Raw genomic sequence first — 115,343 nt, forward strand, 5'->3', positions numbered from 1 at the left:
TGAAGTATCGACGGTTGAACAAAAACCGAAGATGGAAGGCCGTAGCATGTTCTTGGTTCTTCAACCGAAGAACGAGAAAAAGTAAGATTGACGAACAGTTTAGGAGGAATTCGACATGCCAAAAATGAAAACTCACCGCGGCGCGGCTAAGCGTTTTAAAAAGACTGGTTCTGGAAAAATAAGACGTGCATCTGCATACCGCAGTCACTTATTCGCAAATAAGTCTACTAAAGCTAAACGTAAGTTACGTAAAGGTGGACTAGTTTCTTCTGGTGACTACAAACGCATCAAATCACTTATCGCTTACATGAAGTAAGTTAATACTCGAAACTTAAACATTCGAAATAAAAGCAGGAGGTAATGTATTATGCCACGCGTAAAAGGCGGAACAGTGACGCGCCAGCGTCGTAAAAAAGTTATAAAATTAGCAAAAGGTTATTATGGTGCTAAAAAATTACTATATAAAGTAGCAAACCAAGCAGTTATGAAATCAGGTAACTATGCTTACCGTGACCGTCGTAACAAAAAACGTGACTTCCGTAAATTATGGATCACACGTATCAATGCAGCAGCTCGCATGAATGGTCTTTCTTACAGCCGTTTAATGCACGGTTTGAAATTAGCTGGTATTGAAGTTAACCGTAAAATGTTAGCTGACCTAGCTGTTACAGACGCAGCAGCATTCACACAATTAGCAGAAGCTGCTAAAAAATCAATGAACAAGTAATTTTACTTATTCAAAAGGCTGATGGATTTTCCATCAGTCTTTTTTTATACTAATTCATACATAGTAATTTTGAGGTTCTGAAGATAATGGGAATAGATTGTGAAAAATTTATCGTTCAAACTGAGAGATTTATCGCTCAAACTAAGGTATTTGTCGATCAAAATATGAATTTATCGCTCAAACTGAAGCGTTTATCGTTCAAAGTGTCCTCAGAGGCAACTACTTGTTGAGACTAATCACGTCAATCTATTAGGGGGAATTTTAGTATGCATCTCATACTTATCGGGTTTTTCATTGTCATGTCCATCGTTTCGTTTTTTACTATGGGTCATGATAAAACAGCAGCACAAGCGCATAAACGCAGAGTGCCAGAACGCACTCTATGGAACCTTGCGATACTTGGCGGTGGCGTAGGAGCGTACCTAGGAATGATTCTCTATCGCCATAAGACAAAACATATGTCCTTCCGAATTGGCTTTACATTACTGGCGATTCTACAGGTAGCTTTAATCATCTGGGCTGCTCCATTGTTGAAAGAGTGGTCATGAAAAAAAGCAGATATTGGATGATTCGCGAATAGAGTCCTCAGTCCACGCATAGATTCGTTGTGAACGCGAATAGAGCAGTGAAAAGCGCGAATAGGAACTTTACAAGCGAGAATAGGACCTCATATTACGCGAATACCTTCAAAAATCTCATAATCCAATAACTAAATCAAAAAACCCGACACTAATTTTTCGTGTCGGGTTTCTTCTTATTGGTTTTTCATCAATTTTTCGATTGGATTTTTCCAGCTGATATCCGCTTCTGGGTAGTTCATCAAGATTTCTTTTTCCAGGAATAAAAAATCGTCCCGTGTAAAGCCTTGCAGTTTCATTGTATCTTTGACCCAGACAAATATGGACACAACTTCGAATGCATCACCAGTAGTGCCAAGATATTTTTCGCCCTCAAACAGTGCCCCTTTAAATGAAATGAAGAAATTTTTCCTCACATTTTTCACATCATCGTAAAAATAGTAAGCACCCTTTTCGTAAGCGTCATCAAGTTTTCGCTTGGGATCCATTAAGTAAATAATTCCACGGTAAAACAAATAGACAACAAGTGCGAGTATAAGAAATCGGATCAATACGATGATCATAATGGAACCTCCCTTTGGGCAGACGTGTTACTATGGTATACGGATGAACAAATACTTTGGTTTCAAGATTGTTCAAATTTTTTTCTGGAGGTATTTGATATGGAATTACAGCAGTTATTTACGATGCAAAAAGCTCTCGACAGATATATTCAATCGGAGAAGAATATATCTCATGATGTATTTCTTGAAAAAGGGTTAGCGTTATTAGTTGAACTCGCTGAATTGGCGAATGAAACACGTTGCTTCAAATTTTGGAGTGCAAAAGGGCCATCAGATAAGGAAACGATTTTGGAAGAATACGTAGATTCCATTCATTTCTTACTGTCTCTCGGCATTGAAAAACAATTGGACGATTTAGATAGTTGGCCAGTTGAGGAAAAAGCAGGTTCTCTGACTCATTTATTTCTAAATACCCATGCATCTATTCAACAATTTCTCCATGAACCAACCAGACCGCTATATGAAGATGTGTGGAAATGGTATGGAGCCGTTGGATCATCACTAGGTTTTACACATCTTCAAATCGTAAAAGCATATATTGACAAGAATGAAAAAAATTACGAACGTCAACGCTCTGGTTATTAAAGAATATTTTGAAAACTGAATACGTTTCCATTATAATAATATAGTTAGAGCATATTTAGGAGGACGAAATAATGACGAAACTTGATGAAACACTTACAATGCTGAAAGATTTAACAGACGCAAAGGCCATACCTGGGAATGAACGTGAAGCACGAGATGTTATGAGAAGATACATCGAGCCATTTGCTGACCGAATGGATTCAGATAATCTGGGTAGCTTAATTGCAGAAAAAGTAGGCGACGCGGAAGGCCCGAAAATCATGGTTGCCGGTCACTTGGATGAAGTCGGATTCATGATCACTCAAATTGATGATAAAGGTTTCTTAAAGTTCCAAACCGTTGGTGGCTGGTGGTCACAAGTTATGCTTGCTCAACGTGTAACAATTGTGACGCGTAAAGGTGAATCTATTACTGGTGTCATTGGATCGAAACCACCACATATCTTATCACCTGAAGCACGCAATAAACCGGTTGATATCAAAGACATGTTTATTGATATCGGTGCCTCTTCGAAAGAAGAAGCTATGGAGTGGGGCGTATTGCCAGGAGATATGGTAACACCATATTTCGAATTCTCTGTTATGAACAATGAAAAAATGCTTCTGGCAAAAGCGTGGGATAACCGTATTGGTTGTGCAATCGCAATTGATGTTCTTAAGGCATTAAAAGATGAGAAACATCCAAACATTGTATATGGTGTGGGAGCTGCCCAAGAAGAAGTTGGATTACGTGGAGCACGCACAGCAGCCGCGAAAATCAAGCCGGATATTGGTTTTGCAGTTGACGTCGGTATTGCTGGTGATACGCCAGGGATTACAGCAAAAGAATCTACAAGCAAAATGGGAGCAGGTCCACAATTGGTATTGTTTGATGCTTCAATGGTTTCTCACAAAGGACTTCGCGATCTAGTGGTAGATACTGCCGAAGAAAATAATATTCCTTATCAGTTTGAATCTATTCCTGGAGGCGGAACAGATGCCGGAGCGATTCATTTGACAGCGAACGGTGTTCCTTCATTGGCCATTGGGATCGCAACTCGCTATATTCATTCTCATGCAGGTATTTTACACCGTGATGATTATGAAAATGCAGTCAAACTGATTGTCGCGGTAATCAAAAAACTAGATCGTGACACAGTGAACAAAATTATCTTCGACTAATAAGGAAATCAGAAAGCATCGCTGAGGCGATGCTTTTTTGATACTCTTGGTATTTTATGCATGATAGATTGTTGTCATATCAATCATTAATTGAAAGGTGAAGGCGTAGTCCAAGTGGCTGCGCTTTTATTTATGTCCCATATATTTTGACGTGAGAAATTATTGAAAAAATCTATTTTGTTTTCCAATCTACCTAGAGCATTTTTCTATCACTTAATATGTTATAGATGTAAGGGAAAACGGATTGAGTGGAAACGCGTAACGGAGTCTACTAACAATCCAAACGGAAGGAGGTGAAATTAATAATGGGATATAGCAAAAAGACATGGGTAAAAATAGAGGGCTGTGACTGTTTCAAATGTCGTGAAGCAGAAAGCAAAGAAAAATGTGAAAAAAACCACGATTGGGATAAAAAAGATGAATGTAAATGTGCTAAGTGTGGTGATGTTAACATCCATGTAGTATGCAAAGAAGAAGATCACGATAAGAAGGATCACGATGAGAAAAAGAAAGACGACTGTGAAAAATGCACAGGTAAAACAGACAAAGTAGAGTTCCAATCAGACACATCATTTTTAGACGATGAAATTTTCGAAGAACCGATCCAAGTACTTCAGGTTTCTTTCAACAAAATATGTGAAGGTGACAAGGTTTGGTTGAGTGGAATTGTTGGTTTTGATAATGACACAGTTGTTTGTGGTAATGATGTTGCTGTGATTAAATTAACAATTGTAAGAACAACTGCGTCAGGAAGTGAGCGTATCATCTACAGACAAACTTTTGAAATCGATCAACCTGGACATGACGATCTTACTCAAGTGCCATTTGCACATGTGGAATTCGAATCAAATGAAAACAAAAATGTAACTTATACAGTTTTCGTACAACGCCTGAATGATAACAGAGATGTATTTTTATTCGGACAAAACACATTGGCTGCTCTAAGAATTAACTAGTTCACGAAATGGATGTAAATTTGAAGTGTCTTATGAAAATAAGACACTTTATTTTATTATTAAATAATAAATTTAACTTATAATTATAAATATTCACATATAATTATAACAAAGTGTGAATATTTATGAAATTACTAGCACTATATTAATACTATAAATAGAGTGGAGCGTAGTCCAAGTGACTACGTTTTTTTATGTCCAAAAAATATGATATGAGAAACGATAGAAAAAACTATTAGTTTTCCAATCTGCCTAGAGCAACTTTCTCTCTTTTAATATGTTATAGATGTAAGGCAAATACGGATTGAGAGAAACCGAAACATGGATTCTAGTATCGATCCAAAAGGAAGGAGGTGCAATCAAATATGAAATATAACAAAAAGACGTGGGAAAAAATAGAGGGCTGTGACTGTTTCAAATGTCGTGAAGCAGAGACGAAAGTAGAATGGTGTGACCATAAACACGACTGGGATAAGAAGGAATGTCCTAAGTGTGGTGATGTTAACATTAAAGTAGTATGCGAGAAAGACAATCACGATAAGAAAGACGATCACGATAAGAAAAAACACGACTGTGAAAAATGCACAGGCAAAACAGACAAAGTAGAATTCCAATCAGATACATCAGTTTTAGACGATGAAATATTCGAAGAACCGATTCAAGTACTTCAGGTTTCATTCAAAAAAATCTGTAAAGATGACAAAGTTTGGTTTAGCGGAATTGTTGGTTTTGACAATGACACATGTGTTTATGGTAATGATGTTGCTGTAATTAAGTTAACAATTGTAAGAACATCTGAGTCAGGTAGCGAACGTACGATTTACAGACAAATTTTCGAAATTGATCAACCTGGACATGATGATCGTACTCAAGTGCCATTTGCACATGTGGAATTCGAATCAAATGAAAACAAAAATGTAACTTATACAGTTTTCGTACAACGCCTGAATGATAACAGAGATGTATTTTTATTCGGACAAAACACATTGGCTGCTCTAAGAATTAACTAGTTCGCAGTATCGGTGTAAAGAAAGTTAAAGTGTCTTATGAAAATAAGGCACTTTTTTTGAATTAATTAATAAATATTCACTTGTAATTATAAATATTCAAATATATAATAACTATACATAATTATAACGAGGAGTGAATATTTATGAAATTACTTGAATTCGTAAATCTTGAAGTAGTGGAAAGTGTGAAAAATAAAGACTTGTTAACATGGCTCGACTATACTTCAATGGAAGTAAAACAATTGTTGGAACTAGCAACCAATCTGAAGAAGTTGGCTAAAAACAACGTGCACCCTCCACTACTGGCAGGAAAGACGGTAGGGCTCATATTTGAAAAACACTCAACCAGAACGCGTATTTCATTTGAAGTTGGAATCAATCAATTAGGTGGTCATGCAATGTATATGCATGCAAGAGACTTGCAAATCGGACGTGGGGAGCCTATTTCAGATACTGGAAAAGTATTATCGGGTTACATGGACGGCATTATGATTCGTGCCCATTCACATAAAATGGTCGAAGAATTAGCTGAAGCTGCGAGTATTCCTGTCATCAATGGCTTAACAGATCTATTCCATCCCTGCCAGGCTTTAGCCGATGTCCTGACGATTCATGAAGTGAAAGGCTATTTAGCAGGTTTAAAACTTGCTTACGTGGGGGACGGGAATAATGTAGCACATTCTCTCGTTATTGCGTGTGCTCATTTAGGAATTGATGTATCCATTGCAACTCCTAAAGGTTTTGAAATTGATTCCACGATTCTTAACAAGGCTCAAAAACTAGCCGCTTCAAATGGTTCAAGCATCCTGGCGACTAACAATCCAATTGAATCTGTATCAGGTGCGGATGTCATTTATACAGATGTCTGGACCAGTATGGGGCAAGAAGAAGAGACAGCCGCGCGACTTGATGCTTTCAAAGAGTATCAAATTAATGAAGATCTCGTGAAACACGCTAAAACGGATTATTTATTCTTGCACTGCTTGCCCGCGCATCGTGAGGAAGAAGTCGCAACATCTATCATCGATGGTCCGCATTCAGTTGTATTTGAACAAGCAGAAAATCGACTCCATGCTCAAAAAGCCATATTAGCATCGATTCTGTCATAAAGTAGAAAAGCTCCTGATTAATTTTTCAGGAGTTTTTTTATGGAAAAAATTACATTAAATTTGTTAATAATACTTTACTTAATGTTAACAATAGTTTACATTGTGAATATAATACTTAACATGAAGAGGTGGAAGGTATGCTCCATAACCGAGTCAAAGAGCTTCGTGCCCGTTTTGGTTTTTCGCAAGGTGAACTGGGTGAAAGGGTGGGCGTTACACGACAAACCATTGGATTTATCGAAAAAGGAGATTTTTCACCATCGATAACATTGGCATTAAAACTGGCACGAGAGTTTGAAATTACTGTAGACCAATTATTTTGGTTAGAAGGGAAGAAACCATTATGAAAAAAGATTTACGCGTGCAGTATCCTTTATGGCAAATGGCGTTTATTGTGTTGTTTGGTTTTATAGCATTTAGTTTAACAGGTGCCTCCACAGAGCTATACAAAACATCTGAAGAATTCAGTTTTTCCGTAGAGCTCGATGCATTGGAATCATTTTTATTGTTGGGTGCTCTTTTTATTACAGTTTTGATGATCACAATTTTTTCGATGAAAATCTCTAAACATAACAAGCAAAATCCATCTCAAAAACTATCACTGTGGCAGATTCGACCATTGGAATACTTGGAGCAAGATGAAGGCATGATGTACATTACGAGAAGAGCTGCACAAAAAGTTTATACATTCTTTGTGTGGGCACTGCCGCTTTTGGCAACGATTTTCCTAGTATTTGAATTATCTAGATTCTGGATGATTTTCGGTATATTGATCTTGGCGTGGATGCAATATTTAATTTATTACATTGAAGTACGAAAACATTTGGCGGAGGGGGAAGAATAATGTGGGAATATTTATTAGTGTTTTTAGGGGCGGCCATTCCATGGCTTGAAATGGCCGTGGTAATTCCACTAGGTATCATAACGGGATTAAATCCTTTTTGGGTAGTAGTCATTGGCTTTATCGGGAATATGGTAACGGTCTTGGCATTAATCATCGGATACAATAAATTTAAAATATGGTTAGCGAAAAGACGCGAGGGAAAAGTACAGAAAGAATCCAAGCGCAGTGAACGTGCAAAAAGGATTTGGAATAAATATGGGCTACCTGGAATGTTGTTGCTTGGCCCCATACTGATTGGGACCCACATTGCTGCATTTATCGCGATGACATTGGGTGGGAGCAAAAAACAGACGACCATATGGTCTGCTATCAGCATTGCTGTGTGGGCATTGGTATTCGGAATATTAACAGCACTCGGCTTTGATTTCTTTGTCCGGGAAATATAAATGAAAAAGTCTCCGTGCAATACGGAGACTTTACTTATCCTTGGAAAGATTGTTCCAAGTGTCTTAATACTGATTCTTTTTCAGGTTCACCAGCTGTTTTCCACCATTTTTCAAAAAACACACCAAGTCCAGGAAGTAAATGTTCTTCGCCACGTTTGATGGCATCTTCAACTACTTCACGAATTTCTGTAGCACTATTGCCAACCATGTTGGCGGTGATTGCATCTCGAATTTGAAAGTTCATAATCTCTCCTCCTCACACCTCATTTTGTCCGCTACTATCGCCACTTATACATGAATTTGATACACTTAAAAGAAAAAGGCGGTCGTACAATCGATGAAACGTATTGAATCATCACAAAACTCACAAGTGAAACATTGGAAAAAGCTTGTTTCCGTTCGAAAAGAACGTGATAAATCTGGAGAATTTTTAGTCGAAGGCTTCCATTTGGTTGAAGAGGCATTAAAAAACAAGTCGAATGTGTTAGCCATGATTGTAAGAGAAGGAACAACAATTCCAACTGGCTGGAATGTAGATGATGTAGACATTATTGAAGTCACAATGGATATTGCGAAAGAAATTGCCGAAACAGAGCACTCACAAGGAATATACGCATATTGTAGTCAACAAGTGGCAACAGAGGAGCAACAACAAACTTGGAAAAAACTTCTCTTTATTGATGCTGTTCAAGATCCAGGGAATGTCGGGACAATGATTCGCACAGCTGATGCTGCCGGAATGGATGCCGTCGTTTTAGGAAAAGGATCGGCAGACGCTTATAATCCGAAAACGGTTCGTTCCGGTCAAGGTTCGCACTTTCATATTCCGATAGTCAAAGGCGATTTATCTCAATGGGTTCAAATCTGCAAGGAGCAGGAAATACCTGTGTATGGTACATCATTGGACGAATCAGTACTATATAACCAAGTGAAACCTCAAGCGCGATTTGCATTGATTATGGGCAATGAAGGAAGCGGGCTTTCGCCAGAACTTCTTGTTCAAACAGATACGAATTTGAAAATTCCATTGCTAGGACAAGCTGAATCATTAAACGTAGCGGTCGCGACAGGTATTCTTTTATACACATTAATTCCTCAATCAAATTGAATGTTGATGAAACCGTAATTCGAGCGTATAATAGTAACTAATTTGATACATTCAAAAGCTGTGACCGGGAAGAGTACATGAAACCCTTTATTTCAGGAAGTTTGCACCGAGACTGTGAGTGCAAATAGTAAAGATTCATCGAAGTTCACCCCGTTAGCTGCCATCAGGACCAGCAATTGCTGTAAAGGTGCGCCGGTGAAGAGCCGTTAATTCAATGAAGTGATTACGTCTGGATACTCAGCGTAGTAATCAGGGTGGTACCGCGAAAATGTTCCTCGTCCCTTTTTTAGGGGCGGGGTTTTTTTATTTTTGGCTATGTTAATGAATGTTGTTGATGTTGAAAAACGAAAGAGTGCATTTGCGCCTTGCATGAAAAGGAACGAAGGTTTAAAACGCCACGTCCTACTCCTGCGGTTACTCGTTGCAAAATAATTTTGTGGCAACCCCTTCTTTGCGGGACATGCGGCTAGCGCAAATGTAAGATAAACAACAGTATTATTAAACATTGCTTTACTTCTTGGAAGGAGATGTACACATGCAAGAACAATTACAACAATTGAAAGACGAAGCGATCGGCAAAATTCAAGCCGCTTCAACTGTGAAAGAACTGCAAGACGTACGTGTTGCGTATTTAGGGAAAAAAGGACCGATTACCGATTTGTTAAAAGGGATGGGTAAACTTCCGGCTGAAGAACGTCCGCAAATGGGTGCCTTGGTCAATGTAGTCCGTGAAGAAGTAACCGCTGTACTCGATGAGCGCCTAGTTATTTTAGAAGACGCTGCCATTCAACAACAACTTGAAAATGAATCAATTGATGTGACATTGCCGGGTCGTCCAGTGAAAACAGGAAATCATCATCCACTTACACGTGTCGTGGAAGAAATCGAAGACCTGTTCATCAATATGGGCTATGAAATTGCTGAAGGACCTGAAGTAGAAAAAGACTACTACAATTTCGAAGCATTGAACTTGCCAAAAGGGCATCCTGCTCGTGATATGCAAGATTCATTCTACATTTCGGAAGATATTTTACTGCGTACCCATACATCCCCAGTGCAAGCACGCACAATGGAAGCAAAAGGTGGAGAACCCATCAAAATTATTTGTCCTGGTAAAGTGTATCGACGTGATAATGATGACGCGACGCATTCACACCAATTCACGCAAATCGAAGGACTTGTGATTGGCGAAAACATTCGTATGAGTGATTTAAAAGGAACGTTATCAGTATTTGCGAAGAAAATGTTTGGAGACGATCGTGAAATTCGTCTGCGTCCAAGTTTCTTCCCGTTCACTGAGCCTTCGGTTGAAATGGACATTTCTTGTTTCAAATGTGGCGGCAGTGGCTGTAATGTTTGTAAAAAAACAGGCTGGATTGAAATTTTAGGTGCCGGTATGGTACATCCAAATGTATTGGAAATGGCAGGATACGATTCAAAACGTCTGTCAGGATTTGCATTTGGTATGGGACCAGAACGCATTGCGATGTTGAAATATGGAGTGGAAGACATTCGTCATTTCTATACAAATGATGTGCGATTCGTATCGCAATTCCACCGGACGGAAGTGTAAGGAGGAGATCACATGCTCGTTTCTACAAAATGGCTAGCAGATTATATTGATACTAAAGGGTTGGCTCCGGCTGAACTCGCTGAAAAAATTACTCGTTCAGGAATCGAAGTGGACGCAGTTATCGACCGCTCACATGGCATGATAAACGTAGTTGTAGGTCATGTATTGGAATGCGGCAAGCATCCTGAAGCGGATAAATTATCGATTTGCCAAGTGGATGTCGGAGAAGAAGTGACACAAATTATTTGTGGCGCACCGAATATCGCAGCAGGTCAAAAAGTAATTGTTGCACGTCCTGGCGCTATATTACCTGGCGGCATGAAAATCAAAAAAGCGAAGCTTCGTGGCGAAGAATCGAACGGGATGATTTGTTCCCTTCAAGAACTTGCGATTGAAGGGAAACTTGTACCTAAAAAGTATGCTGAAGGAATATACGTTTTACCTGCAGGTATACAAGCTGGTGCAGATGCACTTGAAATTTTAGGATTAAACGATACGGTACTTGAATTAGGCTTGACGCCTAACCGTGCTGATGCGATGAGCATGCTTGGTGTAGCGTATGAAGTCGGTGCCATTCTTTCTGAAGATATGAAATATCCTGAAATCAACTATGCTTCGTCAAGTGAAGCAGCAGAAAACGTCTTGAAACTTCACGTAGAAGATGTAGATGCAAACCCGATGTACGTGGCAAAAGTAGTCAAAAATGTTGTCATCGGCGAATCGCCATTATGGTTACAACAACGCTTGATGGCTGCAGGTGTACGACCTCATAACAACGTTGTGGACGTAACGAACTACGTCTTAATGGAATATGGTCAACCGCTTCATGCATTTGATTACGACCGTTTACAAACTGGAGAAATCGTTGTCAGAGCAGCACATGCAGGCGAAAAAATTACCACTTTGGATGACCAAGAGCGTGAATTACAAGCTCATCATTTAGTCATCACAAATGGTCAAGAACCAGTGGCACTCGCAGGTGTTATGGGTGGGGCAAACTCAGAAGTACATGAAGGCACGACAACAGTGGTTATTGAGTCAGCTTATTTCAAACCAGCTTCTGTCCGTCAAACTTCAAAAGATCACAACCTACGTAGTGATGCGAGTTCTCGCTTTGAAAAAGGCGTGGATCCTAACCGTGTGGAAGCAGCTGCAGAAAGAGCTGCCCAACTGATTGCCGAACTTGCAGGAGGAGAAGTGCTGCAAGGAAGTGTGAAATTTGATGAGCTGGATAAATCTCAAAAAGAAGTCATCGTATCACCTGACTTTATTAACAATCGTTTAGGAATGAAAATTTCTTTAGAAGAAATGACGTCAATTTTAAACCGTCTGAAATTTGATTTCGAAGCAGCGAATGGATTGCTTTATATTAAAGCACCAACTCGTCGCCAGGATATTCAAATAGAAGAAGATATCGTGGAAGAAATTGCGCGTATCTACGGATATGATGATATTCCGATGACCTTGCCTGAAGGTGAATCAACACCGGGTGGTTTAACACCTTATCAAGCACAACGTCGCTTAGTTCGCAACTTCCTTGAAGGTGCAGGCTTGCATCAAGCAATTACGTATTCATTGACTTCAAAAGAACTTGCACAGCGATTTGCACTTGAAACGGCTCCAGTAACAGAATTGTTGATGCCGATGAGCGAAGATCGCAGCACTCTGCGTCAGTCATTAATTCCGCATTTATTGGAAGCAGCAAGCTACAACGTTGCGCGTAAAGCTGATTCGGTGACATTGTTTGAAACGGGTTCAGTGTTCCTTGGTGAAACAGCAGAAGGACTTCCATCTGAAGAAGAGCATGTGGCGGCAGTAATGACTGGCAAATGGCTTGACCATAGCTGGCAAGGCGAACGCAAAACAGTCGATTTCTTTGTATTAAAGGGAATCATTGAAGGGCTATTTGCGAAGCTAGGATTAGAAAAACATGTATCATTTGAGCAAGCTCAAGTGGATGGATTACATCCAGGGCGAACTGCGTCAGTGAAGTTGGCAGATGAAGTGATTGGTGTTGTCGGTCAATTGCACCCAACCGAACAAAAGAAACGTGATTTGAAAGAAACGTATGTAATGGAATTGAACATGGCGAAAATACTGAATTTCGCATTAGAGCCATTATTGTATACACCAGTACCACGTTTCCCATCCATTTCACGTGATATCGCTTTAGTCGTAAATCGCACGCAAGCTGCAGGCAAATTACAACAGATTATCCGTGCAGCTGGTGGGAAGTTATTGAAAGATATCCGCGTCTTCGATTTATACGAAGGAGAGAAAATGGAACCAGGTCATAAATCGGTTGCATTCTCACTAACTTACGAAGATCCAGAACGTACATTAACAGATGAAGAAGTCGTGAAGGCTCATTCGAAAGTGCTAAAAGCACTTGAAGAAGAAGGCAACGCACAACTTCGAGGATAAAATAAAGGCTATTTCCACTTACCAATTGGTGAATGGGAATAGCCTTTTCATTTTGGCAATGCTTTACTCTACGACAGATTTTATCCTTTGTAAAAACCAAGTACATATGTAGGAAACAAAACAATCCACCCCGTATATAGAGGTGGATTGTTTGCTCTTATTGTCTTCTTTTCTTGTTAGCAATAGCCAGTGCTTTACCTGTGTTGGCGAAATGTTTTTTCGTAATGGATGAAAGAAATTCCTCGCCATTGCTCAAGTAAATTCGGGCAGCGACTTCATCCACTTTCGAACTCGCACCTTTTGGAATAGTCACTCCTGCTTTTAAACTGAGCTTATCCATTTCCTCCAAAAAGGCGACACGCGCCAATATGGAAGCGGCTGCCACAGATACATGTAATTGTTCAGCTTTTGTTGAGAAAAGCACATTCTCACGAATGATTTCTTTTTCTGCTTTCACATGATTGTAGTAAATGCCACGTTCGGCAAATTGGTCGATTAAAATGAACTCTGGTTTTTCAGGAGCTATTTTTGAGAGCACATGCTTCAACGCCTGATTGTGCAACAAGGCTTTTATTTTCCCTTGTGACCAGCCTTTTGCTTGGACGGTATTGTACTTCTCATTGCCCAGAATCAATATGCTGTGTGTCAGTGTGCTTTTTAAGTCGGGTGCTATTTTCCGCATGAGGTCATCTGTTAGCATTTTGGAATCCTTTACACCAAGGAAATGAATAAGTTCGATTTTATCAGCAGGCACGTAACATGCGGCAACCGTCATAGGGCCAAAGAAATCACCGGTTCCCGTTTCGTCAGAACCAATAACAGATTTTAAAGCAAAACCTTCAGGTAGAGTATCTCCTTTTGCGGAACTCACTTTTTTACCTGCCTTCTCCTCTAATGTTCCCCAGCGCATCGCTTCGCGTGTAGAACCACTCCCTTGAAACAATACTTTGCCAGATTTATAGGCTGTGATGGAGGTGTCTGGTAGTTTTGCTGCGAAGACGACACCTGGTGCGTTTCGCTCAATTCTATTATTTGCATAATGAGTAAAAACTTCTTTTAATTGTATAGGAGATAGTTGCAACACTTCGTTCGACATGAACACTTTCCTTTCTTTGGCTACTTATTCACATGTGCAGGTATTTCATGGTATGATAATTTATAGGATTTTTGATGAGGAGGGTAACCTTTGTCAGAGCAACATAAAATACGAGTTTCAGTAGATATATATGGTCAAACGTATAAAATGCTAGGTTCGGAAACTAGCGGTCATATGCGTCTGGTTGCCTCTATGGTTGACGATAAAATGCGAGAAATCAATTCGCACAATCCCTCATTAGATAGTTCTAAGTTGGCTGTTCTTACAGCGGTCAATACAGTCCATGAATATGTTAAATTAAAAGAACAAGTAGAACAACTAGAAGAAGAAATCAAAAGGTTAAAGGGTTGAATACATGTTAGATATACTGATTATAGTTTTATTAGCAGCAGGATTATTTGTAGGTGCAAAACGAGGATTAATCGTCCAATTGATTCATATGACTGGATTCATTATTGCACTCATCGTTGCCTACTCCTATTATAAACCACTCGCTGAAAAATTTGTGTTGTGGATTCCATATCCTACTGTCGACTCGAGTTCAAGGCTGACATTTGCAATCGACAAATTGGATCTGGATCAGACGTTTTATCAATTAATTGCATTTGCACTCATCTTTTTTGTCGTGAAATTTGCATTACAACTAGTTGCATCCATGTTTGATTTCCTTTCTTACTTACCGGTACTGGGATTCATCAGCAGGATTGCAGGTGCAATTTTAGGCTTTATCGAATTCTACATATTGTTGTTTATCGTAATGTACGTCATTGCATTATTGCCGATAGACCCGTTCCAAAATTTGATCGAGAATTCAAATTTAGCGGAGTCCATGCTTAAAAGTACGCCAATTTTATCAGAGACGGTTAAAAACTGGTGGTACATCTATACTGAATAAGTGACTTCTCTCTTCTCGAGAGAAGTTTTTTTAAAGCGTCAGAATCTTGCTTTGCCTGTGAGTATTCATAACCGATAAATTCGTATTTAATACAAAACTCATTCTGCTATTTCACGGTCATATAATTGCCCGTGAAAATCAAATTATCAGGGACGAGGGAAGATATATGAATAAGAAAATCATCATTCGAACGTTGGAAAAAATCGCTTTATATATGGAGCTTAAAGGAGAAAATCCTTTTAAAGTATCGGCTTTCCGAAAAGCAGCACAAGCCCTTGAACTGGATGCAAGAAGTTTGGCTGAAATGGACGATGTCACGAAAATAAAAGGCATCGGAAAAGGCACAGCTGCTGTTATCGAAGAATTGATTGAAACGGGGAAATCGACTGTACTGGAAGAGTTGGAATCTTCGGTCCCAAGTGGACTCTTACCTTTATTGAAATTGCCTGGTCTCGGTGGAAAAAAAAATAGCCAAGCTGTACCAGGAACTAGGGGTAGATTCTGCTGAGTCTTTAAAGCAAGCCTGTGACGAAGGGAAAGTCCAGTCACTTGCCGGATTTGGAGCAAAAACGGAAGAGAAAATCCTGAAAGAACTTGAACAGTTCAATTCTAGACAGGACCGTTTGCCAATTTGGCGTTTGGAATCAGCCGTGTCAATAATCGAAGCAGTATTAAGTGGAATTAAACAAATTGATAAATTCTCTGTGGCTGGCAGTTTCAGACGTGTAAAAGAAACAAGTAAAGATTTAGATTTTATCATTGCTACCTCAGATGTGGTTACTGTTCGGGAAACTTTATTGAAAGCATTGCCCGTATCTGAAATTATCGCAGCTGGAGATACCAAAGTATCCGTTACGCTTGATTATGAAGAAATGATCGATGTGGATTTTCGATTGGTTGAACCTGCTGCATATACCACTGCGTTACACCATTTTACTGGATCGAAAGATCATAATGTGAAGTTGCGTCAAATCGCTAAAGCACAAGGAAAGAAAATTAGTGAGTATGGAGTGGAGCAAGAAGATGGCTCGAATCAAACTTTTGAGTCTGAAGAAGATTTTTTTGCCCATTTTGGCCTTCCTTATTTTCCGCCACCAGTACGGGAAGATTCCCGAGAGTTTGACCGACAAGATGAATTGGAAACACTTATTCAAGTGAATGATATTCGATCCGATTTGCATATGCACACAACGTGGTCAGATGGTGCACATTCATTGAGTGAAATGGTTGAAGCTTGCCTTGCAAAAGGATACACACATGTTGCCATCACCGATCATTCTCATTACTTGCGTGTAGCAAATGGGTTGTCTGCTGATCGGTTGCGTCAGCAAATGGCTGAAATTAAAGAAATTCAAAAGTCATTTCCTGATATTAAATTGTTGGCTGGTACCGAAATGGATATACTGCCTGACGGTTCTCTCGACTTTGATGATGAACTGTTGGAACAACTCGATTTTGTCATAGCATCCATTCATTCAAGCTTCAGCCAACCGCAGGAAAAGATCATGGATCGTCTATTGACGGCCATGAAAAATCCACATGTTGATATGATTGCGCATCCGACTGGCCGTATAATCGGACAACGAAATGGCTATGATCCAGATGTCCACCAGTTAATCAAATGGGCTGCTGAGTACGGAAAAATCCTTGAGTTGAATGCAAATCCTCATCGCTTGGATTTGGCGACTGAATATTTAGTTGAAGCTCAGAAGTTAAATGTACCGATTGCAATTAATACCGATGCACATAGCATCGACCATTTGCGATTCATGGATATCGGCGTGAAATATGCCCAAAAAGCATGGCTGAAACAGGACACAATCGTTAATACGTGGTCTTATGAGAAATTGATAAAATATTTGAAGTAATGGAGGTGTTGAAATGATCGCCAAACGCGCATTGAAAACACTTGAATTTGATAAAGTGAGAGACCAAGTTGCGAGTTTTTGTACATCATCACTTGGCAAAACCCATTTGGATTTACTTGAACCATCCATTGAGCTTGATACTGTGGTAAAACTTTTGGACGAAATGGATGAAGGGTTATCCGTTCTGCGTGTCCGGGGGAATGTTCCGATGGGTGGCATTTTTGATGTGCGCGGACATGCAAAACGTGCACAAATCGGTGGCATGTTAAGCCCGACTGAATTGATGGAAATCGCCAGCACCATTCGTGCCAGCCGTATATTACGTCAATTTTTTGAAGCCGTAGAGGAGTCGGAAGATATAAACATTCCGTACTTCCTGGAACGAAAACAAGCTTTGCCGATTCTTACTGCGCTGGAACATGAAATCATCGCATGTATAGATGACAACGGGGCTGTCCTGGATAGTGCCAGCACACAGCTTAGGACAATCCGCCAGCAATTACGGGCGCAGGAAAGTCGCGTTCGTGAAAAACTGGAAAGTTATACACGGGGAAAAAATGCATCGAAAATGTTATCAGATTCAATCATCACGATCCGCAATGATCGATTCGTTATTCCAGTAAAACAGGAGTATCGCGGAAACTACGGAGGCATAGTCCATGATCAATCTTCATCTGGTCAGACGTTGTTCATCGAACCGGATGCTGTCGTACAGGCAAACAATGAAATTCGCCGCCTGAAAATGAAAGAGCAGGAAGAAATCGAACGTATATTGTTGGCGTTGTCCCTCGAGGTACAAGCAGTTGCCCATGATATATTTGTTCTGGTCCAAATTTTAGGTGAAATTGATGTGATTTTAGCGAAAGCAAAATACGGACAAGCAAACAAATGTACAAAGCCAGCTGTCAATGACCGTGGAATTATTCGGTTAGTGAAGGCTCGTCATCCTCTGTTAAACATCGAGGAAGCGGTAGCCAACACGATTGAATTCGGTGGCGATATTACAGCGATTGTCATTACAGGACCGAACACAGGTGGTAAAACTGTGACTTTGAAGACAGTGGGACTGTGTACCTTAATGGCACAGGCAGGACTGCCGATTCCTGTATTGGATGGATCAGAAATAACAGTGTTTGATCAAATTTTCGCCGATATCGGAGACGAACAATCGATTGAACAAAGTTTGAGTACATTCTCATCCCATATGGTCAACATCGTGGATATATTATCTAAATTTGATGAACGTAGCCTCGTATTATTTGATGAGCTCGGAGCAGGAACAGATCCACAGGAAGGTGCTGCTTTGGCCATCTCGATTTTGGACGAAGTGCACGGAAGAGGCGCTCGTGTAATGGCAACGACTCATTACCCTGAACTTAAAGCATATGGATACAATCGACCAGGTGTGGCAAATGCCAGTGTTGAATTTGATGTTGAATCGTTAAGTCCGACATACAAGCTTTTAATTGGTGTACCAGGTCGCAGTAATGCATTCGAGATTTCCAAACGACTAGGTTTGCCTCAGCACATTATTAAACATGCGCAATCATTTACAGGAACCGACCGTCATGAAGTGGAGTCAATGATCGCTTCACTTGAAGAAAGTCGCAAGCAGTCGGAAAGAGATGCAGAAAAATCGCATGCTTTACGGGTAGAGTCCGAAAAAATACAAGCAGAATTGACAAGCCAGTTGCATCAGCTTGAAGAACAAAAAGAAAAGCTTGAACAAAAGGCGAAAGACAAAGCTAGAAAATTAGTGGATGAAGCGAAGAGAGAAGCCGAAAGTATTATCAGTGAACTTCGAAGCATGCAAAAAAATGCACAACTTGTAATTAAAGATCATGAATTGATCGATGTGCGCAAGCGACTTGAAAAAGCGGCACCGGAAAATTCAGTACTGAAGAAACAAAAACAAATTAAAGAACGAGAAATGACATTAACAGTTGGCGACGAAGTCAAAGTGTTAAGTTATGGACAAAAAGGTATTCTGCTTGATAAAGTTTCCGACTCCGAATGGAGTGTTCAAATCGGGATTCTGAAAATGAAACTACCTGAATCCGACCTGGAATATATCAAACCAGAAAAACCCAAACAAACTGTTGCAATGACCCATGTAAAAGGGCGCGACACATATGTGAAACTGGAACTAGATTTACGTGGAGAACGGTATGAAGACGCCATCCTGCGAGCAGAGAAATATATTGATGATGCTGTATTATCTAGTTACCATCAAGTATCGATTATTCATGGGAAAGGCACGGGAGCGTTAAGACAAGGAATTCAACAGTTTCTAAAGAATCACTCTCGCGTGAAAAGCTATCGCTTTGGAGAAGCAGGAGAGGGCGGACACGGCGTTACGGTTGTGGAATTAAAATAAGCGTTATCCTTAAACTCATTCTCATATCGGATAAAAGTTTTTTGAAACCTAAATCCATTTCAATCGTACAAGCTACAAAACGTCTAAAGGAGTTAACATATGTTAGGGATGGATTTTTGGCAACACCCATTAGTTGAAACAGCCGGCTATTTCAGTGTGGTCATCTTATGTTTGATATTGACCATGATTGTTTTTGAAATTGTCACAAAATATAAGAATTGGGAAGAAATCCAAAAAGGTAATTTAGCAGTCGCTCTGGCGACAGGTGGGAAAATTTTTGGTGTTGCAAACATTTTTCGTTACTCCATCGAAAATCATAATTCTTTGCCTGAAATGATAGGCTGGGGTTTATACGGTTTCGGATTGCTAATCATTGCCTATTTCCTGTTTGAATTTTTAACGCCAAAATTCAATATTGACCGTGAGATTGAGAATGACAACCGATCTGTGGGATTCATTTCATTATCGATATCGGTCGGCCTGTCATTTGTCATAGGGGCGAGTATTTCTTAGGAGCGGATTCATTTGGAAAAATTATCGAAAATATTGCTCGGTGTTTGCGTTGCTTTTATCGTAGTAGGCATCGTGTATTTATATTTACAATGACTTTAGTTGCGTGGGGTGTGTAAAATGTCCCATGCTTTTTTCTTATTTAATTGTAAGCGGATTCATTTTTCTTTATAATAAAGAATAGGAATATTCAAACGATTAAAAAAGGGGGAAAATAGAAATGACGGCAAAACCATGGTTGGCTCAATATCCACCGGAGATTCCACATACGCTTTCGTACGATCCGATTCCGGTTCAAGCATATTTGACACATGCTTATCGTGATTATCCGGAAAAAATTGCGATTCATTTTCTGGGAAAAGACATTACCTACCGAGAACTCTATGAATCTTCGTTGAAGTTTGCTAATTATTTGCGGTCACTTGGTATTCAAAAAGGTGACAGAGTAGCAATCATGTTACCAAACTGTCCTCAAAATGTTATTGGGTATTATGGAATTCTTTACGCAGGTGGCATCGTCGTCCAAACTAATCCGCTTTATACAGAGAGAGAAATTGCTTACCAAATGAAAGATTCTGGCGCTAAAGCAATCTTATCGCTCGATATTTTATTTCCTCGTATTTCTAAAGTTATTAAAGAAACGAATCTTGAAAACATAATTATAACGGGTATTAAAGACTATTTACCATTCCCGAAAAATTTGGTTTACCCATTTATACAAAAGAAACAATACGGTTTTTCAGTAAAAGTGGAGCATAGAGGGATGAATCACTTGTTCCCGGAAGTCATGAAGGTTGGCAAAGCAGAAGAAATAGAAATTCCTTTTGACTTTGAAGAGGATGTTGCGATATTGCAATACACTGGAGGCACAACTGGATTCCCCAAAGGTGTTATGTTGTCGCATAAAAACCTGATAGCCAATGCTTCGATGTGTGATGCGTGGTTATATCGCTGCAAAAAAGGCGAGGAGACGATTTTGGGCATCCTGCCATTTTTCCATGTATATGGCATGACTGCCGTCATGATTCTTTCCGTCATGCTTGGAAACCGCATGGTATTATTACCTAAATTCGATGTGGACTCTGCTTTGAAAACGATAGATAAACAGAAACCGACGTTATTCCCAGGAGCACCAACTATTTATATTGGTCTGTTAAATCATCCGGATATCGCAAAATATGATTTATCGTCCATTCAAGCTTGTTTAAGTGGTTCTGCACCATTACCAGTCGAGGTTCAGGAAAAGTTCGAAAAGGTAACTGGTGGGAAACTTGTGGAAGGCTATGGTTTAACCGAAACCTCTCCGGTAACACACGCTAATTTCATATGGGATAATGAACGAATTAAAGGGTCTGTCGGTGTACCTTGGCCAGATACTGAAGCAGCAATTTTCCAAGTTGATTCAACTGATCCAATGCCTCCACATGAAATTGGTGAAATTTGTGTACGTGGTCCACAAATCATGAAAGGTTATTGGAACCGTCCTGAGGATACTGAAAATACAATGCGCGATGGATGGTTATTAACTGGTGACTTGGGGTATATGGATGAAAAAGGGTTCTTCTATGTTGTAGATCGTAAAAAAGATTTGATCATTGCAGGGGGATTCAATATTTATCCGCGTGAAATTGAAGAAGTGCTATACGAACATCCAGCCATCCAGGAATGTGTTGCCGTCGGTGTACCTGATCCTTATCGAGGGGAAACCGTGAAAGCATATGTTGTCCTAAAAGAAAACGAGCATGTTTCAGAAGAAGAATTAAATACTTTCTGCAGAGAACATCTGGCAGCGTTTAAAGTGCCTAGAATCTATGAATTTAGAAAAGAGTTACCGAAAACAGCAGTCGGAAAAATTCTTCGACGGAATTTAGTTGAAGAAGAAAAAGATAAATATAGAGAAGCTAGTGCAACGTCGTAACATTTCTTGACAACGTTAGTACTTCAGTTTAAGATGAAATTGTGAATGAACACTCATTCATAATTTCATCTTTTTTGGTGGTGGTATCTATGAAACGAGACAAACCGAAATTCAAACAAATAATTGACGCAGCCGTAGTAGTGATTGCAGAAAATGGGTATCACCAAGCACAAGTTTCTAAAATCGCGAAACAAGCAGGCGTCGCTGATGGAACCATATATTTGTACTTTAAAAACAAGGAAGACATCTTAATTTCCGTCTTCCACGAAAAAATGGGCTTATTTGTAGAAAACCTGAAAAAAATTATAACTGATGGAACGACATCATCCGAAAAATTATTAAAAATGGTAGAAAATCATTTTCGCGTATTAGCAACAGATCATCATTTAGCCATCGTGACTCAATTGGAACTTAGACAGTCCAATAAAGATATTCGCTTGAAAATCAATGAAGTGTTAAAAGAGTACTTAATGTTGCTCGATGATATTTTAATTGAAGGATTGGAAAATGGTGAATTTCATGAAGAATTAGATATTCGTCTTGCGCGACACATGGTCTTTGGTACAATTGATGAGACGATTACTACTTGGGTGATGAATGAACAGAAGTACGATTTGATGAAATTGGCACCGAAAGTTCATCATTTATTAATGAGTGGTATGAAATCATAAGTGAAGGGATGGACGTGTATGGAGTTTTTGAGTTGGACTGTAGAAAATTACGTTGCGAAAGTAACGATTAATCGACCGCCGGCAAATGCATTATCACGAGCACTTATTCTCGAGGTAAACGAATTACTGAATGCTGTTGAACATGATGACAGCGTTCGTGTCATCGTCTTACACGGAGAAGGACGTTTCTTCTCAGCGGGCGCGGACATTAAAGAGTTTACTTCAATCAAAACAGGGGAAGAGTTTTCAGAATTGGCTGCAAGTGGACAAGAAATCTTTGAACGCGTTGAAAGATTCTCAAAACCGGTGATTGCTTCCATTCATGGAGCTGCACTTGGTGGAGGACTGGAACTCGCAATGAGTTGTCACATTCGCATCGTATCTGAAAATGCTAAACTTGGATTGCCAGAATTACAACTTGGTCTGATTCCAGGTTTTGCGGGCACTCAGCGCCTACCACGTTTAGTTGGGATGCCGAAAGCAGCAGAAATGTTGTTTACGAGCGAACCAATCAGCGGTTTGGAAGCGGTTCAATGGGGCTTGGCGAACCGTGCCTATGCGGAAGAAGAGTTGCTGGCCAATACAATGGAAATTGCAACTAAAATTGCTAAGAAGAGTCCGGTTGCATTAAAAGCTGCAATTGACATGTTACAATTCGCTAAAACGTATGCCTATGATGAAGGTGTGAAAGCTGAAGCACACTCTTTTGGAACCGTTTTCATTTCAGAAGATGCACAAGAAGGCATTTCAGCATTTATCGAAAAGCGCGAACCATCGTTCAAAGGAAAATAATGAAAAGTATTGGGAGGTCTGCATCATGAATATTTATGTGTTGGTAAAACGTACATTTGATACAGAAGAAAAGATTGTCGTTTCTGGTGGCAAAATTCAGGAAGACGGCGCTGAATTCATCATTAACCCTTACGATGAATATGCAATTGAAGAAGCGATTCAAGTCCGCGACGCACACGGTGGCGAAGTGACTGTATTGACAATTGGTGGGGAAGAAGCTGAAAAGCAACTTCGTACAGCTCTTGCAATGGGGGCTGATAAAGCAGTTCTGATTAACACTGAAGATGATTTGGACGAAATGGACCAATTTACAGCTGCTCAAATATTGGCAGATTACTTGAAAGATAAAAACCCAGATTTAATATTAGCTGGTAACGTTGCCATCGATGGTGGATCTGGACAAGTTGGACCACGTGTTGCCGACTTGTTGGACATCAACTATGTAACAACTATTACTAAATTAGAAATTAACGGAACACAAGTTAGTATCGTTCGTGATGTGGAAGGCGATTCTGAAGTACTTGAAACGTCATTACCTTTACTTGTTACCGCTCAACAAGGTTTGAACGAACCTCGTTATCCTTCTTTACCGGGTATTATGAAAGCGAAAAAGAAACCACTTGAAGAAGTGGAATTGGATGATTTGGACATAGATGAAGATGATGTAGAAGCAAAAACGGAGACAATAGAAATTTATTTGCCTCCTAAAAAAGAAGCAGGTCGCGTACTTCAAGGCGATCTTTCAAACCAAGTACAAGAATTGGTGCAATTACTTCGTACAGAAGCAAAAGTCATTTAATCGAATCTGAAGATTTGTAATTGGAGGGAATCACATCATGACAAAAAAAGTAATCGTACTGGGTGAAGCACGTGAAGGTGCTTTACGTAATGTATCTTTTGAAACTATCGCTGCAGCTAAGAAAATTTCAGGCGGTGGAGAAGTTGTAGCAGTTCTTCTTGGAGACTCTGTACAATCATTAGCAACTGAAATGATTCATTATGGAGCTGACCGTGCTGTCACTGTTGAGCATCCACATTTGAAATCTTATACATCTGATGGCTTCAGTCAGGCATTCATGGCAGTTGTTGAAAGTGAAAGCCCAGATGCAGTTGTTTTCGGACATACAGCATTAGGCAAAGATTTGTCACCAAAAGTGGCAAGTAAACTAAAATCAGGTCTTATTTCTGATGTTACTGATATCGAAGGAGAAGGCGCTGACGCTGTATTTATCCGTCCGATTTTCTCAGGTAAAGCATTCGAAAAAGTGAAAATCAAAGATGGTATTGATTTCATTACAATCCGTCCTAACAATATTGAACCTTTAGCTCACGATGCTAGTCGTTCAGGCGATGTTTCATCTTTATCTGTGGATATCACGAACCTTCGCACTGTCATCAAAGAAGTTGTTCGTAAATCAACTGAAGGCGTAGATTTATCAGAAGCGAAAGTTATCGTTGCTGGTGGTCGTGGCGTGAAGAGTGAAGATGGATTTGAGCCGTTAAAAGAGTTAGCAAATCTTTTAGGTGGTGCTGTTGGTGCATCTCGTGGTGCATGTGACGCTGACTACTGTGACTACTCTCTTCAAATTGGTCAAACAGGTAAAGTGGTAACACCTGACCTTTATATTGCAGCAGGTATTTCTGGAGCAATCCAACATTTAGCTGGTATGTCAAACTCGAAAATCATTGTTGCAATCAATAAAGATCCTGAAGCAAACATTTTCAAAGTAGCTGACTATGGTATTGTTGGTGACTTGTTCGAGGTCATTCCAATGTTGACTGAAGAATTCAAGAAAATGAAAGCTAACTAATATTAATTACGACTCCGCGAAGCGAAAGCTTGCGGAGTTTTGTTTTAGCAATAAAAAAGAATACTAGAAGACGAGAGAGTGCATAGGGACTGGCATTTAGAGAGCGAGAAGCGGTTCCCTTTCCGCGAACGAACTTGCAAGTATCATCTCTCGTTCAAATTAGGACGGAATTGGTTAGTTGCTCCAAAATCTTGAAAGTAGCTCTCATTTTCAAAAAGTTTCTCCAAAGAATGAGCAGTAATTATTATGTTCATTTTTAGCTATTAAAAGGTTGAGCAAAAAAGTAGAAGCACTATTTACCACATGCTATACTACGTTTAGAGTTTGTATTTAGAGGAGGATGTTTTAATATGGCAATTGTACACGGAACAGATCAAAGCTTTTCAAGTGAAATTTCAGACGGCTTAGTTTTAGTCGATTTTTGGGCACCTTGGTGTGGACCATGTAAAATGATCGCTCCAGTTCTTGAAGAATTAGATGCTGAGATGAGTGGCAAAGTAAAAATCGTAAAAGTTGATGTAGATGAAAACCAAGAAACAGCTAGCAACTTCGGGATTATGTCAATTCCGACATTGGTACTTTTCAAAGACGGGCAACCTGTCGATAAAGTAGTTGGATTCAACCCGAAAGAAGCTTTGGTTGAATTAGTAAACAAACACGCATAATCTTTTCAATTGACGTTCTAGTCTTATATTGTAAAAGAAATATTATTAAAACCGGGTACCCATGGGCACCCGGTTTTTTTAAACAGGTGATGAAAATGATGAATGATTTAATTCAACAGAAATGTGCGATTTTACCTGATCAACCAGGTGTTTACTTAATGAAAGATCGCCAAAGCACTATTATTTATGTGGGCAAAGCCAAAGTGTTGAAAAATCGTGTGCGTTCTTATTTTACGGGGAGTCATGATGGAAAAACACAGAGACTCGTCCAGGAAATTGAAGATTTTGAGTACATCGTAACATCTTCAGATATTGAAGCTCTCATTCTGGAATTGAATTTAATCAAGAAGCATGATCCGAAATATAACATCATGCTCAAAGATGATAAAACGTATCCTTATATAAAAATAACAGGTGAAAATCATCCGAAATTAATTACAACCAGAATCGTTAAAAAGGATAAAGGGAAATATTTTGGTCCTTATCCAAACGCATATGCGGCGAGTGAAACGAAAAAATTACTGGATCGTTTATACCCGTTACGCAAATGTCCGACATTACCAGATCGGGTTTGTTTGTATTATCATTTGGGCCAGTGTTTAGCTCCTTGCGTTAAAACAATCGAGCAAGACGCATACAGAAAAATTATTGATGAAATCACACGGTTCTTAAACGGTGGCTATCAGCAAGTCAAACAAGAATTGACGGAAAAAATGTCATCGGCAGCAGAGAACTTAGAGTTTGAAAGAGCAAAAGAATACCGTGATCAAATCACACATATTGAAACGGTCATGGAAAAACAAAAAATGACGACCAATGATTTTACCGACCGTGATATTTTTGGTTATGCCATCGATAAGGGCTGGATGTGTGTGCAAGTATTCTTTGTACGCCAAGGGAAGTTAATCGAGCGAGATGTTTCATTATTCCCGTTATATCAAGATCCAGAAGATGAATTCCTGACGTTCCTCGGTCAGTTTTATGATAAACCGAATCATATCAAGCCAAAAGAAGTATATTTGCCAAGTGCGGTGGATTTGCAACTGGCAAGCCAGCTTCTTGAAGTAAAAGTGGCTTCTCCGAGTCGTGGGCAGAAAAAACAAATGATTGATCTGGCGACGAAGAATGCAGAAATCGCTATCCGTGAAAAATTCCAGCTCCTAGACCGACAGGAACAACGAACGATTGGTGCAGTGGAAGAACTGGGGATTGCAATGGATATTGCGCCTCCTCTTCGAATTGAGGCATTCGATAATTCACATATTTATGGAGCAGATGCCGTCTCAGCAATGGTATCGTTTATTGATGGAAGACCGAATAAAAAGGACTATCGAAAATACAAAACGAAAACAGCTGCCCGTCATGATGATTACGGAGCCATGCGTGAAGTCATTCGTAGACGTTATACTCGTGTGCTGAAGGATGAATTGCCTCTCCCCGATTTAATTGTCATTGATGGTGGGAAAGGGCAAATGGAAATCGCCCGTGAAGTGATTGAAGATGAACTCGGTTTGTCTATTCCGATTGCAGGATTAGCCAAGGATGCGAAGCACCAGACATCTTCGTTGTTATATGGGGAACCCCCACAGATCATTCCCTTGAAACGAACAAGTGAGGGGTTTTATTTGCTACAACGGATTCAGGACGAAGTGCATCGATTTGCGATTACATTCCATCGGCAACAGCGTGGGAAACAGACGATTGCTTCCGCTTTGGATGGGTTTGAAGGAATCGGTCCTAAACGCAAAAAAATGTTGTTGAAGCACTTTGGCTCTGTAAAACGAATCAAAGAAGCATCAGTGGAAGAGCTGAAACAATCAGGTTTGCCATTGCAAATCGCGGAATCCATGTCTGAATATTTTCAAAATGAGTCATTGTCAAAAGAGTGAGTATATGATATTCTTGACTCACTGAAATTGAATCACTGATGTATGTTCAATAAGGAGCATCCGCTTCCTTTTGAACAAACATCGAATAAGTGGTGATAGAGGCGCGGAAATCAACAGTAGCTTTCTCGAGGATGAACAGATCCGTTGAAGGAAAGTGAAAGGGAAATTCGCCGAAGTTCGACATCCTGTATCAGATGTCGTGCTGGTTTTGCATTGAATAAATGCAGGATTGTCAGAATCTAATCGATTCTGGAGGGCTATCTCACATGGACGCTTCTTTTGAACGTGCATGCATGGAGACAGCTTTTCACGGATTACCCGTAGATAAGGCTGTCTTTTTTAGCTTCTTTGGAAATAAGGGAGAGTTTACATTGAGTCGCATTGTCATGAAATTTGGTGGTACGTCCGTAGGCAACACTGAACGGATCCGTAATGTCGCAAAACGCATAATCGGTGAAACAGCAAAAGGCCATGAAATCGTAGTAGTCGTATCAGCGATGGGGAAAACGACAGATGAATTAATGAGTCTAGCTGGGGATTTATCTGCAGAACCTTCAAAACGTGAAATGGACATGTTGCTGTCAACAGGGGAACAAGTAACAATTGCTTTGTTGACAATGGCACTTCAACATATGGGGCAAGATGCGGTTTCGTTTACGGGATGGCAGGCAGGAATCGGAACGGAATCCGTTCATCGCAATGCTCGAATCGAACATATAGATACTGTTCGTATGGAGCAGGCTTTGACGGATGGAAAAGTGGTTGTTGTAGCCGGATTCCAAGGGATGGATACGTATGGAGAAATTACGACACTCGGACGTGGTGGGTCGGATACGACGGCGGTTGCAATTGCAGCATCGCTAGGAGCGGACCAGTGTGATATTTACACGGATGTCGATGGCATCTATACGTCAGACCCTCGATATGTGGATGGGGCAAGAAAATTGCAGGAGCTATCCTATGACGAAATGCTGGAACTTGCTAACTTAGGAGCTGGGGTTTTGCATCCTAGGGCAGTGGAATTCGCTAAAAATTATTGCATGCCACTAAGTGTCCGTTCTAGCTTAAGTGAAGATACAGGAACCATATTATTGGAGGAACCTACTATGGAAAAAAACTTGATAGTGCGTGGTGTCGCATTCGAACCGGAAATTGTAAGGGTTACGGTAGGCTATGAAGTGCCTTTTAACGGCTCACTAGCCAAAATTTTCACTACTCTTGCAAAACATCATGTAAACGTTGATATCATTGTTCAAAGCATTATGGAAGGCGTGCAGCCAAGTGTTTCTTTCTCCATTAAGAAAGAAGATTATGCAGAAACTGTTCAAGTCTTGGAAAGTAAAAAAACGGAGTTGGGATACCAATCTACCAATTTTGAAGTTGGATTGGCCAAAGTGTCGATTGTTGGGTCAGGAATGGTTTCAAATCCAGGGGTTGCTGCACAAATGTTCGATCGCCTCCGCAAAGAAGGAATTCCCGTGAAAATGGTCAGTACTTCGGAAATTAAAGTTTCGGTTGTTGTACCTGAAAGTGCGATGCTACAAGCCACAAATGCATTGCATGATGAATTTGGATTAGCTGTTGTTCGAGTATAAAAACATTTCATGATATGATGAAAATAGTTTCATAATCATCATGAGAGGCAGTGAGATAAATGAACTGGCATATCGTGGAGGATTTAATTAAAAAAGCACAACGTGATGGACAGTTTGACAATTTGCCGGGAGCTGGGAAACCGTTACCGCCGGATGAATTTGCCCATTATCCAGAAGACATTCGTATGGTAATGCGCATTTTAAAAAACTCAGGGCATGATGAAGAAGCTCAGTTCGTGAAAGAAGAAATGAGTGACTTAGAGCATCAAATGAAAAAAGCCACACAACGCGAAAAAACAGAACTTGAACAGCAATATAATCAAAGACTCACCCAATTGAACCGTATGTTATCTCAAAAAGGAATCAAAACAAATAGTAATGTTTTTAAACAATATCAGTCTCAATTGGATAACAGATTGAATTGGGATTGAAAAAAGCGGGCAGACACTCCATTTGGAAGTGACTGCCCGCTTTCTTTTCAGCTTCAACTCGATTTTTACTATCGAGTCAGTGAAGCTTTAAACTTTTTCTTTTAGATCCCATTTCACATGGAATTGAACGGAGTTTTTCTTCAGTTGTTTTTCTTCAAAGCATTCTGTCATAAAACCACCCAGTTTTTGTTGCTGCTGAGCCAGGAATCCTGCTTCCAGGCGGAAACATCGTTTCTCGAACTGCAGGGCATCGGGTTCTCCAGTCAATACATAAAATGCTTCATCTTTTGTACTTTGTTCAAGTGTTAGAATGCCCCAGCCCGCTTCTTGAAAAAAAGATGTCGTTTCTTCCATGGAAAACATCTGGAACTTGCGGGCTAAATCTTTTCCGGCCCAATATAAAATATCTTCTTCGTGTTTCCCTAAAATTGTCGAAAGTACATGATCTCGAATTAATTCGTAACCAAAAGTGGGTACCTTTTTTGTCTCTGTCATTGTCATCTGAATCCCGCTTTCTGGCTTAATTGCCTTCAAACTTTTTTAATATAAGAATTTTTCATGGACAAGGTAGTTAAAATAGTACAACACCGAGAATTTACCTGATTTAAATTGCCTTATGTAGTGGGCTTCCTTGCCTTGACGCTCCCTTATGATGGGAGTACAATAAACATGTCATAATATTGTACCATGATGAGATATGCAGTCAATGTTGCTTTCGTTCCATACGAAGGTCTGATCTTGTCTGCCTATTTTCAGTACTGAGGGGGGTAACAGTCTTGTCGAAAGATCGTGAATTTTATTTGCGCCGTTTACATTCTTTACTTGGAATCATTCCAGTAGGATTGTTCGTGACGCAGCATTTGGTTGTTAACCATTTTGCTACAAGAGGAGAAGAGGCTTTTAACAAAGCATCTCACTTCATGGAAAGTTTACCATTCGTATTGTTTTTAGAATGGTTTGTCATCTACATTCCATTGATGTTCCATGCGTTCTATGGTGTGTACATAGCCTTTACTGCGAAAAATAACACACAGCGTTATGGTACATTCCGTAACTGGATGTTTGTTTTGCAACGTATTACCGGGGTCATTCTAGTCGTGTTTATCGCATGGCATTTATTCGAGACACGATTCCAAAAAGCAATTGGTGCTGATGAAGTTAACTTTGACATGATGGCTGATATATTAGCAAATCCATTAATGTTTGTATTCTACGTGGTTGGTGTTGTATCTGCAACATTCCATTTAGCTAACGGTATTTGGTCATTCTTGGTAAGCTGGGGTATCACTCAATCACCTAGGTCACAACGAATTTCAACTTACGTGACGATCGGTATCTTCTTAGCATTGACAGTAATCGGCGTTCGTGCACTTCTTGCATTCGTGTAATAAGTTTCTGAAATTGCTTGATTACTATTAAAAAGAGGAGTGAGAAGAATCATGGCAAAAAGTAAATTGATTGTTGTCGGCGGTGGTCTAGCTGGTTTAATGGCAACAATGAAAGCAGCAGAAGAAGGAACAACAGTAGAATTATTCTCATTAGTTCCTGTTAAACGCTCACACTCAGTGTGTGCTCAGGGCGGAATTAACGGAGCATTAAATACAAAAGGTGAAGGCGATTCAACTGACAATCACTTTGATGATACAGTATACGGCGGGGATTTCCTTGCGAATCAACCACCAGTAAAAGCATTGGCAGAAGCAGCACCTGGAATCATTCGATTATTCGATCGTATGGGTGTTATGTTTAACCGTACACCTGAAGGGTTATTAGATTTCCGTCGTTTCGGGGGAACAATGTTCCATCGTACAGCTTTCGCAGGCGCTACAACTGGTCAACAATTGCTTTATGCACTTGATGAACAAGTACGTCGCTACGAAGTTGACGGTCTTGTAACGAAATACGAAAACTGGGAATTCCTAGGTGCAATCTTAGATGACGACGGCGTTTGTCGCGGAATCATGGCTCAAAACTTGAAAACTATGGAAATCCGTCCTTTCCGTGGTGACGCTGTCATCATGGCAACAGGTGGTCCTGGTATTATTTTTGGAAAATCAACAAACTCTATAATCAATACAGGCTCTGCAGCTTCAATTGTTTATCAACAAGGTGCAACCTACGCAAATGGCGAATTCATTCAAATTCACCCTACAGCGATTCCAGGAGATGACAAACTTCGTTTAATGTCCGAATCAGCGCGTGGTGAAGGTGGACGTATTTGGACATATAAAGACGGTAAACCTTGGTACTTCCTTGAAGAAAAATATCCTAGTTACGGGAACTTGGTACCTCGTGATATCGCAACTCGCGAAATTTTTGATGTGTGTGTTAACCAAAAACTTGGGGTTAACGGCGAAAACATGGTATTCTTGGATCTTTCACACAAAGACCCGAAAGAATTGGATATCAAGCTTGGCGGAATCATTGAAATTTATGAGAAATTCACAGGTGAAGATCCCCGTAAACTTCCAATGAAAATCTTCCCAGCAGTCCATTATTCAATGGGCGGACTATGGGTTGACTACGATCAAATGACAACTATTCCTGGTTTATTTGCTGCAGGTGAGTGTGATTACTCTCAACATGGCGCAAACCGACTTGGAGCAAACTCATTACTTTCTGCAATTTATGGCGGAATGGTTGCAGGTCCTAACGCAGTTAAATATATGAGTGGACTAAAAACTCATGCTGAAGATATGCCATCAACAATTTTTGATGCACACACGGCTGCAGAGCAACAAAAATGGGATGAAATTATGTCTCTTGACGGTACTGAAAATGCATATGTCTTGCATAAAGAGCTTGGCGAATGGATGACAGATAACGTAACAGTAGTTCGTTATAACGACCGTTTACAAGCAACTGATGAAAAAATTCAAGAACTTCTTGAGAGATTTAATAATATCAACATTAATGACACTCAAAAGTGGTCCAATCAAGGTGCTACTTTCGCGCGTCAATTGAAAAATATGCTATACTTAGCTCGCGTTATTACGCAAGGTGCATTGTTACGTAATGAAAGTCGTGGTGCTCACTACAAGCCAGATTTCCCAGAACGAGATGATGAGCAATTTATGAAAACAACTATGGCGAATTTTGATCCAGCTACTGGAGCGCCGGTCATTCATTATGAAGAAATAGATGTTTCATTAATTCCACCACGTAAACGTGACTATTCATCGAAAGGGGATTAATAATCATGAACGCAACAGCAACTAAAACCGTCGTTTTTGAGATCCTTCGTCAAGATTCTACGGATTCTACCCCGTATTGGGAAAAATTCGAGTTAGATTATCGTCCAAATATGAACGTTATATCTGGATTAATGGAAATTCGTCGTAATCCAGTAAATACAGATGGTAAACACACAACACCTGTAAACTGGGATATGAACTGTTTGGAAGAAGTATGTGGAGCATGTTCGATGGTCATCAATGGCCGTCCACGTCAATCATGTACAGCTCTAGTTGATAAATTGGAGCAACCTATTCGCTTAGAACCAATGAAAACATTCCCTGTTGTACGCGACTTAATTGTTGACCGTTCACGTATGTTTGATTCATTGAAAAAAGTTAAAGCTTGGGTTCCAATTGATGGATCTTATGATCTTGGCGATGGACCACGTATGCCTGAACGTAAACGTCAATGGGCATATGAACTATCTAAATGTATGACTTGTGGCGTTTGTTTGGAAGCTTGTCCAAACGTAAACACAAATTCAGATTTCATGGGCCCAGCACCGTTATCACAAGTACGTCTTATGAATGCGCATCCAACGGGTGCCATGAATAGAGACGAGCGTCTAAATTCCATCATGGGTGATGGCGGACTTGCAAACTGTGGTAACTCTCAAAACTGTGTAGTCGCATGTCCTAAAGGAATTCCTTTGACTACTTCTATCGCAGCTCTAAACCGTGATACTACGGTTCAAATGTTCAAAAACTTCTTCGGAAGCGACCACATGGTTGACTAAGAAGAGCTTAATTTGTCAGCCTCCCGCATTTTGCGAGAGGCTGCTTTTTTGTTTAAAGAAGTGTGCAGGGAGCGTTAAGTTGCTAAAATCGCTCCGAAATCCCGAAAGTTGCTCCAAAATCGAAGCGAAGCCAATTTATTAATCCAATAATTCCGTCAGAATTAGGAGATAAATGGTTAGTTGCCCCAATCATGGCGGAAGTTGCCCCTATAAAGCAAAAAGTTGCCCCTATCCAAACAAATCCCTCTCTAAATTTATCCATTTCTATCCATTAAATTCTTTCCTCTCCAGAAGAAACTTTGTTACAATATCATCAACAATGAATCACCATTCATAAAATACATAAACCAAAGGAGAAATTCATTATGCGTGCATCTTATATCCAAGACCCAGAGCAATGGGTAAGTGGGTTTCATTTTTCGGTACCGGTTCAAGTTCGTTTCAGTGAAACGGATATGTATGGACATCTGAACAATACATATAACTTTTCTTATTTCGAGTTTGCGCGAATTGAATATCTTAAACAAATCGGCTTGATGAATGATTGGTTGGATCCAAAAGGTAAGACGATTCCGGTTGTTGCCGATTTACAATGCGATTATGTAAAACAAGTATTCTTTGATGAAAAGCTTCAGATTCATGTGAAAGCTGATTCGGTGGGTACTTCATCAGTGGATATTCATTACCATGCCACGAATGAAAAAGGGGAAACTGTTTTCACGGGTAGGGGAACTGTTGTGCAAATAAGCAAGGCAACTGGTAAGGGATCGCCTTGGACAGAAGAAGAAAAATCGTTATTCCTACCCAATTAGCCGTCACCGCCTTTTATCTTCTGACATACGTTACTAGGAAGAGTGGATAGGAGGGGCGTATTTTGTCAGAACGAGCACATCATCGTTCATTATTAACAGGACGAGAAAGAGAAATTTTTCAATTGTTAGTGCGTGATTATTCAACGAAAGATATTTCCATTCAACTCAATATCAGTGAGAAAACCGTGAGAAATCACATCTCGAATACCATCCAAAAGTTGGGCGTATCAGGCAGATCACAAGCGATACTCGAACTTTTACGACTTGGCGAATTAGCACTAGACTGAGTATGTCTTGCCAATTTCCGCAAAAGACGTCACAATGAATACACAAGTAATCGTATTCAGGGAGTGGATTTAGCACATGACAGAGCAAATTTCGAGCAATGAACATAACCATAACCAGGAGCAAGTAGCTTTTCTGGAAAAAGAACTTCGTTATATATCAGGCATTATCAAACAAAAAGGTCGCCAAATTTTAAGTAACTATACTGTGACGCCACCTCAATTTGTTGCGTTGCAATGGTTATTTGAACATGGTGACATGACCATTGGTGATCTTTCGACCAAAATGTATCTGGCATTCAGTACGACAACGGATTTAGTCGACCGGATGGAAAAGAACCAACTTGTCATGCGTGTTCGTGATGAGCAAGATCGACGTGTCGTTCGCATTCATTTATTAAAAGAAGGCGAGCGCGTGATTGAAGAAGTTATTCAAAAACGTCAAGATTATTTGCAAGATATTTTGTCTGATTTTGATGCTGTAGAAGTGCAACAGTTGTCGAGCCTTCTCCAAAGACTTCATGTAGAAATGAAAGAGGATTGAGGCGAATCTCGTGAATACACCAATCGGCGTGATCGATTCAGGTGTTGGCGGCTTAACGGTTGTCAAAGAACTTATGCGACGATTGCCCAATGAGCAATTTCTCTACATTGGAGATACAGCGAGATGTCCATATGGACCGCGTTCAGCAACTGAAGTGCGGAAATTCACATGGCAAATGGCGGAAGCACTGAAAGCGCAATCCATAAAAATGCTCGTTGTCGCGTGTAATACAGCAACAGCGGTCGCACTTGAATCCTTACAAAAATATTGCCCGTTCCCAGTCGTGGGGGTAATTTTCCCAGGGGCGCGAGCAGCTATAAAAGCAACAAGACGTTCTGAAGTCTGTATATTGGGGACTGTAGGTACTATTCAAAGTGGTGCTTACGAGAAGGCTTTGAAGGCTTTATCATCTTCCTGTCATACCGTTCCACTTGCTTGCCCGGCATTTGTTCCACTAGTTGAAAGTGGCGAATATGAAGGCGAATTTGCGAAGGAATTGGTTGAAAAGACACTCGAACCATTGCAAAAAGAATCATTTGATACGTTAATATTGGGATGTACTCATTACCCTTTATTACAGGATCTTATTGAAAAGGCGGTTGGTCCGCATGTGAAGGTTCTTTCATCAGCCGAAGAAACGGCCGATGAAGTGGATGCTATCCTCAACTATTACCAGAAGCAAAGAGAGCAACCGAGTAAGGTACCGCACATTTTCTATACAACGGGTTCCATACCAATGTTCAGGACCATTATTACGAAATGGCTTGAAATCGAAAACCCAACAATTCAACAAATATCATTTAAATAAAACCTGGAATTCCTTGAAAAAGGAATTTCCGGGTTTTGATTCGTTTAAAGCTTATGTGATACGATAAGTGCGCGAATGTATACGAGGAGGAAACAAACACATGAGACAAGATGGACGAAATTCAAAACAACTGAGACCTGTGACGATAGAGACCGATTACTTGGTGCATCCAGAAGGTTCCGTATTGATAACAGTAGGACAGACGAAAGTAATCTGTACAGCAACCATTGAAGAACGCGTACCGCATTTTTTACGTGGGCAAGGTAAAGGATGGATTACGGCTGAATATTCAATGCTTCCAAGAGCGACAGGTTCACGAACACAACGTGAAGCGTCGAAAGGTAAGATTGGTGGCCGTACAATGGAAATACAACGTCTCATTGGACGAGCACTGCGAGCAGTAGTCAATCTGGAAACATTAGGAGAGCGAACGCTGTGGATTGACTGTGATGTGATCCAGGCAGATGGCGGCACACGTACTGCTTCGATTACCGGTGCATTTGTTGCGATGACAATGGCTATTGCAAAGCTACAAGATGAAAAACAGCTCCCTGAATTTCCTGTAACAGATTTCCTTGCAGCGACGAGCGTAGGAATTGATGGTGAGCTCGGTGCAATTCTTGACCTAAACTACATTGAAGATTCCTCTGCAAATGTCGATATGAATATTATCCAGACTGGTTCTGGTCAATTTGTGGAACTTCAAGGTACTGGAGAAGAGGCTACATTTACAAGACAGCAGTTAAATGAATTGCTTGATCTAGGTGACGAAGGCATTCAGCAGTTGATCGCCATTCAGAAAGATGTGCTTGGGGAAATGGCTCACCGAATCGGCAAAAAGCTAGGTGATTTATCATGAAGCAAGTAATTATTGCAACGAAAAATAAAGGCAAGGCGAAAGACTTCGAAGCGATTTTCAATCCCTATGGTTTTGAAGTTTTGACTCTCCATGATGTAGCGAATGACATGGATATTGAAGAAACAGGCACAACGTTCGAAGAAAATGCCGTTCTTAAAGCTGAGGCCCTTGCTGAACGCTTACAAACTTTCGTGATAGCTGATGACAGCGGTCTAGCAATTGACGCTTTAAATGGCGCTCCAGGCGTCTATTCTGCACGCTATGCCGGAGAAGAAAAAAGTGATGATGCAAACATGCAAAAAGTTCTGACTGAACTTAAAGACGTGGTAGACGAAGAACGGACAGCTCGTTTTTGTTGTGCCATTGCGTTGGCAGGTCCTAAAATGGAGACGAAGACTGCTTTCGGAACTTGTGAAGGCGTCATTGCCCATGAGAAAATGGGCACAAACGGCTTTGGTTATGATCCGATTTTCTTTGTGCCGACACTTGGCAAAATGATGGCTGAGTTATTGCCTTCAGAAAAAGCAGCAATTTCCCACCGTGGAAATGCCATCAAAAAAATTGAAGCGGAATTACCCAACTTGTTGAAATAAGGTGGCGAGTACATGCGTATTTTAGTAATGAGTGATACCCATGAAGAAGTTAATTCGATTGATCAGGTAAGACAACATGTCGGTTCAGTGGATGCAGTATTTCATTGTGGGGATAGCGAACTTGATGTAAATCATACATCGCTACAATCTGTTTTTGTCGTCCGAGGAAATTGTGATTGGGATTCCTCATTTCCTGAAGAAGTATTCGCTGAGATTAACGGTGTGAAAATATTTATGGCGCATGGTCATTTATTACAAGTGAAATCGACCATGCTGCCGATTAGTTACCGTGCTCAGGAACTTGGAGCTGATGTGGTTTTGTTCGGACATTCGCATTTATTGGGTACTGAACAGATTGAAGGCACCCTATTTGTAAATCCGGGAAGTTTGGAATTGCCAAGAGGACGCCTTGAAAAGAGCTATGCAATCATCGAAAAGTCACCAGTTCAGTGGACCATAACATTCTTTTCGAATGAAAATGAAACACTTGAAAAAGTAACATTTAAAATTACTGAAAAATAACGTTGACTTTTGGCTGAAGCATTTCTATAATAAATATTGTCTTCATTTCTGAAAAGAACTGAAAATCACAAGTCTCAGTAGCTCAGCTGGATAGAGCAACGCCCTTCAATTTATTAGGAGCCTTTACAGGGAAAAAAGAACCTGTAGAGTGGACGACACTATATCGGTGAAACCTTAACAGATTATGCTGATGGCAATACCGAGGAAACTTACGCTTCGCGAAAGTGAAGAAAAGGCAATCTGAATGATTACATAACGTAATGGTAAGAATGCTAAGAATCGTCTAACGACGTGAGGTTCCGTAGAGACTACACGTGTCGCACCTGCAATGGTGAAGATATAGTCCAGACTACAAACAATGTTCATTGGTAGCGAAAGCTATAGTGGTAAGCTAAGGCGTCGGTCGGGGGTTCGAATCCCTCCTGGGACGTATGTAAGACAGGCGATGAGCCTTGATGTGACTGTCTTTTGACTAACGTAGGGGAACGAACGGGGAAACGAACTTTGTTGAATATCCCTTATTCTAACCCTACTGAAAAGGTAGACCGAAATTATCTTCTAATCTAATTGATTAGGGGATTTTTTTTATGACAAAAAGAACAGGTTTGTTTGATATTAATGTTGACTTTGATGTGAAGCGGTTAATAGAAGGTGATCAAAAATCACAACAAAAAGAAATGACAATTGAAAAAGCATTAACTACAATCACGAAGCAAATGCAAGTTAGTGGATTTAGAGAAAGAACTATTAAAGACTATAATCTACACATGAATCATCTTTGTAAAATTACGAATGTGACCTATCTTCATGAAATTTCGTCTGAAATGATTTATCTTTGGCTTGATTCAATGAAAGTGTCTAATCAGACAAAACTAATTCGCTTAAAATGTTTAAAAGCAATCCTCTCAAAATGCTTTGACAATGGTTGGGTTAAACAAAGATATTGGAAGACGATCAATATCAAAGTTGATAAAAATGTCAAGAAGGGTGCTACGAGCAGCGAAATTCAAGTTTTACTATCTTTGTTAGACTTAAACTCTTTTATCGGTTTACGGGACGCAGTGGCGATTATAACGCTATACAAAACGGGAATAAGAATAAACACACTGGGACAACTTGAGGAGCGTCACATTGATTTTGAAAATATGATGTTAAATCTGGACGGTGCAATATTAAAAAACCATAAAATGCTCCAACTTCCTATAGACAATCAAATGGCTCAATTATTTCGTGTGTTAATCGATCAAAACGAGAAAATAAGAAGAAGATACAGCCAAAGAAACAAATTTGTATTCTTATCTCAAAAAGGAACATCTCTAAACACTAAATCAACCAATAACGCTATCTCAAAGCGTTTAAATAAATACAGTAAGGAATATAACCTAGTTAATATTAATCCTCATGCTATCAGACGAGGATATGCAAAAGACCTTCTAATTAAAGGGGCAAACCTTGCGTTAATTTCTAAGGCATTAGGTCATTCGAATTTGGCGGTTACGACTCAATACTTAGACCTAGATGAAGAAGAAGTTCTTACTAATTTACGAACATTCTTGTGAGGCGATAGCAACATAAGAATACTTCAAAAAATACTTGGTTACAAAAGTATTAATACTACACTTAAGAACGCACATGTATTGCAAGCGCAACACGGTTAGTAAATCCACTAAAGAATTAGAAATATCGAGCTGTAAGCGGTTCTCCAATTTAAAGGAGATACAGAGGAGGGGGAGAACTATTCCAAAGTTTGAGTGATTCTCTCCCTCTATTTGTTAATTTGTAATAAAACTGCTCCATGAATGTGACAGGCATCTCATAAATTTCCATGTCAAATGCTACTTGCTCTACCTTAGAAGCTGCAATAGATTTCCTTTTCAGTACCTAGCCCCCTTGACTTATGGCTGCTATCTTTGTTTGGTGTCCAGGGGGCTGCGCCTTAATCGACCTAAACACGGAGTGGAAATCCCGACAGAGACCAATATTTACTTCTCTACTACTATCACAAATACCTACTTTACTTGTATTTGCAATCCTCATCTCGAAGCACTCCTATTTTTACGCCATTATTACCTGTAACAGGATACTGAGTGGCATGAGCAGCTTGTATTGAATATTTATCGGCTGGAAATACGAATAACCGAGATGTACAAATATTTCATTTTAACCAATTTCACATACGGTGGTTATTTGTTGCAGGACTTACGATCTTCCTGGGCGAATGTTATAAATGGAGGTGGAAAATGTTAAAAAATTGGACAAATCGTGATTGGTTATGGTTACTAGGAGTATTGATAAGTATAATAATTTTATTGATAGCATCAATATTTGCTAAAAGTAAAAATATAGAACTGAACTTCAGTATTGTATCAAGTGCAGTATCAATAGCATTGGCTTTGGTAGCAATATTTATAGCTTTAAGTCAATCCAGAGAAAATCAAGAACTTTCAACAAGTTTGAAGGTAACGATGTCTATTATGAATGAAAAATTAAACAGTGTGGATGAAAAAGTAAATAAAATTGATCCAGATATCCTCGTTAAGGTATATAAACAAAAAATTGATGATGTGATTACTGAGGTCGGTAAAAGTATTAAAAGTAGAGATAGTATTAGTCCTGAAGAAATTGAGGAAAAGTACCGAGATGAGTTAAATTTAGCAGAAATAGAATTCGAAGAAATATTAAAAGAGATGAATAGTAACAAAAAGGTTCCGCAAACAACCCATTATATGATAGGTGATAAAGTGGTACATAAAAAATGGGGGATTGGTGAAGTAGTTAAAGTTGATGGGAAGGGTGATAACACAGAAATAACTGTGAGATTTTCCGAAACTAATGGCATAAAGAGATTACTTGCTAAATACGCACCACTAATAAAATTAGACTAGAGCATCTCATTTGAGATGCTTTTTTATTTTTCATATGTCGGAATATGACTTACGAAATCATTACAAAATGATTATCCAATTGAGTATAGTAATACTTAGAGGTGATAGGAATAATTTCAAATGTAGTAATGGGAAAGTACAAAATTCAAACAGTATGGTCAAGCTTGAAAAAGGAAGAAAGCATTGCAATAGGCTATATTCGTGCATATTTAGGTGAATGTAGTGATGGAAAGTGGGTAGTGGTAATCACTGATTCAACTTGGGAGGAATCAGAAGTTCTAGTAGTGAACAATAGAGTTACTGCAACAAAACGGATACGGGATCGAGGGTTCTGGACAAGGATGCGTAAGATTTTTCCGAGAAAACAATAATCAAGAATGAGATAGACTTAAGAGCCTACCTAATTCAATCGTTTGGGAAGTTTAAGTATATTTTTAATCAATAGATTCATTCATTGGGTGATTACATTGAAAACAGTTTCCAGCGTAAGCTCATTGGAGATTGTTCGAGTATCTGAAGCCTCATTGTCAGGGAATGAAGTGTCTCATTTAAGACACTCCTTACCATGACCACTGGAACAGAGTGTCTGAAATGAGACACTTAGTGGTACCGTAATAAGACATACTAAAGGGAATAATAGAGACGAATAATTAATAAGATACAGATATAAGCCTCCCTCGAAATCGGGGAATTCTCAAATTTTCTGACGTAGGTAGCACGAGAGTTTGAACTTAGAAAGTTCAAAGTTCACTGCAACCACAAAGACGAAAATTATCACAGGTGAGGGTTAGAGAATTTACATTGTTAGTACAAAAGGGAGATATGTGAATTGTTAGAACCAGAGAAGGATATCGGGAAAATATTAAAGGAATCAATTTTTAAAAAACCATATTCAGAAGAAAAAGTTAGGGCGATATTATTATCGATTGGATACGAAAGTATTGAAGTAGATGATATTGGCAATGTTAAAAGATTTAGAATGATAATCAAGAATAAAATGCCAGTTCTACAATATGAAAGAACTCTGTTTGTTAAATTGGATAAAGATGTAAAAGTGAGAGACTTTGAGTTTGCTTATCAAAGAAAAGACGAACCAGAAAATATAGTCACTAATGTAATGATTGCAATTGTCTTCTTAGCGGTAATAGGACTTGTAATATGGTTTGTAGGCGGCTTCTTTATCGACGTTATTCAAGATCTGTTAGACAGTATGGATTACGACAGTGATGGCTCTGATTTCATAAGTGATACTGACGATAAGGACTTCGATGGCGATGTGGACTTTGATGATGTAGAGAAAAATCTGAATGATAGCCTTGAAGAGGATCTGAATGATGGTGACGATTAATTAAATTCATTACGTAGTGCAAGTAAGATGGATTTTAATTGTGCAGTTAACCCAAGGTGAGCATATCTCCGGAAATTATTATGAAGAAAAGCTTTCCCAGCATCGGAAAAGATTGTAGTTGAAATTTATTCATGTAATTGGAATATGGAAAAGCCCAACCATGTCATTTTATGGTTGGGCTATTTTGTGCTCTGAAAGCTTTCTTTTTTTACATTATCAATGTAGCGTTAACAATAGCTAATAAGTCGAGAAGTAATTCCACATTACATACCTTAATGTTATGGAGAGTAGAAGCACTTCATCTCACACCAAAACGGTATCCAAATATTTCGACACGAGACGTATTACCTATTATCTATTTAGTGGGAACAGTTTGCCTTAAACAACATATTTCAAGCCTAAACTTAATCTACCACGGAATTTCCTCAACAATTGAAAACGTACATTTCCTAGTAAAACATTAGCGAATCATCGAAGAAGAATACATTCTAAATAAAAAAATCATCTTTATTTCAAAAAAAGTACTTGACGTGTTTTTCATGTTAAATGGTCAGAAAGGGCAGCTTTTTTATGACAGTTAAAGCCCTAATTTCTTAAATTCGTACTTGATATAATAAGGTTTGCCTACTATTTAAGTTGCTTGTATTGAATATATTGATTGTATAAATACCTACATCAATTTCAAAGGAGGAGTAAAAGTGTGTAGAAAATAATACTGATAAATTATTGTTTCTCGATTTTAATGTAGAAATACGTACATGGATCGGTACTCTAATAAGAGAGAAACAAAGAATAAGAAAGAAACAAATAATAAGAGGGGAGACGCTCGCAGGCGAGCTGTTGTTTGTTCGCTAGCGCTTGTTTGTACGGCTAAACTTTGACATTGTTCAAGTTAGTTCTACTTCTGTTTGGAAAAGGTTAATGGGGGAAATTAACCGAAAGTCTAAGGGCATTCATTAATGACAAAAAACATTAATGAAAGTGTGGCTATTTAAATTGGAAATCAAAAATTTCGTAAAAGTACCAAAGAGTATCTTCAGCTTTGGATCAACTGAAACATATATTTATTCTGTAATTGGAAAAGAATCTCTAGTAGATGGGATTGCAACTGTGTACATGCCAAAAATGTTGGAAATGCTTGACCTTTTCAATAGAACGGAAAACATGAAAAAAATAAAACTTGCATTAACTAATTTAACAATGGGATTAGGAGTCAAACTCTATACTGATTTTAGATTGTCAAAACTTGAAATTAGAGAAAATATAAAGAGTTCACAACATTATTATATGAAAGTACCAGAGGTTAATAGCCATTTTGTAAAGCTATTTATAGAAGATTTCAATAACATAATGTCTTTGGACATACCAGAATCGAAGGCAGTTTTACTTCATCAGTATTTGTTTATTATTGGCATGGTTGATGAGAGTGGTAAAGTTAAAAAAATTAGTTATCCGACTATAGATCAAATATCTGATGCTATTGGAATTAATAGAAAAACCGTAATGAAATATAATCAGATTCTGCTTGATTTGGAACTAATCTATTACAAAACAGTATCTGTTAAGGAAAAGTCTTTAAATATATATTCTCGCTGGAGTGATCAAGAAGATGTACTTGAGGCTTGTTCTGAGGTCAGAAAAAAAGGTCGATTCTTTAAGGAACAAAAGAAGAAAGATGCAATTGCCCCCGAGAGAATATCCCAGGCATCTATCAAAGCTCCGAATCAAAAAGAAGTAATCAATAATGTAGATCCGTCTATCCAGTCTGCTCTAGAATTCTTTACTAATGCTGGTTTAGCCTTTCATAAGGGGACTATTGCAAAGTTGAATGAGGCAAGGGAAATCTGTGGAGTAGAGGGTACAGTGATAGTGATTAAGGATCTAAAATTAATATGCAGTAATAGTATGCCAGAAAATCAATGGGCGGGTTATTTTTCGAATAATATCATCGCAAAAGCACATCATCGTAAGGCTCAAGGAGAAGCTCAAAGGAAGGCTAATGCAAAGTTAGATAAAGAACCTAATTTTTCTATTGATTATAAGGAATTGTTATTAGAACGTAAAAGAAATCAAAAGGAAATGCAAAAAGACAACATTGGGAACGATCTACTTGAAAAGGATTACTACCGTCACATATCAGAAGAAGAAAAGCCAACAGATAAGAACTGGCTGGCTGGATTAGGTTTAGCTTGATAAACTATACTTCAAAATTAAAGTGCGAGTTTAACCATTCGAGTAATAATTTAAAGAAGGATCCAATTAGGATGCCTCTTTTGATGCTAGATTAAATCTTGTAAGCCCCTAACTCATCAGGGGCTTTTTTTGCAAAGTTTGGATAAATCAATACAATAAATCTTCTTCAATTAACAGATTTTCAGTAAGAGAAATAGTGGAGAAATCATGTTCGATTACATACTGGCTTTTAGAAAAAGTATCATTTCTTGCGATAAGCCAACCTATTAAGAAGATAATGATTTAGCTCTTGATAAGTGATGTATTTTCTATCTAGATATATTGTTGAATCCTTATACAAGTAATCTATAATAGAAAGCAATTGTTTTTGATTGGCTGTATCGCAACTAAAACTGTTTCCGTCCTTGTAAAAAGTCAGTTCATTCTCTAAATCAAGCTCTCTTTCCAAGAATACTTTAAGTTCAATTGCATATTGCTTTGAATGACAAACATATCCAAGTCTGGTCTCATAACCGTAACCATTTCCTGTTATTCGCTTTCTAAATCTTATATACCCATCTCCTTCAATATATCCACGAATAAAGTGTCTCATCAACTGCTTGGGAAGAAATTTTGGGAACTCGAGAACAGAAGTCTTATTCGGAACCACACCTTTGTCGATTAAGTTGAATACAAATTGTTTGGAATAGATCCTCAATGAGCATACATTTACTACACTTGTATAATTTTTAAACTGGAGTTGCCTTGTTCTATAGGAAAGATTTATATTCCCGTTTAGGACTAGATTGAGTTTATTGAGATGCTCGTAATCAGCAGATTTAATCTCTATTCCAAATTCATGATTTCTAGCATCCTCGTTAACTGAAACATACCCGTCAGCATATATAAATCCCAGCCAATATGCCTTCTCTTCGCAATCGATTAACTTGAAATAGTCTTTGTTGTAGTTATATTTTTCAGGCAGCTTTAACCCAATTCTATTTGCCTTTAATTGAATCGAGTTTTCAGTTCTCCCAAGTGTGAAGGCTAATTCAGATAGTGTTTTAGTTCCAAAGTTGCTTATTAAAAACTCAATATCATTTTCACTCCAAGCGTTCTTAATATAACCTTTCAGCTTAAGCTGTTTAGCTTTTCCCGCTATACTATCTGTAGTTCTACCTAACATTTTGGAAATCTCTACAACCGTTGTAATGCCATAGTATTCTTTTAACTTAACTACTTCTTCCTCTGACCATTTTTCCTTTCTGATAGTTCTTGATAATCCCATTGAAATGCTTTTCTTCTGAATACTGTCGATACTTCTGTTAAGGGTATTAGAAATTTCTAGATAGCTGTTTATGCCTATATTATTAATTAAATATTCAACTTCATGTATTGACCATTTTCCTTTTACCACAACCCCCACCAACTTCCTTCGATTCCTTCACGATAAACTGTACTTTATTAGAATATCCAAATAAATGGTTTATTTGCAAAAGTGAAGTGACCAGAAAGTAGGTAACTTGATTTGTAGAGCTATACAAGTTAATTTTAAAAGCAATGTGCTTCAAAAAGTACACTTTCTGCAACACATTTTGTGAAACTGTGAAAAAGGGTTCGAGTAGTCCCAAAAGTATCGAGTTTGTTTATCAAACATATCATTTTTACGATTGACCTTTTGATATGAGGCAAAAGTGAATAAAGATTTGATTTTAGCTACCTCTCCTATTGCAATTCTCTATCTATTGTATTAAATGGAATATAGAGGTGTTTTGAAGATAATCAGATGTTATAATTACCTGTTCAATCAGAAAAGTTTTACTCATATACAAACTGGAGGAATCTAATGAAGTATTCAACCTTAATACAGGATAATTTAGAAGAAATTAAAGAAATTGTATCAAATTGGCCAATGAACATCACTTGTGAAGAAGTCTTAAATTGGGTTTTGCAGTTTGATATAGAGGACTATGAAATAGCTTTAAGAATAATTAGAAACTTAAATGTATTGGGTTTTGACGATGTCAATGAAGCTGTAAAAATTGCCTTTAGTAAGCTGAATAGAGTAGCTATTAAGGAAGGTTCTCACATTACTCAGAGAAATACTGTATATGCCGGGCTTGGCAACGCAGCTAAAAGTGGTTCGATGATAAGCTATCACTTCAGGATTTTAAATGGTATATCCGAAACCAACTTCATTCATGAATCCCATATAGAGCAGATAAAGAACAAAGAAATTCAAAATATCGTTTTAGTTGATGATGTAGTAGCTAGTGGAGATACTGCAGTTAAAGAAATAAATAGGCTGAGAGAATCGTTAATAATAATAAATCCAGAAATAAAGGTCTTTCTTTTATCGGTATGTGGTATGAGGAAAGGATTAGACAGAATAAATGAAGAAGTGGGTGTTAGTTCATTTGCTGCATATGAATATACAGAACTTGATACCATTACTTCTTTCGATTCTCCGTTTTATGAAGGTATTAAGTTTGACCAAAGAAACGCATTAAAAGAGAAGATAATCGAGTACGGGAAAATTACGTATAAGAGTGGACTTGGGTACAAAGGTATAGGGGCACTTATGGTATTTCCATACAATACTCCAAATTGTACATTACCTGTTGTATGGGGAGATGTTAAGGGATGGATCCCATTATTTAAGAGAGCGGGGAGAATAACAGGAATTTCCTCCGTTTTTGAAAACTTAGACAAAACAGCCAGTGAAAAGGTCAATAGAGCAAAACGGAATAAAAGTATTTCAACAGAACGGACGAAGACTTCTGAACTAGACTTGTATGTAGAAGGTAAACGAGATGAAGAAATGATTAAATTCTTATCAGATCGTTATAATTTTTCTATTAGGCTTGGTTATGAAAAAGTCAATATTATTACTATTGGAGGATTAGTATTCTCCAAAAAGGTTATTGAAGCATTAGAATTTGCAAAAAATGATACTGTTTTAATTAGTGATGCGGATGTTAAGCACCTAGAAGTGAAGTTTAAAAATAATGGAGTCAGTGCCCCTATTATTTTCTTAAATCCTTCAATAATACAGTTTTTTGATATGAAGGCATCTCTTCAAGCGGAGGAAATGCTAAAATTGCCCGGTTCTCTTATAAGTATAATCGATGAATATGTGATAAAAGGTGAACTTTCTGATGATTTATTGCATAAGCTCGAACGAAATATATTTAGAAATAAGGAGTTATTTGAAATATTAATTAAAAATGCTCTCAATGAAGATGCAATAAAAAGATTTATTGAGCAATTGGAGGAAGTGCTGAAACAAAAGTAATACACTTAATTGGATGTAAAAATGGTAATTGGGAAGTTGTCCATTCTTTATTAATTCCTTCAAGTTTTTCTTTGAAAGGGAAGGTATTTAATAAGCAAATACGTGATCAAGGTTACTTGACTATGTTGAGTAAGGTCACTTTTCCGATCAACCATCAATCAACTACGAGATAGGTACCAAGGATACCTAGGAATAGCCTAATGCCTAATCATACCGCCCCACGTGAAAAGCTATCTTAAAACCTGCTGAAGAATTAATTGATTGGAATTTGAGATATCTTAGGAACAAAGAGAAGTAAATCCAATAGTACAGTTCCAAACTATTCAATGGATTACTGAAATGAATAAAAAGTTTGTAACAATGCCAGGAGTGTCTCACATTTGGGTGCTCCCTTTTTCTTAAATTGAAGCCGACGATAAAATAGGATTTCCACTCGATTGATCAATTCTGAACCAGACCAGCGGCTCCTTTTCATAAATCTCCGAATTCAATGAACCCAAAGAAAGGGGCATAGTATTCTCTATACTTCCCTTTGCCTCTTCGTGTTTTCCTCACAACACTTTGTTGTTATCGTTAGAGTGTGGTCATTCGGTAACGTTTGGAAGTAAATAACAAATACAATGGTACCAAGGGATTCCGTATGGTTGTTTAGTTACCGTTTGACTGTTATCGAATTAGTAGTTACTATTTAGACAGATAAACAGTAACGGAGGATGTTGTATGAGGAAAATAGCATACATAAGAGTTTCATCTGAAAAACAGAATACTGCACGTCAACGGAAAGCGCTTAAAGAAGCGGGATGTGAGTCGTTTTACGAAGAGAAAATTAGTGGTAAGAATACAGATCGCCCAGAATTGCAGAGAATGCTATCGGAGATACAAGAAGAAGATATAATCATTGTTCATGAAATATCCCGTTTATCTCGTTCAGTAAAAGACTTGATAACCATAGTCGAACAAATACAAGAGAAGGGAGCATCTCTTAAGTCACTCAATGAGTCATGGTTGGATACTTCAGGTAACAACCCTATGAATGAGTTCTTACTCAATATCTTTGGCAGCTTAGCACAACTTGAACGTGGTTTAACATTACAACGTCAACGTGATGGTATCGAGATTGCAAAGAAAGAGGGTAAGTTTAAAGGACGCAAGATAGAGGTTACAGAAGGTGGTAAGAAGTCAGAGAAGGCAACACAGGCGGTTGAGTGGCATAAGGAAGGTAAGTCTGTAAGATACATCTGTAAAGCATTATCGATAGGTACTGGAACATTCTATCGGTTATTAGAGCGTGAAGGTTTACGGTAATGTAATAGATTAGTAATTGAGAATAAGAATTGAAAGATAAAAATTGCAATAAGAGTCAAGATCGAGGAACTAAAAGTTAAGTATTGAAATTGTATGTCTGAAGAGGATTTGATTTAGAAAGGTGGAGATTCCAATTAATCAAGAAGAGATGGTTCTAGTCAGCAAAAAGGATTATGAACTGCTTGAAAAGTTTAAGGCAGACAAGTTTATAGAAGAAGAGAAGATTAACAAATGGACTGAGAACATGCAGGATAATCTTGCGAAGAATAATTATGCCAGAGGATTCTTTAAGGGGTTTGACTTGAATAAGATTGACGAAGACTTAGAATGTGTCTATATCCTCTATGGACATGATGATGTCAAAGGACACTATCCAATTGACATAAGTCAATCAGAAAGACCAAGAAGCCAAGTGAAAGCTAAATTATCTGGACATGATAACATCAAGAAAATACATATTATCCCTGTTAGAAAAGTCATTACAAAGGATTTGAGTAAGAGAGCAACAAGATCATATATACGAGATATTATCAGTGTTCTTCTACAGAATAAATCTGAAAAGTTAGAATTGTATCCATCTAAGAGTGGTATCAGTTATAGTAACGGTGATGGATATACATGGGAACAACTAAAAGGGGATTGATATTTGATGGCACTTGCTTAATCTCATGTGTCTTTTGTTATGTCCAATTATTGTGAAAGTCAGTCTATACTAGGACTCTCAGCCAACTTTAACTGGGTAACTATACACAAATAAATAATTAAAACACTCTCACAGCTAATACCAAAAGATGCAAGTGGAACTAAGGGGATATAATGGTGTTTATTATTGGTTAGTAAAACCCACATTCTTAATAGCAAAAGACTATAGAATCCTTACACAGCATGAAAGTATTGTACCTTTGGCATCAGGTGAGGGGGTAATTCCTACATAATTTGCCCCAGTTCGAAGGGGAATGAGGCTTAGTAGGTATAGGCACACGTCACGAGTATTACTCCCATCCGATTAATGGTCACCAAGTCTAGTCTGTAGGAAGAGAAGCAATGAAATATTCATTGCTTCTCTTCTTTTTTACTTTACTAATAAAAAGTAGAGTAGTTAGGAACGAAATGAGATAATTGAACTCAAAACATGTTATTTATCAAGAAGACTTTGGTATTTCCTCCAAAAAATTCAGGGATCCCTCTTCTTCCGAGTTCAACTTCTTTTTTCATTAGAAGAAAAAATCACTAGAACCATGGCCATTTATTGCATGGCGTATTATTTATAAAAATCATCAGCAGCATCAATTCTTATCAGTTTGCCCTTAACTTCTATGTCGGTTAGATAAGGAAGCAGTACAAATGGGGATGTCTTAAGTTGACCAAAATTAAATACATTCAAATATGCTATAAATTTTGCCAATGTATATTCTTCCCATGGTTCGAAAATCCATCCAGTCCTATTTTTCACTGTTTTATTTGAAATAGTATTTAATTCTGGACACTTGTAGTTTGATAAAATACCTTTGTCATGTATAACAATAAAATCAAATTGTTCTTTTAACGGTGTATTGTTTTTCACATAATAATCATGAATTTCATAAATTGTCTTATTAATATCTGATTTTGCTTTCATGGTATACAAAAATGTTGGTATTGTGGATGCCCAATCTTTCATGCAATCACTTACATCTTTGTTTGATAAAGCAGAACTTGAACGTTTAAGTTTCTTAACACTTATTATTTGTTTCAATCCTCGAACGAGTTCAGATGTATCTTGTATATTAGGTTTTACCTCAATAGCCACATCTACTCCTTCGGCAAATATTAATTCGAATTTAGCTAACACCTCGGTATGAGGGTGCATTGGATTTAATACAAGACAGTCTAAGGAAGCTGAAGTTTTATTAAATGAATCAATAATCTTTCCTTTTGTTGTTCTGTAAGGCGTTGGAAAAAATTTTTTTATAAGAGCTTGAAAATGAATTTCTCTAAAATCAGCTATTTCTTGTGATGTACCTTTCCCTAGTTTTGATGCCTTTTCAAACTTTTCTTTTAGATCATTAGACTCATAAAGAAGATATTCATTTACTATGTTCATGCACTCTAAACTCCTTCTCTTTAAATACTGTAAGAAATTCCAACTATGAATTGCAAGAAATAGTCAAAATAATTGTAAACTTTACCACTAAAAAGAAGTGAAATAAAGAAAAATTAGTATTTTCAGAGAAAGTTTGTTTAATTTAAGTAATTTCATATTAATAAAATATTGGTTTTAATAAGAAATAGGTAAACATAATCAAGGACTACTCTGATATGGATTATTTTGGTATGATATATTGGGTTAATAGAACAAATGAAGTGGTTTTTGCTATTTAGGTGGAACTTACTATCAAATTCTTCCTAAATACATAGAATTGAGGTGCGTATTTTGGAAGATGAGAAAAGATATAAGAATGAAGTTATAAAGGCTTTTACTCAGAGGAAGGCTTCTCTATTGGATAATGAAAAAGCTCCTTCAACGAGTGTCAAAGGACTTGATACAATGAAACTTACGGGATTATCAACTGATGTCAAAGGACATGATACAAGTAAACTTACGGAATCAGCATCGGCATTCAAAGGACTTGATTTAAGTAATCTTACGGGAATATCAACTGATGTCAAAGGACTTGATACAAGTAAACTTACGGGATCAGCATCGGCATTCAAAGGACTTGATTTAAGTAATCTTACGGGAATATCAACTGATGTCAAAGGACTTGATACAAGTAAACTTACGGGATCAGCATCGGCATTCAAAGGACTTGATTTAAGTAATCTTACGGGAATATCAACTGGTGTCAAAGGACTTGATACAAGTAAACTTACGGGATCAGCATCGGCATTCAAAGGACTTGATTTAAGTAATCTTACGAGAATATCAACTGGTGTCAAAGGACTTGATACAAGTAAACTTACGGGATCAGCATCGGCATTCAAAGGACTTGATTTAAGTAATCTTACTGGAATATCAACTGGTGTCAAAGGACATGATACAAGTAAACTTACGGGATCAGCATCGGCATTCAAAGGACTTGATTTAAGTAATCTTACGGGAATATCAACTGGTGTCAAAGGACATGATACAAGTAAACTTACGGGATCAGCATCGGCATTCAAAGGACTTGATTTAAGTAATCTTACGGGAATATCAACTGGTGTCAAAGGACATGATACAAGTAAACTTACGGGATCAGCATCGGCATTCAAAGGACTTGATTTAAGTAATCTTACGGGAATATCAACTGGTGTCAAAGGACTTGATACAAGTAAACTTACGGGATCAGCATCGGCATTCAAAGGACTTGATTTAAGTAATCTTACGGGAATATCAACTGGTGTCAAAGGACTTGATACAAGTAAACTTACGGGATCAGCATCGGCATTCAAAGGACTTGATTTAAGTAATCTTACGGGAATATCAACTGGTGTCAAAGGACTTGATACAAGTAAACTTACGGGATCAGCATCGGCATTCAAAGGACTTGATTACAGTAAACTTACGGGAATATCAACTGGTGTCAAAGGACTTGATTACAGTAAACTTACGGGATCAGCATCGGCATTCAAAGGACTTGATTTAAGTAAACTTACGGGATCAGCATCGGCATTCAAAGGACTTGATTTAAGTAATCTTACGAGATCAGCAGTTAGTTCTCAATGGGTTCTTTCTAATTCATTGGTTGGTGAAATGTCATTAGTAAATACCGTAAAAGAGTCTAGTTACATTTTTAGTAAAATATCACGTGGTGAATATCAACTAAGTCACAGTTTTGATGAAGAAAGTAACAAATTAGAACATGTTCTTGAAAAAAACGATACAAAAGAAGTTATTCCAATAAAAGGTATACCAAGTGCAATGGCGATAACCGATGTAATAACTACTCTGAGTATTGATGAAGTAGGGGATTTCTATAATCACCTTGTAGAATTTCCATTACTTGGTTTAGCACACTCTATTGGATTGAAAATACTGAGCGATATTAGCAAAGTAAGCCTTGTGGATATTGAAAATTTAAACTTATTCCGGGTACGAGAACGTACTCCAAAGTCTGCTCCATTTACATATATTCAAATGTTCGAAGCTCCTTATGGATTTGCTTCACATGGAAGATATAACTCCATTGGTCAAGGTGAGTTGTATACATGTGAAGATAAAGATGTAGCATTAAAGGAAGTTGCTTCAACTGATCATGATATGAGATATGATATTGTCGAATGGAAATTAGTGAAATCATTAAAAGTATTAGATTTAGCTAGTTCTGATTCCCCATTAGTGCAATTCTGCAGTTTTGAGAAAACATCTAAGAACGGACAAGAATATTTTCTTCCGAATTTTTTAGCTCAATGTGCAAAGTTTCATGGCATATCAGGAATTAGATATAAAAGTGTAGCTAATCCGAATGTCTTAAACTATGTATTCTTTGATTTTGAAAAGAAATGGTTTAAAAGAATTGGTTTAGAAACTAATGTGCAAATTAGTGGGAAAAGGGAAATTGTCAAAGTGTAATGTATATGATGGAGGATATGAAGCATTACTGTTCTAGGTTTTTATCGGGCATCTGAGGAAGTACAAGTTGCCTTAATAGCAATGGGGCAAGTTTAAAAAGAAGAAAAAGCTATTCGTATAACAATCATGTTATTACTACAACAACCTAATCCATATTAAAAGGAGAATTTATTTGTTTAATTCGAAACTTTTCAAACCAATTTCTGCATCTTTACTAGCTGTATCTTTATTCTTCGGTTCAGTATCACCGCTTGCTTCGCTTAATGAACCATCAATCGTTCATGCATCAGCTAAGCCACCAGCAACAGCTGTAAAGTCGAAAGTTACTGAAGTAGTTGATGGTGACACAATCAAATTAAATTATAAAGGAAAATCTGAAACTGTTCGTTTCATACTGATTGACACTCCAGAAACGAAAAAACCCCAAACATGCGTTCAATTATTTGGGGCTGAAGCTTCTGCTTTTACAAAGAAAGCTTTACTAAATAAAGAGGTTAAAGTTGAATTAGGAGTCGAAACTCGAGACCAGTATGGTCGCCTTCTTGCTTACATCTATATTAATGATGTGATGTTTAACAAGACATTACTGGAAAAAGGTCTAGCTCGAGTAGCTATTTATAAACCGAATACTAAATATTTGGAAGAATTACAAGCTGTAGAAAAAGTAGCCAAAGGTAAAAAACTAGGAATCTGGTCAAGTACAAATGCAATAAATGGTGGTTGTGCACCAAAAGTAGTGACTGTACCAAAACCAGTAATAACAAAACCTGCTCCTAAACCCACTACTCCAGCAAAAACCGAAATCTTTAAGAACTGTACTGAATTACGCAAGAAATACCCTAGAGGTGTTGCAAAAGGACATCCTGCCTACCAATCAAAAATGGATCGTGATAAAGATAATTGGGCATGTGAAAGATAATCTATAATGACAAAAAACCATTCCTATTATTGGGAATGGTTTTTTATGCCTAAAAAAAGTATAAATATGTTAATTTTTAATGAATGAATTCCCATATATGGAGTCGAATTGATTCTGAAAGGGGGAGTTCAATTGAAGAGATTTTCGGTATACATAATGTTTAAGAATGGATCAAATATTCATTTTGAAACAGACACTAATTTAAATTTGGCTGAACCTCAATCAATTAATGGTGGTCAATTTATCGTTACTGAGAATGATCATGTAATTAATCTGCTACAAGTAGAAGAAATGAAGGTTGTCCAAAAGAAATAGTCTCTGGTGATTTTTTAGGAGCATCTCTTTAAGAGATGCTTTTTTTATTTGCAATTTAAAGAAACATAATGTTATATTAAGTTTAACTTTTTGAAACATTTACTGAAACAAAAGGAGGGCGATTATATATGAATGAATATAAAACATCTGGAGAAGTACAAGAGCTATTAGGTATTTCCCGAACAACACTACATCGTATGGAAAAAGAAGGTATGCCATTTGAAAAGATTGGTAGAACGAAAAGATATGAACTTAGTACAGTTGAGTATTGGATGAATAGTCGCCAAAGCGGGATTCAAGACCTAATAATTGGAGAAGTTTATTCAAATGATGAGATAGCTACAATTTTCAAGGCAGGTAATATGGGTGGCATGAGACGCAGTCATACGACGAATTCATTAGTCATTATTTCCGACCACACAAAAATGTATGATGATCGGATCGAAGTTACTAGCGAAGGAATTGAAGTCTTACACTACACTGGTATGGGCAAAAATGGAGATCAAAGTCTTGAATTTGCACAAAATAAAACTTTAAGGGATTCAAATGTAAATGGAATTAAAGTATATCTTTTTGAAAAATTTAGAGATGAAATCGGGTACACATTCCGAGGTCAGGTGAAATTGATAGATGAGCCTTATCAAGAAAGACAATTAGGTGAAGATAAAATTGATCGCAAGGTATGGATGTTTCCATTACAAATTATTAACAAAAGCATAGTGATAAATGAAACTGATCTAAAAAATCTACAAAATGAAAAAGAAGAAAAAGTAGAGAAGGAAACAAGAAATATTTCACTCGAAGAACTGAAAGAGTTAGCGATGCGGGCCAAAAATAATGGGCGTCGACGTACCTATACAACAAGTTATACACGTGATCCATATGTTGCTGAATTCGCAAAACGACGTGCAAATGGTTTCTGTGATTTATGTGAACAACCAGCACAATTCAATGATAAAAAAGGGAATCCCTATTTAGAATGCCATCATATTGATTTTCTTTCAGAGGGTGGAAAAGATACGATTGAAAATGTAGTAGCACTTTGTGTAGTGTGTCACAAAAAACAGCATATACTTCGAGATCCAGATGAAACATTTAATTTAATTAACAAATATAACCCAGACTTTACTACTCCTATTATAGAAGTCTGGTGAAAAATGGAGGTAGGAAATGAATAGTTATATTGTCATGCAAGGACACACATCATAGAAACCTCGTTTCAATACTTTTGCTCAGAGATGAAGCGAAGTGACCCAGTACCCGACACCCCTACCGTTTTAGTGAGGGCATTATTTCTTTCTAATTAGTACTTCTCTGAGGTTTCTTATATCTTTGTACGGTACCAAATAGTGCTGTCTAGAAGACCTCAGTTCCGAGGTGATTTTTGGAGGTTAAATTCTGCTTTTAGGTCACTAAAAAATGTTCGATTTTCATTATTGGTAATAGCATTGATTACCTTTTAATTTTTGGTGATTTCCCTACAGGAGGAAAAAGAAGAAAGAAATTAATAACCCTTCATATAGCTAAAGGCTGCGTTGATCCAAGAAGGATTAACGCTTTTTTGTTGAACATATTGAACTCACGGAGAAGGTTAATTAGTGGGCTCGTCAATAACAAAATTCCATCGTTATTGTTTGTTCTACTTTTCACTACTCTTCATAAGTTGGAGTAGTGGAAAAAAGGAGAGGTTTGGATGTATTTGTAAACATGGGACTGATACACCCCATTCTGCTGTGGAATGGGTCAAAGCAAATGTTGAGTTTATGGGGAATATCACTAGCTTTGAAGTCTATCAACATGAAGAGGATATCCCAATTAAGTATAAGAACGTGCCTGATGTTTATGTAATCAACGACAATAGAGAAGACAACAAGAGAAGCTATCCTTTTATCCTTCGGGATGACGGAGCAAAGAGGGAAACATGGCTAGGGGGGGCAGTTGCGGCTATCAGGGATCGGGACCTGGTGCAACTAAAGAAATCCTTCAAATTGTAGGGATTAAAATGGACTATAATACCATCTCAAAACAAAGTATTGTCAAGAGAAGTGATTTAATCCCACAACACGATTTAAACATCGTTGTCTTAAAACCAAAAAATTGCATTCATAACCGAAAGGAAGAACGACTGGTAGTAAAGATGCAATTTGAAAAAGCCCATCAGAAATGGCAAGCTAAGAAGATGCTGGAAGTATTGGGGGATTTTCAGCCACTAAAAGATGAAAGTACATCTATTTTAGAGGCGACTTATTTTACTGATCTTCCTTATTCAAAAGAGCATGAATTGTATGAGTATGCTACAAATAACGGGTTATTGTTAAATAAACCATTTCATAGCTTAAGTAATGATACCTTAACCAGTATCATTGAAAATATAGGATATAAATTCAATGCAGGATTATACATCAGAGAACTATAAGCTCTTTTTCTTCTTCAACTAGCGGTGCAGGTTAGTTGAAGAACAAAGGATTATGATATTAAAAATCAAAAGGAGATAGAAGAACCTGTATCCTCTAAAGGTGAAACTTACAGATGATTTGACAAAGTATCATGAAAAATTAGTGATTGGTACAGAAGGGAATGCGATTGGTGTCTTTGGTCCTTACAGTAGAGGCAACGATATGTTCATCACGGTTGACTTTAAATTCAAACAATTGGATGTCAATTGGAGTGGGTTGGAAATCATTGATGAAAAATACTTGGCAGGAAAACGGAAGTTGAACAAAGGTTTGAAAAAGGCAAAAGACATTGTTCTCACTGTTGGTCCAGCTGGTGGTTTCCAAAATTTAAAGTTCAATTACAAAGATGAAAAAGGTGCAGAAGTTAGATTTGAGACATGGACTAAGAATGAAGGTTTGGAAGTCTTGAAATCACTTGAGGAATTGGGTAAAAAAATCAAGAAAGACATCAATGAAACAGATGTACAGAAACAAAGAAGACTAGAACGTGAAGCAAAGAAGAAAGCAACAGAAAAGAAGAAAGCAGCAAAGAAGAAGAAAGAAAATCCGAAACCTTGAGTTATAAATTAGATAGCTGTATAGATAGATATCTCAACTGAAGTATTATTGAAATTTTGAGGCTGAAGTAACCGAGAATTGATTGCTCAAAGAACCAAGAAGGAGTGGCTCCATCAAAGGGTAGAGGTGTCAAACTAATTAGACCAACCTTAGATACCATACTGTGAATAATCCTTATATGGATACATTAACTTGGGTAGATGTTGCAAAGACTGATGTAGATTTTACATTTGGTAAAGATTGTGATCTTGTGTCTAATAAGAGTACAGTACTACTCGGAATTGAATATCAATAATCAAAAACTAAGGCACTTGCTTAATTGCATGTGTCTTTTTTGTTTTGTCCAATAGTAAAGAAAGTTAGTTATACTAGGACTCTCAGACAATTTTAAATGGGTGACTTTACACAAATAGAATATTAAAACACTCTCAAAGCTAATAACAAAAGATGCCTGTGGAACTAAGAGTTATACAATGGAGACGTTCATTGTTACTTGTAAAACCCAAATTAAAAAATAGTAAGAAAATGTAGAAACCCAGTCACAACATGTAAGCAGTGCACATTCAGCGTTAGGTGAGGGGGAATTCCCACATTATTTGCCCCGTACATAGGGGAATGGAACGGAGTGGGTAAACGCACACGACACTAGTCATTCTTCTATCCGATTAATGTTCACTAATTTCAGTTGCACGGTTTACCTATTAAAATATTGCTTTTATTAAGAGATTGGTTTACATCAATTGTTATACCTGCACCTTAACAAAATTCTAGTAGTTCTCTGTATCAAGGTTACATAATATAAGATTGATTCTATGTATTAGTTCTTACTAGCTACAGGCTTAACTATATCAAAATCTTTTTGATAATGAATAACTTCATAACAAATCGTGTTAAAAGATATCTTGAAATTCAAAACAACACCAACCCTAAATAGTGTTAATATTGTTTATATTCTGTTTTGTTATTTTTGGAAAATGATTTCATCTTAGTATAGTATATTAGAAACTAATAGTCAGAATATGAAATTAATTCAAAAATCGTTTAATATCAATGGATAATTCTTCATTGTAAAATAGACAGATCTTGTAAACAATGGTAACATAACCTTACTTATATGATATGTGTTTAGATTTTATTTAATAATTTTTTGGAAGGTGATGACATGGACATTCAGAAGTATGTCTCATACGTTAAGGTTTTCTTTGATTTTTATTCTGAAGGAAAAGTAGAAGTAAAATGGCAAAAGAATGGGGCAGGTCTTAGTTCCTTAATCAACTTTGAAGAAGAATTACAACATTATGATTCTTCCTTTTCAACAGAAGAGTTTATTGAAGTTGTATTTGAAGTTATCAAAATTGCTAAAAATGTCGCTCTTGGACTGGAAGGTTCGGAGTTTGACTCTGATCATATAAACATAGTTAAAGAAATTTTCTTACAAGACCAAGAGTTTGTTCAGTATATTAACCTACATTGTTCTAGTAAACTCTATTTATTGGAAAGTATTGAGTGCGATGTACAATCAATACGGAAAAAAGATGATTATAAAGTTATTGGTAATACCGCTGTAGTAAGCTATTATCTTAATAGTTCAGATACCAATGAAGATGCAAATACTAAAAGAATTTCTATTGAACTAACTAAAAAGGAACTAGAAGATGTTATGAAATCATTATCAGAAATTCACAATGTTTTAGTAAATCTTGAAAAGGGTAATTAAAGGGGGGAGAATGTATGGTTTCACAAATTCGTTATGAAACGAGAAAGCAATATAAAGAACCCCAAATCACTTTTCAAAATGATCTTACCGAGAATTTCAGTCTGCAATTTCAGAAAGGACATGCCAATTTTAATGTCAAAAGCTTCGAAGATAACGAAAATCGCATTCACATAGGGTTAAGGGACGAGACTTCTGCATATAATGGTTACTATCAGTTAACACGGAAACGGGTGGTAGACATGAGCAATGGTAAATCTTATCTGGAATCAGTTGTTATTGATCACGCTGTTACAAGTGTAAAGCACAACGTTTTAGGAGGACTTCCATCCATTAAAGGCACAAGAGTTCCCATATCCACAATAATAGCTTGTCTTGCTGAAGAAATGAGCATTGCTGAAATCAGTGAGGATTATGATTTGTCTCCAGAGCAAATTAAATCAAGCTTGTTGTTTATTGTTGATGTCCTAAATAGACCGTATTACGGAGATGAATGATGAGATTGTTATTGGATGAAAATATTACAAAAAAAGCATTAACTATTTTTGGGAATCTCGGGTATGACGTAGTTAGTATTCAGTCCCTAGGGATTCGTGGAGAAGATGATATGGTTGTTCTTTCAGAAGCACAAAGACTGCAGCGTGTATTAATTACCCAAAATGGTAAGGATTTCATAATTCAGATTCCTCCTAGAGTCCAAGGTGTCAATCATGAAGGTTTATTTTGGTTGAAATACGATTTTACTAAAGGTATTGCTGAAGTTGTATGTAATGAATTTGATCAATTTATATCGACTGTGGAGAGCATAGCAAATGAAATATGGTTACATGAAACAAATGGTAGTATAAGAGAATTTAATCGAGTATTCTAGTATTCTAGATAAAACCAATTATTTACTATTACCAATACTTTCTTTAACATAGTGAATTAAAGATATTAAAAGGGAATGCTTTTTAAAGCGTTTCCTTTTTTGTTTGAAATAGCATCTATTGCAGCTAAGAGTAGATACAGTCTATGGATAGCAATTCTTATATCTTGTAATTGGCTTTGATTAATCCCTTCATTTTATAATTTTAGGCATGTTGTCAACTTCGGTTTATATGGCTACCGCAACTAAAACTATGCCCATGTCAGTTCACTTTATTAATGTTGATCAAGGTGATGCAACCTATATTAAAACACCAAATGGCGACGATATCTTGAATGACGCTGGAAACAAAGGAAAAGGTGATATGGTAGTTTCCTACCTAAAGAAATTGAAAGTGGATGATATAGAGGTATTAATCTCAACTCACCCCGGTGCTGATCATGTGGGCGGACTGAAACGTCTTTGCCCCTAAAGTTTCTCATACGACTCAGGCTTATAAGGACTTTCTACTTGTTGTGAAAAACAAGAAATTAACTATCAAAACAGCGAAGGTAGGTGTCAACCTTCCTTTGTCAGATAAGAGCATTAAGGCTAAGTTTGTTGCACCTGTAAAAGATTACAATAAAAGCGATCTCAATAATTGTAGCGCTGTTCTGCATGTGAATTACAGTAAAAACAATTTCTTGTTCATGGCAGATGCTGAAACTCAAGCAGAAAAAGATATGCTTGCAATGAAACAAATTGGCAAAGTTGATGTGTTAAAAGTTGGGCATCACGGAGCGAAAGAGTCAACCACAGCTGAATTTTTGAAAATTGCCAAGCCTACCTATTCATTCAAAAGCGTTGGCCCAAAAAATCAGTATAAGCATCCAACGATTGAAACCTTGAATAGACTAAAAGCCATAAAATCTGCAGTGTATCGTACAGACCAAAAAGGAAACATAGTAGTAACAAGCGATGGAACAAAAATGTCTATAAAAACAGAAAGGAAGTGACGACAGTATGAAAGGTGTAATTGACCGCTTTGAAGGTGACGTAGTTGTCGTTGAGATTGATGGGGAAACTAAGGGGTTTCCCAAAAAATCTTCCCAATCAAGTCAAAGGCAGGGGATGTTGTACTTATTCAAGATAATGAAGTAGTTGTTCAAGCCAATGAAACTGAAATGTTGAGAAAAGAAATTGAAAGCCTTATGGAAGAGGTATGGGAAGATTAAGTAAATCATTGGATACAAAACACCAATTGGACTCATTAACAAATATTAGGAGCTGTGTTTAAGATGGCAATTAGAAAGTTGAACCAACAATATTTACTATTGGAATACCCAGTAACGCTTGAAGATATGGAACGGATTTTACCAGAGTTGCCGAAAACAGAAAGGACATATTTTGAGTATGCTTTTAAAGCGTTAAACAAAATTATGAAGAAAGATGAAAAAATATATAATTTTAATATCGCTGATCCTAAGTTAACAAAAACTGGCTATATTGTGGTAGCAGAGAAAAACTTGATTATGTTGTCATTAAAAGGTGGTTTGTTTGGGGGGATGGATTCTGAAGTATTGAAATATGAAGATATCAAAGATGTCGATTTTGATGTTACTCCCAATCCTTTCGGTCTTGCTCAAATGAATTTAGGAGTCGTGTATTTAGGAATGAAAGGAATGTTTGGAGGGAAAAAACGTACAATTCGAAATATCCCTGAGGAAAATTTAGATAATGTAGTTAGCGCAATTAGAGATAAGGTAAATAAATGATGTTTGTTGAGTACTGAACTCGGTCTTTGACCGAGTTTTTTTATGCAGGTTTGGCAATAAGAAGTAGACTTTCTTCGTGAAATTCTTGGTTAATATTTCACTATTTTAATATAGTTCTTTTGGATTATTCTGTTATGATGAAAGGGCAAATCTTTTAACAAATTTTTGAATTCGAGGGAGTTATGTTATTTATGATATCAACTGAAGATTATTACAGACTTATAGTAAACACGGTTCCTCAGTGGTATATTGCTATGGGACAAGCGCCACATGATTTTAATGTGAATTTTTGCGGGGATTCTTATTGGATTTCTTCTAATAGAAATCCAACTCCCCAATTGCATAGATGGAAAGATAAATGCCTAAGCATAGCAGCAGAATTGTTAAGTAAACCTACTACTGGATCTAAAATTATTGATAAAGATTTAATACAATCAAGATTTGTTAAAGAGTGGTTGCTTGAAAAGGGCTATAAAGGAGATTGGGAAGAAATTTTTGATTATAGTAGATCCTTGGAATCCAGAACATATGAGAATGCCTCTATTGGATTTACATATATTTATGATTCGAACCGAAACGGTACATTGAGTCTGTTTGAGGATAACAATCAAAAAATAATAGATGTATTAGCTGAAACTCAATATACCTATTTTAGAGTAGGTAATGGATGGACTTTTATTGATTACGACTATGTGAAATGGAATGAGATAGTAATAAAAGAAGATTACAAACTTATACCGGAATTTTTATATCCTTACCAATCAATACTCGAAGAAGGAGAGTGTGGAATTACTAAGACAAAACGTGGAGATTTAATAATTTATAACAAAAATGGACTTTTAGCCTCAAGTCGCAAAGGTGAATGGAAAATTTATGATTCTCCATCATTAAAAAATTCACTAGTTGACTATGTAGGAGTAAGTAATTATAGAGTTGGATGTAATCTTTTTGAAATATTATTTGATTTGAGTTATAGAAGGCATGGAGCGTTAATTATCATTGATAATCAAGGGACATATAAAGAAATAATAAGCAATCATTCCAGCTTAATTGAAAATGGCTCAACTTTACATCAAGTGTTATCTGAAAGACTTGAAAAAATAGATTTATCTTCTGCTCGATCTGATGTTGTGTCAAAACAACTAATTTTAGAACTCGCATCCGTGGATGGAGCTCTAGTTTTGAATGAAACAGGGAAAGTTTTAGCATTCGGAGCAATAGTTAACTCGCATGAACATGCTGATGGAGAAACTGGTGCAAGGAGTACTGCTGCTCTTTCCGCACATTTATACGGTTCAAAAGTGTTGAAAGTAAGCTCAGATGGTGAGATTACTTTATATTATCTTAACCAACAAGGTAGCCAAGATCCAGAACTTATCAAATTAAGGTTTTTATAATTGATAGTGAGCTAAGGCTCATTGAGGTTTTTACTTCATAGTGACACCCAATGTTTTTCGGAATTTCATAAAGCTAACCATAATCCATCGGAAAAAACGTTGTAATATAATAATCTTCTTTTATAATAGGAAGAGAAGATAATAACGGTCATGGTTCGGAAAAGGTTCTAATCCCACGTGTCGCACCTGCAATGGTGAAGATATAGTCCAGACTACAAACAATGTTCATTGGTAGCGAAAGCTATAGTGGTAAGCTAAGGCGTCGGTCGGGGGTTCGAATCCCTCCTGGGACGTAGATAGGACTAATTAGATTTAGTTTAGTAACAAGAGAAAAACACTTCAACCCTTGATATATAAGGATTTGAAGTGTTTTTCTTTTTGTTGTCAATACCAATGAAGTACATAGAAAACGATTGGTTTTGAAATTTTTTTACACATTTTTTACACATTGACGAGTCTTTTTCTCATACTGACAAAAGTCTGAACTGTTGTCATTGTATCTTCTTCTCTTAATTCCTTATAAATCGAAATACGACGGTAGAGGAGAACGCTCGCATGAGTATGCCGTAACCCATGCAAGCTAATAGGATCAATTTTCAATTCTTTCAACGTGTTCTTGAGCAGCTTATTAACGAGTTCATTTGTCAGTACACATCTTTTGGATTGTGAGATAAAAAATACAAGGTAAAGATAAATTGTTTCAGTCGATTGGAAAAGTTTATTGAAAACAGTCATCGTCTCAGAATCCATATCCAGAACTCGTATCGATTGTTCATTTTTAGTTTTTCCGAATCCGGTTCCGTTTTTATAGTCCCATGACTTATTTATGTTGATTGTATTGTTCACAAAATCGAAATCCTTTCGTGTAAGCCCCACAAGCTCCCCAAACCGCATTCCTGATGTCAGAGCTTAAAAGTAAGTAATACCCTAAACTACGCTCCAAACGCAAATACAGAGCCTCCATAAGACGTTCACTCTCGATGTACTCCAGATGTTTTTCTTCTGGACGTTTTGTGGGATTCTCACCTGTTAATACGGCAGACCTTGTAAAGTCGATTCTTATTAAACCTTCATCTATTGCATCTCTAACACATGCACATATATGTGTATTCAATTTCCTTGTTGTATCTTTCGCATGAGTAAGTGCGTATTTGTTCAGAAACGCTTGATATTTCAGTTTTGTAATGGCTTGTATAGGTTTACCGCCAAACTCTCTAAAAGCGTCTTATGAGTGCTTAAATAGCGCGTAAAGGTGATGGGGTTGTTTTTGATTTTATAAACATTCAACCATTCTCTAAAGTAAGCACAAAATGACTCGGATTTTAAATTCGGCAATATGCCTCTCTGCAGGTCCGACTCTATTTCAGCTGCAGCAATGGTTGCCTCTTTTTTGTTTTATATCCGCCTTTTCGAATCGGTTTTGATTTACCATCAACCATCAACCATCAACCATTCGACTGACTGTATATTGCCAGGTACTCCCTCGTAATGCTAGCCATGAACGTACCACCTTTCATAACCAAGTTTAATTGAAGGTAACGTCACAAAAGGGGAGTATGTTGGTACAAATTCATTTGATATCGACGGAAACGTTGCAATGCAAATTCATAGGTAAAATTGAGTTTTTTTACAATCATTTCAATTGGATGCATATCGGGATGTTCTTGTATGCATTTTTCCAGCATGAACCGAGGCACACAGAACTCCAACATAAAACTATGTGCACACCATTCCTGCCATTGCGATAACGAAATTGGCAAGATTAATTGATTTCCGATGTGGTATCGAATATGAGCTACCTCGTGAGCGAAAGATTGCCCTTGTTCCTGTTTTGTGAGTCGCTCATCAATGAAAATCGTTTGATCAATACGTGTAGAGTCAAACGGAATAAACTCGCACGCAATACCCATACGACTGGATACCGTCTCAAGATAAAATTGCCGTACTTGTGAAATATCAATTGAGATATACGTTCTTGGATGCGATATTCTAAATGTGTCTTTGCTTTCATATAACCCCTCCAATTTAACGAACATTCGTTCTTATTAATATAACAAAAAACCTACCGATGGAAAGGTAGGTTTTTTCGACATTATACGACAGTCACATTGCTAATAAGTCTGCCTCAAATTCTTGAATAGGTAAACTGTCGTTAGAGATATGGACACAAAAATTATTAAATTCTTTTGTATTCAACTTAATTATTTCCGTGTTATCACTACGATTCAAGTAGGTTAAAATATTTTTAACATCACGAGGATGACTATTCACTTCCTCGTTATAAATTATCTCAATTTCATAGGAGTCTTTGTACTCAGACTGAAGTAGTTTTAATTTAGAAAACCATTCATTTAAATGCGATAAGTTTGTAGGGAGTGTTTGAACTAAATGCAAATTGGAGTTTTTGTAAACAAAATCTATTTTATACTGTAAGTTTTCAAGTTCTTTTACTGGAGTTATGGATACATCATGCTTTACTTTAACTCCGAGTAAATTTCTCGACTCGAAAACGTCTCTTACTTCTTGTTTAACACTTTTTGTAACTATTCCATTATTTATAAAAAGCCTGTCAATATAAATTTCGAGTAATCTGTGAAAAGTCATATCAATGTTAGATGACTTAATTAATTGGTGCTTGGTCATTTTAAAGTATGTCGGAACTTCCGAATCAATTATTCGAAGAAGTTCCGGATGGTCTAGAGGATAGTCCAATAAAGACTTATTGTCCACAGACTTTTCTAATTTATAGTCGAAAAGCGCTTTTCTTACTTTATACTCTTCGACCAAAACATGGTTTGTTAAAATACTTTTAAGTTTTTTATTCTTTTCATCAATTAGAAACCATTTTACATACCTACTATCTGGATTATGCACTATAACGCCAACATTTAATGATTCGTTTTTCAACTTGTCGGGCCAGTAACTTATTATTGAGTACCAGTACTTTGCGCGTTCCATGATAATATACCTCCAGTTCTACTTCCAAATGCTGATGTGTTTGCCATATGTTGAATAATACCAGGCATAAACTGAATTTGAGTTAAAAGAAAACTACGGTAGAAATCCACTTGAACAGGCTTATTGACATACCAACTATCCGGAATATCATTTAACCAGTCAGTAATTAATTTTGCATCAATAGTTTTTATTCGTTTGATAGGTTCAATAAATGAGTGGTTATTAATATCCGAAACATCAATATAATTATCAAGCGCTCTAAATATATCACCAAATCCACTTAAGTTAAAGATTCCTTGTGCACGGGATTGCTGATTGTGAAGAAAATGTAAGTTAGTGTATCCCGTTATATATTCATGTGAGGGTAATCCTTGCATTTGCCGTATGGATGCCTTAGATGTATTCCAATAAGGTCCATTAAAAGCATGTCCTTGATCAATTACAAATATTCGTCTGTTATCATCGTTTTGAACTAACAAATTACTTGAATGACGAAATCTATCAAAGTTAGCTATTAATAGGTCGAAACATATAATTAAAGGTATATCTTCTGGATTTCCCAAATCCCCAAAGAATTTATTCCATGGTTTTTTAAGATGACTTTTTCCTTCGGTGTGGAGTGTTAAATAATCCTCCATGAGATTGCCTTCACATTTTTCTAAAAAGAAACTTGCAAAATGATCTCCTTCTGAAAATCGCCCTTGGAATTTTAGGAAGAGATTCGCATCGATAAAATCTTTATCAACATTCGCAATAGCTGCTTCAGGTGTTGGAACGCCAATATGCTTAGCTATACAGTAGGATAAAAATTCGTTAACAAAAGTACAATCAAAGTGTAAATAAGTTTTGGACGTCTCATCGAAAATTTGATCGGTTTTCAATATATATGAATTATTATCGTCGCACAGAACTTTTATCGGTTCTGAAACTGCAGGGGTATCTTTTCCAATTACTGTTAAGAATGAATCCACATTTAAACGTTGTATATAAGCCACCAAAAACACTCCTTGTACGTAGTTATTCTTTATGTTTTATTATTTATCCTTCACCTTCGCGTAGATGACCTCAAACATTTCGTTTTTCATAACCACTTATTAATGTAACTCATCCCAAAAATCATTTTCATGAACAATGATAATTTGAGAGCCTTCTTTTCGAAGTTGTACGGCTTTTTCAACTTTTCTGCCGTAGCAAGAAAAGGCCCAACAAGGATTGCCGTCATCGCCTACAATTAAGTAATCTGTCTTTTTGGTGACATTATTATTAAAAAGGCCACCCTGACTCAAAATAGTTTCTGCAATTTCGCTGCGCTTGGCCTTACCAGATATACCAGTGAATGAAAACGTTTTGTTTTCAAATGTAATGTCAGGACATACCGCGCAAATTCCACCAACTGAGTATTTGCTTTGTAAATCCTTTATTTCAATTTCGTTTACGTTGTAAGAAGTCCTGGAATCTATGAAGTTGCCAAAAAAGGCTTTTAACATGTTTTTCTCATCTTCAGTTATGACACCATCTTTTTTTGCTGCAACCAGTAAGCTATAGATTTCATCAAATGGATAGAACCCTTTTAATAAATCACGATCTTCCATCCATTCAGATAACTGATCGATTTCTTTTTCATTTATTTTGTTGTCAGACATTATCCCGTGTATGATTCCATGTAATTGTTGAAGGGAAGAAGTGATTAAATCATAAAAATTTTTAAACCCATCATGATGAACAACATTCTCACAAAGCCACAAGATATCTTGAATCTCTTCATTCGTTAATTGATGGTCACTTAATGCTTCATCAATTACAGGAATGATTTCAGAAAAAGGGAACCTAGATTCAAAACGGCGGTGAAGGCTGCACCAGTTTACAACTTCGGACAACTCATCCTCGTTAACTACAACGTCGAATTGAACACCTTTAAGCATTCCGATTAATGAATTGACAGCTTTATGAATCTCGGCCGGGGCTGTAAATGCGCGATAGTCATACACTTCGTAAAAGTTCATTTTCATCTTGATTCCTCCACCACTTTTATTTTTCTTTGTTATTACAAATGGTAATAACATCCTTGTCTGTTTAAGTTAAAATTGCTATTTATTTGAAGTGAATCGGTAAAATAAAATGAGCATGCCAAACATACTCATCAAATCTTATAATTTATTATTTATCCTTTATCTTTTCGTACATGACCTCAAACATCTCCAATACATCTTCTTTTTCTTGCTGAAGTGAGCATGTTCGCGGCTGAAGACCCATTCCAAAACTGCTTGTTGGTACTCAGAGAGTCCTGATGTATCGCTAGCTGCCATCCTTCTTTGCCAATGTCATTTGTCTAATAATTTACTATTTCGGTATTATTCGTACGACCCAGCAAGTAATCGGTCGTAACTTCAAAGTAGTTCGTAATAAAGTCTAAAGTCTTTTGGGTCAGGAGTTCTTTTCCCGGATTCATAACCAGATAGGGTATTTGGTTTAACGCCAATTATTTCTGCAAATTTCTTCTGAGTTATATTTCTTGATAATCTTAGTCTTTTGATGTTTTTCCCTATAACTAATAGATATTCTACGGCCATAAGAAATCTCCTTTCTAAAAAAATACCTATAAAATGTAGTTAAATTTATCTCTATTCTTAGTTATAACCTATATTCTCTAATTGCGAAATAATAAATCGCAAATAGAGAATAAAAATGTTAACATTCTCATTTCGAGAAGATATTATAAAGATAATAAATCGCAAAATGAGATTTATGGAGGTGTTTCTGATGGAACTTAATTTAGGGAAAGGGTTCGCGATATACGCATTGAAATTCAAAACTATCGAGGTTTTAACATCACGGTCTCATTAAATGAAGAATTGTCCGTATTCGCAGGAAAATTAAATGCTCGCGAATTAAGAACTGCCATTTCAAATATCGTGTTAAACAAACAAAACATAAAGGGTTCCTGCCAGTATACAGCGAGCTTGAAACGCCTGTCGGTGAAAAATATGATGTCTACACGAATGAAAGCGTCGTATTACAAGCGCACATAAATTACGACGCATCAGGTTTATCTACATTAATCAACGATCAAACGAAACAATTTGTTGTGATTGGTGATACAGTCCTTAACCAAACAATGTGAGCATGATTGCTCCAACTCCAATCTAATAAAAACATTCAAGGACGTCCATCCGGGCGTTCTTTTTGTATACCCAAAACAGAAGGGATGATGAAAATGTACACATTACTTTTAAACTCAGGGGGATTCAGTTTGGAACATTTGGATGTAGTACGCTTTTACTTATTCGGGGATGTGAAAATTTCTATACTTACTGGCATTGCTCATGTTTATCGACATTTTGACAGGCATCGCAAAAGCTATCAAGAACGGTAACTTGTGGAGCCGTAAAAGTCTGTTTGGATATGCTCGTAAAATGTTTGTATTTGGTGTGATTATCTTAGCCAATATGATTGATCAAATACTGGGGATGGGGGGAGCAATCACTTATTCGGCTGTCATTTTTTATATCGCAAATGAGGGATCGTCAATCCTGGAGAATTTAGCGCAGCTGGATGTTTTGGTACCGACAAACCTGGCAGAAAAACTGAAGGTTATTGAAGCGAGTCTGATAAATTTCTTCCGGCTTGCAGTAACAAATTGGCGAAGAACTCATTGGGACGAAAGTGAATGCTGAATAAAAAGAAGGTGAGAAGTGATGGTTGGAATTAATATCAGACATCGAACATTACCGGCCGATAAAGTGAAACTGAAATCTCCTTTTATAATGGAACCTGAACATATCACCATCCATAACACCTGGAATGATGCAACGGCCGAAAACGAATCAAAGTTCATGAGTAATAACAATACCGCGACATCATTCCATTACGCAGTAGTCCATACAGAAGCCGTTCAAATCATTCCTGAAAATCGAAATGTGTTTGCTGCAGGAGATGGTGCGAACGGTCCTGGTAATCGAAAGTCTATCCACATTGAAATCTGTTTTCGAAAAGTGGAGATTCACGATACAAACAAGCTGAAATCAATGCTATTAAATTAGTTGTATTAATCTTATAACGTCGCGGTTGGGGTATGGAACGAGTATGATACCACAATGATTGGTCAGGTAAAAACTGCCCACACCGGGTTTTAGATGAAGGTCGTGGCGTTTCGTTTAGAAATGAAATTGAAAAGGCATTATTTGAAGCGTTGGAGCCTGTAGTCAAAGGTACCGCGACAATTGAAAAAGAGGAGGGAATTCCATTGAGTGATCTATTAAAATTGACTACTAACGAATGCATTACTGCGCGTGTTGAATAGATTCGAAGAAAAGGATCCGGCACTTGGTACGGTGTGGCGAGAAAAGCTTGTAAATGGAACGTTTACGAAGGAAGACTCCCATGAAGTGTTGTGGGAAGCGATTGATCGTGGATACATTACTGGCAAGATAGAAAACTTTCGAGAACACTCTTATGAGTGGTCTTTTTTGTCTAAATTTGTCGAAAGGCTTCATTATTTGTAAATCATTGCTATATTAAAAAAGTCTGAATTAAAAAGTTTAAAGGGGATAAAGATATGAGACTTAGAGAAAAGGTGAAATTACTTCAAGACAATGTGTACTTTTTAAATGTAAATCATGTTATTACAAATAACAGATATGAAATAACCGACTTTACAAAATTGTATAAATCAATAAAGAATATAGAGGGCCTTGGATTTTTGGAGGAAGATATTCAGCATTTAAATGAGAATCTTGGACATATATTTAATGATAAATCCGATAGAGTGCTTGTTGACAACGAAGGATTAAATAGTTTAATTAAAATTGTTAATACCATGAGAGTAAAAGTTATTGCTGTGATTCAAGCACTAAAGGAATCTATCCCGAACCAAGATGAAAATTCAGTAAGTATAAAATTACCTCCATACACTGATTTATCACAGGTTTCAACATTTGTTAAGGATATTGACAAAATACTTAATCAATCTCTAATAAATGAGTACAAAAGTACAGTTAGATTTCAAAATTTTGATACTGGATCAAGTTGGATAGAAATTGTATTAGAAAATCAAGCTTCTGTTTTATTTTTAGGGAGAATGATAACTAGTGCGTACAATTTTTTACAAAACCAATATTTACAATTAAAACAATCACAACATACAATAACTGCACTTGAAATAGATTCTGCTGCAAAACAATTAGTGTTGAAAGCTCTAGAAGATAACATTAAAACACAATCAAGATTGAACGCAAAACTCTTAATGGATGAATTTGATATAAATGGAAACCAAAACGAATATCATGGTCAATTATCACACTCAATCCAAAAATTAGCTGAATTACTCCACAAAGGAACAGAAATTCATACGGCTCTTAATGCTCCTGAAGAAACAAAACAAGTTTTCCCGGATCCAAATGAATCACGAAAATTAATTGAAAACACAGTAAAGTTATTACCTGAAAATCCTTCTGAAGACCAAGGCGTTCAAGAAGATACGGTACAAAACGATGAGTAATAAATTTTACAAGAAATATGGAATCCTATAGAGGGTTCCTTTTTTTTATATCAAAACCTTAACAAAACATATATTGTTGAGGTTTCATACTCCACTCTCATCATTCTATTGAAACCTTACATATTTAATAATTAACCACGAATGCTAATATTAATTTGGAGAACAGCTTTTCCACGAATAGAGGTAAAGTAGGGATAGCAATCAGTGTTATGCTATTATAGTTCCGTAATAGGTTTCCTGATTAAAATAATTTTACACATTTTTTACACAAGAATACTTAATAAACTTGTTATATAAGAAGTTTTCTACTATTGTAGATGTCCTCCTGGGACGAAATTAAAACAGTACGGAAAAAACCTTCTATTATATTTAGGAGGTTTTTTTGTGCCAAACACTAGGCATTCAATGATTCAATCCATTTGCTGATGAAATATATTTGAGTCTAAAACAGAGTTGTTGAAGTGATGATATAATAGGGTAATCAGAAAGATTAGGTAGTCACGTACCAAATTGTAAAGAAGGTATCCGAAACTTCTTCCTGTGTTAAAATTCGGAACCAGTATCTATTGGAGGGTGTTAATGTGAATAAAAAGTGGACTATTGAAAATATCAGAGAATATGTCAAGAAGAATTCAGATTGTGAATTACTTTCTAAAGAGTATGTAGGATACTCTCAAAAATTGCTGTTTAAATGTTCATGTGGAAATAATTTTGAAAAAACTTTTACTAAATTTAAAGGTAGTAATCAGAAAAAATGTCCAAATTGTTCAGAAAATAGGGCTTCACGTTAAATCCTATAGCAACTCTTAGTCAATGGTTGTCCTTGGAAATATGACTAACAATAGGTAAACTAAAAACTTTGAGGTGGTGTGTTATGGAGCATCATACAAAAAACAAAGGGGATTTAGGTGTACTTAAAGCGCAAGCGGACTTATGTTCAAAAGGTTATTTGATTCTTACTCCATTATCAGAACATACTCCATTTGATCTTGTTGCTTATAAAGATGGAGACTTCATTCGAATTCAGGTCAAATATAGAAGTATAAACTCTAAAGGCTTTCTATTTGTAAGATTTAGCTCGTCTTATAGTACTTCTAAAGGGTATTGCGAAAATCCAGTTGATAAAAATCAAATAGACTTGTATTGTGTTTACTGTCCAGATACAGACAGATGTTATTATTTTGATCCGAAAAAATTTAACAGCACTGTAAATATTAGAATAAACAAATCACTTAATAAACAGTGTAAGAATATACATTACGCAGATGATTACTTATCAATTCCGACAATATTTTTAGAAAAAACCAGACAAGAATAAAACCTTCTTTATCTAAAAGTGAATTGATCACATAACGCATGTGACTTCACTTTGGTAAAGAAGTTTTTTTATTACAAAATTCGACATATTGGAAATGTCTGTTGCGGAAGAAGTATAATTCTCCCTAGAAGAACTTTGGTTCCATGGAAAGGAGGAAATTCAGTGTTAGAAACGTTGTTGTTAAATATCTTATTTTTAATTTTCCCTCTACTGTTGTTCGTGATTTTCTTTGATAATCGCAAACATTTTTATAATATTGTATTTCTCATTGCCTTTGCCATGATTTCGATGATTTTATGTATGGTGTATCCCATTCATCTGGATATAGGTTTTATTTTTGATTTGCGGTATATCCCGTTTATTATCGTTGCATTATATGGAGGTTATTGGAAGGTTCTGCCTCTTTTTTTCGTCTTGAACGTTTATCGTTTTATGATTGGTGGGGAGGGAACAATTCAATCCCTTTTATTTTCATCCTCCATTTTCATGATTGTGCCTTTTTGGAGTAAAATATTTCTTCGAGTAAACACGCAAAAACGAATACTTATTGGTGTTTCGGCAGCGATATTCACGATGGGATTTTACTTAACGACGCTCAGTACATTTTTTGATGTATTAACACAGGAGTTCTGGTTGCTGGCATTTTATTCCCTTACCACTCATGTTGTTGTCATTATCCTGATTATGTTGATGATCGAAAAAGCACTCGATAATATTAAGAGCCGCGAAAATTTCCTTCACGCAGAACGGCTTCATGTGATGAGTGAGCTTACGGCAAGTGTGTCGCATGAGATTAGAAACCCTCTGACTGTGACCAATGGTTTCTTGCAGCTATTGAAGGAATCAAAGAATGTATCGGTAGATGAAAAAATGTACATCGATTATTCGTTGAAAGAATTGGAACGTGCCGAACAAATTGTGAGTGATTTTCTAGCATTTGCGAAACCGCAATCTGAAAACATGGTGTATGCCAATTTAGAAGAAGAATTTAGGTACGTGAAAAATATTCTAATGCCTTATGCTAAAATGAATCGTGTCGAAATTGAATGTAATTTTACAAATACACTGAAGTTGAAATACGATAAAAATCAAATGCAACAGTGTCTTTTGAATTTATTAAAAAATGGAATAGAAGCAATGAAAGAAAACGGTGGAATTTTGACAATTGAGGTATGTGATTTCGATCAAAACATTATCTTAACCGTTAAAGATAGTGGCATTGGAATGACGGAGGATGAAATAAAGAATTTGGGCAAACCTTATTACTCAACAAAAAAAGAAGGTACAGGCCTTGGTATGTTAATGGTGTATGGAACGATCTGCAAAGTTAAAGGTAAAATTGATGTTGAAAGTAAAAAAGGTAAAGGAACTACTTTCACGATTACAATTCCAGTTTGAAAAATCATGAAGGAGTGTGCATAAATGCACACTCTTTTCTTATTATCTTTGCTCTGTTAAAAGGTACGGTTGTTTAATGTAAACTTGCGTTCCGCATGAGCCAACAAGTATGAAAATCACATACTTGTGGGTCTCACGATTGGGCCCACACGAAGTGGCTCATGAAGGCGTTCCGACACGATGTCGGGGCTTAGCTTACATGCTATGCGCAAATGCACTCTTCCTATTTATATCAACAACATTATTTAACGTGGTTTTTCTATCGTCTAATAACCATATTGTTAATAGTAAGGAATCTGGGCCACTCCTGCGGAAAAACGGGCTGGCAAGACCCCGCAGAGAGGTACGAGCGAGGAGGCTTGCCAGTTCGTCCGCGGAAAGGGCACAGATTCCTTCTTTCTGTAATATCAACCGTGAAAATTAACATACCCATTTTCTTTTACATGTAAATTTCCATTTTACAGGATTTAGAGGAAGGAATTACTATATTAAAATATCTTTACAATTATATTACAGTCTTTTAATATGAGTTTTGAAGATTATAAGAAATCACTATAATTTTACATTTTTGGACCAGGGAGAGTACATAGCGTGAAAAAAACATTAAAAGCATTGCTTCCATTAATTTTGCTTGTCACCGGAGTTTTAGTGGGGTGCAGTGAAGATCAAACAACTGCTAAAGAAGTCGATCCTTCAAAAGCGGAACAGAAAGAAGTTTCCAATAAAAAAGAAGATGTCAGCGAACCGGTAACGGATGAAAATGGCCGAGTACTTTTAACAGAAGTTGGGCAAAAAGTGAAGGAAGAGGATGGAACTTCTGTAGAATTGCTGAAAATTAAAGAGGTCAATCAAAGTGTGGACATAGCACCTGTAAAAGTTGTTGTGACAAACATGAAAGTCATCCAACTAACAGATATTCATCCTGATAACACAGACTATTTACTCCAATTCATGAATGCTTCGGAATTGCCAGAGGAACTTAATTATATTCAAATAAATTATTCAGCTGAAAATACATCTGATAAAAATATTGGATGGAACGGAATCAGTACAATCGTTACGAATACGGGCGAGCAACTGGATGCAATGGGCAATGACTTCATTTGGGAAGAAAATGGCTTTGATAGTACTTTTTATGGGAAGACCAAACATGAAGGAACAATCGGAGTTTTTACCACCAGCAATGTTGATGAATTGAAATCATTGAAGTTCATTATCAGCTCAAGCTATGACGAAGACACGTATGAAGATATTACTAGTGAACAACAAGCTGAATTCGGTTTTTAATCACTGATTGAGTTTTTACTCCAAGAAGAATACAAATAATGAAGAAAGGATGTGCTGAGAAGCACATCCTTTTTTCAATTTGTGCTACTATAAACGCAAGAGAAAGGCGGAATCCACATTGCGAAAAAAGTACGGAAAACTTCAAAAAAAAGAAAACATCATTGTCTTTCCGGGCATGGTGGACAGACTCATATCCGAAGGACTGAAACATGCTGAAGATTTTCAATATGATTTAGCAGTGGATTCAATTAGACAGGCCCTGACATACATAGAAGCTGATGAACAAACACTGGGTGTCTATGCATATTCATTGTATGAAATTCGGGAATTCACTGAGGCTAAGACAGTTTGTGAGGAACTTTTGAAATTAGGTCCTACCTATTACTTTGAAACGATGGAGTTGTATGTAACGATCCTGATGGAGCTACGCCAGTTCGGTGAGGTAAAAGAAATTTTGGAATCATTGCTTGAAGAAGGCGTTGTTTCTGAAGATAAAATAGATAAATTTGAACAACTTCTCACATTGAATGAACGTGTGGCCAAACAAAAAAGTGATCGGATATTGGAAGATGTTCCTCATAACAATCAAATTGATGCAAGCTTATTTCAATACGAAACATTTTCTCGTTTCCCAGAAGATAAGCAACAGCAACTATTGGTTGAACTGGAAGGGGAAGATCTGACGCCAATAGAAAATGAACTGGTGACCATTATTGAAGATGACCTAATATCACCCATAACGAAATCCTTCGCATTGTTATTGATGGTACACAAAAGAATAGATCGGAACATAACCATTGAAAAGTTCGGTTATCGAACTGATATTATCCCTAAAGAGCTGTTAGACCCTTCCCAAACACCGATGGTCGAAGCTGTCCTAAACATGACGGAAGATGACCTCATTCAAAATCCAACCAAACTGGAAATGGTTCATGATTTAATCATTCGTCACTCATTTGCAACGTATCCATTTGAATGGTTTTCGTTCGATGAGCAAGAAGTGGCTGAAGCTTATATAAATTACGTAGGTGGCATGTTAGGGGAAGAAGTGACTTGCGAAGGGAAGTTGTATGACCTGCTCGTTAGGATTGATGTCCTCTTCGAAATGCGGAACATGTGAAAAAAGTTGAAAGTATCGGCGGTTATGCTATACTAGAATGGTTGTCAAAATCATAGATAAGAATGATACTAAACAATTGAAATTAATGATGGAGGTTGAATATATGTCAGTGAAATGGGAAAAACAAGAAGGTAACACAGGTATTCTAACTGTAGAAGTTGAAGCAGCAAAAGTTAATGAAGGTTTAGATAAAGCTTTCAAAAAGGTTGTTAAAGAAATCAACGTACCAGGTTTCCGTAAAGGGAAAATGCCACGTAAAATGTTCGAACAACGTTTTGGTGCTGAGTCTTTATACCAAGATGCTTTAGATTTCATTCTACCTGATGCATATGCTTCAGCAGTTGAAGAAGCTGGAATCGATCCTGTTGATCGTCCGGAAATCGACATCGAAAAAATGGAGCAAGGTGAAAACTTGATTTTCAAAGCTACTGTTACAGTACGTCCTGAAGTAACTCTTGGAGATTACAAAGGCATTGAAGTTTCTAAACAAGACTCAAATGTAACTGATGAAGACATCGAAGCTCAATTAAAAGAACAACAAACACGTTTGGCTGAGCTAGTTGTTAAAGAAGACGAAGCAATCGTTGAAGGCGATACAGCTGTTATCGATTTCGAAGGATTCCTTGGAGAAGAAGCATTTGAAGGCGGCGCTGGTGAAGACCACGCACTTGAAATTGGTTCTGGATCATTCATTCCAGGTTTCGAAGAGCAATTGGTTGGCTTAAAAGCTGGCGAACAAAAAGATGTAGTTGTTACTTTCCCTGAAGAATACCATGCAGCTGAACTTGCTGGTAAAGAAGCTACTTTCAAAGTAACTGTGAAAGAAGTAAAAGGAAAAGAACTTCCTGAATTAAACGATGATTTTGCAAAAGAAATCGATAGCGAAATTGAAGGTATCGATGCTCTTCGTACGAAATTAAAAGTACAAGCAATTGAAGAAAAGAAAAATGCGGCTGAAGCTGGATTCAAAGATGAGTTAGTTGAGAAAGTTGCTGAAAACGCAACAATCGATATTCCTCAAGCAATGATTGATGCAGAAGTAGATCGTATGTTAAATGACTTCGCACAACGTTTACAATCACAAGGTATGAACCTTGACCTTTACTACCAATTCTCAGGTCAAGACGAAAACGCACTTCGTGCACAAATGATTGAAGATGCTAACAAGCGTGTGAAAGTTTCCTTGACACTTGAAGCGATCGCTGAAGCAGAAGGCCTAACAGCTTCTGAAGAAGAAGTAAATGCTGAAATCGAAAAAATGTCTGGTCAATTCAACATGACTGCTGAACAAATTCGTACAGCACTTGGTGGTACTGGCGCACTTGAAAACGATATCCGTATGCAAAAAACAATCGACTTCTTAGTTGAAAACGCTAAAGTTACAGAATAATTTTTATCACTGCTTTTTAAAACAAGGCGCGGACATATTGCCCGTGCCTTGTTTTCTCTCATACATAGGTAATGTCTGGTGATTGATCCAAAAGATACGTGCATGATGAAAAATAATGATCTAAGTTTTCATTAATCTTATTAGTTGATTCTAGTAGGAGAATCTTGTAAGATTGTGGCTTGAATAGGGGTGAATATTTTGTTCAAATTTAATGATGAAAAAGGGAATTTAAAGTGTTCCTTCTGTGGTAAATCCCAAGAACAAGTTCGTAAACTGGTCGCAGGACCTGGTGTATATATTTGCGATGAATGTATTGAATTATGTACGGAAATCGTGGAAGAAGAACTCGGTACAGAAGAAGAAACTGAGTTTAAAGAAGTTCCAAAACCAAAAGAAATCCTTTCCATTCTTGATGAATATGTAATTGGTCAGGAGCGAGCAAAAAAATCACTCGCTGTAGCTGTTTATAATCATTACAAACGCATCAATTCCGACAGCAAAATCGATGATGTGGAATTATCAAAATCAAATATCGTTATTTTGGGACCAACTGGTAGCGGAAAGACGTTACTGGCTCAAACACTTGCGCGCATTCTGAATGTGCCGTTCGCGATTGCTGATGCAACATCATTAACTGAAGCTGGATATGTTGGGGAAGATGTAGAAAACATTCTCCTGAAATTGATTCAATCGGCTGATTATGATGTTGAAAAAGCGGAAAAAGGTATTATTTATATCGATGAAATCGATAAAGTAGCACGTAAATCCGAAAATCCATCCATCACGCGTGACGTTTCAGGTGAAGGTGTGCAACAGGCACTTCTGAAAATTTTAGAAGGCACAGTTGCAAGCGTTCCTCCTCAAGGTGGGCGTAAGCATCCTCATCAGGAATTCATTCAAATCGACACAACGAACATCTTGTTCATCGTTGGTGGAGCATTTGATGGAATTGATCAAATCATTAAGCGTCGTTTAGGACAAAAAGTAATCGGTTTCGGTTCAGATCCAAACAAAAAAGATCCTGAAGAATCTTCATTATTATCACAATTAATTCCTGAAGATTTGTTGAAATTCGGATTGATTCCTGAATTCATTGGCCGTCTGCCAGTATTGGCAAGCTTGGAACAGCTAGACGAGAACGCTCTTGTTCAAATTTTAACTGAACCCAAAAATGCTTTAGTGAAGCAATACCAAAAAATGATTGAATTGGATAATGTCAAATTGACATTTGAAGATGATGCATTGGTTGAAATTGCGAAATTGGCAATCGAACGCAAAACGGGTGCACGTGGACTTCGTTCGATTATTGAATCATTAATGTTGGACGTGATGTATGAATTGCCTTCACGTGAAGATATTATAGAGTGTGTTATTACGAAAGAAACGGTTACTGATTCTACAAATCCGAGATTGGTTTTGGAAGACGGTACCGTACTGAATCAAAATGATGAAAAAACTTCAGCGTAAATTTAGCTGAATGAGAAAAGCTGGCTTCGAACGTGCGTATGCTACGCGCAGCTCGGATGTCAGCTTTTTCTTCCATATGTTTGATTTATGGAGAAATCGGACAAAATTGGACGGAGGTGACTTTCCAAATGTCAAAGAAAAATGAAGAAAAAATCGTTCCATTATTACCTTTACGTGGTTTGTTAGTATTTCCGACGATGGTGTTACATATTGATGTAGGTCGTGAGCGTTCTGTTGCAGCGTTGGAACAGGCATTATTGACTGATAACATCGTCTTTCTGGCAACCCAAAAAGATATGAATGTTGAACAACCAGTAGAAGAGGATTTGAACGGAATAGGGACGTTGGCTCATGTGAATCAAATGATTAAACTGCCAAACGGAACAATCCGTGTATTAGTAGAAGGCTTGGAGCGTGCAACGTGGGCTAGTTACACGGAAGGTGACAACTACGCAACTGTGACCGTTACTGCTTCACCGGATGATACTGAGAAAACTCCGGAACATGAAGCCCTTATGCGGATGCTACTTCAGTATTTTGAAAAGTACTCTAAAATTTCGAAAAAAGTAACATCAGAAACATATGACACAGTCTCTGATATTGAAGAACCAGGCCGTTTGGCGGATATGATCGCGTCTTACTTGCCGCTGAAGGTTAGTGGGAAACAAGAAGTGCTTGAAATTTTCGACGTAAAAGACCGCTTGGAATGGTTAATCAATCGCTTGCACAATGAACAAGAAGTGTTGGATATGGAAAAGAAAATATCTGCACGGGTAAAACAGGCGATGGAACGTACACAAAAAGAATTTTATTTGCGTGAGCAAATGAAAGCGATTCAAACGGAACTTGGCGATCGAGAAGGTAAAACAGGAGAAGTAGCTGACCTTCGTAAGAAAATCGATGAATCGGGAATGCCTGAATCTACGTTAAAAGTGGCTTTGAAAGAGTTAGACCGATATGAAAAACTTCCAGCTGCGGCTGCTGAAAGTGGCGTCATTCGTAATTATTTGGATTGGCTAGTGGCCATTCCATGGACGGATGCTACGGCTGATCGATTGGATATCAACCGAGCGGAAGCTATTTTAAATCGTGACCACGATGGACTGGAGTCAGTAAAAGAGCGTGTGCTCGAATATTTAGCTGTTCGTCAATTGACCAAATCATTGCGCGGACCGATTCTTTGTCTGGCTGGACCTCCAGGTGTCGGAAAAACTTCGCTTGCCCGTTCCATTGCAGAATCATTAGGACGTCAGTTCGTTCGTATTTCACTGGGTGGTGTACGAGATGAATCAGAAATTCGTGGACATCGTCGCACGTATGTAGGTGCAATGCCTGGACGCATCATTCAAGGGATGAAAAAAGCCGGAAAAATTAATCCGGTCTTCTTGTTGGATGAAATTGATAAAATGTCAAATGACTTCCGTGGGGATCCTTCTTCAGCTATGCTTGAAGTATTGGATCCAGAACAGAACCACAATTTCAGCGACCATTACATCGAAGAAACATATAACTTATCAAACGTGTTATTCGTTGCAACTGCTAATGATTTAAGCACGATTCCAGGACCACTCCGTGATCGCATGGAAATTATTTCTATTGCAGGCTATACGGAGATGGAAAAGCAATCCATTGCAAAAAATCATTTATTGCCGAAACAGTTGAAAGAACATGGTTTGACGAAATCGCAACTGCAACTTAAAGATGATGCGATTCTTGACTTGATTCGCTATTACACACGTGAAGCGGGTGTACGTAGTCTCGAGCGCCAAATTGCTGCTATTTGCCGTAAAGCTGCCAAACAAGTGGTATCCACTGATAAAAAACGCATTGTTATCAAAGCTTCTTCTTTGGAAGATCTAATCGGCAAACATAAATTCCGTTATGGACAAGCCGAAACAGAAAACCAGGTAGGTGTAGCGACGGGCTTGGCCTATACCACTGTTGGTGGAGACACACTTCAAATTGAAGTATCTCTTTCACCTGGTAAAGGAAAGCTGATTTTGACTGGTAAATTGGGCGATGTCATGAAAGAGTCTGCTCAGACAGCCTTGTCATTCGTTCGATCGAAAACCGAAGTATTAGGACTGGATGCGAATTTCCATGAATCGCATGATATTCATATTCACGTGCCTGAAGGGGCGGTTCCGAAAGACGGACCTTCTGCCGGAATTACCATTGCAACGGCGCTTGTATCGGCTTTGTCAAAACGTCCTATTCGACGTGAAGTGGGCATGACTGGTGAAATCACATTACGTGGTCGCGTGTTGCCAATCGGTGGAGTTAAAGAAAAAACGTTAAGCGCTCACCGTGCAGGATTAACAACGATTATTTTACCGAAAGAAAATGAACGAGATATAGAAGATATACCGGGAAGTGTGCGCGAGGACTTAACATTCAAATTTGTCTCGCATGCTGACGAAGTGCTGGAAATAGCACTAGAAGGAGGCGGCGTGCAATGAAAGTGCATAACGTGGAATTAGTAATTAGTGCAGTACGACCAGAGCAATATCCGGAAGATGGTTTTCCGGAGTTTGCTCTTGCTGGTCGTTCAAATGTAGGAAAATCTTCATTTATTAATAAAATGATAGGCCGAAAGAGTATGGCACGTATTTCTTCAAAACCGGGGAAAACGCAAACATTGAACTTCTATAAAATTGAAGAACAATTGTTTTTCGTTGATGTTCCTGGATACGGCTATGCAAAAGTTTCGAAAAGCGAACGTGAAGCTTGGGGTAAAATGATCGAAACGTATATTACGAGTCGTGACGTGCTGAAAGCCGTTATCCAGATTGTGGATCTTCGTCATCCACCATCCGATGATGATTGCATGATGTATGATTTCCTGAAATATCACAACATTCCTTGTATCGTCATTGCCACAAAAGCGGATAAAATCCCGAAAGGCAAATGGGAGAAGCATAAGAAAATGGTTCGTGACGAACTTGATATGGAAGCACATGATACGATGATTCTGTTTTCTTCGGAAACGGGTCTTGGATTTGATGCGGCATGGGCAGAAATCAAACGTCGTATGGTACTAGAAATAGAATAAAACGGTTACACTCTCTAAGAAGCCTAATGCTTTTTAGGGAGTTTTTTAATGATTTGTGAATCTGGAGGATTGAAGTTTTTGTCAGGGAGGTAATATAAAGGTTGTGGGGATTTTGTGCAACCTGGAAAAGCAAACTGTCTACCTGGAAGTCGTTTCTATCTACTTGGAACCGCAATCTGTCAACCTGGAGCAACAACCATTCCGATTTGCTTGACCATTTACAGACAATTCCGCCTACAAGCAAAACGATTGTATGCGTTCAGACGTTTTGATACACTTACATTATAATTATTATAAAGTAGCATACCAATCAGCCTTGATTTCATAGCTTGTTCACATTTAAAACCTTGTTTTTAAAAACGTTATGCTATAATAAAAGGCGTGAAATAGAACGTGAAAGGTGTCATGAAGCCATGCATACCATCGTAGTGGGTGTTAATTATCGTACAGCGCCGGTAGAGATTCGCGAACGATTGTCCTTCGTTGAGTCCGATTTACCGCAGGCGATGCAAGCACTGCAAGAGCAGAAAAGCATATTGGAAAACGTGATTGTCTCTACATGTAACCGTACCGAAATCTATGCGATTGTCGATCAGTTACATACCGGACGTTATTATATAAAGCAATTCCTTGCGACATGGTTCAAGTTACCGATTGAATCGTTTTCGTCGTACCTATTCATTTATGAAAATGATGGGGCAATGGAGCATCTATTCCGCGTAACTGCTTCGATCGATTCAATGGTACTTGGAGAAACACAAATTCTTGGACAAGTACGCAAAAGTTTCTTGGATGCCCAAGAACGGGGGACAACTGGAACAGTTTTCAACCAATTGTTCAAACAAGCGATTACTCTTGCGAAGCGTGCACATGCTGAAACAGCAATCGGTGAGAACGCGGTTTCTGTTTCCTATGCTGCCGTTGAACTCGGAAAGAAAATTTTCGGTTCATTGAAGCAAAAGCATGTTGTCATTTTAGGGGCAGGGAAAATGGGTGAACTGGCGATTAAGAACCTTCACGGAAGTGGAGCAGAGAAAATCACAGTCATCAACCGCACCTTCGAGAAAGCTCAATTACTTGCAGAGAAATTTGATGGTCAGGCGAAATCGATGCAAGAACTTCAATGTGCATTGCTTGAAGCTGACATATTAATTAGTTCAACAGGTTCAACTGAATACGTTATTGACTTGGAATTGATGCAATTTGTGGAGCGCATTCGTAAAGGAAAGCCACTATTCATGGTGGATATCGCAGTGCCACGTGATTTGGATCCGCGCATTGGTGAGCTTCCAAATGTGTTCCTATATGATATAGATGATTTGCAAGGCATTGTGGAAGCGAACTTAGCGGAACGACAACTTGCTGCTAATGACATCATGTTGATGATTGAACAGGAACTTGTCCAGTTCAACAATTGGCTCGGTACATTGGGAGTCGTTCCTATCATCTCGGCACTTCGTCAAAAAGCGATGCAAATACAAGCAGAGACTATGGTCAGCATTGAAAACAAAATGCCTGAACTGACGGATCGAGAACGCAAGATATTAAGCAAACATACTAAATCAATTATCAATCAATTGTTAAAAGATCCAATCCTGCAGGCGAAAGAACTTGCAGTTTCATCAAATTCACATGAACAACTGCAATTATTCCAGCAGATATTTGGTATTGTAGAAGAGGTTCAGCAAGAAAAACAACGTCAAATGATGGCTGTCAAACAACAGCTAGAAGTTGTTGAAGAAAAAAAGATAACAGTTAGTCCAGGGTATTCATATTAATTCATGTTAGGGGGCGTTTTCGTATCTGTATGGTAAACTATACATGCGAAAACGCTTTTTATTTCTGAGGGAAAAGGGGTAAGGTAGTGGCGGATTTGACCATGACAAGGCTGCATGAAGGTATGGTTATCCTCTACGCAATCAGTCTTGTATTTTACTTCATTGATTATTTAGATAAAGATTCAAAAGCTCACCGCATTGCGTTTTGGCTACTCAGCATTGTGTGGCTATTGCAAACGGTTTTTTTAGTCCTATATATTGTTGAGACGAAAAGGTTTCCGATATTGACTTTGTTTGAAGGCATTTATTTTTATGCCTGGTTATTAATCTCGTTATCCATCGGACTTCATCTTATATACCGTGTGATGGTTCCCGTGTTTTTCCTGAATGTCATCGGTTTTATTTTTATGACCATTCATACATTTTCACCTGTTCAGATTGAACGCTCACCTGTTGGGGAAACACTGATATCAGAGTTGTTATTCATCCATGTAACTTTTGCGATCCTGTCGTATGTAGGATTCTCGTTATCTTTTGTCTTTTCGGCGTTGTATCATATTTTGTATCGCTTATTAAAGAAAAAGAAATGGACGAAACAATTCGGGAAACTGCCTTCTCTTGATCAAACTGAGAAGGGAATGACCGTGTCAATCGTCATTGGCATTCCATTCCTGTTCGTCAGTCTGATTCTTGGGCTGCAATGGGGATACGTTACACTCAATGAATTTTCGCTTATTGATGTGAAAATCATAGGTTCATTTATTTTATTATTTGTTTACGGCTATTTATTTTATCGAAGAAAAAAAGGGACACTTTACGGAACAAGTTATGCATGGGGTCATGCTTATGCCTTCCTGCTCGTGTTGGTGAATTTTTTCTTAGGAAGTCGATTATCCGACTTTCATTTTTGGTACTAAAATCTAATTAATCGGTTAAGTGGGGTTGTTAATAATGAGAAAAATTATAGTAGGTTCGAGAAGAAGTAAATTGGCATTGACACAAACAAATTGGTTTATCGATCAAATGAAACAAGCGGGAGCACCATTTGAGTTTGAAGTAAAAGAAATCGTCACAAAAGGTGATCAAATCCTGGATGTTCAACTTTCAAAAGTTGGGGGCAAAGGATTGTTTGTTAAAGAAATTGAACAAGCCTTGTACGACAAAGAAATCGATTTTGCTGTTCATAGCATGAAAGACATGCCTTCGGAATTGCCGGAAGGACTTGTCATCGGGTGTATTCCACCGCGTGAAGATGCACGTGATGCTTTTATTTCAACAGGGCATGTGAAATTTATGGACTTACCGGTAGGAGCAGTTGTCGGAACAAGCAGTTTACGTCGTTCAGCTCAACTTCTGTTATTGCGTCCAGACCTTGAAATCAAATGGATTCGCGGAAATGTAGATACACGTCTCGCTAAACTTGAAACAGAAGAGTACGATGCGATTATTTTAGCTGCAGCTGGACTCAAGCGTCTTGGGTGGAGCGATGATGTGGTGACGGAATATTTATCAACTGAAGATTGTCTTCCTGCTGTGGGTCAAGGTGCTTTAGCAATCGAATGCCGTGGAGACGACGCGGAATTATTAGGAGAGCTTGGCAAACTGACACATGAAGAAACTTGGAAAGCCGTTCATGCAGAGCGTGCATTTTTACATGCAATGGATGGCGGTTGCCAAGTACCGATTGCTGGTTTTGCAACTGTGGAAAACGGAGATGTTCATTTTACAGGATTGGTTGCTTCACCTGATGCTGAACAAGTTTTCAAACAAACTTCTAAGAATGTTGTACCAGAAACGGCAGGAAAAGAAGTGGCAGTGACATTAAGCGAGCAAGGTGCTTACGATTTGATTCAACAAGTAAGAGCCGATTTAAATGTCTAAAAAAGGTGATTTGCAAGGACAAACGATTGTCTTTACAGGTCAACCAAAGTCTGACGAAGCATTTTTTGAAGTGACAAGGCTGGGTGGAGAATTCATTTCTTTCCCGCTCATCCGAACTCAGGAATTAACATTTCAAGACGAACAATTTATTAATAGTCTCCACACTTATGACTGGTTGATTTTCACAAGCCAAAATGCAGTAGGTGCATTCGAACAAAAGGTGCTGCGACACAAGATTCTCTTGGATTCTTTGCCTTGTAAGATTGCAGCAGTTGGCAGTAAAACTGCGACTGCTTTAGAACGCATAGGTTTTCATGTGACGTTTACGCCAACTACATTCAGTGCGGATGCATTCGTTCAACAATTCCCGTTAGTAGCCGGTTACTCAGATACTTGTTTGTTTTTACGTGGATCACTTGCTAAAGCTACGATAAAAGAAGGCCTATCACAATCCGTGGACGAATGGACCGTATATGAAACTCTGCCTGATGAGGGTAACGCGAAAAGTTTAGGTGACTATCTCACTCAACATCCACATGTTTTTGTGGCATTTGCGAGTCCCTCATCAGTGGAAGTATTCAAACGTGAAATTGCGCCCAAAATCGGTTGGAACGAAATGACGATTGCTGCAATTGGTCATGTGACTGCAACTGCATTAAAAAAACTAGGTGTTGCAGTTCATATACAGCCAACAACTTACACATGGCTTGCACTCATTCAAGAAATTGCTAAATGGAAGGATGACTCATACAAATGAAAGAACTTCAATTCAATAGACACCGACGCTTACGTCATAGCGAAACTTTGCGTGCAATGGTACGCGAAACTAAATTACATACAGAAGATTTGATTTACCCGATTTTCGTTGCAGAAGGCGAAAATATTAAAAACCCGATCGCTTCAATGCCAGGCGTATACCAATTTTCTTTGGATCACTTAGGTGAGGAAGTGGACGAAGTTGTATCACTTGGTATCCCATCGGTTATTTTATTCGGCATACCTCTTGAGAAAGATGCAGAAGGCACACAAGCTTACCATGATCATGGCATCATTCAAGAAGCGATTCGCTTTGTAAAAGAACGTCACCCACATTTGGTTGTAATTGCTGATACGTGCTTATGTGAATATACGGACCATGGTCACTGCGGAATTATTGAAAACGGACAAGTCTTAAATGATCCAACTCTTGATTTATTGGCTCGTACTGCCATTGCACAAGCGAAAGCGGGTGCAGACATTATTGCTCCGTCAAACATGATGGATGGATTCGTAGCGGCTATTCGTTACGGTTTGGATGAAGCAGGCTTTTCACATCTCCCTATTATGTCGTATGCAGTGAAATATGCATCAGCGTATTACGGTCCCTTCCGTGATGCAGCAAACAGTACACCTCAATTTGGTGACCGCAAGTCGTATCAAATGGATTTTGCAAATCGCAATGAAGCGATGCGCGAAGCAACATCTGACGTTGAAGAAGGCGCAGATTTCCTAATTGTTAAACCAGCACTATCTTACTTGGATATCGTTCGTGACGTGAAAAATAATTTCGACTTACCGGTCGTGGCTTACAATGTGAGCGGGGAATATGCCATGGTGAAAGCGGCAGCACAAAACGGATGGATAGACGAAGAAAGAATTGTCATTGAAACACTTACAAGCATGAAGCGCGCAGGCGCAGATTTAATCATGACGTACCACGCGAAAGATGTGGCTCGTTGGTTGGGGGCGAAATAATGGAACGTTCTTACGATAAATCAAAACAAGCATTCAGCGAAGCCGTGAAATTGATGCCAGGTGGAGTCAATAGTCCGGTTCGTGCATTCAAATCGGTTGATATGGATCCGATTTTCATGGCAAGCGGAAAAGGTGCAACAATTACAGACATCGATGGAAATGACTATATCGACTATGTACTTTCATGGGGACCACTTATTTTAGGTCACTCTCATCCTGACGTCGTGGCAGCTATTCAAAAAGTAGCTGAAACGGGTACAAGTTTCGGTGCACCTACAGTCGTTGAAAATGACTTGGCAAAATTGGTTATGGAACGTGTGCCTTCTATCGAAATGGTACGTATGGTATCTTCCGGAACAGAAGCAACGATGAGCGCACTTCGTGCAGCACGTGGTTACACTGGACGTAATAAAATCCTGAAATTCGAAGGTTGTTACCATGGACATGGTGATAGCTTATTGATTAAAGCAGGCTCGGGTGTTGCGACACTTGGTTTACCGGATAGCCCAGGTGTACCGGAATCAGTGGCTAAAAACACGATTACAGTCGCTTACAATGATTTGGAGAGTGTACGTGCAGCATTTAAACAGCACGGAGATGACTTGGCAGCCATTATCGTAGAACCAGTAGCGGGGAATATGGGCGTAGTCGGACCTCAACCTGGCTTCCTCGAAGGTCTTCGTGAATTATCAACAGATAACGGAACAGTTCTTATCTTTGACGAAGTAATGACGGGCTTCCGTGTCGGTTATAACTGTGCCCAAGGTCACTTCAACGTAACACCGGATTTGACGTGTCTTGGTAAAGTAATCGGCGGAGGACTTCCAGTCGGTGCTTACGGCGGGAAACTTGAAATTATGTCCCGAATCGCGCCAAGTGGCCCGATTTATCAAGCAGGCACACTTTCAGGTAATCCATTAGCGATGACGGCAGGTCTTGAAACCCTGTCTCGCTTAACTCCTGAAACGTATGAGCATTTCAACAGACTTGCGGATCAGTTGGAAGCTGGCTTCCGTGAAGCTGCATTGAAATACCACATCCCACACACGGTGAATCGAGCGGGATCAATGATTGGATTCTTCTTTACGAATGAAACAGTAACGAACTACGACGTGGCGAAAACGTCTGATCTTAAACTGTTCGCAAAATATTACCGCTTGATGGCTGAGGAAGGCATTTTCTTGCCACCTTCACAATTTGAAGGCATGTTCCTATCTGCCGCTCATACATCTGAAGACATTGCGAAAACTGTGGAAGCATTCCATAAAGTATTTAAACAACTAGCTTAATACTCATGTCCTGGTACTCACTCGAGTATCAGGGCTTTTTTCAATGAAGAAAGGTGTGGTCTTGTTGCAACAGTCTTGGATAATCATACGTACTTTTATAATTGCAGCAGCGGCTGGTTTCATATTTGACCGAATCGGCATCTTTTTGCCATGGTTGCTAGGACCGATGGTTTCATTACTGCTTTTAAGGCAATATACAAAATTGCAATTTGAGTGGCCACGAATATATCGACAGATCGGTTTGATTTTCCTAGGTATTCAAATCGGCTCGTCTTTTACGAAAACATCCATTGAACTTATGTGGTTTGATTTTCCCCTGATGGTATTGATGACGTTGTCAGTCTCAGGTGTAGCACTATTATTAAGCCTGCTTTTCATGAAAATGTCTGGGGAAACCATAGCAACCAGCGTGTTAGGTTCTTTGCCAGGTGGGCTATCCCAAATGGTGTTGCTGAGTGAAGAAGTGGAATCAGCGAATTCCACCATCGTGACATTGATGCAGACGTTTCGGATCTTTGTGGTCGTGACGGTTGTCCCTTTTTTAACTGCCTGGATTCCAAAAGGCAGTCATTTCAATGAAGTGACACTGACTGAGTTGCCGACATTTAATGTTACTCACTTCGTCATAGCTGTCTTGCTTGGTACTTCCTTTTTTATCGCAATGAAAAAAATACATTTTCCTTTGCCTGAAATGATGGCCCCTATTTTATCAATGGCCATTGTGCAGTTCGTGACAGATCATCCAGTTGTCGAAGTGCCTTCCATCGTATTAATTCTGTCTCAAATATTTGTGGGTGCTCATTTAGGCTTACAGCTCGAAAAAGTAAGAAATCAATTATCGATACGACTGTTCGCAGCGATTGTGCTGACAAACTTGGCGCTTATTGCATTTTGTGGATTCATTGCATACACACTGACAAACATTCATCCAGTTAACACGTTTCTAGATTTCTTTATTAGTGCAGCGCCTGGAGGAATTGCCGAAATGTCCATTACAGCATTGGAAACGGGTGCAGATTTGTCGACCGTCACCAGTTTTCATTTATTCCGGATTTTCTTTATCCTGCTGATTGCAGGGCCTGTGATGACGTATGCATTAAAAAAATGGTTGAAAGCCGATGTTTGATAGTGAGCGGTTGCTCAGACTAACTTTTCGGAATTGTCATCTGAAATAGAGTTGGGAACGTGTGAAAAAAGTGTGATGATGTCTTAAAAAATAGTGAACTACGTCTGAGAAACTTTAGGAACAACGAGAAGTTCTTCACGAAAGCATAAAGGCTCGTTCACTCGCATAAAATCTTTCACATAGCTTTGTGAAGGAGGACAAGAAGTGAATCAAGTTAATTGGAAGCTTCAAGAAGTTTTTTATTTCCCGGAAAGTTTTGGGGTGCCGACAAATGCTGCACGAATTGAGGTCAAGCCACAAGTAGAGTTTCAGCAAGTTAAAGGAGTAAGTAGTTTATATGGCATTTACCATATTGCAGCACATGTAGCTTTCCAACCAGGTGAATGTGAGCACCACGGAACGTCTGAATGGGTTTCAATCGAGGACTTGGACATGAATGGGGAAAACGGCTACTTTGAATATGCGGTGCCTTTATTCGTGGAATTACCTCCAAATTATGTTCATGGCAAAGTAGAACCTGAAATCCATCTGTCGGACGTTAATGCATCTGTCACCGATGAAAAAACATTGAAAGTGGAATGGAGCGTTACTTGCTCGTATGAACTTCCTGAACCACGGGAATCCTCTTCCGTAGAAGTATTCACTGAGCCTGTCAATTCCACTTCCGAGGAAAATCCGGTGGTCAAAGAAAATGTAGCATTGCCATTCTTCCTGAGTGATTTAAAAGACGGCTACTCCGTCTATGAAGTTAAATAATATCTTTTTGAAATAAAAATAAGATGAAAATTAACAAGCACAGCAGCAAGAAATCGAAGGTCGTCGGGATGAAAATGGTACGGATAAGTTCGAAAACTGTGATCGGCAAAATGATGTCTTTGCAGTAGAAGCGGGTTTTTCGAAGCCACGGTGGAAGCAGATAAGGATTATATCCTCTTCGCATTGAGATTCCTCCTTTCAAAAATACTTGACGAGTTGTCGTGCAGTCCTATACAATAATCTCATCTTGGAAATACAATATGTTACAAAACTAAATAACAATGCATTGATTGGGAAGAGTAAAGTGGTGCTGTTTTCACAAGAGAGGGAACGTTTGGTGAGAGTTTCCGTTAACACACATTTGAATGTCGCCCATGAGCAGTTTCTGTGAACCTGTAAGTAGCAGAAACCGGTTAAAAGCCGTTATATAAACTTGAGAGCGTGATGATTTTTTTGTCATCTGCGAATAAAGGTGGTACCGCGAACAACTCCTTCGTCCTTTTTGTGACGACAGGAGTTTTTTTGTTTTCAAAAAAAGGAGGAATCGATTATGACTGAACAAAAACCAGAACTTTCAACGAAGTATGATCCGAAGTCCATCGAACAAGGACGCTACGAATGGTGGCTTAAAGGAAAGTATTTTGAAGCACAGCCTGAAAGCGGCAAAGAACCATACACCATTGTAATCCCACCACCAAACGTAACAGGTAAATTACACTTGGGCCATGCTTGGGACACAACACTTCAAGATATTTTAATCCGCATGAAACGCATGCAAGGATATGATGCACTATGGTTGCCAGGAATGGACCATGCAGGTATTGCGACACAGGCAAAAGTAGAAGAAAAACTTCGTTCTGAAGGTAAGTCACGTTACGATTTAGGACGTGATGAATTTGTTAAAGAGACTTGGAAGTGGAAAGAAGAATATGCAGGTCATATTCGTACGCAGTGGTCAAAAATTGGATTAGGTCTTGATTACTCACGTGAACGTTTTACACTCGATGATGGCTTATCAAATGCTGTTAAAGAAGTATTCGTTAAGCTTTACAACAAAGGGCTTATTTATCGCGGCGAACGTATCATCAACTGGGATCCAGCAACGAAAACAGCGTTATCTGATATCGAAGTAATCCATCAAGACGTACAGGGTGCTTTCTATCATATGCGATACCCGCTCACAGATGGCACAGGTCATATTGAAGTTGCGACAACTCGACCGGAAACGATGCTGGGCGATACTGCAGTAGCGGTTCACCCGAAAGACGAACGCTACATGCACTTAATTGGCAAAACCGTTACATTGCCGATCGTAGGACGCGAAATTAAGATTGTTGCAGATGATTATGTGGATATGGAATTTGGAAGCGGTGCTGTTAAAATCACCCCTGCACATGACCCGAATGACTTTGAAATTGGAAACCGTCACGACTTAGAGCGCGTATTGGTTATGAAAGAAGACGGAACGATGAATGACAATGCGGATAAATATGCAGGGATGGATCGCTTCGAATGCCGCAAGCAAATTGTTGCGGATCTTCAAGAAGCGGGAGTATTGTTTAAAATCGAAGAGCATATGCATTCAGTTGGACACTCAGAGCGTAGCGGCGCAGTAGTTGAACCGTATCTTTCGACACAGTGGTTCGTAAACATGCAGCCACTCGCAGACGAAGCAATTAAATTGCAGCAAGGCGAAGACAAAGTTCAATTCGTACCGGAACGCTTTGAAAACACCTATATGCGCTGGATGGAAAATATCCGTGACTGGTGTATTTCACGCCAATTATGGTGGGGTCACCGAATTCCAGCTTGGTACCACAATGAAACAGGCGAAATTTACGTAGGTCATGAAGCACCAGCAGACATCGAAAACTGGAAGCAGGACGAAGACGTATTGGATACATGGTTCTCATCTGCACTATGGCCGTTTTCAACAATGGGCTGGCCGGACGAAGCAAACGAAGAATTCAAACGTTACTACCCGACCGATGTATTAGTAACAGGATATGACATTATATTCTTCTGGGTATCACGTATGATTTTCCAAGGAATTGAGTTCACGAACCAACGTCCATTTGACGATGTATTGATTCACGGACTTGTACGTGCTGAAGACGGACGTAAAATGTCTAAGTCATTAGGCAACGGAGTAGACCCGATGGACGTAATTGATAAATACGGTGCGGATGCACTTCGTTACTTCTTATCTACTGGTTCATCACCAGGGCAAGATTTACGTTTCTCAATCGAGAAAGTGGAATCGGTTTGGAACTTCGCGAACAAGATCTGGAACGCTTCACGTTTTGCCATGATGAACATGGAAGGCATGAAGTTTGAAGATATTGATTTAAGTGGAGAAAAATCTGTTGCGGACGCATGGATCTTGACTCGCTTGAATGAAACAATTGACCAAGTAACAAAACTGGCAGAGAAATATGAATTTGGTGAAGTAGGGCGCGCCCTTTATAACTTCATCTGGGATGACTTCTGTGACTGGTACATCGAAATGGCGAAGTTGCCATTATACGGTGAGGATGAAGATGCGAAGAAAATGACTCGTTCAGTGTTGGCATACGTTTTAGACAACACGATGCGTTTACTACATCCATTCATGCCGTTCATCACGGAAGAAATCTGGCAGAGCCTGCCGCATGAAGGCGAATCAATTACGATTGCTGCATGGCCGACTGTCAATGAATCATTGACGGACAGCACAAAAGCATCAAGCATGAAATTGCTTTCGGATATCATTCGTTCAGTACGCGCGATCCGTGCAGAAGTACAAACGCCAATGAGCAAAAAAGTGCCGTTATACATCTCTGCTAAAGATTCAGAAACATTAGCAGTACTCGAAGCAAATGCGATGTACTTGGAGAAATTCTGTAACCCAGAACCATTGGTTTTAGGTCAAGGAATTGAGGCACCAGGTCAATCAATGTCAAGTGTCGTTTCAGGTGCAGAACTATTCTTACCACTTGAAGGCTTAATCGACGTAGCAGCTGAAACTGCACGATTGGAGAAAGAGCTGGAGAAATGGGCGAAAGAAGTTAAGCTTGTAACAGGCAAACTTTCAAATGAACGTTTCGTTTCGAAAGCACCTGAAGCAGTTGTTGCAGAAGAACGCGCAAAACAACAGGATTACATCGAAAAACATGCAACCGTTGAAAAACGCTTGGCTGAATTGAAGAATTTATAAGTTAGTGATGATGCCTCAAAAGCTTAGGCTTTTGGGGTGTTTTTTATAGTGTGAAGAATAGTTTATCTGCATTTCGATGGATGAAATCTAGGATTCGAGGGAAGATATCTAGATTGCATTCTCGAAAGGTTATTAAAGGCCGACTTCTTAAGCGATTTAGAGTTTAGTTGGAAAATATGGAACTTTAGTTGGAAATATATCGCGTTTAATCGGAAAATTTGAACCTTTAGTTGGAAAAAGCTGTTGCGTGTAACCACGCTATATTCAAGGGGGTTACTTAAAGATATCTCAGCATAAAAATTTCATTAGTAACTAGAAATAATTTCATATCTTTTCAGTAATTGAACATGATAGAATAGAGTGAATTCTCAGATGTTCTGGGAGTATTGAGTTTGAGGAGTGACCAAATGTGTTTACATCAGTTGATAAAGTAGTTGAATACATATATTCCATGGATCAGAAAACGGAGCGAAATGGTCGATTAAGTCGTATCACTTCCATCCTGGCGGTCCTCGGGAATCCACATAAAGGATTCCGTTCTGTTCACATTGCAGGGTCAAACGGCAAAGGTTCCACTTTGAATGCTCTTAAAGAAATATTAATTGCTGAAGGCCTCCAAGTCGGAAGCTTCATATCTCCTCACCTTGAAAAAGTAAACGAACGCATCATGATGAATGATGTAATGATCACAGACGAACAATTTATCCAATATATGAACGATATCTTTCCACTTCTGCAAAAAGGTCAAGTTGGAGAAGGCTCGAACTTCTTCGAAATTTTGACGGTCATTGCATTTATGTACTATAACGACATGAAAGTGGATATTGCCTTAATTGAAACAGGGATTGGCGGGAAATTCGATTCAACCAACGTACTGACACCACTGCTATCAATTTTAACGTCCATTTCGCTTGATCATACGCAAATCCTAGGTGACACCCTTGAAGCCATCGCTGAAGAAAAAGCGGGAATCATCAAACCACTCGTTCCGGTGATCAGTGCAGTGAAAGACAAACAGGCTGTTGCGGTTATCGAACAGAAGGCCGAATTGGAACAAGCGCCGATTTACCAATTATATAAAGATTTTCTTATTGGAAATGTAACTCAGGAAATAAATCAACAAAGTTTTTCATATCAATTAAACAGTGAAAAAATGGTAGATATATCCCTGAAAATGATGGGGCATCACCAAGTTGAAAATGCGTCGCTTGCCATTACAGCTGCGTTGTTTTTGAACAAACATCACGGTTTTACCATTTCTGAAGAGAGTATCCGCCATGGTCTAATCACCTCTAGCTGGGCAGCGCGTTTTGAAGAAGTTTTACCTAACGTCATCATAGACGGAGCACATAATCCGGCAGGTATGGAAGTGCTTATTCAAACCATTCAGCAACGCTACGCGACAAAAAATATTCACGTCGTCTTTACCGCACTTCAAGATAAAGACATTGCATCCGTGCTTCATATGCTGGATGAAATTTCAGCAAGCATTACTGTCACAGAAATTCATGTGAAAAATGCGGCAGCTGGAAAAGATATTTTTGAAGCGACAAAGCATCCAGAAAAACAATTGATTCTAAGCTGGCAAGAAGCACTCGAGCAGACTATAGTAAAAGTAGACGAGTCAAATGTTGTTCTAGTAACCGGCTCGCTATACTTTATGTCGCTTGCCCGTCCTTATTTAAAACAAAAAGCACAAACAAAAGTACTTTAATATGTGACCCTGCCTTTATTATGAAGGTGGGGTTCTTTTCTCGTTTATAGAAAGGAGATGTAATTATGATTCCGAAGTTTAATGAATACAAAGAACGTTTTCAAATGGAAAGCAAAAACACAATAGAGCCAGGGCTGGATGCAATCCGTAATGCATTAGAAATAGTAGGAAACCCTCACTTGAAACTCAAATTCGTCCATGTTGCAGGGACGAACGGAAAAGGTTCGACCATCAGCATGATGAATAGTATGCTTCAGGCACACGGTGTAAAGACGGGATGTTTTTATTCGCCTTGCTTCATGGATGTGCATGATCAAATTCAGCTAAATGGGGAGTATATTTCACCTATTGACTTGAGTGAGGCTTTCAGTCGTGCAAAAGAAGCGGGACTCAGCGGAATGCTGACGGATTTTGAATTATTAACAGTTCTTGCATTTCTGGCATTCGAACAATTTCAACCTGATGTTGTACTGTTGGAAACGGGGATGGGGGGCAGGTTTGATAGCACGAATGTCATTACTCCACTCATTTCAGTCATTCCGAGCATTGCAATTGAGCATGAACAATTTTTAGGAAACTCAATTGAAGAAGTGGCTTCTCATAAAGCGGGAATCATTAAACCAGGCAGTCCAGTTGTCATTGGTCCAATGGAAGAGCCTGCTGAACAAGTACTAATAGAAGAAGCAAATAAAGGCGATTCTCCACTTTGGAAAATAAATAAAGATTTCACTTTATTGAATGGATTGTACCAAGACAGTGAAGGTCATGAATTCACGAATATGATTGTTCCACTCAAAGGTTCCCATCAAGTAAATAATGCAGCGCTTGCGATTCGAGCTGTACTCCATGTAGCCATTTCGCTCCAAGTAGAAGTGGAAGAAGAAACCCTTCGTAATGGATTGAGTGAAACATTTATACCAGTACGATTTGAAAAAATTACAGATTATTTATATTTCGATGGAGCTCATAATCCGGCAAGTGCTCGTGCTCTCGTTGAAACTGTGAAAGAATACTTTCCTAATACACCTATTCATTTTTATTTAGGCATGATAAAAGGGAAAGATGCCAAAAAAATATTGCGCATTTATGAAGAAATTTCATCAAAATTTACTTTTGTGGATTTCGAAGATGAGCGCGCAATGTCCGCAATCAGCTTGTCGAAAATGAGCGAATCGACTAACGTAACGATGACAAAAGACCTACTAGAATCATTGCGAATTACAATTTCAGAAAAACAAGTGACTATAGTATCGGGTTCGCTCTATCTCTTGTCTAGCTTGCGTTTGGAGGCTATTCAAGTGTTTAAAATTATTTGAATATTAAAGATGACAAAACTTTCTAATTTTGATAGGATGTATTTAGTACTAGATAAATTGAACCATTTTGAAAGGGGCGTATATGGACATTTCTAAACGAACACAACGATTGATTTGGGCCATATGGGTTCTGGTTGTACCATTTGGCATTTATTCGATTTACCAGTTCGCAGAGCCTACTGAAATTAATTGGCCAATTTTATTGGGATATGCAGCTCTGGCAATAATAACGACATACTTTCCATTTAAAGTAGCTGGAACAACCCTTTTCTTAGTTCAATGGATCAACCTTGCCATATTTTTGAAATATGGAGTGTTTGTTGAAATGTTGGTCATGCAATTGGCAATTATTCCACTGGCCATACAACTCAAAATCGGGTTCAGCGATTTCTTTCGAGCACTATTTAACTCATTTATGTTTTTCATGGTATCGGTCATTAGTGGCGTTTCTGTCATTTTAATGGGTTATGATATTGGTTCGATCGAGTTAAAACATATTCTTTTATTCGGTTTTCTCTATCAAATCATTAATACTTTTTCTAATCATGTAATTTTGCACTTATATCTGGTTTTAACAAAGCAAGAACACACAGGCTTCTTTGGAAGAGATTCACTTTGGGATTATGCAGGTTTAGTCGTGACATTCCCATTCGGCTTTACTCTTTATTTGCTAAATGAATATGTTGGACCTGTTGCATTCTTACTAATAGGTATCCCATTCTTAATCATTACATTCCTAGTCCGCTTATACAGTAATTCCGAACGCGTCAACGAAGACTTAAACCAAGCGACTGAAATAGGACATGAACTGGCAGATCGACTCAGCAATGATGCAATTATCGATTTATTCTTATCAAGAATCAGCAAAATGTTACCAGTTGATTATTCCTATATCATTGATATTGACCAAGGTAATATGTACTTCTTAAAGTCGAAGGAAAAAGATATCAATGTAGAAATTTTGCAAACTCACGAAGAATTACTAAAAAGTATAGCTGGAATTGTCTATAAAAAAGACAAGTCGATTCTTTTCAACAAACAAAAAGAATGGCGTAAGTCAGGATCGGATTTTCTTCCAACGGATACAGAGAGCATCATTTCTGTCCCAATTAGTCGGAATCAAAAAATGGAAGGAATTCTGGTCATAGCTTCAAGGAAAAAATACGCATTTGAAACCTATCAACTTCAGATTATCAGCTTGCTATGTTCCTATTTTGCGGTATCTCTTGAAAAAGCTCGATACGTACAAGATGCAGTATCTAAAAGTGAACGATGCGGCCTAACGAAATTATACAATTACCGGTATTTAGATCAGCAACTTGAAACCAATATGAGCCAATTGCTAAATGGAGAGCTTCGGCAATTATCATTATTGATGATGGACATCGACCACTTCAAAGCCATCAATGATACGTATGGACATCAAAGTGGAAACGATATTCTCTTTGGACTGGCAAGATTGTTGGAAAATGAACTTGGGGACGCCGGCATCATTGCTAGGTATGGCGGAGAAGAATTTGTTATCATCTTACCAAACTACTCCAAACAACAATCACTAGCACTTGCAGAAGAATTACGTGAGAAGATCGAAACCACGCGTTTTGAAATTCGGACAGACCTGGAAGATGAACCCGTGCTGTCCTTTGTCAACATCACAACAAGTATCGGTGTCTCAACTGCACCAGAAGACTGTGACGATGCTATGGCATTGATTCGTAATGCGGATAGAGCGCTATATATTGGGGCGAAACGAGAAGGACGTAATCGTGTTGCGGAATATGTGAAATAATGAAGAGAGCTGATCTAATCAGCTCTTTTTTCCTAGGATAGAATAAGAGATTAAATATAGTATAAAAATAATGACAATTTTACTAAAACAATACATAATACGTATAAACAACATGAAATGAGAAAAATTATATGAAACTATTTCCAAATAAATCTAAACAAAATGGACTGACACTCGTGGAAGTTCTGGCAGCTCTTGTCATAATGGGAATTGTTTTCGTGGGTATCATGACTGTGTTTCCGCAAATGACTTTATTTAATACGAAGACAGAGACAAAGTTGGATACGATGAATATAGCGCGGCAGGAAATTACGGAGTTTATTGAAAATAGCAAAGGGAAATATATTCCCCATACTTCAACAAAAATAATTCCTTTTGATCAGATTAAACCTATTATTGAATTGCAATTTGAAGAAACCACAACAATAACTAATAGCCACGTAATTACAGACGAACCGGCAAGTAATAAAGACGATTACAATTCATTCAAATTTAATAGCACAGTTGATTCAGGAGAAGAATTTAAATTCGAAATTCAAGTATTCGATGTGCCTGATCTTTCAGGAACCATTTCTTTATATAAGACCATTCTTAAAATTTATACGCTCGGAGGTCAATTGAGTAGTGAAACTTATGGCTATATTGAGGTGACCTCATGATCAAATATATTAAAAATAATCAAGGCATAACACTCGTGGAATTAATAGTGGCTCTAGCCTTAGTTTCAATGGTAGCTATATTAATTATGACAACTTTGGGAATCGGCTTTAAGCATTCAATAGCGGAATCCAATAAGACTTCCGCTCAACAGGAAGCAAATTTAATTGTTTCGAAATTAATGAACCAGCACCGTAAAGGGGATTGTTATTACATTAAAGGGGCTTCTGGTGGAATTATGATTGCTCCTGTATCTTCTACATTATGTACAAGTACAACTGAGCCACCTGCCAGTTCATTCAAGCCTGTTTCAGATACTCGTTTCAATGTGACTATGACAAGTGTAAATCAAATGATTAACCCAACGAAAGATGACTACACATTGGTTGCTGCAGTGAAATATAAAAATGCGACCTACAAAATAAACACGATACTTACGAGATATAAAACAACTAAGTAAAGAGGAGGATTCAAATGAAGTATGTAAAAAACCATAAAGGTTATGCTTTGTTACTTGTCCTCTTTTTAGTTGTTGTTTTTGTTGGTTTATCAGCAGTATTTGTTGCCGCATCTTTTAATAATGCCAAGCAGGAAAGTACTGTCGACGTCCGCAATCAATCCGTTGTCGCAGCCGAGATGGGTGTGAAATATAATATCAATAATCTAATGAATGAAATAAAAATATTAAATCAGGATTATAAGAATTTCATGAATACAAGTCTGAATACTTTAGTGGATAAAGCAACGGCAGTTACCACTGCAAAGGATAATAACTTACCACTCCCTAACGGAATGTCAACTGCCGCATGCAGTGTCTTTTATTCCAATGTCCACATTAATGACTGGATTGATTGTGAAACGAAAGAAATAGAAAGAGCCGGCGTTGATATGTATATGTCCGAGGTTAATCGGGTGTACGCAGACTTAGCTCCCCAAGAAAATAGAGTTGACTCAAAAACGAAATATGAGTTAATGCCACTTGCCGTAAACCTGGTGTTTGATCAAGCAACTCGCAGAATTGAAATACCTCTTTCCGTACAAGGGAAACAAAATGCTTCAGTTAAAAATCTGAATGCTAAATTGATTGTAACCATCCCGGATCATACATCCGAAACGAATGATATTGTAATCAAAACGATTTTAAGTGAAAAAGAAACGGTCGATCGCATTTTCATTCCACCAAATGACAATACGACCATTTGTCCTACCCAAGCTAGTGAAATGACTTCAGGTGTCTGCAAATATACTGGCACCAATCTTGAAAGTTATTTAGCTAGTTTGCCAGATCCTTCGAAAGTAAGTATCAAAGTTGAGGATTTATGTTATGCAGTAAAAGACAAGACCAAATGTAATTTGAACATTCTAGATGGTAGTGGCGGAACAGTATACATAAAACCGTCAAATCAAACGGTAAATGTAGATAATTTAAATAATTTAGAAGACATTTCCATGTACGTGGATGGCGACTTAATCATTAAAAACAGTAATTCAGCAGATAACAATACAATCGTCAGTCGTTCGTACTCATTCCATGTAAGTATGAACTTGACGAACAGCAATCTAGTTGTTTTAGGGAATGAAGCAAAGACTGGTTATATAGATTGGAAATCAACAGGAAAAAGCGTAACGGTCTCGACTAATTCTAAGATGTGTATTAATTTGAATGGCATAAGTTTAGCGAATTCTTCTGATTTAACTGACCCCTCTATATTAAGTGGCAATGGAAAATTAATTCTTTACCCTGGGCGAACGGATATGGATAAACTGCCCGCAGCCGTTGAGGATAAGATAATTTACATGAATGATTTCGTGGCATTTTTAAATGAATGTAATGTAAATACTTCCGGTTTACCAGAAGGGCATTCAATGAAACAATTTATCGATAGCACGAGTGAAATTGAAGCGACAGTTGATTACGGTAACTAATAGAAAAGAGTCGAATAACTCGACTCTTTTCTTTTTATGTATTTTTCCCTATTTTTAACATGACATTTTACACAAATAGTATGATAATAGGATGAGTCTGTTTGGAAAAATCACACCAAAAGTCTCGGTGGGGGTTATCGGAAAAATGAAAAAATTATTGAATGATAGAGGATATGCTCTTTTAATAGTTTTATTTACCATTATAATATTCTTAAGCATGTCAGCAGTGTTCATGAGTGCCTCGCTCAACCATGTGAAACAAGAGCAAACGGTTGATCAGAATAATCAAGCGGTTGTTGCTGCAGAGATGGGCACGAAATTCTATACTACATTCTTCAACAACGAAATAAAAAAAATAGAACAAAACATCTTAGATACAATTGTTAATCCTAGATTAAATTCCTTAAAGCTATGTGAAAACCTAGTTCCTAAAGGTACCAAGTGTAATACTCCTATTAAAATAACAGAGGAATTAAATAATATTAATAATGATTCATTAAGGGAATTTAATAAACAAATGAATAAATTGCTTTCAGGTTTCAATAACGAAATTCTAATAAAAGAAATAACACCAAATACCGATTTTGTTCCTTCTCGAATTACTCCTGAAACATTGGACGTTAATGTTAAAAATCAAGCTTTTAATTTTGACATCATAGGTAGTAATTTTGAGGCTAATAGCTTAAAAGAGAAAAAGTTAAATACAAATGTGAAAGTTACTATTCCATCCTATGTTCCCAATACTCTTGTACAGAGCCCTGTACTTGATGATAAAGAAAATGTGAATACAATTAAGCCGAAAAATTTACAAAGTTGTTTACCTTTGAAAAATTTAATCGCTCCTTATGAATGTGATTTAGGTAATAATACAATATCAGATTTAAATCTGACTCTTATTAATAATAAGCCTCTAATTGTATGGGTAAATAATTTAAATCAAGCAATTTGCCCATCAAATATTTGCCAATCCGACTTGAAAGGTCTAACTATTAAATCAGATATTCATCAAGATTTTACTGTTAAAAATGGTAAATCCATCTCAGATGCAAACATTGTATTTCCGGGTAATATGAAGTTTGAATCTGGTGGAAATCATTTGAATATAGATTTAATTGTAGAATCTATATCAGTATCTAATGTATTACAACATGTTAGTGAAAATATTGTAGTGTTAGGTAACAAAGATGGTACGGGATACTTAATGGTAGAAGGCAAGAAAAAAGATGTAAATGTCAGCATGGCTTCTGGATATAAACTTTGCTTAAATCTTGATGGTTTGGATGATGATGCAACAAATATTAAGTTACCAGGTTCTCATAAAGGTGAATTAATCTATTATTCTTCTAAAGGAGAAAGTATAGATGGTGGTATTAAACATGTAGGAACATATTTTGAGTTTTTAAAAGGATGTTCTCAAAAGATTGCTCCAATTAAAGATCCAATACTAACACCAGATGTGAATGATTCGAACTTTGATTTTACATTAAAAGTAGACTATATAAATTAACATTTTCCGAGGTGAAACATGATTAAATTTCTTATTCTTATCTTGGTTGCATTCATCGTGTTTCCAATCGTGATAATATCCGTGAAAAAAGTAGATTTAAAAACTAAGCTAATGTTTCTTTTCGGCGGATTCATCATCGCTCTATTAGGCTTGTTGGCACAATCCAAGCTAAGTCTCTATTATTCTGTTTTGATTATGTTAGGTTTGTTATTTGCAGGTGCCGTAATTATAACGAAACGGTTGGAAAATGAAAAACTTCAAGAAGAAGAATTGCATTTATATGTGCCTAAATCTATTCAAGAAGCGATAGAAAAACCTTCAGAATCCTATGTTGCAGCAACTTCTCCGACACCGAAAGTTCAACCTGTTATTGAATCTCAAGCTGAAGACTGGTTAAAACCTGCAAAAAAGGAGGACCAATAAATGAACAATAAATTATTTGGGACGACTTTTGTAGCGCTACTGGGCTCAACAGTTTTATTTTTCGGTGTAACGCAAGCTGGTACATATGTAATCGATGAAGTTGTTTTCCCATCAAAAGGTTTCGGGGAGCAAACATACATAGGTCCTTACGATGTTTCAAATTTGCCTGAAAACGAGGCTGCGGTAACCGTGCAAACAGGTGTTAAAGGGTGGTACGGCGAAGCGAGTGTCCAAATTAAATTGCAAGATGCAGTCGTTTCTTTCCCGGTGGAAGTTGTACAATTCAATACGGATAGCACGTTAACTAACGCACAAGATGGAGCTAAAAATGAACTGCAATTTGATGTGACGAAAGAATCCGTTGGCACATTCCTGAATCAACAATTTGCTCCAATGGTGTTTAATGATGAAGAAATAGCAATTGTCACGGAAACGATTCGTGAACAATTGGCCGCTGGACGAAAAGATCAAATCATCGATATTACAAGTGCTTTACTGGCAAATTCTACAGTCGAAACTGCAGTTACTAATGTGACATTCAACAATATTGAATCGTCAGTGGGCATTCGTAATTTGATGACAGCGCTAAATGGATACGTAATCAATCCGAAATCTACTTTTTCGATGCTGGAATTTATCGAATCAACGGATTTGGGAAATTTAACGGAACAAGATTTAACCACAGTAGCTTCTATTTTGTATGCATCGGTTTTGCAAACGAATTTTGGGGTGGATGAAAGAAGTATCGGACCGGTTGTTCCTACAACTGTTCCGCTTGGCTTCGAAGCTTCCATTAACCGTGAACTTGGGGTTGATTTTGTATTTACAAACCCGAATGCTACCGGCTTTACAATTAATCTGAACGGAGTGGGGACAGGTCTTAATGCTAACCTCACTGGATTTCCTTTTATTTATCAATACGAAACGACGATCAATGATAAGCAGGAATTTCTACCGAAAACCATTAAACAATATAGTTCATTCGTAGAACCAAATACGGTTCGCGTAAAAACGCAAGGTGAAAATGGCATTCAAGTCGCTGTATTTAAAAACATACGTTCAGACTCTGCCATTATAGAAACGAAAGAAGTATCTAAAGATTTTTATCCACCTGTTCATAAAGTAGAAATTCATCCTTTGACTGTTACGATACCTGCTGCTGGAAGCGGAGATGGTACGGGCACGACAAATGGTTCAGAATCGACGAAAGGTGGTTCAAACGGACAACCTTCTACCGGAGCTGGTACTGGAACAACAGGAGATGAAACTTCTATAGGAGGTTCAACTGATTCTGGGTCAACTAATGATACTGGCAGTAACGCGAATGATGAAAATGATTCGGAACCACAATACGATAAAGGTGGAAATCTTATTCCGCCTAGCAAGTAATAGGGGGAGTGCAACTTGATTCGAAAAAGACTGGGTGACTTACTAGTTGAAAACGGTTTGATTACAGACGACCAACTAACGAATGTGTTGCAAAACAAGCCACGTGAAGAAAAACTTGGGGACGCACTTTTGCAGCAAGGAATTATCACCGAGCAACAACTGCTCGAAGTACTCGAAATTCAACTTGGCATTCCTCAAGTTCAGCTATATCACTACCCATTTGAAGCAAAGTTATTTAACCTGATTCCTAAAGACGTAGCAAAACGCAGTTTGATGGTACCTTTGAAAGTAGAAGGGGACAAACTCTACGTAGCCATGAAAGACCCAATGGATTTCATTACGATGGATGATTTGCGTCTGATTACCGGCTTTCATATCATTCCCGCGATTGCATCTAAGGAAGAGATTTTAAAAATCATCAACAAATATTACGAAGAGGAATCGTTTGACGATTTCTTGGTAGATCAAGCTTCTGCAGTTGATAAACAGGAAGAACTACTTGATATCGATGCACCGGTAGTAAGAATCGTTAATCAGATTTTATCTGCGGCGGTGACTCAGAAAGCGAGTGATATTCACTTTGATCCACAGGAAACTCGATTGTTAGTGCGTTTCCGTATTGACGGAGTGTTGCATGATGAACGGACACTTCCAAAGCTAATGCAGGGAATGGTCACGGCACGTGTGAAAATCATGTCAAAGCTTGATATCACTGAGCATCGTATTCCTCAAGATGGTCGTATTAAAACGAATGTTGATTTTCGTCCAATTGACTTACGTGTCTCTACTCTGCCTACCGTTTATGGCGAAAAAATAGTTATGCGTATTTTGGATTTATCCAATAATTTAACGGATATATCAAAACTCGGCTTCCACGAAAAGAATTATGAGAGATTCATGAAAGAAATAGCCAAACCAAATGGAATTGTCCTTATTTCTGGTCCAACTGGTTCAGGTAAATCTTCAACGTTATATGCAGCGCTCAGCTACCTAAATGATGAACAAGTGAATATCATTACGGTTGAAGATCCTGTTGAATATCAACTCGAAGGGATCAATCAAATTCAAGTGAATTCGAATGTTGGCTTAACATTTGCGGCTGGACTTCGCTCGATTCTCCGTCAAGATCCCGATATCGTCATGGTTGGGGAGATTCGAGATAAAGAGACCGTAGAAATTGCGATTCGGGCTTCTTTAACGGGTCACTTAGTATTAAGTACGATCCATACAAATGACTCAATCGCCTCGATCACTCGATTGATGGATATGGGTGTAGAGCCGTTTTTGGTTACGAGTTCGATTAATGCGGTTGTGGCACAACGTCTTGTACGTAAAGTTTGTCGTGATTGTGCAGAGAAACAGGAGCCTACTATCCGTGAAATTGATATTTTCCAGAAACGTGGACTCGATATACAAACGGTCTCGCGAGGAAAAGGTTGTCCATCATGCGGCATGACAGGTTACCGTGGGCGCATGGCCATTCATGAAGTACTAATCATTGATGACCAAATTAAAAGTGTCATCAACTGCGGTGGTACTGCAGCAGAAATTCGAGAAATTGCCCAAGCCAATGACACCATCTTCTTAATAGACGACGGACTGATGAAAGTAAGAGAAGGCCAAACAACGACAGAAGAAATTCTGCGTGTTGCCCTCCAAGATTAGGTGAGAAAATGAGAGAATCAGTAGATATTTTATTGACCAATGCTTTTCAACAAAAAGCATCGGATATTCATATAACAGTTGGCGTTCCTCCTGTATTTCGTGTGCAAGGAGAACTTGTCAAATTCGGTTCCACTCCAATTACCCCGGAAATGTCGAGGGATATGGCTAAAGCAATTACACCCGATAAGTTATGGGATACGTTTTTGGAGCAAGGTGAGTTGGATTACTCACACGAAGTTGAAAATATAGCGCGTTTTCGTGTGAATGCTTTTCATCAAAAAGGCAAGATTTCGATTGCTTTTAGGACCATTCCGCAAGTCATTCCGACAGTCGAGCAATTGCAAATGCCGAATACGCTGAAGAAATTAGCGGAAACGAAGCAAGGGCTTATTTTGGTAACAGGTCCAACTGGTTCTGGGAAGTCGACTACGTTAGCTGCGATGATCAAACATATGAACACGGATATGAACTTACATATCATTACACTGGAAGATCCGATTGAGTATATGCACGAACATGGAACAAGTATTATTGACCAACGTGAAGTCGGTTTTGATACGAAATCATTCTCGAACGGTCTTCGTGCAGCACTACGTCAAGATCCAGACGTCATTCTCGTAGGGGAAATGCGTGACTTGGAAACCATCAGTATTGCCATAACAGCGGCTGAAACGGGTCACTTAGTTTTGGGTACTTTACATACGTCAAGTGCCGCATCGACGATTGAACGTATTATCGATGTGTTTTCACCAGAACAGCAAGCGCAAGTACGTACTCAGCTTGGTGGCGTGTTGAAAGCGGTAATTAGTCAACGATTAATCAAGACGGCAGATGGCAAAGGTCGTCGAGCGGCTACTGAAATCTTGATTACAAATCCAGCAATTTCTAACTTGATCCGTACAGCGAAAGTACATCAAATTCCGAACGTCATTTTGACGAATCGAGCTGCTGGCATGCACATGATGTCAACTTCCTTAAAAGAGCTAGTAGAGTCCGGCCAAATTACACAAGTAGCGGCACAACCGTACCTTGAAGGGGACGAGCATTAATGGCACGCTTTCAATATGTAGGTCGTGACCGTAAAGCCGTGCGAAAAGGAATTATTCAAGCAGCGAACCAACGTGAGGCAATCGTGAAACTTCGAGACGACGGCATTCGCATCACTGAAATCAAACAAATGGCTGAAACTGCTCTTCAAAAAGATATTGTCATCGGAAATCCCGTCAAGCGCGAACAGTTCATCATGTTTTTGAGACAATTCGCTACGTTAATGCGTGCAGGTGTAACGATAGTTGATTCCGTTGTCATCCTATCTCAACAAGTAGAGTCAAAAGCTTTACGACGTGCACTGGTTGAGATTGCGGATGATTTAAAAAGCGGTAATTCTTTATCTGATGCAGCCCGGAAATTTCCTAGGATTTTTGAACCACTCGTCATCAACCTGTTGCAAGCGGGTGAGTTAACAGGATCAATCGATGAATCATTAGATCGTTTGGCAACTCATTTTGAAAAAGCATATGTGACCCGTCAAAAAGTAGTTTCCGCAATGACTTATCCTATTATTGTTGCTGTTTTGGCGGTAGGGGTCGTTATTTTCCTATTGACGTCAATCGTTCCAATGTTCGTTGAAATGTTTAATGATTTTGGTGGGGAATTGCCACTCATCACCAGATTCGTAATGGGTGCAAGTGATTTTGTACAAAATTATTGGTATATATTGATGGCGATAGTTTCGATATTAGTAGCTGGTTTATGGCTAATGCGAAGAGATGAAAAGGGACGTTACATGCTTGATACATTTTTATTACGTATGCCTATTTTTGGCAACATCTTAAAAAAAGCCGCCCTGGCCAGAATGACACGGACATTAAGTTCGCTGTATTCCAGCTCAGTTCCTATATTAACTGCTTTAACTATGGTTGAGCGTGTAGTTGGTAACGAAGTAATAGGGAAAGTGATTCTTAAATCTCGAGACGGGCTAGAAAGAGGAGAGTCGATGACAGGACCAATGATGAGTCATTGGGCATTCCCGCCATTGATTCCCCACATGATTTCTATTGGAGAACAAACTGGCGCTCTTGATCACATGCTAGAGCGGGTAGCTGAATTCTATGAAAAAGAAGTCGACGCGGAAACTGATAAGCTCAAAGCATTGATTGAACCTTTGATGATTGTCTTATTAGCAGGACTTGTAGGCACCATTGTTTTGGCAATCTTATTACCAATGTTTGGTCTATTTGAGAATGTAGATAATATGTAAAAAATTCAAAAAAATATAATAAAATGAGCATAAAGTCTATTTGTCTATATATTTCGACATATAAAGGTGCTATCATGAAATTGTACTGGGACAAGTACCATTTTATAGAAATAGGGAGGCTTACAGGATGAGAAAATTCATTCAAAACAAATTAAAAGAACAAAAAGGTTTAACGTTAATCGAGCTTTTAGCAGTAATCGTTATTCTAGCGATTGTTGCAGCAATTGCGATTCCGGCAATTGGTAATATTATTGAAAATAGTCGTAATGGCGCGGTTAAATCGGATTATCAAAATGCATTAGCTGCAGCTAATGTTTATTTTACAGAAAATCCTAAAGGGGAAACTCCAGCAAATGCAACAGCAACTGTAAAGGTAGGAACATTACTCTCACAATCTTACTTGGATGATAAAGGATCACTTTCTTCGGATGTAGTTATAACTAAAGTAGCAGGTGGTAATACCATTTCAGGGGCTACAGAAGATACGAAATATGAAATCAAAGCTGCTACTCCACAAACAAACGCGGAATTATCAAAAATTAAAAATGCTGATTTTAAAGGTACTGATATTAAGAAGTAGCACCAATAACTTGATGTTAAGATTTAAAAAATATCGTTCGATATATCATTAATTCGGAGCTGATCCCATGAATTTCACACCTTCGTTCCTAAACAAACGCTCACGCGTGGCGACGGTTACAATTGAAGAAGATGCGATCCGAATGGTGGAAGTGAAGTCAACGTCTCCTTTGCATGTAGTTTGTGCAGAGGAGCGTTCTTTGCCTTCTGGCGTTGTAACGGATGGCAAAATTGTGGACGCAGATACGCTGGTGTCTATTTTAGGCGAGGCTGTGGAAGAATGGAAACTTTCCCGCAAATCCGTTCGGTTCTTAGCACCAGACGAATATGTGATTATCCGCAAACTATCATATCCTCCCGATGTTCGAAGGGATGAGTTGAAAGGCCACTTCTTTATTGAAATTGGTTCGACACTTTATTTACCTTTCGAAGACCCCGTATTTGATGTGGTCCCTTACACTGCATCAACTGATACAAAAGAAGCGATATTGATTGCTTCAAAAGAAAGTATTTTAAATACATATGAAGACGCTTTTGAAGACGTCAAAATGAAACCGATTGTGGCCGATATTGGACCACTGGCCCTGTATCGTTTGGCATATGCCCAATATACCTATTCCGGTGAAGAACATATTCTACTATTGGATGTCAAAAACGATAACTATACTGTTTCGATTTTTCATCAACATTTCCCATTATTCATGCGACCTGTTGAAGTAAATGAACCTGATGAGTCGAATTTCTTCAGTGGAGCACAAACATCAAAGATGGACTCACTTCTATCTGAAGTCTCAAAGCTCATCAATTTCTATCGCTACAATATGAACCAAGGAAATGAAGGCATCACACATATTTTGCTTAACGGTGAAATGGATAATTGGGAAGAACTATTGCGACAAATGGAACTCCGGTTCGAAGTTCATACTTCCACAGTTGTTCGCGAAAAGATTTATATGGAAGATGGAAAAGCCATCCCGATACGCTTTAATCGAGCACTCGGACTTGCGTTGAAAGAGGTGTAAGGATGTTAGTCGATATTAATTTACTTTCCGAAAAAGAACGGGATCGTCCCGCCTTTGTCGTGGCTGCCATCTTACTGATTATCATCGGCCTATTCGGAGGGCTCGTTTTTTATTTCCTAGGAAATTCTTATGAGACCAAGGGGCAAGTTCTGAGTGCCCAAAGTGTAGAAGTTGCCAGTCAGCAAGCTGCCATTCAAGAACAGATGCTGACAACCGAAGCATTGAACGATACTCAAAAGCTGCAAAAAACCGTTGATTGGGCAGAAGCTTACCAATATGATACTTTGCCGTTACTTCGGGAACTTACTTCACTTCTTCCTGAACGAGGATTTTTCATGAACTTTTCGTTTACTTCACCAAGTGAAGCACTAGTTGACGTTCAATTTGATACATCACGTGAAGCAGCATTTTATTTAACCCAGTTAAAAGCATCTGAGATGATTACTGCCGTTAGCTTATCAACCCTTACATATCAACCGTTGGAAGAAGCAGAGGAAGAAGAAACTGATGACACTGCGACAGCAGTTGAACCTGTTATGCCCCGTTATTTGGCTTCATACTTAATCACTTTTTTAGATACACGTATGCCAGCTGAAGGGACTGCGGTACCAGTGGATCCGAATGCACCTCCAGTTGAAGGGGAAACCCCAACAGAAGGCGGAACGCAAGCGGAAGAACAGCCAGTAGAACCGCCTGTGACTGAAACGCAACCTCCTGCAGACGATGCGCAAGGAGATGATGTAAATGAGTAGTCTGACACGTAAACAAAAAGAAGTCGGCCTGATCGTCCTATCCAGTTTGTTTTGTATAGCAATTCTTGCCTATTCATATTTCACATTCTACTCTCCCAAAAAAGAGAGTTTTGCTGTCTCTGAAACGACGCTCACAACGGATAGACAAGTATTGTTTGCGCTGGAACAGCAACTGGCTGATCAGCCTGAAATTCCAGTGGTCAGTTCGCTTGAATTGCAAAAGAAAGTTCCAGTTGATCCATTATCTGAACTTGTTTTATTACAAATTGAGAAAGCGGAAGTTCTCTCACAGTCACTTGTTCAATCTGTGAGTTTTACAGAAGGACCAGTTGTCATTGAATCCCCTCCAGAAGGGGTTGAGACACTTCAGGAACTTCTTGTGAGTTTGTCGATTGAAACGCCTACCTACACGACATTGGAGACTTTCATCGATGAACTTGAAAAGTTGGATCGCATATTAATCGTTGATTCGATTCAGTTCAGCTCTTCTGGTGAAGTGACAACCGTTGGACAAGAGGATGAGAAATTACAACTGACGCTGACATTCTCTGCATTTTATCGACCAGACCTAACCGAACTACTCGAAGAAGGTCCTAAAGTCGATACGCCACCTCCAGCAGAAAAAGGGAATCCGCTTCCTGCGAACAATGGTGTTGTTACTGGAGAAGTAGAGTCGAGTAAAGATGAAACTGCACTGGTGGAAGGTCAGATTATCGAGAACATTGAAACGGATGAAGAAGCAACTTCCGATTCAGACACGGTATCCAGTAATTTTGAATCTCAAACGTACACTGTTCAACCTGGCGATTCATTATACTCTATTTCTATTGAATACTATGGAGATCGATCAGGCGAACAGAAAATCAAACAAGCAAACGGTTTACATTCAAACAAAATCGTAGCAAATTCAACACTAGTCATTCCAAAATAAGAAACAAAAACTGGAGAGCGTACGTTGCCTCCAGTTTTTGTGTGATTGAGAGGTAAGTATGGACATTCTATATACAACATTATTTTTCATATACGGACTTATTTTTGGCTCTTTCTACAATGTCGTCGGATTGCGTTTACCGAAAAATGAATCGATTGTGTCGCCGCCGTCGCACTGCACGATTTGCGATCGACGTTTGACGATCAAAGATTTGGTTCCGGTATTTTCATTTGTTTTCCTGAAAGGGAAATGTCGGGGATGCGGGACAAAAATCAATTGGATTTACCCCGTGATGGAACTTGTGACGGGAGGTTTGTTTGCCTTCGCATTCTATCAACTAGGTTTCTCGTGGGAATTGATTGTTGCAATTTTGTTTATATCGATGCTCGTCATCATCACGGTATCAGATCTTGCTTATATGCTTATCCCAGATAAAGTCCTGTTGTTCTTTGGCGTTTTATTGATTATTGCGCGGATTTTATCTCCACTAGAGCCTTGGTGGGACAGCATCATAGGTGCTGCAGGAGGGTTTGGAATCTTGTTACTGATTGCGATCTTGTCGAAAGGCGGAATGGGTGGTGGCGATATTAAATTGTTCGCGGTCATCGGTCTTGTGCTTGGGATGATTCCAACTTTGTTGACATTGTTCCTGGCCGCATTTATTGGTGCAATCGTTGGCGTTATACACTTGCGCCGCTCAAAACAAGGGCGCAAAACGCCAGTGCCTTTTGGACCTTCGATTGCACTCGCAGCCATCGTTGTCTATTTTTATGGGAAACAAATACTCGATTGGTATATAAATTTGTTAGTTTAACTCGAAAACTTTTTTGGACAAGCCGACACCGGTCTTGTCTTTTTTTATTGCTCAAATGGTAGCGTTAAAGAAAAACGGGGTGATCAATTGCGTCTTTCAAAAACGTTCTCAAAGTTTTCATACACATTGGCAATCATACATGGTTTTCTTATCGGAGCTGTTTCGATTGGCATATTCGCAATCTTTATTCAGTGGCAGGATAATTCGAAAGCTGAGACTCCTGAGACATCCGCAACGACTGACAAACCAGAACAAGTCGAGGTGACTGCACCGCCAAATACGACAACACCGACTCAATTTTATGCGAAGCAACACGGTGTATTTACCACAGCCGACGGGGCTACTGCCTTGCTTCAATCAAATCCAGCAATGAAATCCGCAGCCATTGTCATCACGGATGGAAAATATTTTGTGTGGTCCGCAGCAAGCACCGTGGAAAGTGAAGTGAAAGTGGAAGGCAGCACGGAGTCTTTCGTGAAACCATTCCGGATCAATTCGGCAGCATGTACCGAACAAGCCATGCAAAAATTGCCTGTTTTCCTTGCGAATCCAGACCCGGCAAAATTTAATTTTGCGGACACTGGAAATAAGGGTGCCAAACCAAAAGACTGGGACTCTAACATTGCTGCTATATCAACACTTTCAAAGGAATTAAACGTCATTAGAGTTCAATTGTTATCGCATTATTTTGCTCAAAATGATTGCTTGAAAATTGAATTATAAGCCCTTTTATTTGGTCAAAATGAAATTATTGCCCTTTATACACATTTTTCAACTTCGACATCATTCTGTATGATGTCAAAAAGGAGCTGATTTCATTGGAATTCAAAACAACAAAACCGTTAATTTTAGCATCTGCTTCACCGAGGAGAAAAGAGTTATTATCACTGCTTGGGGTACCCTTTGAAGTGAAAACAGTGGAGATAGATGAGGAGGACATTTTCGGATGCTCGCCTGCCGAACTCGTTTGCAACATTGCGATGGAAAAAGGACTGGCCGTCGCTGAATACAATCAGCACGCAATCGTCATCAGTGCCGATACCATGGTATTTCTTGATGATGAGGCACTTGGGAAGCCTAAAAATGCAGAGATGGCGAAACTGTATTTGCGGAGATTATCCGGTAGGACACATACGGTTATTACGGGAGTATCCATCTATTTTGAAGGAATTTGCAATGTGTTTTTTGAAGAGACAAAAGTCACTTTTTATAAATTAACGGACGAATGGATTAACAGTTATGTGGCAAGTGGCGATTGCTACGACAAGGCAGGGGCTTATGGTATCCAAACAGCAGGTACTTTGATGGTGGAACATATTAACGGAGACTACAATAATGTTGTGGGTTTACCTATTGCGGAAGTGTATCGAGAACTTATGAATTTAGAACTACTTGAGATGAAATCTGCTGGAGTACAATATGATAACTGAAGTAAAACCGACACTGATGATTCGTGACGTCCATGCTTCCGATCGCCCACGTGAAAGACTGATAAACCAAGGTGCAGCCGCGTTATCGAACCAAGAATTGATTGCCATTTTACTAAGGACGGGTACCAAACAGGAATCCGTCCTTCATTTGGCGAATCGAGTGTTGACGTTCTTTGAACAACTGCATGAATTGAAAAATGCAACCATCGAAGAAATCATGTCCGTTAAAGGGATTGGAGAAGCGAAAGCGGTTCAGCTGCTTGCTGCAGTAGAACTTGGTAGAAGGCTATCTTTACAACAAACAGATGAGAAATTCACCGTTCGTTCTCCGAAAGACGCTGCAACATTCTTAATGACGGATATGACATCTTTAAAGCAAGAAAATTTTGTCTGTCTTTTCATGAAT

117 protein-coding genes, 1 pseudogene, 1 riboswitch and 2 other annotated features (2 of these 121 running past the window's edge) are annotated in these 115,343 nt (G+C 38.1%); of the genes and pseudogenes, 103 read left to right on the forward strand and 15 right to left on the reverse strand.

Annotated features, from left to right (window positions below; genetic code table 11):
- The 4 genes from infC to MHH33_RS06730 all read left to right on the forward strand — a co-directional run.
- Positions 1-85 carry the 3' portion of a translation initiation factor IF-3 gene (infC, locus tag MHH33_RS06715; RefSeq protein WP_016426708.1) on the forward strand. It extends 422 nt beyond the left edge of the window, so 85 of the gene's 507 nt are visible here — the last part of the coding sequence; its start codon lies beyond the left edge, outside the window; it ends in the stop codon at positions 83-85.
- Between the two features lie 30 nt (positions 86-115).
- On the forward strand, positions 116-316 hold the full coding sequence (gene rpmI / locus MHH33_RS06720) for a 50S ribosomal protein L35 (RefSeq protein ID WP_016426709.1): 201 nt from the start codon (positions 116-118) through the stop codon (positions 314-316).
- 51 nt (positions 317-367) lie between these two features.
- Complete coding sequence (rplT, locus tag MHH33_RS06725) at positions 368-727, forward strand: 50S ribosomal protein L20 (protein ID WP_016426710.1); 360 nt, start codon at positions 368-370, stop codon at positions 725-727.
- Between the two features lie 266 nt (positions 728-993).
- On the forward strand, positions 994-1,275 hold the full coding sequence (locus tag MHH33_RS06730) for a DUF1294 domain-containing protein (protein WP_342543289.1): 282 nt from the start codon (positions 994-996) through the stop codon (positions 1,273-1,275).
- A gap of 206 nt (positions 1,276-1,481) precedes the next feature.
- Here MHH33_RS06730 and MHH33_RS06735 read toward each other — a convergent pair whose 3' ends face one another.
- Positions 1,482-1,868 carry a hypothetical protein gene (locus tag MHH33_RS06735; protein WP_016426713.1) on the reverse strand — a complete coding sequence of 129 codons (387 nt, stop codon included), beginning with the start codon at positions 1,866-1,868 and terminating at the stop codon, positions 1,482-1,484.
- A gap of 99 nt (positions 1,869-1,967) precedes the next feature.
- On the opposite strand from MHH33_RS06735, the gene MHH33_RS06740 reads away from it, so the two are divergent.
- The 8 genes from MHH33_RS06740 (at position 1,968) to MHH33_RS06775 (ending at position 7,978) form a co-directional block, all read left to right on the forward strand.
- A complete protein-coding gene (locus MHH33_RS06740) occupies positions 1,968-2,453 on the forward strand; it encodes a dUTP diphosphatase (protein ID WP_016426714.1) in 486 nt (161 codons plus the stop codon).
- A 71-nt stretch (positions 2,454-2,524) separates the two neighbouring features.
- Positions 2,525-3,613 (forward strand): M42 family metallopeptidase, encoded by a 1,089-nt coding sequence (locus MHH33_RS06745; RefSeq protein ID WP_016426715.1) that lies wholly within the window; start codon positions 2,525-2,527, stop codon positions 3,611-3,613.
- A 305-nt stretch (positions 3,614-3,918) separates the two neighbouring features.
- Positions 3,919-4,569 (forward strand): hypothetical protein, encoded by a 651-nt coding sequence (locus MHH33_RS06750; RefSeq protein ID WP_342543290.1) that lies wholly within the window; start codon positions 3,919-3,921, stop codon positions 4,567-4,569.
- A 365-nt stretch (positions 4,570-4,934) separates the two neighbouring features.
- Entirely contained in the window at positions 4,935-5,579 is a 645-nt protein-coding gene (locus MHH33_RS06755; protein ID WP_342543291.1) for a hypothetical protein, read from the forward strand.
- A gap of 143 nt (positions 5,580-5,722) precedes the next feature.
- Positions 5,723-6,688 carry an ornithine carbamoyltransferase gene (gene argF, locus MHH33_RS06760; RefSeq protein ID WP_342543292.1) on the forward strand — a complete coding sequence of 322 codons (966 nt, stop codon included), beginning with the start codon at positions 5,723-5,725 and terminating at the stop codon, positions 6,686-6,688.
- Positions 6,689-6,825: 137 nt separating this feature from the next.
- The gene (locus MHH33_RS06765) at positions 6,826-7,035 is read left to right on the forward strand and encodes a helix-turn-helix transcriptional regulator (RefSeq protein ID WP_342543293.1); all 210 of its coding nucleotides are present in this window, start codon (positions 6,826-6,828) and stop codon (positions 7,033-7,035) included.
- On the forward strand, positions 7,032-7,532 hold the full coding sequence (locus MHH33_RS06770; RefSeq protein ID WP_342543294.1) for a hypothetical protein: 501 nt from the start codon (positions 7,032-7,034) through the stop codon (positions 7,530-7,532). Before MHH33_RS06765 ends, MHH33_RS06770 begins: the two co-directional genes overlap by 4 nt.
- Positions 7,532-7,978, forward strand: coding sequence for a small multi-drug export protein (locus tag MHH33_RS06775; RefSeq protein ID WP_342543295.1), 447 nt, complete (start codon positions 7,532-7,534; stop codon positions 7,976-7,978). Before MHH33_RS06770 ends, MHH33_RS06775 begins: the two co-directional genes overlap by 1 nt.
- Positions 7,979-8,012: 34 nt before the next feature.
- On the opposite strand, the gene sspI is transcribed toward MHH33_RS06775, so the two are convergent.
- The gene (sspI, locus tag MHH33_RS06780) at positions 8,013-8,222 is read right to left on the reverse strand and encodes a small acid-soluble spore protein SspI (protein WP_016426722.1); all 210 of its coding nucleotides are present in this window, start codon (positions 8,220-8,222) and stop codon (positions 8,013-8,015) included.
- A 93-nt stretch (positions 8,223-8,315) separates the two neighbouring features.
- Here sspI and MHH33_RS06785 point away from each other — a divergent pair, with 93 nt between their 5' ends.
- From MHH33_RS06785 to pheT, 3 genes are all read left to right on the forward strand, one after another.
- Entirely contained in the window at positions 8,316-9,086 is a 771-nt protein-coding gene (locus tag MHH33_RS06785; protein WP_342543296.1) for an RNA methyltransferase, read from the forward strand.
- Between the two features lie 51 nt (positions 9,087-9,137).
- Positions 9,138-9,372: a binding site (T-box leader), on the forward strand.
- A 249-nt stretch (positions 9,373-9,621) separates the two neighbouring features.
- A complete protein-coding gene (gene pheS, locus MHH33_RS06790; protein ID WP_016426725.1) occupies positions 9,622-10,659 on the forward strand; it encodes a phenylalanine--tRNA ligase subunit alpha in 1,038 nt (345 codons plus the stop codon).
- Positions 10,660-10,671: 12 nt separating this feature from the next.
- Complete coding sequence (gene pheT, locus MHH33_RS06795) at positions 10,672-13,083, forward strand: phenylalanine--tRNA ligase subunit beta (protein WP_342543297.1); 2,412 nt, start codon at positions 10,672-10,674, stop codon at positions 13,081-13,083.
- Between the two features lie 157 nt (positions 13,084-13,240).
- Here pheT and rnhC read toward each other — a convergent pair whose 3' ends face one another.
- Positions 13,241-14,179, reverse strand: coding sequence for a ribonuclease HIII (rnhC, locus tag MHH33_RS06800; RefSeq protein WP_342543298.1), 939 nt, complete (start codon positions 14,177-14,179; stop codon positions 13,241-13,243).
- Positions 14,180-14,269: 90 nt separating this feature from the next.
- Here rnhC and zapA point away from each other — a divergent pair, with 90 nt between their 5' ends.
- From zapA to MHH33_RS06870, 14 genes and pseudogenes are all read left to right on the forward strand, one after another.
- Positions 14,270-14,530, forward strand: a complete 261-nt coding sequence (gene zapA / locus MHH33_RS06805) for a cell division protein ZapA (RefSeq protein WP_016426728.1) — start codon at positions 14,270-14,272, stop codon at positions 14,528-14,530.
- Positions 14,531-14,534: 4 nt separating this feature from the next.
- Complete coding sequence (locus MHH33_RS06810) at positions 14,535-15,074, forward strand: CvpA family protein (protein WP_016426729.1); 540 nt, start codon at positions 14,535-14,537, stop codon at positions 15,072-15,074.
- Positions 15,075-15,240: 166 nt separating this feature from the next.
- Positions 15,241-16,942, forward strand: a pseudogene (gene polX / locus MHH33_RS06815) (DNA polymerase/3'-5' exonuclease PolX).
- 13 nt (positions 16,943-16,955) lie between these two features.
- Positions 16,956-19,319, forward strand: coding sequence for an endonuclease MutS2 (locus MHH33_RS06820; protein ID WP_342543299.1), 2,364 nt, complete (start codon positions 16,956-16,958; stop codon positions 19,317-19,319).
- Positions 19,320-19,418: 99 nt separating this feature from the next.
- Positions 19,419-19,832: a DUF350 domain-containing protein gene (locus tag MHH33_RS06825; RefSeq protein ID WP_016426732.1), complete on the forward strand. Its 414-nt coding sequence runs from the start codon at positions 19,419-19,421 to the stop codon at positions 19,830-19,832.
- A gap of 217 nt (positions 19,833-20,049) precedes the next feature.
- Positions 20,050-21,747, forward strand: coding sequence for a long-chain-fatty-acid--CoA ligase (locus tag MHH33_RS06830; protein WP_342543300.1), 1,698 nt, complete (start codon positions 20,050-20,052; stop codon positions 21,745-21,747).
- Positions 21,748-21,836: 89 nt separating this feature from the next.
- Positions 21,837-22,418 (forward strand): TetR/AcrR family transcriptional regulator, encoded by a 582-nt coding sequence (locus tag MHH33_RS06835; protein WP_016426734.1) that lies wholly within the window; start codon positions 21,837-21,839, stop codon positions 22,416-22,418.
- 18 nt (positions 22,419-22,436) lie between these two features.
- Entirely contained in the window at positions 22,437-23,210 is a 774-nt protein-coding gene (locus MHH33_RS06840) for an enoyl-CoA hydratase (RefSeq protein WP_016426735.1), read from the forward strand.
- Positions 23,211-23,235: 25 nt separating this feature from the next.
- Entirely contained in the window at positions 23,236-24,009 is a 774-nt protein-coding gene (locus MHH33_RS06845; protein ID WP_016426736.1) for an electron transfer flavoprotein subunit beta/FixA family protein, read from the forward strand.
- Between the two features lie 37 nt (positions 24,010-24,046).
- Positions 24,047-25,021, forward strand: a complete 975-nt coding sequence (locus tag MHH33_RS06850; protein ID WP_342543301.1) for an electron transfer flavoprotein subunit alpha/FixB family protein — start codon at positions 24,047-24,049, stop codon at positions 25,019-25,021.
- Positions 25,022-25,371: 350 nt separating this feature from the next.
- Positions 25,372-25,686, forward strand: coding sequence for a thioredoxin (gene trxA / locus MHH33_RS06855; RefSeq protein ID WP_342543302.1), 315 nt, complete (start codon positions 25,372-25,374; stop codon positions 25,684-25,686).
- Positions 25,687-25,784: 98 nt separating this feature from the next.
- Positions 25,785-27,575 (forward strand): excinuclease ABC subunit UvrC, encoded by a 1,791-nt coding sequence (gene uvrC / locus MHH33_RS06860; RefSeq protein ID WP_196930488.1) that lies wholly within the window; start codon positions 25,785-25,787, stop codon positions 27,573-27,575.
- 88 nt (positions 27,576-27,663) lie between these two features.
- Positions 27,664-27,843: riboswitch (Lysine riboswitch) on the forward strand.
- Between the two features lie 103 nt (positions 27,844-27,946).
- Complete coding sequence (locus MHH33_RS06865; protein ID WP_147640314.1) at positions 27,947-29,170, forward strand: aspartate kinase; 1,224 nt, start codon at positions 27,947-27,949, stop codon at positions 29,168-29,170.
- Positions 29,171-29,229: 59 nt separating this feature from the next.
- Positions 29,230-29,601 (forward strand): DnaJ family domain-containing protein, encoded by a 372-nt coding sequence (locus tag MHH33_RS06870; protein WP_342543303.1) that lies wholly within the window; start codon positions 29,230-29,232, stop codon positions 29,599-29,601.
- Between the two features lie 87 nt (positions 29,602-29,688).
- Here MHH33_RS06870 and MHH33_RS06875 read toward each other — a convergent pair whose 3' ends face one another.
- Entirely contained in the window at positions 29,689-30,102 is a 414-nt protein-coding gene (locus MHH33_RS06875; RefSeq protein ID WP_016426742.1) for a YslB family protein, read from the reverse strand.
- Between the two features lie 275 nt (positions 30,103-30,377).
- Here MHH33_RS06875 and MHH33_RS06880 point away from each other — a divergent pair, with 275 nt between their 5' ends.
- The 3 genes from MHH33_RS06880 to sdhB are packed head-to-tail and all read left to right on the forward strand — an operon-like array spanning position 30,378 to position 33,574.
- On the forward strand, positions 30,378-30,989 hold the full coding sequence (locus MHH33_RS06880; RefSeq protein ID WP_016426743.1) for a succinate dehydrogenase cytochrome b558 subunit: 612 nt from the start codon (positions 30,378-30,380) through the stop codon (positions 30,987-30,989).
- 51 nt (positions 30,990-31,040) lie between these two features.
- Entirely contained in the window at positions 31,041-32,795 is a 1,755-nt protein-coding gene (gene sdhA, locus MHH33_RS06885) for a succinate dehydrogenase flavoprotein subunit (protein ID WP_342543304.1), read from the forward strand.
- 5 nt (positions 32,796-32,800) lie between these two features.
- Positions 32,801-33,574, forward strand: a complete 774-nt coding sequence (sdhB, locus tag MHH33_RS06890; RefSeq protein ID WP_016426745.1) for a succinate dehydrogenase iron-sulfur subunit — start codon at positions 32,801-32,803, stop codon at positions 33,572-33,574.
- An 82-nt stretch (positions 33,575-33,656) separates the two neighbouring features.
- Here the strand turns inward: sdhB and MHH33_RS06895 are convergent, their stop codons facing one another.
- Positions 33,657-33,836 (reverse strand): hypothetical protein, encoded by a 180-nt coding sequence (locus tag MHH33_RS06895; RefSeq protein WP_342543305.1) that lies wholly within the window; start codon positions 33,834-33,836, stop codon positions 33,657-33,659.
- A 103-nt stretch (positions 33,837-33,939) separates the two neighbouring features.
- On the opposite strand from MHH33_RS06895, the gene MHH33_RS06900 reads away from it, so the two are divergent.
- The 12 genes from MHH33_RS06900 to MHH33_RS06955 all read left to right on the forward strand — a co-directional run bounded on the left by MHH33_RS06900 (position 33,940) and on the right by MHH33_RS06955 (position 44,422).
- On the forward strand, positions 33,940-34,386 hold the full coding sequence (locus MHH33_RS06900) for an acyl-CoA thioesterase (RefSeq protein WP_016426746.1): 447 nt from the start codon (positions 33,940-33,942) through the stop codon (positions 34,384-34,386).
- 62 nt (positions 34,387-34,448) lie between these two features.
- Entirely contained in the window at positions 34,449-34,673 is a 225-nt protein-coding gene (locus MHH33_RS06905) for a LuxR C-terminal-related transcriptional regulator (RefSeq protein ID WP_016426747.1), read from the forward strand.
- A gap of 76 nt (positions 34,674-34,749) precedes the next feature.
- Positions 34,750-35,214: a MarR family transcriptional regulator gene (locus MHH33_RS06910; RefSeq protein WP_016426748.1), complete on the forward strand. Its 465-nt coding sequence runs from the start codon at positions 34,750-34,752 to the stop codon at positions 35,212-35,214.
- 10 nt (positions 35,215-35,224) lie between these two features.
- Positions 35,225-36,022 (forward strand): glutamate racemase, encoded by a 798-nt coding sequence (gene racE, locus MHH33_RS06915; RefSeq protein WP_016426749.1) that lies wholly within the window; start codon positions 35,225-35,227, stop codon positions 36,020-36,022.
- 100 nt (positions 36,023-36,122) lie between these two features.
- The gene (gene rph, locus MHH33_RS06920) at positions 36,123-36,881 is read left to right on the forward strand and encodes a ribonuclease PH (protein ID WP_016426750.1); all 759 of its coding nucleotides are present in this window, start codon (positions 36,123-36,125) and stop codon (positions 36,879-36,881) included.
- Positions 36,878-37,474, forward strand: a complete 597-nt coding sequence (locus MHH33_RS06925; RefSeq protein ID WP_342543306.1) for an XTP/dITP diphosphatase — start codon at positions 36,878-36,880, stop codon at positions 37,472-37,474. Before rph ends, MHH33_RS06925 begins: the two co-directional genes overlap by 4 nt.
- Positions 37,475-37,486: 12 nt before the next feature.
- Positions 37,487-37,996: a metallophosphoesterase gene (locus MHH33_RS06930; protein ID WP_342543307.1), complete on the forward strand. Its 510-nt coding sequence runs from the start codon at positions 37,487-37,489 to the stop codon at positions 37,994-37,996.
- A 587-nt stretch (positions 37,997-38,583) separates the two neighbouring features.
- A complete protein-coding gene (locus MHH33_RS06935) occupies positions 38,584-39,555 on the forward strand; it encodes a site-specific integrase (RefSeq protein ID WP_342543308.1) in 972 nt (323 codons plus the stop codon).
- A gap of 681 nt (positions 39,556-40,236) precedes the next feature.
- Positions 40,237-40,881 carry a hypothetical protein gene (locus MHH33_RS06940; protein ID WP_342543309.1) on the forward strand — a complete coding sequence of 215 codons (645 nt, stop codon included), beginning with the start codon at positions 40,237-40,239 and terminating at the stop codon, positions 40,879-40,881.
- 128 nt (positions 40,882-41,009) lie between these two features.
- A complete protein-coding gene (locus tag MHH33_RS06945) occupies positions 41,010-41,252 on the forward strand; it encodes a hypothetical protein (RefSeq protein WP_342543310.1) in 243 nt (80 codons plus the stop codon).
- Positions 41,253-41,710: 458 nt separating this feature from the next.
- Positions 41,711-42,229 carry a hypothetical protein gene (locus tag MHH33_RS06950; RefSeq protein WP_342543311.1) on the forward strand — a complete coding sequence of 173 codons (519 nt, stop codon included), beginning with the start codon at positions 41,711-41,713 and terminating at the stop codon, positions 42,227-42,229.
- A gap of 975 nt (positions 42,230-43,204) precedes the next feature.
- Positions 43,205-44,422 carry a hypothetical protein gene (locus MHH33_RS06955; RefSeq protein WP_342543312.1) on the forward strand — a complete coding sequence of 406 codons (1,218 nt, stop codon included), beginning with the start codon at positions 43,205-43,207 and terminating at the stop codon, positions 44,420-44,422.
- Positions 44,423-44,663: 241 nt separating this feature from the next.
- On the opposite strand, the gene MHH33_RS06960 is transcribed toward MHH33_RS06955, so the two are convergent.
- Positions 44,664-45,818 (reverse strand): LAGLIDADG family homing endonuclease, encoded by a 1,155-nt coding sequence (locus MHH33_RS06960; RefSeq protein WP_342543313.1) that lies wholly within the window; start codon positions 45,816-45,818, stop codon positions 44,664-44,666.
- Between the two features lie 429 nt (positions 45,819-46,247).
- Between MHH33_RS06960 and MHH33_RS06965 the strand changes: the two genes are divergently transcribed.
- The 3 genes from MHH33_RS06965 to MHH33_RS06975 all read left to right on the forward strand — a co-directional run bounded on the left by MHH33_RS06965 (position 46,248) and on the right by MHH33_RS06975 (position 49,644).
- Positions 46,248-47,696 carry a hypothetical protein gene (locus MHH33_RS06965; RefSeq protein WP_342543314.1) on the forward strand — a complete coding sequence of 483 codons (1,449 nt, stop codon included), beginning with the start codon at positions 46,248-46,250 and terminating at the stop codon, positions 47,694-47,696.
- Positions 47,697-48,416: 720 nt separating this feature from the next.
- Positions 48,417-49,001: a recombinase family protein gene (locus MHH33_RS06970; RefSeq protein WP_342543315.1), complete on the forward strand. Its 585-nt coding sequence runs from the start codon at positions 48,417-48,419 to the stop codon at positions 48,999-49,001.
- 121 nt (positions 49,002-49,122) lie between these two features.
- The gene (locus tag MHH33_RS06975) at positions 49,123-49,644 is read left to right on the forward strand and encodes a hypothetical protein (protein ID WP_342543316.1); all 522 of its coding nucleotides are present in this window, start codon (positions 49,123-49,125) and stop codon (positions 49,642-49,644) included.
- Between the two features lie 618 nt (positions 49,645-50,262).
- Here MHH33_RS06975 and MHH33_RS06980 read toward each other — a convergent pair.
- Positions 50,263-51,084 carry a DUF6602 domain-containing protein gene (locus MHH33_RS06980; RefSeq protein WP_342543317.1) on the reverse strand — a complete coding sequence of 274 codons (822 nt, stop codon included), beginning with the start codon at positions 51,082-51,084 and terminating at the stop codon, positions 50,263-50,265.
- Between the two features lie 396 nt (positions 51,085-51,480).
- On the opposite strand from MHH33_RS06980, the gene MHH33_RS06985 reads away from it, so the two are divergent.
- The 13 genes from MHH33_RS06985 to MHH33_RS07045 all read left to right on the forward strand — a co-directional run bounded on the left by MHH33_RS06985 (position 51,481) and on the right by MHH33_RS07045 (position 63,516).
- Complete coding sequence (locus tag MHH33_RS06985; protein WP_342543318.1) at positions 51,481-53,535, forward strand: RES family NAD+ phosphorylase; 2,055 nt, start codon at positions 51,481-51,483, stop codon at positions 53,533-53,535.
- Between the two features lie 172 nt (positions 53,536-53,707).
- Positions 53,708-54,454, forward strand: a complete 747-nt coding sequence (locus MHH33_RS06990) for a thermonuclease family protein (protein WP_342543319.1) — start codon at positions 53,708-53,710, stop codon at positions 54,452-54,454.
- Positions 54,455-54,610: 156 nt separating this feature from the next.
- Positions 54,611-54,769 (forward strand): hypothetical protein, encoded by a 159-nt coding sequence (locus MHH33_RS06995; protein WP_342543320.1) that lies wholly within the window; start codon positions 54,611-54,613, stop codon positions 54,767-54,769.
- 128 nt (positions 54,770-54,897) lie between these two features.
- The gene (locus MHH33_RS07000; RefSeq protein ID WP_342543321.1) at positions 54,898-55,923 is read left to right on the forward strand and encodes an HNH endonuclease; all 1,026 of its coding nucleotides are present in this window, start codon (positions 54,898-54,900) and stop codon (positions 55,921-55,923) included.
- Between the two features lie 767 nt (positions 55,924-56,690).
- A complete protein-coding gene (locus MHH33_RS07005; RefSeq protein ID WP_342543322.1) occupies positions 56,691-57,185 on the forward strand; it encodes a hypothetical protein in 495 nt (164 codons plus the stop codon).
- Positions 57,186-57,303: 118 nt separating this feature from the next.
- Positions 57,304-57,783: a hypothetical protein gene (locus tag MHH33_RS07010; RefSeq protein WP_342543323.1), complete on the forward strand. Its 480-nt coding sequence runs from the start codon at positions 57,304-57,306 to the stop codon at positions 57,781-57,783.
- Positions 57,784-58,945: 1,162 nt separating this feature from the next.
- Entirely contained in the window at positions 58,946-59,500 is a 555-nt protein-coding gene (locus MHH33_RS07015) for a hypothetical protein (RefSeq protein WP_342543324.1), read from the forward strand.
- Between the two features lie 14 nt (positions 59,501-59,514).
- The gene (locus tag MHH33_RS07020) at positions 59,515-59,994 is read left to right on the forward strand and encodes a DUF433 domain-containing protein (protein WP_342543325.1); all 480 of its coding nucleotides are present in this window, start codon (positions 59,515-59,517) and stop codon (positions 59,992-59,994) included.
- 11 nt (positions 59,995-60,005) lie between these two features.
- Positions 60,006-60,368, forward strand: coding sequence for a DUF5615 family PIN-like protein (locus tag MHH33_RS07025; protein WP_342543326.1), 363 nt, complete (start codon positions 60,006-60,008; stop codon positions 60,366-60,368).
- Positions 60,369-60,624: 256 nt separating this feature from the next.
- Positions 60,625-60,837 (forward strand): MBL fold metallo-hydrolase, encoded by a 213-nt coding sequence (locus MHH33_RS07030; RefSeq protein ID WP_342543327.1) that lies wholly within the window; start codon positions 60,625-60,627, stop codon positions 60,835-60,837.
- 43 nt (positions 60,838-60,880) lie between these two features.
- On the forward strand, positions 60,881-61,360 hold the full coding sequence (locus tag MHH33_RS07035) for a hypothetical protein (protein WP_342543328.1): 480 nt from the start codon (positions 60,881-60,883) through the stop codon (positions 61,358-61,360).
- A 282-nt stretch (positions 61,361-61,642) separates the two neighbouring features.
- Positions 61,643-62,119, forward strand: a complete 477-nt coding sequence (locus MHH33_RS07040) for a PH domain-containing protein (RefSeq protein WP_342543329.1) — start codon at positions 61,643-61,645, stop codon at positions 62,117-62,119.
- A gap of 191 nt (positions 62,120-62,310) precedes the next feature.
- Entirely contained in the window at positions 62,311-63,516 is a 1,206-nt protein-coding gene (locus MHH33_RS07045; RefSeq protein ID WP_342543330.1) for a DNA integrity scanning protein DisA nucleotide-binding domain protein, read from the forward strand.
- A gap of 441 nt (positions 63,517-63,957) precedes the next feature.
- Here the strand turns inward: MHH33_RS07045 and MHH33_RS07050 are convergent, their stop codons facing one another.
- The 7 genes from MHH33_RS07050 to MHH33_RS07080 all read right to left on the reverse strand — a co-directional run bounded on the left by MHH33_RS07050 (position 63,958) and on the right by MHH33_RS07080 (position 69,044).
- On the reverse strand, positions 63,958-64,362 hold the full coding sequence (locus MHH33_RS07050; protein ID WP_342543331.1) for a hypothetical protein: 405 nt from the start codon (positions 64,360-64,362) through the stop codon (positions 63,958-63,960).
- Positions 64,337-64,630, reverse strand: coding sequence for a hypothetical protein (locus tag MHH33_RS07055; RefSeq protein WP_342543332.1), 294 nt, complete (start codon positions 64,628-64,630; stop codon positions 64,337-64,339). The genes MHH33_RS07050 and MHH33_RS07055 overlap by 26 nt, the downstream gene beginning before the upstream one ends.
- 427 nt (positions 64,631-65,057) lie before the next feature.
- A complete protein-coding gene (locus tag MHH33_RS07060) occupies positions 65,058-65,552 on the reverse strand; it encodes an ImmA/IrrE family metallo-endopeptidase (protein ID WP_342543333.1) in 495 nt (164 codons plus the stop codon).
- A 67-nt stretch (positions 65,553-65,619) separates the two neighbouring features.
- A complete protein-coding gene (locus tag MHH33_RS07065) occupies positions 65,620-66,474 on the reverse strand; it encodes a DUF3037 domain-containing protein (protein WP_342543334.1) in 855 nt (284 codons plus the stop codon).
- Positions 66,444-67,469, reverse strand: a complete 1,026-nt coding sequence (locus MHH33_RS07070) for a hypothetical protein (protein ID WP_342543335.1) — start codon at positions 67,467-67,469, stop codon at positions 66,444-66,446. Before MHH33_RS07070 ends, MHH33_RS07065 begins: the two co-directional genes overlap by 31 nt.
- A gap of 99 nt (positions 67,470-67,568) precedes the next feature.
- Positions 67,569-68,483 carry a BRCT domain-containing protein gene (locus MHH33_RS07075; protein ID WP_342543336.1) on the reverse strand — a complete coding sequence of 305 codons (915 nt, stop codon included), beginning with the start codon at positions 68,481-68,483 and terminating at the stop codon, positions 67,569-67,571.
- Positions 68,484-68,861: 378 nt separating this feature from the next.
- Positions 68,862-69,044, reverse strand: coding sequence for a helix-turn-helix transcriptional regulator (locus MHH33_RS07080; protein WP_342543337.1), 183 nt, complete (start codon positions 69,042-69,044; stop codon positions 68,862-68,864).
- 753 nt (positions 69,045-69,797) lie between these two features.
- On the opposite strand from MHH33_RS07080, the gene MHH33_RS07085 reads away from it, so the two are divergent.
- The 22 genes from MHH33_RS07085 (at position 69,798) to MHH33_RS07190 (ending at position 91,567) form a co-directional block, all read left to right on the forward strand.
- Positions 69,798-70,148 carry a phage holin family protein gene (locus tag MHH33_RS07085; protein ID WP_342543338.1) on the forward strand — a complete coding sequence of 117 codons (351 nt, stop codon included), beginning with the start codon at positions 69,798-69,800 and terminating at the stop codon, positions 70,146-70,148.
- 21 nt (positions 70,149-70,169) lie between these two features.
- Positions 70,170-70,514, forward strand: coding sequence for an N-acetylmuramoyl-L-alanine amidase (locus MHH33_RS07090; protein ID WP_342543339.1), 345 nt, complete (start codon positions 70,170-70,172; stop codon positions 70,512-70,514).
- Positions 70,515-70,766: 252 nt separating this feature from the next.
- Complete coding sequence (locus MHH33_RS07095) at positions 70,767-70,976, forward strand: hypothetical protein (RefSeq protein ID WP_342543340.1); 210 nt, start codon at positions 70,767-70,769, stop codon at positions 70,974-70,976.
- A gap of 53 nt (positions 70,977-71,029) precedes the next feature.
- Positions 71,030-71,971: a hypothetical protein gene (locus MHH33_RS07100; RefSeq protein ID WP_342543341.1), complete on the forward strand. Its 942-nt coding sequence runs from the start codon at positions 71,030-71,032 to the stop codon at positions 71,969-71,971.
- 581 nt (positions 71,972-72,552) lie between these two features.
- Positions 72,553-72,762: a hypothetical protein gene (locus MHH33_RS07105; RefSeq protein ID WP_342543342.1), complete on the forward strand. Its 210-nt coding sequence runs from the start codon at positions 72,553-72,555 to the stop codon at positions 72,760-72,762.
- 83 nt (positions 72,763-72,845) lie between these two features.
- Positions 72,846-73,289 carry a group I intron-associated PD-(D/E)XK endonuclease gene (locus MHH33_RS07110; protein ID WP_342543343.1) on the forward strand — a complete coding sequence of 148 codons (444 nt, stop codon included), beginning with the start codon at positions 72,846-72,848 and terminating at the stop codon, positions 73,287-73,289.
- Positions 73,290-73,451: 162 nt separating this feature from the next.
- Positions 73,452-74,687: an ATP-binding protein gene (locus MHH33_RS07115; protein WP_342543344.1), complete on the forward strand. Its 1,236-nt coding sequence runs from the start codon at positions 73,452-73,454 to the stop codon at positions 74,685-74,687.
- 591 nt (positions 74,688-75,278) lie between these two features.
- Positions 75,279-75,974 carry a hypothetical protein gene (locus tag MHH33_RS07120; RefSeq protein ID WP_342543345.1) on the forward strand — a complete coding sequence of 232 codons (696 nt, stop codon included), beginning with the start codon at positions 75,279-75,281 and terminating at the stop codon, positions 75,972-75,974.
- A 118-nt stretch (positions 75,975-76,092) separates the two neighbouring features.
- Entirely contained in the window at positions 76,093-77,094 is a 1,002-nt protein-coding gene (locus tag MHH33_RS07125) for a hypothetical protein (RefSeq protein ID WP_342543346.1), read from the forward strand.
- A gap of 103 nt (positions 77,095-77,197) precedes the next feature.
- Entirely contained in the window at positions 77,198-78,484 is a 1,287-nt protein-coding gene (tig, locus tag MHH33_RS07130; RefSeq protein WP_342543347.1) for a trigger factor, read from the forward strand.
- A 198-nt stretch (positions 78,485-78,682) separates the two neighbouring features.
- Positions 78,683-79,951 carry an ATP-dependent protease ATP-binding subunit ClpX gene (gene clpX, locus MHH33_RS07135; RefSeq protein ID WP_016426757.1) on the forward strand — a complete coding sequence of 423 codons (1,269 nt, stop codon included), beginning with the start codon at positions 78,683-78,685 and terminating at the stop codon, positions 79,949-79,951.
- Positions 79,952-80,079: 128 nt separating this feature from the next.
- The gene (gene lon, locus MHH33_RS07140; RefSeq protein WP_342543349.1) at positions 80,080-82,410 is read left to right on the forward strand and encodes an endopeptidase La; all 2,331 of its coding nucleotides are present in this window, start codon (positions 80,080-80,082) and stop codon (positions 82,408-82,410) included.
- Positions 82,407-83,003 carry a ribosome biogenesis GTP-binding protein YihA/YsxC gene (gene yihA / locus MHH33_RS07145; RefSeq protein WP_016426759.1) on the forward strand — a complete coding sequence of 199 codons (597 nt, stop codon included), beginning with the start codon at positions 82,407-82,409 and terminating at the stop codon, positions 83,001-83,003. Before lon ends, yihA begins: the two co-directional genes overlap by 4 nt.
- Positions 83,004-83,117: 114 nt before the next feature.
- A complete protein-coding gene (locus MHH33_RS07150; RefSeq protein ID WP_342543350.1) occupies positions 83,118-83,291 on the forward strand; it encodes a hypothetical protein in 174 nt (57 codons plus the stop codon).
- Positions 83,292-83,416: 125 nt separating this feature from the next.
- Positions 83,417-84,781, forward strand: a complete 1,365-nt coding sequence (hemA, locus tag MHH33_RS07155) for a glutamyl-tRNA reductase (RefSeq protein ID WP_342543351.1) — start codon at positions 83,417-83,419, stop codon at positions 84,779-84,781.
- An 86-nt stretch (positions 84,782-84,867) separates the two neighbouring features.
- On the forward strand, positions 84,868-85,698 hold the full coding sequence (gene ccsA / locus MHH33_RS07160; RefSeq protein ID WP_342543352.1) for a cytochrome c biogenesis protein CcsA: 831 nt from the start codon (positions 84,868-84,870) through the stop codon (positions 85,696-85,698).
- Between the two features lie 34 nt (positions 85,699-85,732).
- Positions 85,733-86,662, forward strand: a complete 930-nt coding sequence (gene hemC, locus MHH33_RS07165) for a hydroxymethylbilane synthase (RefSeq protein WP_342543353.1) — start codon at positions 85,733-85,735, stop codon at positions 86,660-86,662.
- On the forward strand, positions 86,655-87,419 hold the full coding sequence (locus tag MHH33_RS07170) for a uroporphyrinogen-III synthase (protein WP_342543354.1): 765 nt from the start codon (positions 86,655-86,657) through the stop codon (positions 87,417-87,419). Before hemC ends, MHH33_RS07170 begins: the two co-directional genes overlap by 8 nt.
- Complete coding sequence (hemB, locus tag MHH33_RS07175; protein ID WP_342543356.1) at positions 87,416-88,396, forward strand: porphobilinogen synthase; 981 nt, start codon at positions 87,416-87,418, stop codon at positions 88,394-88,396. The genes MHH33_RS07170 and hemB overlap by 4 nt, the downstream gene beginning before the upstream one ends.
- Complete coding sequence (gene hemL / locus MHH33_RS07180; RefSeq protein WP_342543358.1) at positions 88,396-89,685, forward strand: glutamate-1-semialdehyde 2,1-aminomutase; 1,290 nt, start codon at positions 88,396-88,398, stop codon at positions 89,683-89,685. Before hemB ends, hemL begins: the two co-directional genes overlap by 1 nt.
- Positions 89,686-89,728: 43 nt before the next feature.
- Entirely contained in the window at positions 89,729-90,811 is a 1,083-nt protein-coding gene (locus MHH33_RS07185) for an AbrB family transcriptional regulator (RefSeq protein WP_342543360.1), read from the forward strand.
- A gap of 204 nt (positions 90,812-91,015) precedes the next feature.
- Positions 91,016-91,567: a hypothetical protein gene (locus MHH33_RS07190; protein WP_016426767.1), complete on the forward strand. Its 552-nt coding sequence runs from the start codon at positions 91,016-91,018 to the stop codon at positions 91,565-91,567.
- Here MHH33_RS07190 and MHH33_RS07195 read toward each other — a convergent pair.
- On the reverse strand, positions 91,560-91,751 hold the full coding sequence (locus tag MHH33_RS07195; RefSeq protein ID WP_036659282.1) for a hypothetical protein: 192 nt from the start codon (positions 91,749-91,751) through the stop codon (positions 91,560-91,562). The two genes, MHH33_RS07190 and MHH33_RS07195, sit on opposite strands and share 8 nt — an antisense overlap.
- Before the next feature lie 93 nt (positions 91,752-91,844).
- Positions 91,845-92,071, forward strand: a binding site (T-box leader).
- A 46-nt stretch (positions 92,072-92,117) separates the two neighbouring features.
- On the opposite strand from MHH33_RS07195, the gene MHH33_RS07200 reads away from it, so the two are divergent.
- The 21 genes from MHH33_RS07200 to radC all read left to right on the forward strand — a co-directional run.
- On the forward strand, positions 92,118-94,763 hold the full coding sequence (locus tag MHH33_RS07200) for a valine--tRNA ligase (RefSeq protein WP_342543364.1): 2,646 nt from the start codon (positions 92,118-92,120) through the stop codon (positions 94,761-94,763).
- 409 nt (positions 94,764-95,172) lie between these two features.
- A complete protein-coding gene (locus MHH33_RS07205) occupies positions 95,173-96,477 on the forward strand; it encodes a folylpolyglutamate synthase/dihydrofolate synthase family protein (RefSeq protein ID WP_342543366.1) in 1,305 nt (434 codons plus the stop codon).
- Positions 96,478-96,542: 65 nt separating this feature from the next.
- Positions 96,543-97,793, forward strand: coding sequence for a folylpolyglutamate synthase/dihydrofolate synthase family protein (locus MHH33_RS07210; RefSeq protein ID WP_342543368.1), 1,251 nt, complete (start codon positions 96,543-96,545; stop codon positions 97,791-97,793).
- A gap of 82 nt (positions 97,794-97,875) precedes the next feature.
- Positions 97,876-99,582: a sensor domain-containing diguanylate cyclase gene (locus MHH33_RS07215; RefSeq protein ID WP_342543370.1), complete on the forward strand. Its 1,707-nt coding sequence runs from the start codon at positions 97,876-97,878 to the stop codon at positions 99,580-99,582.
- Between the two features lie 131 nt (positions 99,583-99,713).
- A complete protein-coding gene (locus MHH33_RS07220; RefSeq protein WP_342543371.1) occupies positions 99,714-100,241 on the forward strand; it encodes a type II secretion system protein in 528 nt (175 codons plus the stop codon).
- A complete protein-coding gene (locus tag MHH33_RS07225) occupies positions 100,238-100,699 on the forward strand; it encodes a type II secretion system protein (protein ID WP_342543372.1) in 462 nt (153 codons plus the stop codon). The genes MHH33_RS07220 and MHH33_RS07225 overlap by 4 nt, the downstream gene beginning before the upstream one ends.
- Before the next feature lie 14 nt (positions 100,700-100,713).
- Positions 100,714-102,165, forward strand: a complete 1,452-nt coding sequence (locus tag MHH33_RS07230; protein WP_342543375.1) for a hypothetical protein — start codon at positions 100,714-100,716, stop codon at positions 102,163-102,165.
- 145 nt (positions 102,166-102,310) lie between these two features.
- On the forward strand, positions 102,311-103,672 hold the full coding sequence (locus tag MHH33_RS07235; RefSeq protein WP_342543377.1) for a hypothetical protein: 1,362 nt from the start codon (positions 102,311-102,313) through the stop codon (positions 103,670-103,672).
- 18 nt (positions 103,673-103,690) lie between these two features.
- Positions 103,691-104,095 carry a hypothetical protein gene (locus MHH33_RS07240; RefSeq protein WP_342543378.1) on the forward strand — a complete coding sequence of 135 codons (405 nt, stop codon included), beginning with the start codon at positions 103,691-103,693 and terminating at the stop codon, positions 104,093-104,095.
- Entirely contained in the window at positions 104,096-105,484 is a 1,389-nt protein-coding gene (locus MHH33_RS07245; protein ID WP_342543379.1) for a hypothetical protein, read from the forward strand.
- A 15-nt stretch (positions 105,485-105,499) separates the two neighbouring features.
- Positions 105,500-107,149: an ATPase, T2SS/T4P/T4SS family gene (locus MHH33_RS07250; protein ID WP_342543380.1), complete on the forward strand. Its 1,650-nt coding sequence runs from the start codon at positions 105,500-105,502 to the stop codon at positions 107,147-107,149.
- A gap of 8 nt (positions 107,150-107,157) precedes the next feature.
- On the forward strand, positions 107,158-108,198 hold the full coding sequence (locus MHH33_RS07255; RefSeq protein WP_016426779.1) for a type IV pilus twitching motility protein PilT: 1,041 nt from the start codon (positions 107,158-107,160) through the stop codon (positions 108,196-108,198).
- A complete protein-coding gene (locus tag MHH33_RS07260; protein ID WP_342543383.1) occupies positions 108,198-109,409 on the forward strand; it encodes a type II secretion system F family protein in 1,212 nt (403 codons plus the stop codon). The genes MHH33_RS07255 and MHH33_RS07260 overlap by 1 nt, the downstream gene beginning before the upstream one ends.
- Before the next feature lie 127 nt (positions 109,410-109,536).
- Positions 109,537-109,989 (forward strand): prepilin-type N-terminal cleavage/methylation domain-containing protein, encoded by a 453-nt coding sequence (locus MHH33_RS07265; protein WP_342543384.1) that lies wholly within the window; start codon positions 109,537-109,539, stop codon positions 109,987-109,989.
- Between the two features lie 67 nt (positions 109,990-110,056).
- Positions 110,057-111,010, forward strand: a complete 954-nt coding sequence (pilM, locus tag MHH33_RS07270) for a pilus assembly protein PilM (RefSeq protein WP_342543385.1) — start codon at positions 110,057-110,059, stop codon at positions 111,008-111,010.
- Between the two features lie 2 nt (positions 111,011-111,012).
- Positions 111,013-111,762 carry a hypothetical protein gene (locus tag MHH33_RS07275; RefSeq protein ID WP_342543386.1) on the forward strand — a complete coding sequence of 250 codons (750 nt, stop codon included), beginning with the start codon at positions 111,013-111,015 and terminating at the stop codon, positions 111,760-111,762.
- Positions 111,755-112,693 carry a LysM peptidoglycan-binding domain-containing protein gene (locus MHH33_RS07280; protein WP_342543387.1) on the forward strand — a complete coding sequence of 313 codons (939 nt, stop codon included), beginning with the start codon at positions 111,755-111,757 and terminating at the stop codon, positions 112,691-112,693. The genes MHH33_RS07275 and MHH33_RS07280 overlap by 8 nt, the downstream gene beginning before the upstream one ends.
- 58 nt (positions 112,694-112,751) lie before the next feature.
- Positions 112,752-113,507: a prepilin peptidase gene (locus tag MHH33_RS07285; protein WP_342543388.1), complete on the forward strand. Its 756-nt coding sequence runs from the start codon at positions 112,752-112,754 to the stop codon at positions 113,505-113,507.
- An 87-nt stretch (positions 113,508-113,594) separates the two neighbouring features.
- A complete protein-coding gene (locus tag MHH33_RS07290) occupies positions 113,595-114,230 on the forward strand; it encodes a hypothetical protein (protein WP_342543389.1) in 636 nt (211 codons plus the stop codon).
- A 95-nt stretch (positions 114,231-114,325) separates the two neighbouring features.
- Positions 114,326-114,937 (forward strand): Maf family protein, encoded by a 612-nt coding sequence (locus MHH33_RS07295; protein WP_342543390.1) that lies wholly within the window; start codon positions 114,326-114,328, stop codon positions 114,935-114,937.
- Positions 114,927-115,343, forward strand: the 5' portion of a protein-coding gene (gene radC, locus MHH33_RS07300) for a DNA repair protein RadC (protein WP_342543391.1). 282 nt of this gene lie beyond the right edge of the window; 417 of the gene's 699 nt are visible here — the first part of the coding sequence; it begins with the start codon at positions 114,927-114,929; its stop codon lies off the right edge, out of view. Before MHH33_RS07295 ends, radC begins: the two co-directional genes overlap by 11 nt.

The sequence above is a fragment of the Paenisporosarcina sp. FSL H8-0542 genome (assembly GCF_038632915.1).
In the GTDB taxonomy this organism is placed as follows: domain Bacteria; phylum Bacillota; class Bacilli; order Bacillales_A; family Planococcaceae; genus Paenisporosarcina.

Excerpts from the sequence above, each read along its gene's own strand:
- rpmI (WP_016426709.1), top strand. The coding sequence starts at position 116 with ATGCCAAAAATGAAAACTCACCGCGGCGCGGCTAAGCGTTTTAAAAAG.
- rplT (WP_016426710.1), top strand. The coding sequence starts at position 368 with ATGCCACGCGTAAAAGGCGGAACAGTGACGCGCCAGCGTCGTAAAAAA.
- MHH33_RS06730 (WP_342543289.1), top strand. The coding sequence starts at position 994 with ATGCATCTCATACTTATCGGGTTTTTCATTGTCATGTCCATCGTTTCG.
- MHH33_RS06735 (WP_016426713.1), bottom strand. The coding sequence starts at position 1,868 with ATGATCATCGTATTGATCCGATTTCTTATACTCGCACTTGTTGTCTAT.
- MHH33_RS06740 (WP_016426714.1), top strand. The coding sequence starts at position 1,968 with ATGGAATTACAGCAGTTATTTACGATGCAAAAAGCTCTCGACAGATAT.
- MHH33_RS06745 (WP_016426715.1), top strand. The coding sequence starts at position 2,525 with ATGACGAAACTTGATGAAACACTTACAATGCTGAAAGATTTAACAGAC.
- MHH33_RS06750 (WP_342543290.1), top strand. The coding sequence starts at position 3,919 with ATGGGATATAGCAAAAAGACATGGGTAAAAATAGAGGGCTGTGACTGT.
- MHH33_RS06755 (WP_342543291.1), top strand. The coding sequence starts at position 4,935 with ATGAAATATAACAAAAAGACGTGGGAAAAAATAGAGGGCTGTGACTGT.
- argF (WP_342543292.1), top strand. The coding sequence starts at position 5,723 with ATGAAATTACTTGAATTCGTAAATCTTGAAGTAGTGGAAAGTGTGAAA.
- MHH33_RS06765 (WP_342543293.1), top strand. The coding sequence starts at position 6,826 with ATGCTCCATAACCGAGTCAAAGAGCTTCGTGCCCGTTTTGGTTTTTCG.
- MHH33_RS06770 (WP_342543294.1), top strand. The coding sequence starts at position 7,032 with ATGAAAAAAGATTTACGCGTGCAGTATCCTTTATGGCAAATGGCGTTT.
- MHH33_RS06775 (WP_342543295.1), top strand. The coding sequence starts at position 7,532 with ATGTGGGAATATTTATTAGTGTTTTTAGGGGCGGCCATTCCATGGCTT.
- sspI (WP_016426722.1), bottom strand. The coding sequence starts at position 8,222 with ATGAACTTTCAAATTCGAGATGCAATCACCGCCAACATGGTTGGCAAT.
- MHH33_RS06785 (WP_342543296.1), top strand. The coding sequence starts at position 8,316 with ATGAAACGTATTGAATCATCACAAAACTCACAAGTGAAACATTGGAAA.
- pheS (WP_016426725.1), top strand. The coding sequence starts at position 9,622 with ATGCAAGAACAATTACAACAATTGAAAGACGAAGCGATCGGCAAAATT.
- pheT (WP_342543297.1), top strand. The coding sequence starts at position 10,672 with ATGCTCGTTTCTACAAAATGGCTAGCAGATTATATTGATACTAAAGGG.
- rnhC (WP_342543298.1), bottom strand. The coding sequence starts at position 14,179 with ATGTCGAACGAAGTGTTGCAACTATCTCCTATACAATTAAAAGAAGTT.
- MHH33_RS06810 (WP_016426729.1), top strand. The coding sequence starts at position 14,535 with ATGTTAGATATACTGATTATAGTTTTATTAGCAGCAGGATTATTTGTA.
- MHH33_RS06820 (WP_342543299.1), top strand. The coding sequence starts at position 16,956 with ATGATCGCCAAACGCGCATTGAAAACACTTGAATTTGATAAAGTGAGA.
- MHH33_RS06825 (WP_016426732.1), top strand. The coding sequence starts at position 19,419 with ATGTTAGGGATGGATTTTTGGCAACACCCATTAGTTGAAACAGCCGGC.
- MHH33_RS06830 (WP_342543300.1), top strand. The coding sequence starts at position 20,050 with ATGACGGCAAAACCATGGTTGGCTCAATATCCACCGGAGATTCCACAT.
- MHH33_RS06835 (WP_016426734.1), top strand. The coding sequence starts at position 21,837 with ATGAAACGAGACAAACCGAAATTCAAACAAATAATTGACGCAGCCGTA.
- MHH33_RS06840 (WP_016426735.1), top strand. The coding sequence starts at position 22,437 with ATGGAGTTTTTGAGTTGGACTGTAGAAAATTACGTTGCGAAAGTAACG.
- MHH33_RS06845 (WP_016426736.1), top strand. The coding sequence starts at position 23,236 with ATGAATATTTATGTGTTGGTAAAACGTACATTTGATACAGAAGAAAAG.
- MHH33_RS06850 (WP_342543301.1), top strand. The coding sequence starts at position 24,047 with ATGACAAAAAAAGTAATCGTACTGGGTGAAGCACGTGAAGGTGCTTTA.
- trxA (WP_342543302.1), top strand. The coding sequence starts at position 25,372 with ATGGCAATTGTACACGGAACAGATCAAAGCTTTTCAAGTGAAATTTCA.
- uvrC (WP_196930488.1), top strand. The coding sequence starts at position 25,785 with ATGAATGATTTAATTCAACAGAAATGTGCGATTTTACCTGATCAACCA.
- MHH33_RS06870 (WP_342543303.1), top strand. The coding sequence starts at position 29,230 with ATGAACTGGCATATCGTGGAGGATTTAATTAAAAAAGCACAACGTGAT.
- MHH33_RS06875 (WP_016426742.1), bottom strand. The coding sequence starts at position 30,102 with ATGACAATGACAGAGACAAAAAAGGTACCCACTTTTGGTTACGAATTA.
- sdhA (WP_342543304.1), top strand. The coding sequence starts at position 31,041 with ATGGCAAAAAGTAAATTGATTGTTGTCGGCGGTGGTCTAGCTGGTTTA.
- sdhB (WP_016426745.1), top strand. The coding sequence starts at position 32,801 with ATGAACGCAACAGCAACTAAAACCGTCGTTTTTGAGATCCTTCGTCAA.
- MHH33_RS06895 (WP_342543305.1), bottom strand. The coding sequence starts at position 33,836 with ATGGATAAATTTAGAGAGGGATTTGTTTGGATAGGGGCAACTTTTTGC.
- MHH33_RS06900 (WP_016426746.1), top strand. The coding sequence starts at position 33,940 with ATGCGTGCATCTTATATCCAAGACCCAGAGCAATGGGTAAGTGGGTTT.
- MHH33_RS06910 (WP_016426748.1), top strand. The coding sequence starts at position 34,750 with ATGACAGAGCAAATTTCGAGCAATGAACATAACCATAACCAGGAGCAA.
- rph (WP_016426750.1), top strand. The coding sequence starts at position 36,123 with ATGAGACAAGATGGACGAAATTCAAAACAACTGAGACCTGTGACGATA.
- MHH33_RS06925 (WP_342543306.1), top strand. The coding sequence starts at position 36,878 with ATGAAGCAAGTAATTATTGCAACGAAAAATAAAGGCAAGGCGAAAGAC.
- MHH33_RS06930 (WP_342543307.1), top strand. The coding sequence starts at position 37,487 with ATGCGTATTTTAGTAATGAGTGATACCCATGAAGAAGTTAATTCGATT.
- MHH33_RS06935 (WP_342543308.1), top strand. The coding sequence starts at position 38,584 with ATGACAAAAAGAACAGGTTTGTTTGATATTAATGTTGACTTTGATGTG.
- MHH33_RS06940 (WP_342543309.1), top strand. The coding sequence starts at position 40,237 with ATGTTAAAAAATTGGACAAATCGTGATTGGTTATGGTTACTAGGAGTA.
- MHH33_RS06945 (WP_342543310.1), top strand. The coding sequence starts at position 41,010 with ATGGGAAAGTACAAAATTCAAACAGTATGGTCAAGCTTGAAAAAGGAA.
- MHH33_RS06955 (WP_342543312.1), top strand. The coding sequence starts at position 43,205 with ATGAAAGTGTGGCTATTTAAATTGGAAATCAAAAATTTCGTAAAAGTA.
- MHH33_RS06965 (WP_342543314.1), top strand. The coding sequence starts at position 46,248 with ATGAAGTATTCAACCTTAATACAGGATAATTTAGAAGAAATTAAAGAA.
- MHH33_RS06970 (WP_342543315.1), top strand. The coding sequence starts at position 48,417 with ATGAGGAAAATAGCATACATAAGAGTTTCATCTGAAAAACAGAATACT.
- MHH33_RS06980 (WP_342543317.1), bottom strand. The coding sequence starts at position 51,084 with ATGAACATAGTAAATGAATATCTTCTTTATGAGTCTAATGATCTAAAA.
- MHH33_RS06995 (WP_342543320.1), top strand. The coding sequence starts at position 54,611 with ATGTTTAAGAATGGATCAAATATTCATTTTGAAACAGACACTAATTTA.
- MHH33_RS07000 (WP_342543321.1), top strand. The coding sequence starts at position 54,898 with ATGAATGAATATAAAACATCTGGAGAAGTACAAGAGCTATTAGGTATT.
- MHH33_RS07005 (WP_342543322.1), top strand. The coding sequence starts at position 56,691 with ATGGCTAGGGGGGGCAGTTGCGGCTATCAGGGATCGGGACCTGGTGCA.
- MHH33_RS07015 (WP_342543324.1), top strand. The coding sequence starts at position 58,946 with ATGGACATTCAGAAGTATGTCTCATACGTTAAGGTTTTCTTTGATTTT.
- MHH33_RS07020 (WP_342543325.1), top strand. The coding sequence starts at position 59,515 with ATGGTTTCACAAATTCGTTATGAAACGAGAAAGCAATATAAAGAACCC.
- MHH33_RS07030 (WP_342543327.1), top strand. The coding sequence starts at position 60,625 with ATGTCAGTTCACTTTATTAATGTTGATCAAGGTGATGCAACCTATATT.
- MHH33_RS07040 (WP_342543329.1), top strand. The coding sequence starts at position 61,643 with ATGGCAATTAGAAAGTTGAACCAACAATATTTACTATTGGAATACCCA.
- MHH33_RS07045 (WP_342543330.1), top strand. The coding sequence starts at position 62,311 with ATGATATCAACTGAAGATTATTACAGACTTATAGTAAACACGGTTCCT.
- MHH33_RS07060 (WP_342543333.1), bottom strand. The coding sequence starts at position 65,552 with ATGTTCGTTAAATTGGAGGGGTTATATGAAAGCAAAGACACATTTAGA.
- MHH33_RS07065 (WP_342543334.1), bottom strand. The coding sequence starts at position 66,474 with ATGGAACGCGCAAAGTACTGGTACTCAATAATAAGTTACTGGCCCGAC.
- MHH33_RS07075 (WP_342543336.1), bottom strand. The coding sequence starts at position 68,483 with ATGAAAATGAACTTTTACGAAGTGTATGACTATCGCGCATTTACAGCC.
- MHH33_RS07080 (WP_342543337.1), bottom strand. The coding sequence starts at position 69,044 with ATGGCCGTAGAATATCTATTAGTTATAGGGAAAAACATCAAAAGACTA.
- MHH33_RS07085 (WP_342543338.1), top strand. The coding sequence starts at position 69,798 with ATGTTTATCGACATTTTGACAGGCATCGCAAAAGCTATCAAGAACGGT.
- MHH33_RS07090 (WP_342543339.1), top strand. The coding sequence starts at position 70,170 with ATGGTTGGAATTAATATCAGACATCGAACATTACCGGCCGATAAAGTG.
- MHH33_RS07100 (WP_342543341.1), top strand. The coding sequence starts at position 71,030 with ATGAGACTTAGAGAAAAGGTGAAATTACTTCAAGACAATGTGTACTTT.
- MHH33_RS07110 (WP_342543343.1), top strand. The coding sequence starts at position 72,846 with ATGGAGCATCATACAAAAAACAAAGGGGATTTAGGTGTACTTAAAGCG.
- tig (WP_342543347.1), top strand. The coding sequence starts at position 77,198 with ATGTCAGTGAAATGGGAAAAACAAGAAGGTAACACAGGTATTCTAACT.
- lon (WP_342543349.1), top strand. The coding sequence starts at position 80,080 with ATGTCAAAGAAAAATGAAGAAAAAATCGTTCCATTATTACCTTTACGT.
- yihA (WP_016426759.1), top strand. The coding sequence starts at position 82,407 with ATGAAAGTGCATAACGTGGAATTAGTAATTAGTGCAGTACGACCAGAG.
- hemA (WP_342543351.1), top strand. The coding sequence starts at position 83,417 with ATGCATACCATCGTAGTGGGTGTTAATTATCGTACAGCGCCGGTAGAG.
- hemC (WP_342543353.1), top strand. The coding sequence starts at position 85,733 with ATGAGAAAAATTATAGTAGGTTCGAGAAGAAGTAAATTGGCATTGACA.
- MHH33_RS07170 (WP_342543354.1), top strand. The coding sequence starts at position 86,655 with ATGTCTAAAAAAGGTGATTTGCAAGGACAAACGATTGTCTTTACAGGT.
- hemB (WP_342543356.1), top strand. The coding sequence starts at position 87,416 with ATGAAAGAACTTCAATTCAATAGACACCGACGCTTACGTCATAGCGAA.
- hemL (WP_342543358.1), top strand. The coding sequence starts at position 88,396 with ATGGAACGTTCTTACGATAAATCAAAACAAGCATTCAGCGAAGCCGTG.
- MHH33_RS07185 (WP_342543360.1), top strand. The coding sequence starts at position 89,729 with ATGAAGAAAGGTGTGGTCTTGTTGCAACAGTCTTGGATAATCATACGT.
- MHH33_RS07195 (WP_036659282.1), bottom strand. The coding sequence starts at position 91,751 with ATGCGAAGAGGATATAATCCTTATCTGCTTCCACCGTGGCTTCGAAAA.
- MHH33_RS07200 (WP_342543364.1), top strand. The coding sequence starts at position 92,118 with ATGACTGAACAAAAACCAGAACTTTCAACGAAGTATGATCCGAAGTCC.
- MHH33_RS07210 (WP_342543368.1), top strand. The coding sequence starts at position 96,543 with ATGATTCCGAAGTTTAATGAATACAAAGAACGTTTTCAAATGGAAAGC.
- MHH33_RS07215 (WP_342543370.1), top strand. The coding sequence starts at position 97,876 with ATGGACATTTCTAAACGAACACAACGATTGATTTGGGCCATATGGGTT.
- MHH33_RS07220 (WP_342543371.1), top strand. The coding sequence starts at position 99,714 with ATGAAACTATTTCCAAATAAATCTAAACAAAATGGACTGACACTCGTG.
- MHH33_RS07225 (WP_342543372.1), top strand. The coding sequence starts at position 100,238 with ATGATCAAATATATTAAAAATAATCAAGGCATAACACTCGTGGAATTA.
- MHH33_RS07230 (WP_342543375.1), top strand. The coding sequence starts at position 100,714 with ATGAAGTATGTAAAAAACCATAAAGGTTATGCTTTGTTACTTGTCCTC.
- MHH33_RS07235 (WP_342543377.1), top strand. The coding sequence starts at position 102,311 with ATGAAAAAATTATTGAATGATAGAGGATATGCTCTTTTAATAGTTTTA.
- MHH33_RS07240 (WP_342543378.1), top strand. The coding sequence starts at position 103,691 with ATGATTAAATTTCTTATTCTTATCTTGGTTGCATTCATCGTGTTTCCA.
- MHH33_RS07245 (WP_342543379.1), top strand. The coding sequence starts at position 104,096 with ATGAACAATAAATTATTTGGGACGACTTTTGTAGCGCTACTGGGCTCA.
- MHH33_RS07255 (WP_016426779.1), top strand. The coding sequence starts at position 107,158 with ATGAGAGAATCAGTAGATATTTTATTGACCAATGCTTTTCAACAAAAA.
- MHH33_RS07260 (WP_342543383.1), top strand. The coding sequence starts at position 108,198 with ATGGCACGCTTTCAATATGTAGGTCGTGACCGTAAAGCCGTGCGAAAA.
- MHH33_RS07265 (WP_342543384.1), top strand. The coding sequence starts at position 109,537 with ATGAGAAAATTCATTCAAAACAAATTAAAAGAACAAAAAGGTTTAACG.
- pilM (WP_342543385.1), top strand. The coding sequence starts at position 110,057 with ATGAATTTCACACCTTCGTTCCTAAACAAACGCTCACGCGTGGCGACG.
- MHH33_RS07275 (WP_342543386.1), top strand. The coding sequence starts at position 111,013 with ATGTTAGTCGATATTAATTTACTTTCCGAAAAAGAACGGGATCGTCCC.
- MHH33_RS07280 (WP_342543387.1), top strand. The coding sequence starts at position 111,755 with ATGAGTAGTCTGACACGTAAACAAAAAGAAGTCGGCCTGATCGTCCTA.
- MHH33_RS07285 (WP_342543388.1), top strand. The coding sequence starts at position 112,752 with ATGGACATTCTATATACAACATTATTTTTCATATACGGACTTATTTTT.